We start from the raw sequence: 81,977 nt of genomic DNA on the forward strand, positions 1-81,977 counted from the left end.
TTACAGCAAGGCGCAATGCGGTATTGGCGCATTGCCGGGAGCAGAGGAAGACATTATGGATTACGAATTTCTGCGCGATATTACCGGAGTGGTAAAAGTGCGTATGTCCATGGGCCACGAGGTGGTGGGGCACTGGTTTAACGAAGAAGTGAAAGAGAACCTGGCCTTACTTGATGAAGTGGAACAGGCGGCGCATGCGGTGAAGGGCAGTGAGCGCTCCTGGCAGCGAGCAGGGCATGAATACACGCTCTGGCTGGATGGTGAAGAGGTGATGGTGCGCGCCAATCAGCTGGAATTCTCCGGAGATGAAATGGAAGAGGGGATGAGCTACTACGACGAAGAGAGCTTTTCACTGTGCGGCGTAGAGGACTTTCTTCAGGTCGTGGCGGCTTATCGTGAATTTTTAAAGCAAAAATGATCTTCTTAGGGTTGTGTAATTAACTGGGAGGTTTTAAATTTAGACATCTTGTGAATTAACAAGATGTCTAAATTTTATGGATGAAAGTAAATCAGAAACAGGGATTATCAATCATGAGTTATCTAAAGATAAGTGGGTTTAAAAATAGTAAATGGGCTGTTACTGCGGTTCTTGTTTTTGTTAATTTTGTTTTCTTTGTTTTTTCGGCTTATTTGGATTCGCGGGCGTTTAATTTATATCAAGCATCCTCATTCATCATTGCATGGGGAGGGAATGCGTCTCCGTTAACCCTATCAGGTGAATACTGGAGACTTTTAAGTAGCATGTTTATGCATTTAAGTATTTTTCATTTTTTCTCTAATATGATTGCACTGCTTGGGATTGGTTTTTTGTTTGAAAACATGTTTTCACGTAGAGTTTTTATTGCTGTCTATATGTTATCTGGTATCGCTGGAGGGATATTAAGTGCTGTAGTTCATCGATATGAGTTGTTAGTTAGTTGTGGAGCATCAGGAGCCATTCTTGGTATTACCGGCTATTTGCTAGCTTTTGGATTGTGTAACAAGATCGAGCTTCCATTTTCTAAAATTTTCACCAATGTTATTATTGTAATATGTTTAGGATTATTTCTGCCTGTAGATAACATGGCACATTTGGGTGGTTTTGTTACTGGGTTCGTCTTAGGTGCCCTAAGTGTAGATGGGAAGACCCATTTTTTTAAAAAACCAGGCAAGGTTTCAATAATTCTGATCATGACAGTGTGTATAATTGAAGGTGCTGTGCTTGCTAAATATTCAATTCCTGAGAATATTAAGTTCGTTCGACTTTCTAGATTAGAGTTTATTGTGAAAGACATGCGAGAGGGTGCCCCAGACCAACCGATAGATTTTAGATTTTTTAACCAATGTGTTGATGCTAGTGTTGAAAGCGGAAGTATTGTTCGATCTGAACTAATCGACTGTGAAAAAATGAGGGGGTTGTTTTATAAATATGGCTTAAGAATTAAAGAGCGTATTGAAGAGGATTTGAATAATTGTATAAATATTACTGAGGATCTGCGTTCTGAAAAGATAAGTGAAACTGAAAAACATAGTATAGAAATAATTAGTAATTATTGCGTGGCCCGACAAAAACTTGTTAATATTTCTTTTAAAAATTATCCAAATTCATCTGTAGATATCAAAAAATATTTTGAAGCTGAACATCAATTTAACGAATCAGTGATCGTGAATGATAACTCTAGTAAAATATTTGAGAATATCCCTGAATTAATATTTAATGCTGTTTCTTTAGAGCGGTGCAGAACTACAATTTGTCGTCGGTGGTAATAAACAATTTTTGTCACAAGACCTGTGTTGAAAATCGGTGTCTGAATGTGAAGTTAGATAAAATTACTTGTATATTATGGGGGGAGTAGATTTCGCGTATCTCTCTCCAGAGCAGACCGGTGATGACATTAGGTTCCTCTTCTCTAAACTCTTTCGGTTCAGTATGGGACGTGCAGTGCTGAAGGTAGATTTCTTTCAGTAAAATCTTAGTATGAAAGATATTTTCCTTGTTCACGTCGTAGGTGAAGTCGCGAACGTGGTACTTCACTCGGTATAGCGTCGTCCCCCCTCCTGATAATCAGCATATTCCTGGCATGGCTATGGGCCAATACAGGAACGTGGGCCATCATTTCATGATTCATAAACTCATCGCGCTCGGTGATTTGCATCACGTCATCCAGCAGCCAAAATCTTCGTTTTCAAAAATGATGTGATCTTGGTGATCCAAAGTAAACAATGACAGGGAATGCCCAGTCATTGTTTCAATAGACGTTTCAGTGGATAGAGGCTATTTAACGTAAGCCAACAGGCTCAGGGAGTCACGTGCCAGCGCTTTGCATTTCTTGGCCGTTGGGATGCCTATACCGCTGAGGTCGCGGTAGCTGTCTTCACCCAACGCTTTCATATTGAAGGTGTCGTAATTACTCAAGTCCCACTGGTTTTGCTGGGCAAAAAAGACCAGTGCGCGACGAATCTGCCCATTTGGCAAATTCTGGTATCCACAGTCATTTTTCAGAAAAACAAAAACTGCCGTTAAATCGGCCATATCTTCGGCTTCGGACTCACTAAGCGCGTAGCTGTTTGCGCATACGGCCATCAGGCTGCCGAACAAAACGGTTCTGAAAAACGTCTTCATTGCTTCTACCACTGCATCACGGAATTTAAACGTTAGCACACTGCGAGCGAAGCGACGACCTTTATTATTAGCCGTTTACTTGACCTTCCCGTAAGGGGAAGGCTTATGCTTAAAAGATAGCCTGCTTAAGCTGCTGAATATAAGGAAGTGATTATGCAACGTCGTGACTTTTTAAAGTACTCCGTGGCGCTGGGCGTCGCGTCAGCGTTACCTCTGTGGAGCCGGAGCGTATTTGCTGCAGACCGTCCCGCATTACCCATTCCAGACCTGTTAACCGCAGATGCCTCTAACCGTATGCAGCTGATCGTGCAAGCCGGACAGTCGAGTTTTGCCGGTAAAACAGCCACGACCTGGGGATATAACGGCAGTTTGCTCGGGCCGGCGGTCAAGCTGAGTAAAGGGCAATCGGTGACGGTGGATATCCATAACCAGCTTGCCGAAGAGACGACGTTGCACTGGCACGGGCTGGAAATCCCCGGTGAAGTCGACGGTGGCCCGCAAGGTATTATTCCGGCGGGTGGGAAACGTTCTGTGACCTTCACACCGGATCAGCGCGCGGCAACCTGCTGGTTCCACCCGCATCAGCATGGGAAGACTGGTCATCAGGTGGCGATGGGCCTGGCCGGACTGGTGCTGATTGAAGATGAAGAGATTCGCAAGCTGCTGCTGCCTAAGCAGTGGGGCATTGATGATGTGCCGGTGATTATTCAGGATAAACAGTTCTCTGCTGATGGTCAGGTTAACTATCAACTGGACATCATGACCGCTGCCGTCGGTTGGTTTGGCGATACGCTGCTGACCAATGGGGCGATTTATCCTCAGCATGCTGCACCGCGCGGTTGGCTACGCCTGCGTCTGCTAAATGGTTGTAACGCACGCTCACTGAATATCGCGGCCAGCGACAATCGTCCTTTGTACGTTATTGCCAGCGACGGCGGACTGTTGGCGGAGCCAGTAAAAGTAACCGAACTTCCTATGCTGATGGGCGAACGCTTTGAAGTGCTGGTGGATGTGAGCGACGGTAAAGCGTTTGATCTGGTCACTCTGCCTGTGGGTCAGATGGGCATGGCGATTGCGCCATTTGATAAGCCGCATCCGGTGATGCGCGTTCAGCCGCTGCTGATTACCGCTTCCGGCACGTTGCCGGATACGCTGACATCCATGCCGGCGCTGCCATCGCTTGAGGGGCTGACGGTGCGCAAACTGCAATTATCGATGGACCCAATGCTCGACATGATGGGCATGCAAATGTTGATGAAGAAGTACGGCGCTCAGGCTATGGCGGGTATGGATCATGGGAAGATGATGGGCCATATGAATAATGACAATATGGGCCACGGGAACATGAAGCATGGCAATATGAACCACGGTGAGATGGGGAATATGCAGCATGGTGACATGGGCAACATGAAGCATGGAACATTCGATTTCCATAATGCCAACCGGATTAATGGTCAGGCGTTTGATATGAATAAACCGATGTTTGCCGCGGCGAAAGGTCAACACGAACGCTGGGTAATTTCCGGTCAGGGCGACATGATGCTGCATCCGTTCCACATTCACGGCACGCAGTTCCGTATTCTGTCTGAAAATGGCAAAGCACCTGCTGCGCACCGCGCGGGATGGAAAGATACGGTGCGGGTAGAGGGCGGCGTGAGCGAGGTGCTGGTGAAATTTGACCACGACGCGCCAAAGGAACATGCCTATATGGCGCACTGCCATTTGTTAGAGCATGAAGACACCGGGATGATGCTCGGTTTTACCGTATAAACAGCGGCGGATAGCGGTGGCGCTATCCGCTAAATGTTTATTTCAAAAACGGATTATTACTTTATCGTCGAGTAAAAGCATTCATATACTGATGAGGTTAATCACTCATCACGAGGTATTCATGACCCTTTTGCGTAAAGTACTGACGGCATCTTTTATTATGCTTCTGGCGGTTTCGGCACAGGCTGCGATGAAGATGGAACGCCAACAGATTTCAAAACTGAATTTAAGTCTCGAAATTCCGCAGACGCTCACGCCGATGCCGGACGAAATGGCAAAAATCAAATACCCCTCTGAAAACCGTCCACAGGTGATTTACGGTGACGAACGCGGTAAAGCGTCTCTAGGTATTACCGCCGGGCGCAACGCGTTGCCTGCCGCTCAGTTGGATATGGCAAAGGATGCGACACTGAAGATGCTGACCAACTTCAAGCCGCAGGCGGAACCTGTCACGGTTGATGGACATAAAGCGTGGCTGATTACTTTCCGTTCTCAAGCGCCGGATACTGAAATTCTCAATATGCTGCTGATTACCTCGCAAAACGAGAAAGCGGTGCAGGTCTCCTTCAATATGACCAAAGATCTTGTGGCTCAGTATCAGGAAGCCGCAAAAGCGTCGTTACTGTCACTGAAGTTTGAATAAAAAAACGCCCGCTGATTAGCGGGCGTTGTCCATTTTACTTCGCGTCGTCCGGCAACGCATATGCCACAATATAATCGCCCATCTTGGTGCCAAATGAGCCGTGGCCCCCGGCGGATATCACCACATATTGCTTACCGTTAACTTCATACGTCATCGGCGTTGCCTGGCCGCCTGCCGGAAGCCGACCCTGCCACAGTTTTTCACCGTTGCTCATGTTGTATGCGCGCAGATAGTTATCGGCAGTCGCGGCTATAAACAGCACGTTACCCGCGGTGGAGATAGGTCCACCCAGCATCGGCATCCCCATATTGAACGGCACCGGAACCGGCATTGGGAATGGCATGCTGTCCTGTGGCGTGCCAATGCGTTTTTTCCACACCACTTGATTGGTTTTCAGATCTACGGCGGAAATGTAGCCCCATGCTGGCTGCTTACACGGCAGGCCAAATGGTGAAAGGAATGGATTGAGCGTTACGCCGAACGGTACGCCGTACTGCGGCTGAATCCCGGACTCTGTGCCAGTACCTTTGGCATCTTTCGGCGGCTCCATCGGGTTGCCGGGACCGCGTGGGATCAGCTTAGAAACGAACGGCAGCGCCATCGGGTTGGCAATGGCTACCTGACGGTTGGGATCAACGGAAATACCGCCCCATTCGAACATGCCGAGGTTACCCGGGAACACCAGAGTGCCTTGCTCTGAAGGCGGGGTAAAAATGCCTTCATAGCGCAGCTGGTGGAACATTACGCGGCACACCAACTGGTCAAACATGGTTGCGCCCCACATATCCGCACCACTGAGATCTTTTTGCGGACGGAAACTGAGATCGGAGAACGGCTGGGTTTTGCTGACATAATCACCTTTGGCTGCACCTTGCGGCACCGGTTTTTCCGGGGCAGGCACCACCAGTTCACCATTACGGCGGTCAAGCACAAAGATATTACCGGTTTTTGCCGGGGCATAAATGACCGGAATTTTCTCTCCATTGACGTTGATATCCGCCAGGGTTGGCTGCGCCGGTAAGTCCATATCCCACAGATCGTGGTGAACGGTCTGATAGCTCCAGGCCAATTTCCCGGTCGTGGCATTTAACGCCAGAATGGCGCTGGCGTAACGTTCCTGTTCCGGTGTGCGGTTACCGCCCCAGATATCCGGCGTGGTAACGCCCATGGGCAGATACACCAGATCCAGCTTCGCGTCGTAGGCCGCAGGCGCCCAGGAGTTGGGTGAGTTAAAGGTGAAGGTATGTTCATCTGACGGGATGAAATTAGGATCCTTGGCACCGGGATCAAACGCCCACAGAAGCTTGCCGTTATTGACGTCAAAACCACGTATCACCCCGGATGTTTCGCGGGTTGAGTAGTTATCGGTTACCGACCCGGCAATAACGATAGTTTTATCGGTGATTATCGGGGGAGACGTCGGTTCGTACAGGCCCGGTGAGGTATCCGGCATATTGGTCTGCAGATTCAAAATACCTTTATTGGCGAAGGTTTCGCACAGCTTGCCGGTCTCGGCATTCAAGGCAAACAGTCGACCATCATTGACCGGCAAAAGGATGCGGCGCGGACAGTCGGCCATCACCTCTGCAGAAGCCGTATCCGGTTTGGCTTCATGATAAGAAACGCCGCGACAGGTTACGTGCTGGAAGCTGGTATTGGTATTGAGTTGGGGATCGAAATGCCACTTCTCTTTACCGCTGGCCGCATCCAGGGCGAACAGCCGCTGGTGGGCGGTACACAGATAAAGAGTATCCCCCACTTTTATTGGCGTGACTTCATTGGTGATTTCACCGGGATCGTTGGGTTGTTTTAAATCCCCGGTACGAAATACCCAGGCTTCTTTCAACTGATGAACGTTGTCAGCGTTAATTTGTTTTAACGGTGAGTAGCGTTGACCTTCCTGATTGCGACCGTAAGCCGGCCAGTCCTCGTCGGCAACCGCTGAGATTGCATCGGCCTGAGAGGTATCTGCACTCAGCGTGCCGTGAACCTCTTGTGGATCGTTGAAGCCAGCCCAGGTCAGGATACCGCCGCTAATCAGCAGGGCCACCACCAGCGCCGCTACTGCGCCACTGGAAGGGATAATCAGGCGATGCCAGACGAAAGGCAGGATAAGCCAGATACCAAAGAAGACCAGGATGTCGCTACGCGGCGTCAGCGCCCAGAAATCAAAGCCGACTTCCCAGACGCCCCAAATCATGGTGGCGAGAAGCAGGGCGGCATACAGCCAAAGGGCGGATCGGTTACTGCGCCACAACAGGAGAGCCACACCGAGCATGGCAAGGCCCGCGATCGGGTAATACCAGGAGCCACCGATGGCGACCAACCAGCCTCCACCAATCAGGAGATATAGTCCACAAAGTGCCGCAAACAGGGCGCTCAGGGTCACGATAAGCCGTTGAGAACGTACGTTGTTATTTGCCATAAAAAATACCATCACAGGTGTTATTTCTTTAATAGCAGTTAATTATAGGAGCTAAAACGCGTGATAAACGTCACATTATGAACTTTATCAACAGATGCCGCGTATGAATGCTTTTGCTGGTATACTGCGTGCCTTGCGCTTAGATGCTGACTTATTAAAAGTTAGCATTGAGTGATTTGTTTTTAAATCATATGGTTAGAGATATGAAACATACTGTTGAAGTCATGATCCCGGAAGCGGAGATCAAAGCGCGTATTGCTGAACTGGGACGTCAGATTAACGAACGTTACAAGGACAGCGGCAGCGATATGGTGCTGGTTGGTCTGTTACGCGGCTCATTTATGTTTATGGCCGACCTGTGCCGTGAAGTGCATGTCTCCCACGAAGTCGATTTCATGACTGCTTCCAGCTATGGCAGCGGAATGTCCACCACGCGCGATGTTAAAATCCTGAAAGACCTGGATGAAGACATTCGTGGCAAGGACGTGCTGATTGTCGAAGACATCATCGACTCCGGTAACACGTTGTCCAAAGTGCGTGAGATTCTGAGCCTGCGCGAGCCGAAATCCCTGGCTATTTGTACGCTGCTGGACAAACCTACCCGTCGTGAAGTGGATGTTCCGGTTGAGTTTATCGGATTCTCTATCCCAGATGAGTTTGTTGTCGGCTATGGCATTGACTATGCCCAGCGTTATCGCCATCTGCCGTACGTTGGCAAAGTGGTGCTGCTGGACGAGTAATGTCGGGAGCGCCTGATGGCGCTTTGCTTATTCGGCCTGCACGATACTTCCCCGCAGGCCGAAAAGCGACTTAAGCGTCGCTGCCGCTTGTTGGTATCTGCTTGTGATTGGTATGTTTCTGGCTGAGGTTAGACAGCCCCTGGCGATAGCGCTGCTCCAGCGTCTCGCGACTGGTGGCGGTGACGTCCAGATCGCGCAGCAGGCCATCATGAATACCGTAAGCCCAGCCGTGAATGGTAACTTTCTGACCGCGCTTCCAGGCTGAACGCATGATGGTTGAGTGGCCCAAGTTGTAGACCTGCTCCATTACATTCAGTTCGCACAGGGTGTCAATGCGACGTTCCTGCGGCATTTCGCCCAGCAGTGAACTGTGTTTAAACCAGATATCGCGAATATGCAGTAACCAGTTATCAATCAGCCCCTGTTCTTTATTTTCAATAGCCGCCTGTACACCACCACATCCATAGTGGCCGCAAATAATAATATGTTCCACTTCCAGCACATCCACCGCATACTGAACCACTGAGAGACAGTTCAGGTCGGTGTGAATAACCAGATTGGCAACATTACGGTGAACAAATAATTCACCCGGCTCAAGACCGGTTAAACGTTCTGCGGGAACGCGACTGTCGGAACATCCAATCCATAAAAAGCGCGGATTTTGTGCGTGAGTCAGCGTTTCAAAAAATCCGGGATCCTCTTCTACCAGCATCTTTGACCATAGCGCGTTGTTGCTGATGAGTGTATCTATGTCTTTCATGGAGGCTGTAACCAATTGAATTGCGTTGCGCTAATATAGGTTAACTCCTGATTTATTAAAACCAAATATCAAGCATTAGAATGTAAGGTAAGTAAAAAACCATGACCATTGCTCTGGAACTTCAACAACTTAAAAAAACCTATCCCGGTGGCGTTCAGGCGTTACGCGGAATAGATTTGCAAGTCGAAGCGGGGGATTTTTATGCGCTTTTGGGACCGAATGGCGCAGGCAAGTCCACCACCATCGGGATAATCAGCTCGCTGGTGAATAAAACCTCTGGGCGGGTGAGCGTCTTCGGATACGATCTTGAAAAAGATACCGTTAATGCGAAACGCCAGCTTGGTCTGGTACCGCAGGAGTTTAACTTTAACCCGTTTGAAACCGTGCAGCAGATCGTAGTCAACCAGGCGGGTTATTACGGCGTTGAGTATAAAGAGGCGGTCAAACGCAGCGAACTATATTTAAAGCAGCTCGATTTATGGGAAAAACGTAACGAGCGCGCGCGCATGCTCTCCGGCGGGATGAAACGCCGTCTGATGATTGCCCGCGCACTAATGCACGAGCCTAAATTACTCATCCTTGATGAACCGACGGCGGGGGTCGACATTGAGCTGCGTCGTTCAATGTGGGGTTTTTTAAAGGATTTAAACGACAAAGGCACCACGATTATTCTGACCACTCACTATCTCGAAGAAGCGGAAATGCTGTGTCGCAATATCGGCATTATTCAGCACGGCGAGCTGGTGGAAAACACCTCGATGAAGAGCCTGCTCTCTAAGCTGAAATCCGAGACCTTTATTCTCGATCTGGCGCCGAAAAGCCCGCTGCCAAAACTGGAGGGCTATCAATACCGGCTGGTGGATACCTCCACGCTGGAAGTGGAAGTCCTGCGTGAACAGGGGGTCAACAGCGTGTTCTCACAGCTGAGCGCCCAGGGCATTCAGGTATTGAGTATGCGAAACAAAGCGAACCGACTGGAAGAACTGTTTGTTTCTCTGGTGCATGAAAAACAAGGAGATCGCGCATGATGCAGCTTTATTGGGTTGCGCTGAAAAGCATCTGGGCGAAAGAGATCCACCGCTTTATGCGAATCTGGGTTCAGACTCTGGTTCCTCCCGTCATTACTATGACGCTCTATTTTATTATCTTTGGTAACCTGATCGGCTCGCGTATCGGCGAAATGCATGGTTTTAGCTATATGCAGTTTATCGTGCCAGGGCTGATTATGATGGCGGTAATTACCAACTCGTACGCTAACGTGGCATCGTCATTCTTCAGCGCCAAGTTTCAACGCAACATTGAAGAGTTACTGGTCGCTCCGGTACCGACGCACGTGATCATCGCCGGTTTTGTTGGCGGCGGCGTGGCGCGTGGCCTGTGCGTAGGGATCCTGGTAACAGCGATTTCGCTGTTCTTCGTGCCGTTCCAGGTGCATTCCTGGGTCTTTGTGGCGCTTACGCTGGTGTTAACAGCGGTGCTGTTTTCGCTGGCCGGTCTGTTGAACGCGGTTTTCGCTAAAACCTTTGACGATATCAGCCTGATCCCAACCTTCGTGCTGACTCCGCTGACCTATCTGGGCGGCGTTTTCTATTCGTTAACGTTGCTGCCGCCGTTCTGGCAGGGACTGTCCCATCTGAACCCGATTGTCTACATGATTAGCGGTTTCCGTTACGGCTTCCTGGGGATCCACGATGTTCCGCTGGTCACGACCTTTGGCGTGCTGGTGGTGTTTATCGCGGCGTTTTATTTGCTGTGCTGGTACCTGATTCAGCGCGGACGCGGCCTGCGCAGCTAAGTCTTTCTTCCTCTCCTTGCCCGGGAGAGGAAGACTTTTGATGCTTATCACCATTACGGATTTATCACCCTGATAAACTACTTGCCTGCTAAGGAGGTAGGCAATGCTAGGTTGGGTAATTACCTGTCATGATGATAAGGCACAGGATATGCTGCATCGTCTGGAGAAAAAGTACGGCCCGTTGGTTCAATGCCAGGCGGTGAGTTTTTGGCGTGGGCTTAGCTCGAATATGCTAAGCCGCATGATGTGCCATGCCCTGCATGCTACAGACTCTGGCGAGGGTGTGATATTCCTGACGGATATGGCCGGGGCCGCGCCTTACCGCGTGGCTTCGTTAATGAGCCATAAACATCCCCAGTGTGAAGTGATTTCAGGTATCAGTTATCCATTGCTTGAGCGAATGCTTTCGTCGCGGGAATCGATGAGCAGTTCTGCGTTTCGTGATAGCATCGTTGCGCTTGGCGGGCCCGAAGTCTCTAGCCTCTGGCATCAACAACAGAAAAATCCCCCCTTCGTGTTGAAGCATGATTTGTATGAGTATTAATCATTGGTATTGATGGCGCTTTTGCTACAATAGCCGGGGTTTCTCGCCTCGGTTATCTCATATGGTGATGCGCGTTCTGCTTGTTTTATTGCTCCTGTTTTCTGGCAGCATAGCTGCGGCTTTGCCTGCTCGCTACATGCAAACCACCGAAGCGGCCGCCGTGTGGGCGCAGATTGGCAACAAGATGGTGACGGTAGGGAATATTCGCGCCGGGCAGATCCTCGCCGTTGAGCCAATTGCGGCAGATTATTACGAATTTACCTTTGGTTTTGGTACCGGGTTTATTGATAAAGGGCATCTGGAGCCTGTGCAGGGGCGGCAGAAAGTCGACGATGGTCTGGGCGATCTCAATAAACCCCTCAGCAACCAAAGCCTGATCACCTGGAAAGATACGCCGGTTTATAACGCTCCGGATGTTGGTAGCGCCCCGTTTGGCGTGCTGGCGGATAATCTGCGTTATCCGGTTATCAGCAAGCTTAAAGACCGTCTCAACCAAACCTGGTACCAGATCCGTATTGGCGGCAGACTGGCCTATATCAGCGCTCTGGATGCGCAGGAAGACAACGGTATCCCGGTGTTAACCTATCACCATATTCTGCGCGATGAAGAGAATACCCGTTTTCGCCACACCTCCACGACAACCTCCGTACGCGCCTTCAGCAACCAGATGGCCTGGCTACAGGACCGCGGCTACACCACGTTGACGATGTACCAACTGGAAGGCTATGTTCGCAACAATATGAATCTCCCGGCGCGGGCGGTGGTGCTGACTTTTGATGATGGTCTGAAGTCGGTGAGTCGTTATGCTTACCCGATTCTGAAGCAGCACGGCATGAAGGCAACGGCGTTTATTATCTCCTCACGTATCAAGCGCCACCCGCAGAAGTGGGATCCGAAATCACTGCAGTTTATGAGCATCGCGGAACTGAATGAGATCAGGGACGTGTTCGACTTCCAGTCGCATACCCATTTTTTACATCGGGTTGATGCGAATCACCGGCCAATCCTGCTGAGTCGCAGCTATCATAATATTCTGTTTGATTTCGCCCGTTCGCGTCGGGCGTTGTCTCAGTTTAACCCTCACGTTCTTTATCTTTCGTATCCGTTTGGCGGCTATAACTCCACGGCAGTAAAAGCGGCAGGCGACGCGGGATTCCACATGGCGGTCACCACGGTGAGAGGGAAGGTTAAACCGGGGGATAATCCGTTCTTATTGAAAAGACTTTATATTTTAAGAACGGATTCGCTGGAGACGATGTCGCGGCTGATAAGTAATCAGCCGCAGGGGTAAGGGCTGTCAGGCAACCTGTACCGGAATGGCTTTCGCGGTGCGCTTCATTTCGTTGTCGCCTTCAAAGTAGGCCACTTTCGGACGCCAGGTGCGGGCTTCTTCATCAGACATGGTGACGAAGCTGGCGATAATCACAATGTCGCCGACTTCAGCACAGTGTGCCGCTGCGCCGTTCACCGAGATGATTCTGGAGCCGCGTTCAGCCGCAATCGCGTAGGTTGAGAAACGTTTACCGTTGGTCACGTTCCAGATATCAATAGCTTCGTTTTCCAGAATACCAGAGGCATCGAGGAAATCCTGGTCGATGGCGCAGGAGCCTTCGTAGTGCAGGTCCGCCTGCGTGACTTTTACGCGGTGGAGCTTGCCTTGCAGCATGGTGCGAATCATAACTTCTATACCCTGTCGTTTACCTTGGCTAAGCAGGCACTACTGGCCTGCTTTGAGAAATTCTCAGGCAGTATTGCCTGATTTTTAACCCCTGTCTACTGGGCTAATGTAACGCTTTGATTATCGATCAGACGTGCCTGACCCAGCCAGGCGGCGGCCAGAATCACCGCGCGTTTACTGGTTTCCGTCAGCTCCAGCAGCGTGTCGGCATCACGAATCTGAATATCGTCGGCACGGAAGCCTTTTTCATTCAGTTCCTGCTCGGCAATGGCAATAATCTCTTCCTGGTCACGATGGCCAGCAAGCAGCTTTTCAGCGATGCCGTTCATCACTTTGTGCAGACCCGGCGCAATTTTTCGCTGCTCTGCGGTCAGATAGCCGTTACGTGAGCTAAGCGCCAGACCGTCTTTGGCGCGAATAATCGGCACGCCAACGATCTCAATGTCATAACCCAGATCCGCCACCATTTTGCGGATCAGCGCGAGCTGCTGGAAATCTTTCTCGCCAAAGCAGGCGATATCTGGCTGGATCAGGTTAAACAGCTTGCTGACGATAGTGGAAACGCCACGGAAGTGGCCTGGACGGCTGGCGCCTTCCAGCATGGTGGAGAGACCGGGAACTTCAACGAAAGTCTGGCCTTCCAGACCCTGCGGGTAGATTTCCTCAACGGCAGGCGCAAAAACATAATCGACTTTACGCTTGTTCAGCTTTTCACAATCTTCCTGCAGCGTGCGCGGATAGCGCACCAGATCGTCCGGTCGGTCAAACTGCATCGGGTTGACGAAAATGCTGACGATCACCACATCAGCCCGCGCTTTTGCCTCATCGACCAGCTTCATATGGCCGTCGTGCAGGTTGCCCATGGTGGGAACCAGAGCGACGCGTTTGCCTTCCTGACGCAGACGACGAATATGCTGGCGCAGCAGCGGCAGGGTTTCAATGATTAACACGACAAGACTCCTTGAGTTGCCTGAGGAACCGTAGGCCGGATAAGGCGTTTACGCCGCCATCCGGCAACATGCAGCGAACCGCCTGATGGCGCTACGCTTTTCAGGCCGATATATGGCCTGAAAAATTAGTGGAAACTGTGTTCTTCGCCCGGATAAACGCCGGACTCCACTTCAGCCATATACTGCCGCACTGCGGCGCGCATGTCGCCTGCTTCATTGAGGAAATTCTTCGCAAATTTCGGGATGTGGCCTCCGGTAATACCAAAGGCATCGTGCATGACGAGGATTTGTCCATCGGTGACGTTACCAGCGCCGATACCGATAACCGGAATCGACAGCGCTTCGGTGACGCGCTTCGCCAACTCAACCGGCACGCACTCCAGCACCAGCAACTGAGCGCCAGCGGCTTCTAAGGCCAGCGCGTCATCCAGCAATACCTGCCCGGCGTCGCCGCGGCCCTGAATTTTATAGCCGCCGAAAATATTCACCGACTGCGGTGTTAATCCCAGATGACCGCAAACCGGTACGGCGCGTTCGGTGAGCATTTTTACCGTATCCACCAGCCAGGCGCCGCCTTCAATTTTGACCATATTAGCGCCCGCCCGCATCACCACCGCGGCGTTTTCAAATGCTTGTTCCGGCGTGGCGTAAGCCATAAATGGCAGGTCGGAGAGCAGCAGACAGTTGGGAGCGCCACGACGTACGGCACGAGTGTGGTAAGCAATATCTTCAACGGTGACCGGTAGGGTGGAGTCATGCCCCTGAATCGTCATGCCCAGCGAGTCGCCAACCAGCATCACATTAATGCCTTCGTCGGCAAATAACTTAGCGAAGCTGTAGTCGTAGGCGGTAATGGTCGCGAAGCGTTTTTTCTCTTGCTTGCATTTCTGCAGCAGTGAAATGGTGGTGGGTTTCATAACATTTCCTGATGATGAAAGTCATATTTATCGGCATTCTAACAGTCACATTCAGGGGGGCAATTGTTTTAAGCAACCGTTTGGCACTAAAGTAGTAAACGCTGAAGGGGAGAGGATACTTTACCAGTGTGCAGGTTTTGCGGCACCAAGATGGGTGAGGTGCTGATGCAGGCTGATACCCTCCGGGAAGATAAGCTCAGGTGCGATTTCAGCGAGCGGCCACAGCATAAAACCACGGTTTTTCATGTCGTAGTGCGGCACGGTCAGACGTTCGGTGTTAATCACTTCATCGCCAAACAGCATAATATCGAGGTCCAGAGTGCGCGGCCCCCAGCGTTCGGCTTTACGTACGCGTCCCTGTTGCAGCTCAATGCGTTGGGTATGATTAAGCAATTCTTCGGGAGCGAGAGTGGTTTCCAGCGCCACGGCAGCGTTCAGGTAATCTGGCTGATCCTGTGGGCCTAATGGCGGTGTGCGGTAAAAGGAGGAAACAGCGACGATACGGCTGTCGGGAATGTCGCCAATCGCTTTTACGGCAGCATTAACCTGCTCCAGAGGAGAGGCCAGATTACTGCCGAGAGCGATATAGGCGATGGTCACGCGGAACCTTCACGGCGCGGGGCGCGTTTACGCGGGCGACGATGACGACGGCGTTCCGGTTCTTCGTCGAGTTCGTTGAGCATGCCTTTTTGTTCCGGCGGTGCTGAAACCTGGAATTCTCCCCACCACTGCGCCAGACGCTGCAGCTCAGCGTTGTTTTCCACTTCGGCACGCAGGGCCAGCAGATCGTAAGCGGCGCGGAACTTCGGATGCTCCATCAGCTTCCAGGCGCGTTTGCCCTGGCGACGAGACATGCGTAGCTGCAACTGCCAGATATCACGGGTCAGCGAGGTCAGACGTTTCGGGATCGCCAGCGAGCGGCAGGCTTCATCCAGTACGTCGTTCATCGCCAGTGCGAAGGCATCGTAGTAAGCCAGACCGCTTTCCTGGGCAATTTTCTGCGCAGCTTCCAGTAACGGATACCAGAACATGGCGGCGAACAAGAACGCCGGGTTAACGCGCATATCATTGTGGATGCGGTTATCGGTATTCTTCAGCACCTGAGCGATGATGCGTTCCATTGGGCTGTCACCGTCTTCGGTGAAATAGCGCGTAATGGTGGGGAACAGCGGCTGGAACAGGCTGTACTCACGCAGTTTTTTATAGGTTTCATACCCATAGCCCGCCTGTAAGAGTTTGAGCGCTTCTTCAAACAGGCGTGCGGGGGGAATATCGTTAAGCAGTGTTGCCAGACGCGGGATTGGCTCAGCGGTTTCCGGGCTGATACGCATGTCGAGCTTGGCGGCAAAGCGCACGGCCCGCAGCATACGTACAGGGTCTTCGCGGTAGCGCGTTTCCGGATTACCGATCAGGCGAACGATGCCCTCTTCGAGATCCTGCATGCCACCAACGTAATCACGCACGGTGAAATCGGCCACGCTGTAATACAGGCTGTTAATCGTGAAGTCGCGACGCTGGGCATCTTCTTCGATGGAGCCGAAGATGTTGTCGCGCAGCAGCATACCGTTTTGTCCGCGCTGTGAGGTTGTGCGATCGGACTCGCTGCCTTCATGATGACCACGGAAAGTTGCCACTTCGATAATTTCCGGGCCAAACATGACATGGGCCAGACGGAAACGGCGACCAACCAGACGACAGTTACGAAACAGTTTTCGCACCTGATCTGGCGTGGCGTTAGTCGTGACATCAAAATCTTTCGGCTTTTTGCCCAGCAAAAGATCGCGTACGCCTCCGCCAACCAGCCATGCCTCGTATCCGGCCTTATTGAGCCTGTACATTACCTTCAGGGCATTTTCACTGATATCTTTGCGGGAGATAGAGTGCTGCTCACGCGGGATTACCGTCATATGTGGACGGGCGACGGCGAGCTCGGCCTCGCGCTCCTCGCGGCTTAGCACCTTGCGGCAAAAATTAGCGACTCGGGTAAAAATAGTGCACCTCGGTAGTGTCAAACTTCAATCAGAACAAGTGTTGCTGTGTAAAAATAGCGGCTAATCATAGCTCAGCATGATGCATTTGAGAATGGCGGATTTACGATCGCCGATTCTGGCACCGCTGTCAGACTCCAGTTTTCAATGGCAAACGTGAGAATCTGATCCACGCGCATCTCCTGCCACGGGATATCGGAGTGCTGGCCGAGAAAGCGCAGCGCAGCAACAATCACCGGGCGTGGATCGCCTTGCGGCAGTGCAGGTGCATGATTTTGTTTTGAAAGTTTAGCGCCTTGTTCGTTGAGCGCCAGCGGCAGATGAATATAGTCCGGCGCTTGCCAGCCGAACTGTTGATACAACGAAATTTGCCGTACCGTCGGTTCGATAAGATCGGCACCGCGCACAATTTCCGTCACGCCCTGGAAGTGGTCGTCTACCACCACCGCGAGGTTATAGGCAAACAGCCCGTCGCGACGGTGAATAATAAAATCTTCCTTTGCAAGCCGCGGATCAGCCTGAATCACACCGCGCAGTTGGTCCGTAAACTGCATCACCGGATGGCGTTGCTTAATGCGGACCGCCGCCTGTTCAGGCCCGTGGCGTAGTTCACGGCAATGACCGTCGTAAATACCGCCGACGCTTTGAATACGCGCGCGCGTACAGGTGCAGTAATAACTCAGATCCTGCTGATGCAGCCAGGCCAGCGCCTCGCGGTAGGCGTCATGACGCTGGGATTGCCATAAAATATCGCCATCCCAGTGCAGCCCGTAATGTTCCAGCTGACGCAGAATCGTGTCTGCAGCACCGGGAACTTCACGAGGGGGGTCAATATCTTCAATGCGTACCCGCCAGATTCCGCGACGAGCACGGGCCTGCAGGTAACTCCCGAGGGCGGCAATCAGTGAACCAAAATGGAGTTCGCCAGAGGGGGAAGGGGCGAAGCGGCCAATATAATGTGAATCGCTCATTTTGCGGGCTAACAAATAATAAGGCGGGAGAAGCTCCCGCCTGTAGTAAACGTGGTAAAAATGACCGGAATTAACCTGCCATTTGTTTTTCGCGGATTTCTGCCAGCGTTTTACAGTCGATGCACAGATCGGCTGTCGGACGCGCTTCCAGACGGCGAATACCAATTTCTATGCCGCATGATTCGCAGTAGCCGAAATCTTCGTCTTCTACTTTCTTCAGCGTCTTCTCGATCTTTTTGATCAGTTTGCGCTCACGATCACGGTTACGCAGCTCAAGGCTGAATTCTTCTTCCTGTGCGGCGCGGTCCACCGGATCAGGGAAGTTAGCCGCTTCGTCTTGCATATGAGATACGGTGCGATCAACTTCATCCCTAAGTTGATTACGCCATGCCTCAAGAATACGCCTGAAGTGCGACAGCTGGGCTTCGTTCATATACTCTTCGCCCGGTTTCTCCTGGTACGGCTCCACCCCAGCGATGGCGAGAATACTCAGGGACGATGTTTTACGGTTTTGCCCTTCTTGCATGTTGCTTCTCCTTAACACGCACTATCGATCCCCATGTTCGGGGGAAAAATCAGGTCGCTATAAATAGCAGATGCTTTTCCGGATAGCAATTATCTAAACGTAACACTTGACAACCCTGTGAGGAAAAGCGTATTTGCCCACGCGCCCAGAATACTAATTAACCGAATATTTACACCATTACAAGGTAATGGGCAACGGCTCTTTAAGAGTCATACCATGGGCAGAAAGTTCCGCTTTATAAACCAGAATTTCTACCCCCTTAAGCTGTGCTTCAACTAATAATTGCGCATATTTTGCATCGATATGGCGCGCGGGTGAAAACCGTGTAATGGCTGAATGCAACACCGCGAAAAATATCACCGCGCGCTTGCCTTCGGCCGCTACGCTCATCAATTCCCGAAGATGTTTCTGACCTCGTTCAGTGATGGCATCGGGAAAATAACCCTGATCTTTTTCCGCCAACGTGACTGATTTCACTTCAATATAGCAGTCAGGTCGGGAATCCGCCTGTAACAAAAAGTCGATGCGGCTCCCTTCGGCGCCGTATTTTACTTCACTTTTCAAGGTGCTGTAGTCTGAAACTTCCGAAATTAACGAACGCTGAATAGCCTCTTTCGTTAATCTATTGGCCCACAGCGTGTTAACACAAATAAGTGCACCGGATTGGGTTTGCGTTAATTCCCAGGTATGTGGATATTTTCGTTTAGTATTTTCTGATGTCGAATACCAGACAGTATCTCCCGGCGTTGCGCAGCCGGTCATGGCTCCCGTATTGGGGCAGTGTAGCGTTAACGTTGTGCCATCCGGTGTGATCACATCCGCTAAAAAACGCTTATAGCGCTGAATGAGCGTTGCTGGTTGTAAAGGTGGAGAAAATTGCATGAACAGTTCCTTTGATTATTCAGTCAGCGTCCAGCGTTGCAACTGCGTGTAACGCGTGCGTCCTCGCATGAATGAGGAGGAATAAAGCCCAAACTCCGTTACCGGAAACGACCAGCCAAACCCTGGCGGAGGGATAGATACCGCGTGACCGGCGTCACGCAGCAACGTGATATGCGGGTGAAACGGCTGCGGGCTCTGGTGGCACCCACTGCGTGCGGCTTGTGCCCGCAACATGTTCGCCAACTGCAGCAGCCCGCGCGGCGGCTGACGCATTCCCAACCACACGACTCGCGAGCGCAGCCATTGCCCGGCATCGTCGAGTTTGAGCGTAAAACCAGGCTGGCGAATACGCCCCGCAAGCTGCGTTAACGCATGCTGCTTCTCAGCGCTGACGTCGCCCAAAAAGGCGAGCGTCAGATGCAGATTATCGGCGGCGACGGGACGACCCGCTTCAGGGGGGAACTGCGCGGCCCGCCAGTGGATTAACTGCTCCCGAACCTCGCCAGGCAATTCAATCGCAAAGAACAGCCTTTTTGGCTCAGACATGATGGATACTCGGTTATGAATTAACGCGATGCTACAATGCAGCGCGAAGAATGTTAACCCTCTGGAGTCATTTGTGACGTCGTTGCCCGTTGCCGCCGTAGTGCCTGAACTACTTACCGCCCTTGATGCCTCGTCGCAGGTTTTGCTGACGGCGCCGACCGGTGCCGGGAAATCAACCTGGCTGCCGTTGCGACTCCTTGAACATCGCGGTATCAAGGGACGGATTATTTTGCTGGAGCCGCGGCGTCTGGCAGCACGCAATGTGGCGCAGCGGTTGGCGGAATTGCTGAATGAAAAGCCTGGCGAGACCGTGGGGTATCGCATGCGTGCGCAAAGCTGCGTAGGGCCGCAGACCCGCCTTGAGGTGGTGACGGAGGGGGTTCTGACACGCATGATCCAGCGCGACCCCGAATTGACGGGCGTTGGGCTGGTCATCCTCGACGAATTTCACGAGCGGAGTTTGCAGGCCGACCTGGCGCTGGCGCTGTTGCTGGATGTGCAGCAAGGGCTGCGTGACGATCTGAAAATATTGATCATGTCTGCCACTTTGGACAACGGGCGTTTGCAGCAGATGTTGCCTGATGCGCCGACGATCGTTTCTGAAGGCCGCGCTTTTCCCGTTGATCGACGATATCAGCCGTTGGCGGCGCATCTGCGTTTTGCTGAAGCGGTAGCGATAGCGACGGCAGAACTCCTGCGCCATGAAAGCGGGTCGCTGCTGCTGTTTTTACCGGGTGTAGGGGAAATCCAGCGCGTGCAGGAGCAACTGGCAACGCGTGTGGGCAGCGATGTGTTGTTGTGCCCACTGTACGGCGCGCTGACGCTTGCCGAGCAGCGTCAGGCGATTTTGCCCGCGCCGCAAGGCAAGCGCAAAGTGGTGCTGGCGACCAATATTGCCGAAACCAGCTTAACGATCGAAGGCATCCGGCTGGTGGTGGACTGCGCCCAGGAGCGCGTGGCGCGCTATGATGCGCGTACCGGTTTAACGCGACTGATTACCCAACGCATAAGCCAGGCCTCGATGACCCAGCGAGCGGGACGCGCGGGCCGTCTGGAACCCGGTATCTGCCTCCATTTGCTTGCCAAAGAGCAGGCGGAAAGAGCGGCGGCACAGGGAGAACCGGAGATTTTACAGAGCGACCTGTCCGGACTGCTGATGGAGTTACTGCAATGGGGATGCACCGACCCTGAGCAACTGAACTGGCTGGATACACCGCCCGCCATCAACTTGCAGGCGGCAAAGCGGCTGCTGCAGATGCTGGGGGCGCTTGAGGGTGACAGGCTCAGCGCCAGGGGGCAGAAAATGGCGACGTTGGGTAACGACCCCCGTTTAGCGGCTATGCTGGTTAGCGCCAACAATGACAATGAAGCGGCAACGGCGGCAAAACTGGCTGCGATTCTGGAAGAGCCGCCGCGCGGTGGCAGTACCGATCTGGCTGTAGCGTTTTCACGAAATCAGCCCGCCTGGCAGCAGCGCAGCCAGCAATTACTGAAACGGCTTAACGTTCGCAGCGGACAGCCGGACAGCGCGCTGCTCCCCTCATTACTGGCGCAGGCGTTTGCCGATCGGATCGCGCGTCGGCGTGGGCAGGAAGGGCGCTATCAACTGGCGAATGGCATGGGGGCAATGCTGGATGCCGATGACGCCTCCGGACGCCATGAATGGCTAATTGCGCCGCTGCTACTGCAGGGCAGCGCTTCGCCGGATGCGCGTATTCTGCTGGCTCTGCCGCTGGATATCGAAGCGCTGATACAGGCATGCCCTGAACTGCTACAACAATCTGACACCATCGAATGGGATGAAACTCAGGGAACGTTAAAAGCATTGCGTCGGTCGCGCATTGGCCAGCTAACGGTAAAAGTACAGGCGCTGGCCAAACCCTCGGAAGAGGAGTTGCACCTGGCGATGTTGAACGGCATTCGCGATAAAGGGCTAAGTGTGCTCAACTGGACGCCGGAAGCCGAGCAGTTTCGCCTGCGTCTGCAATGTGCGGCAAACTGGTTGTCAGAGTATAACTGGCCTGCGGTAGATGAGGATTCTCTGCTGGCGACGCTGGAGAGCTGGCTGCTGCCGCACATGAGCGGTGTGCATTCGCTACGCGCGTTAAAAGCGCTAAATGTGGGTCAGGCGTTGCGCGGTTTGCTGGATTGGTCAATGCTGCAACGTCTGGATAGTGAACTGCCAGCGCATTACACTGTGCCGACGGGAAGCCGGATTGCCATTCGCTATCATGAGGATAACCCTCCGGTATTGGCGGTTCGGATGCAGGAAATGTTTGGTGAAGCGAAGACCCCAACCATCGCCGAGGGGCGCGTGCCGCTGGTGCTGGAACTGCTGTCTCCGGCGCAACGACCACTACAGGTAACGAGCGATTTAAGCGCGTTCTGGCAGGGATCGTACCGTGAGGTGCAAAAAGAGATGAAAGGGCGCTATCCCAAACATGTCTGGCCGGACGATCCGGCGAATACCGCGCCAACGCGGCGAACAAAGAAGTATACGTAATGAAACTGTAGGCCGGATAAAGCGAAGCCGTCATCCGGTATAAACACGGCAGTAAATTGAGAGATTTCTTCTTCTGTTAACTGACGGAAGAACAGAGAATCGGGCCCTTGCGCCTGAATGTTGCGGAGAAAAAGCATGGCGGGGAATGACCGCGAGCCAATTGGACGTAAAGGGAAACCCTCGCGTCCGGTGAAACAAAAGGTGAGCCGTCGTCAACTCAGAGATGAAGAGTATGACGACGATTATGATGATGATGACTATGAGGATGAAGAACCGATGCCGCGTAAGGGTAAAGGCAAAGGGCGTAAGCCTCGTGGTAAACGCGGCTGGTTCTGGCTGCTGGTAAAACTGTCGATTGTTTTTTTGGTGCTGATCGCCATTTACGGCGTTTATCTGGACCAAAAAATCCGCAGCCGTATAGATGGTAAAGTCTGGCAGCTTCCTGCGGCAGTATATGGCCGTATGGTTAACCTTGAGCCAGAAATGCCGATCGGCAAGAACGAGATGGTGAAACTGCTGGAGGCTACGCAGTATCGTCAGGTGACGAAGATGACGCGCCCTGGCGAATTCACCGTGCAGGCGAAAAGCATCGAGATGATCCGTCGTCCGTTTGATTTTCCGGACAGTAAAGAAGGACAGGTGCGCGCGCGTCTGACCTTTGATGGCGACCATCTGGATACCATCGAGAATATGGATAACAACCGCCAGTTCGGTTTCTTCCGTCTCGATCCGCGGCTGATTACCATGCTTTCTTCGCCTAACGGTGAGCAGCGCCTGTTTGTCCCGCGCAGTGGATTCCCGGATCTGCTGGTGGACACGCTGCTGGCGACCGAAGATCGTCACTTCTATGAGCATGACGGTATCAGCCTCTATTCCATTGGCCGCGCGGTGCTGGCGAACCTGACGGCGGGGCGCACGGTACAAGGGGCCAGTACGCTGACCCAGCAACTGGTGAAAAACCTGTTCCTGTCCAGCGAACGTTCCTACTGGCGTAAGGCCAACGAAGCCTATATGGCGCTGATCATGGATGCGCGTTACAGCAAAGACCGCATTCTTGAGCTGTACATGAACGAAGTCTATCTCGGTCAAAGCGGTGACAATGAGATCCGCGGCTTCCCGCTGGCGAGCCTCTACTACTTTGGCCGTCCGGTGGAAGAGCTGAGCCTCGACCAGCAGGCGCTGCTGGTAGGGATGGTTAAAGGAGCGTCAATCTATAACCCGTGGCGTAACCCGAAGCTGGCACTGGAGCGTCGTAACCTGGTGCTGCGTTTACTACAACAGCAGCAGATTATCGACCAGGATCTGTATGACATGCTGAGCGCGCGTCCGTTAGGCGTACAGCCGCGTGGTGGGGTGATCTCACCGCAGCCCGCCTTTATGCAGATGGTGCGCCAGGAGCTACAGGCAAAGCTGGGCGATAAAGTTAAAGACCTCTCCGGCGTGAAGATTTTCACCACCTTTGATTCCGTGGCGCAGGATGCTGCAGAAAAAGCGGCGGTGGAAGGTATTCCGGTGCTGAAGAAACAACGTAAGCTGAGCGATCTGGAAACCGCGATTGTGGTGGTCGACCGCTTTAGCGGCGAAGTGCGTGCCATGGTTGGTGGGGCAGAACCGCAGTTCGCTGGTTATAACCGTGCGATGCAGGCACGTCGTTCGATTGGTTCTTTGGCTAAACCAGCGACCTATCTGACCGCGCTCAGCCAGCCGAAGCTGTATCGTCTAAATACTTGGATTGCCGATGCCCCGATTGCGCTGCGCCAGCCTAACGGCCAGGTGTGGTCGCCGCAGAACGATGACCGTCGCTATAGCGAAAGCGGAAAAGTGATGCTGGTGGATGCGTTAACGCGCTCAATGAACGTGCCAACGGTAAATCTGGGGATGGCGCTGGGCCTGCCTGCCGTCACCGATACCTGGCTGAAGCTGGGCGCGCCGAAAGATCAGCTTAACCCGGTTCCAGCCATGCTGCTGGGGGCGTTGAACCTGACGCCGATCGAAGTGGCGCAGGCGTTCCAGACTATCGCCAGCGGCGGGAACCGCGCGCCGCTGTCGGCGCTGCGTTCGGTGATTGCCGAAGATGGGACGGTGCTGTATCAGAGCTTCCCGCAGGCCGAGCGTGCCGTTCCGGCGCAGGCGGCGTATATGACGCTGTGGACCATGCAACAGGTGGTTCAGCGTGGTACGGGCCGCCAGCTTGGCGCGAAATATCCTGGGCTTCATCTGGCAGGGAAAACCGGGACCACTAACAACAACGTGGATACCTGGTTTGCCGGGATCGACGGCAGCCAGGTAACCATCACCTGGGTGGGCCGTGATAACAACCAGCCAACCAAGCTGTACGGTGCCAGCGGTGCGATGTCGATTTATCAGCGTTATCTTGCCAACCAGACGCCAACACCGCTGGTGCTGACGCCGCCGGAAGATGTGGTGGATATGGGCGTGGACTACGACGGTAACTTTGTTTGTAGCGGGGGGATGCGTACGCTTCCGGTATGGACTACCGATCCTGATTCGCTGTGTCAGCAGGGTGAAATGATGCAACAGCCGACCGGGAATCCGTTCGATCAGTCAACGCCGCAGCAGCAGCCTCAACAGCAGCAGCAACAACCGGCGCAGCAGGAAAAGAAAGATAGCGACGGTGTCGCTGGCTGGATAAAGGATATGTTCGGCAGTAACTGATATTGCTCAAAACCCGCTTCGGCGGGTTTTTCTTCTTTGGTCCATTCTCAGGGCCGAATAACATTCCAGCCTAATTTATTAACCCTTTCTTTTCATCTGGTTATTTCTTAACCCCTCAGTTTTAGTAGGGACGCGTATTGCTTGCTATCTCGCCAGAGTTTCGAATATTATGCTGCCGTTATAATAATAATTCTCGTTTACGTTATCATTCACTTTCATCAGAGAAATACCAATGGCGCGTCTTAAAACTGCTCAGCCAAGTTCATCGCTGCGTAAAATCGCAGTAGTGGTAGCCACAGCGGTTAGCGGCATGTCTGTCTATGCACAGGCGGCGGTTGACCCGAAAGAAGAAACCATCACCGTAACTGCTGCTCCTGCCGCACAAGAAAGCGCATGGGGGCCTTCGCCGACAATTGCCGCGAAGCGTTCCGCCACCGCTACCAAAACCGACACGCCGATCGAAAAGACGCCACAGTCTGTTTCGGTAGTGACAAACGAAGAGATGCAGATCCATCAGTCTCGTTCCGTCAAGGAAGCGCTGGGTTATACCCCAGGGGTTGTGGTCAGTAACCGTGGTGCTTCAAATACATACGATTTTGTCAGCATCCGTGGTTTTACCTCTGTCGGTTTAAGCCAGAACAACTATCTGGATGGTCTGAAGCTACAAGGGAACTTCTATAACGACGCGGTTATCGATCCTTACATGCTGGAGCGTGTAGAGTTGATGCGTGGGCCAACTTCCGTGTTGTACGGTAAGAGTAACCCTGGCGGTATTATTTCGATGGTCAGCAAACGTCCAACCACCGAGCCGCTAAAAGAAGTTCAGTTTAAAATGGGAACAAATAATCTGTTCCAGACAGGGTTTGATTTTAGTGATGCATTGGATGATAACGGTGAATTCTCTTACCGTTTAACCGGTCTGGCTCGTTCCACAAATGAGCAGCAGCAAGGTTCTGAATCACAGCGTTATACCGTTGCTCCGTCCTTCTCATGGCGTCCTGACGACAAGACTAACTTTACATTCCTTTCTTATTTCCAGAATGAACCCGAAACGGGTTACTACGGTTGGTTGCCGAAGGAAGGTACGGTTGAACCGCTACCTAACGGCAAGCGTTTGCCGACTGATTTTAATGAAGGTGCTTCAAATAACACTTATTCCCGCAATCAGAAAATGGTGGGGTACAGCTTTGAACACGACTTTAATGACACCTTCACTGTCCGGCAGAATTTACGTTTTGCTGAAATGAAAACGTCGCAGCAGAGCGTGTACGGTACGGGTATCTGTACAACAAATGCGTTTAACGCGCCTTGCCAGGCAATTCCGGCCGATCAGCGCGACCATTATCTTGGTCGTGGCACGGTTGTCGATGATGAACGCTTGCAGAACTTCAGTGTTGATACCCAGTTGCAGAGCAATTTCGCGACAGGAACGGTGGACCATACGTTGCTGACAGGTGTTGACTTCATGCGTATGCGTAATGATATCAATGCTAAATTTGGCACAGCTCCTGTTCTGGATCTTTATAACCCACAGCCTCTGGAAGATTTTGATTTCGACTCTACCGAGCCTTATCAGATGAACGAAACCAAACAAACCGGTATCTACATCCAGGATCAGGCGGAATGGGATAAGTGGGTCTTTACGCTGGGTGGTCGTTATGACTGGTCACAGCAAGCGACGACGATTCGTCAGAATTCAACCACTCCGCAAGCGGGTTATATTGAGCGTAACGATCATCAGTTCACATGGCGTGGCGGTGTAAACTACCTGTTTGATAATGGTATTTCTCCGTACGTTAGCTATAGCCAGTCATTTGAACCAAACGCATTCGATCTCTACAGCACTCCACGCATGGCTTTTGCGCCATCCAAGGGTGAACAGTATGAAGCGGGTGTAAAATATGTGCCGAAAGATCTGCCTGTGGTTATTACGGCTGCGGCATATCATCTGACGAAGACGAATACGCTGACAACCGATCCGACCAACTCGAATCTGCAAGTTCCGTCAGGCGAAGTACGTTCTCAGGGCTTTGAATTTGAAGCTAAAGCGGCCTTGAATGCCAATATCAATGTGACTGCTTCATATACTTACACTGATGCGGAGTACACTAAGGACACCAATCTCAAAGGGAACAACGTAGAACAAGTTCCTGAAAATATGGCATCACTCTGGGGCGACTATACCTTTAACGAAGGCGTTCTGTCGGGACTGACCCTGGGAACCGGTGGACGTTTTATCGGTTCAAGCTATGGCGATCCTGCAAACACCTTTAAAGTGGGAAGTGCTGCTGTAATGGATGCTGTCGTGAAATACGATTTAGCGCGTTTTGGTATGGCTGGCTCTAGTGTTGCTGTCAACGTTACCAACCTGCTGGATCGTGAATACGTTTCTAGTTGCTTCCAAACCTATGGCTGCTTCTGGGGCGCAGAACGTCAGGTCGTTGCAACCGCAACCTTCCGTTTCTAATTTCTTTTTGGGCACGCTTTGCGTGCCCGTTTTACAAGTTGGTTGCTATGCAGGAAAACAGATCCCATCCCGACACCACTTTCGCGTTGCGTAATGTCTCCTTTCGTGTGCCTGGCCGCACGCTTTTGCATCCTCTCTCATTAACTTTTCCGGTGGGGAAAGTAACCGGCCTTATCGGCCACAACGGGTCCGGAAAATCGACGTTATTGAAAATGCTGGGACGTCATCAGCCGCCGTCGGAAGGTGAAATCCTGCTCGACGAACAGCCGCTGGAGAACTGGAGCAGTAAAGCGTTTGCCCGCAAGGTCGCCTATCTGCCGCAGCAGTTGCCGCAGGCCGAAGGGATGACGGTGCGTGAACTGGTGGCGATTGGCCGCTATCCGTGGCACGGGGCGCTGGGACGTTTTGGCGTTGCCGACAGAGAGAAAGTAGAAGAAGCTATTTCGTTGGTCGGCTTAAAACCGCTGGCGCACCGCCTGGTGGATAGCCTGTCCGGCGGAGAACGCCAGCGTGCGTGGATTGCCATGCTGGTGGCGCAGGACAGCCGCTGTCTGCTGCTTGATGAGCCGACTTCCGCGCTGGATATCGCTCATCAGGTTGACGTGCTGGCGCTGGTGCATCGCTTAAGCCAGCAGCGTGGGCTAACGGTGATTGCGGTGCTGCATGATATCAACATGGCGGCCCGCTACTGCGATTACTTAGTTGCGCTGCGCGGTGGTGAAATGATTGCGCAAGGAACGCCTGCTGAACTGATGCGCAGTGAAACTCTGGAACAGATTTACGGTATCCCGATGGGCATTTTGCCGCATCCGGCCGGTGCCGCACCCGTGAGTTTTGTCTATTAATGATTGAATTACATCATATTACCCGTCGGCGTCTGCTTACGGCGATGGCGCTCTCGCCGCTGCTGTGGCGGATGAATACGGCGTCCGCCGCGGCGATTGATCCGCAGCGTATTGTGGCGCTGGAATGGCTGCCGGTAGAGCTGTTGCTGGCGCTGGGTATTACGCCGTATGGCATTGCGGATATCCCTAACTACAAGCTGTGGGTCAGTGAGCCACCTCTACCGGACTCGGTGATTGATGTCGGGCTACGCACGGAACCCAATCTCGAACTGCTGACCGAAATGAAACCCTCGTTTCTGCTCTGGTCGGCAGGCTATGGTCCTTCCCCGGAAAAGCTGGCGCGTATTGCACCTGGTCGGGGATTTAACTTCAGCGACGGTAAAAAACCTCTGGTCGTTGCGCGACAATCGCTGCAGGAAATGGCGCAATTGTTCAATCTGCAGGACTCTGCTGAACGCCATCTGACTGAGTATGATCGTTTTATTGCCAGCCTGAAGCCGCGCTTCATTCAACGCGGTGCGCGCCCTGTGCTTCTCACCTCTCTGCTTGATTCGCGGCATATGCTGGTGTTTGGCCCAAACAGCCTGTTTCAGGACGTGCTGGATGAATATGGGATCCCCAACGCCTGGCAGGGAGAGACAAACTTTTGGGGCAGCACTGCCGTGAGTATTGACCGTCTGGCTGCTTTTCAGGATGTCGATGTATTGTGCTTTGATCACGGCAACGATAAAGAGATGGCTGGACTGATGTCTACGCCGTTGTGGCAGGCGATGCCCTTTGTTCGCAGCGGACGTTTTCAGCGCGTGCCGGCCGTCTGGTTCTATGGCGCAACGCTATCAGCCATGCATTTTGCCCGCATTCTGGATAATGCGCTGGGAGGCAAAGCGTGAGTAAACGTATCGCGCTGTTCCCCATTTTCCTGCTGGCGGTTCTGTTTGTTGCTGCCTGCTGGCTCACATGGGTTAACTTCTCCGTTGCGCTACCGCGCAACCAGTGGCAACAGGCTATCTGGTCACCGGATATCGATGCCATTAAACAGATGGTTTTCCACTACAGCCTGCTGCCGAGGCTGGCGATTTCGCTGTTGGTCGGTGCCGGGCTGGCACTGGTCGGCGTATTGTTTCAGCAGGTGCTGCGTAACCCACTGGCGGAGCCAACCACGCTAGGCGTTGCGACCGGTGCGCAGTTGGGCATTACCGTCACGACGCTGTGGGCTATTCCCGGTGCGCTCACCACGCAATTTGCTGCGCTGGCAGGTGCTTGTGTCGTTGGAGCGCTGGTGTTTGGCGTCGCCTGGGGCAAACGTCTTTCTCCGGTGACGTTAATCCTCGCCGGACTGGTGGTCAGCCTGTACTGCGGGGCGATTAACCAGTTGATGGTTATCTTCCATCACGATCAACTGCAAAGCATGTTTTTGTGGAGCAGCGGCACGCTAACCCAAACCGACTGGAGCGGCGTACAGCGACTGTGGCCGCAACTGCTGGGCGGCGTGATGCTGACTCTGCTGCTGTTGCGTCCAATGACGCTGATGGGACTGGATGACGGCGTGGCGCGTAACCTCGGTCTGGCGTTGTCGCTGGCGCGCCTGGCGGCCTTATCGCTGGCGATTGTCATCAGCGCCTTGCTGGTTAACGCGGTTGGGATTATCGGCTTTATTGGCCTCTTTGCACCGCTGCTGGCGAAAATGCTCGGCGCGCGGCGTCTGTTGGCGCGTCTGATGCTGGCCCCGCTGATTGGTGCGTTGATCCTCTGGCTCTCTGACCAAATCATTCTGTGGCTGACCCGCGTATGGATGGAGGTCTCCACCGGTTCGGTGACGGCGCTGATTGGCGCGCCATTGCTGCTGTGGTTGTTGCCGCGCCTTAGAAGTATGAGCGCACCGGATATGAATGCCAGCAACCGTATCGCCGCGGAGCGTCAGAATGTACTGATGTTTGCGCTGGCGGGCGGGGTGGTTTTGCTGCTGACTCTGGTGGTGGCGCTGTCGTTTGGCCGCGATGCGCACGGCTGGACATGGGCCAGCGGCGCGATGCTGGATGAACTGATGCCCTGGCGCTGGCCACGTATTCTGGCGGCGTTGATTGCCGGGGTGATGCTGGCGGTAGCGGGCTGTATTATTCAGCGTCTGACCGGAAACCCAATGGCGAGCCCGGAAGTTCTGGGCATTAGCTCCGGCGCGGCATTTGGCGTGGTGTTAATGCTGTTTCTGGTCCCCGGAAATGCCTTTGGCTGGCTGCTGCCCGCAGGGAGTCTCGGGGCTGCGGTCACCTTGCTTATCATTATGATTGCCGCCGGGCGCGGTGGTTTTTCGCCGCACCGTATGCTGCTGGCAGGGATGGCGCTCAGTACGGCGTTTACTATGTTGTTGATGATGCTGCAGGCCAGCGGCGATCCGCGTATGGCGGGCGTGCTGACCTGGATCTCCGGCTCAACCTATAACGCGACGGGCGAACAGGTACTGCGCACCGGAATTGTGATGGTTATCCTGCTGGCGCTGACACCGCTGTGTCGTCGTTGGCTGACGATTTTACCGCTCGGCGGCGATACGGCGCGTGCGGTGGGTATGGCGATCACGCCGTCACGCGTGGGGTTACTGCTGTTGGCTGCGGGACTGACGGCGACAGCAACCATGACCATTGGACCGTTGAGTTTTGTCGGGCTGATGGCTCCGCATATTGCCCGAATGATGGGGTTTCGTCGGGCGATGCCGCATATGCTGATTTCGGCGCTGGCGGGAGGTGTGCTGCTGGTTTTTGCTGACTGGTGCGGCAGGATGGTGCTGTTTCCGTATCAGATCCCGGCAGGATTACTGTCGACGTTTATTGGCGCGCCGTACTTTATCTATCTGCTACGTAAGCAGAGTCGCTGAGGTTAATCTCTTCCATTTAGGCTGCGTCGCCATCCGGCAATAAAAAAGCCGGGTGGCGGCTTCGCCTTACCCGGCCTACGTTATTTCTGGGCGTTATCTTTTACAATTTCGCAAACACCCGGCGCGCGGCGTCGATGGTGTTATTGATATCGTCTTCACTGTGCGCGACGGACATAAAGCCCGCTTCGAAGGCGGACGGCGCCAGGTAAATCCCTTCATCCAGCATCATGTGGAAGAAACGCTTGAAGCGTTCAACGTCGCATGCCATCACATCCTGATAGCAGGTCACGGTTTCTGCATCGGTGAAGAAAATCCCGAACATCCCGCCCACATGGTTAACCACCAGCGGAATATTCGTCTCTTCGGCGGCTTCCAGCAGACCTTCCGCCAGACGCGTCGTCAGTTCATTCAGCGTTTCATGAATACCCGGCTGGGCCACTTCGTTCAGACAAGCAAAACCTGCTGCCATCGCAATCGGGTTACCTGAAAGCGTACCCGCCTGATAAACCGGACCGGTCGGCGCCAGCGCGTCCATCACATCACGGCGACCGCCGAATGCGCCAACGGGCATCCCGCCACCGATGATTTTGCCAAGGCAGGTCAGATCCGGAACGACGCCGTAATAATCCTGCGCACCGGCTAGCGCCACGCGGAAACCGGTCATGACTTCATCGATGATCAACAGCGCGCCAAACTCATCACACAGGGCACGCAGGCCCGGCAGGAATTCTGGCAGCGGCGGGATGCAGTTCATGTTGCCTGCGACCGGCTCAACGATAATGCAGGCGATCTCCTGCGGATACTGTTCGAATGCCGCACGAACTGAAGAGAGATCGTTGTAGGTGCAGGTCAGGGTGTGTTTCGCAAAATCGGCTGGAACGCCCGGGGAGTTTGGCTGACCCAGCGTTAACGCGCCGGAACCAGCTTTAACCAGCAGGCAGTCGGCATGACCGTGATAGCAGCCTTCAAATTTGATGATCTTATCGCGACCGGTGAAACCGCGCGCCAGACGGATGGCGCTCATCGTCGCTTCCGTACCGGAGTTCACCATACGCACCATATCCATGGTCGGCACAAGTTCAGTGACCAGCTCCGCCATTTTCACTTCCATCTCGGTCGGCGCGCCGAAGCTTAAACCGCGCTCTGCGGCTTCAATCACCGCATTGCGAATTGCCGGGTGGTTATGGCCCAGTACCATCGGTCCCCAGGAACCGACGTAATCGACATAGGCTTTACCATCGACATCGTACAGATACGCGCCGTCCGCTTTTTCGATAAACAGCGGAGTACCACCCACGCCAGTAAAGGCGCGAACGGGGGAGTTAACGCCGCCAGGGATAAGTTCGCGTGCTGCGCTGTAGAGATTTTCAGACTTACTCATGGATGGGGTCCTGGTTCGTAGAAAAAGTAAATGCCCGCTATTCTAGTTATTCAGAGAAGGTTATGAAAGTTTTACGCATTTGAAACAATGCGATTTGCAGGGGATTTTCGTGAAATGTGCGAGTAGAATGCCGATTCCGTATTTGTATTACCAATTAATGATCATCTGATGAAGACTGACTCTCCCTCTTTTGAAGCACAACAAATTGTGCGTTTACGCCGCAGGGATCAAATCCGTCGACTCCTGGAACGCGATAAAACGCCGCTGGCGATCCTGTTGATGGCCGCCGTTGTCGGTACCGTGACGGGGCTTGTTGGCGTGGCATTTGAGAAAGCGGTGACCTGGGTGCAAAATCAGCGCATTGGCGCCCTGGCCCAGGTTGCGGACCATGCCATTCTGCTGTGGCCGCTGGCGTTTATTCTCTCTGCATTGCTGGCGATGGTCGGCTATTTTCTGGTTCGTAAATTTGCGCCGGAAGCGGGAGGCTCGGGGATCCCTGAGATTGAAGGCGCGCTGGAAGAGCTACGACCTGTGCGCTGGTGGCGCGTTCTGCCGGTGAAATTTATTGGCGGCATGGGCACGCTGGGAGCCGGTATGGTGCTCGGGCGAGAAGGGCCGACCGTACAGATAGGCGGGAACATTGGGCGCATGGTGCTGGATATTTTCCGCATGCGCAGCGCCGAAGCGCGACATACCCTGCTGGCCACCGGTGCGGCTGCGGGTTTGTCGGCGGCGTTTAATGCGCCTCTGGCTGGGATCCTGTTCATTATTGAAGAGATGCGCCCGCAGTTTCGCTATAACCTCGTCTCGATCAAAGCCGTGTTTACCGGCGTTATTATGTCGAGCATCGTGTTTCGTGTGTTCAACGGTGAAGCACCGATTATTGAAGTCGGAAAGCTGTCTAATGCGCCGGTAAATACGCTGTGGCTGTATCTTGTGCTGGGGCTTATTTTTGGCTGTGTCGGGCCGTTGTTCAACACCATGGTGTTGCGTACCCAGGATATGTTCCAGCGCTTCCACGGCGGTGAAATTAAAAAATGGGTGCTGATGGGCGGCGCGATTGGTGGCCTGTGCGGGATCCTGGGATTAATTAAACCGGAAGCGGCAGGCGGCGGGTTTAACCTGATTCCTATCGCCGCGGCGGGTAATTTTAGCGTCGGTTTACTGCTGTTTATATTTATTACCCGGGTGATCACCACGCTGCTGTGCTTCTCGTCCGGCGCGCCCGGAGGGATTTTTGCCCCGATGCTGGCGCTGGGTACGTTACTTGGCACCGCGTTCGGTATGGCCGCGGCGGCCTCTTTTCCACAGTATCATCTGGAGGCCGGAACCTTTGCCATTGCCGGAATGGGGGCTTTGCTGGCGGCTTCGGTACGTGCACCGCTAACCGGTATTGTACTGGTGCTGGAGATGACCGATAACTATCAGCTCATTTTGCCAATGATTATTACCTGTCTTGGCGCAACACTATTAGCCCAATTTATGGGTGGAAAGCCGCTATACTCGACTATCCTTGCCCGCACGCTGGCAAAACAGGAAGCGGAGCAAGCGGCAAAAAGCCAGAGTACCGCCGCTGGCGAGAATACTTGAACGAAATACCAGGGTATTAGATAATGGCCTTAACCATTGGGTTATAATTTGCCCAATTGCCAATGTCGTTTGGAGCAAAATATGAGTGATGACGTAGCGCTGCCACTGCAATTTACTGAAGCAGCAGCCAATAAAGTAAAAAGCCTGATCGCTGACGAAGATAACCCGAATCTGAAATTACGCGTGTATATCACCGGCGGTGGTTGCAGCGGTTTCCAGTACGGTTTCACCTTTGATGATCAGGTGAACGATGGTGATATGACCATTGAGAAACAAGGTGTGGGTCTGGTGGTTGATCCGATGAGCCTGCAATATCTGGTGGGCGGCGCGGTTGACTATACCGAAGGTCTGGAAGGTTCCCGCTTCGTTGTGACTAACCCCAATGCGAAAAGCACCTGCGGGTGTGGTTCTTCTTTCAGCATCTGATTGCTGCCTGTAATACCGATGGTCTGATGGTGTAGGCCCGGTAAGCGTAGCTCCATCGGGCAATGTGCCGGTTGGCGGCGTAAACGCCTTATCCGGCCTACATGTTCTGCATCATCACATCAGCGCCCGTTATCATCCAGAGCAAACGTCGGCAATTTCAAATGCCAGCGAATGGCGGCAAGCCGAATCAGCAGGGTGACGATCATCCCCATCATACTGGCGTTTTCCAGCGATACATTAAAGGTATAAAACGCTGTCGCATGCACGATCCCGCCGATAATACATGCCGTGGCGTAGATTTCGGTGCGCAGAATCATCGGGACTTCACGAGCTAACACGTCGCGAATGATCCCGCCGCCGACGCCGGTAATCACCCCCATACAGATCGCCACCAGGGGGCCCGTCCCTGCGAGAAATGCTTTATTGACGCCAATCCCCACGAACACAGCCAGGCCAACGGCATCCAGCACCGGAAGGATCCACTTCGGTAAACGTCGTGGCTGACGTACCAGCAGGATTGTCAGCATGCTGGTGATCATTGCCACCACCAGATCGGTGGGATCCTTAACCCAAAATACCGGTCCATGATCCAGCGCCATATCGCGGATCGTTCCGCCGCCAACGGCGGTAACCACCCCGAGGACCAGGACGCCAAACGGGTCCATACGCAATTTTCCGGCCAGTAAGACGCCAGAGATAGCAAATACCGCGGTGCCGACAATATCCAGCCAATAGACGAGCATTTTTAAATCCTCACAACAGACCTGGTGGGGGCAGGCGCTAATTTATCTGTGAAAGCGCATTACAGAGTTGTTTTGCGGCGAGGATAATACGCGGGCTCGCGCGTTCGAACCAGTCACTATTAAGTGTAATAATGGGTATTTTTAGCTGGTTTCCCCAGTATTGTTCAATTTTCAGAGTTTCGCCTGGCCCTCCGGTTGCAACAATAGCCTGGGGCGCTCGTGCCAGGACCTGCTCACGGCTAACCTGTGGCCAGGGAACCCGACTGCCGGCAAAGATGTTTTCTCCACCGCATACCTCAAGAACTTCGTGCTGAATGGAGCCTTTTCCACTGGTAAACAGAGGATTTGCGCCAAACTGGAGAAACACGCGTTTTTTCGGTTTGTTGGCATACCGAGATTTTAGTAAAGCATAGTCATCAAGCATGGTTTGCGCCGCCTGTTTAGCCTGCTCAGGCTTTGGGCTCCACGCTGCCAGCTGGCGGAGCGCATCGGCGACCTGCTCGATGGTAACGGCGTCCACCCAGATGACCTTAATTCCCAGGGCGGTCAGTTGATTCACCTGCCGCTCAGCATTTCCCCCGCGCCAGGCGACGACTAAATCCGGTTTAAGCGCCACAATGCGTTCAAGGTTCATACCTTGCCAGGTGGAAACCTCCTCGATATTTTTGGCCGCTGGCGGGTAGTTTGAGTAGCTACTGACGCCTACGGGTGTAATGCCGGCGGCAAAGGCGAGTTCGGTATTGGCAGGAGAAAGCGTCACTACACGCGGTGCGGCGTACAGGAACGCCGGAAGAGTGAATAGCAGGGCGACCAGCGCCCTGGAGAGTAATTTAGCCATGCGCCAGTTTCTGTACCAGCGTTTCAACCATCAGACTTGACTGTTTCGCGGCAACAACCAGGAACTCGTCAAAGCTGAGATGGGACTGCTGATCGGCGACGTCAGAGATGGCGCGAACCACGACAAACGGCACATTGAAGTTATGGCAAACGTGCGCAATCGCGGTCGCTTCCATCTCAACGGCAATGGCCTGCGGGAAGTTATGCTTAATTTTAGCCAGACCCACGGAGCCATTAATGAAGGCATCGCCGCTGACGATTAGTCCGCGAACGGCGTTCAGATTGAGTTGCGCAATACAGGATTCTGCTGCAGCAATCAGCGCAGGATCGGCTTTAAAACCAGCCGGGCAGCCCGGTAACTGACCAAATTCATAGCCAAAGGCGGTAACGTCGGCATCGTGATAGCGCGCTTCGTCAGAAACCACAATATCGCCGACTTTCAGCGTAGAGGCCAGGCCGCCCGCGGAACCGGTGTTAATGATGGCATCCGGCTTGCAGCGTTCAAGCAGCAGCGTAGCGCCCAGCGCCGCCGCCACTTTACCGATACCTGATTTCAGTAGCGCAACCTCTGTACCGTTCAGTTGGCCGGTGTAAATTTCACAACCGCCGAGAGAGAGGGTCTGACGGTTTTCGATTTTGTCACGCAGCAGCGTAACTTCTTCTTCCATTGCACCAATGATGCCGATTTTCATAGATTTACTCGCGATAAGCCAGATTTGAGGGCATAGTCTATCATGCGCTTAAGGGGTAGCGCATTTCTCAGGCGGGAGAGGATATGGTACAGATCGATTTCCGAAAAAAAATAAACTGGCATCGTCGTTACCGTTCGCCGCAGGGCGTGAAGACGGAGCATGAGATCCTGCGTATTTTCGAAAGCGATCGTGGACGTATTATCAATTCTCCGGCTATTCGCCGACTGCAACAAAAAACCCAGGTTTTTCCGCTGGAGCGTAACGCGGCGGTGCGCACGCGCCTGACGCACTCGATGGAAGTTCAGCAAGTTGGGCGCTATATCGCTAAAGAGATCCTCAGCCGACTGAAGGAACTAAAACTGCTGGAGCAGTATGGTCTGGATGAACTGACGGGACCGTTTGAGAGTATTGTCGAAATGTCGTGCCTGATGCATGACATCGGCAATCCGCCGTTTGGTCATTTTGGTGAAGCGGCGATTAATGACTGGTTCCGCCAGCGGCTGTATCCCGCCGACGCGGAAAGTCAGCCCCTCAGCGATGACCGCTGCCTGGTGGCGGCGTTACGTTTGCGCGAAGGCGAAGAGTCGCTGAATGATATTCGCCGTAAGGTGCGCCAGGACCTGTGCCATTTTGAAGGTAATGCCCAGGGGATTCGTCTGGTGCATACTTTGATGCGTATGAATCTTACCTGGGCCCAGGTTGGTGGTATTTTAAAATATACCCGTCCGGCGTGGTGGCGCGGAAGTACGCCTACGACGCATGACTATTTAATGAAGAAACCGGGCTATTACCTTTCTGAAGAACCGTATATTGAACGGTTACGTAAAGAATTATCATTAGCGCCCTACAGTCGCTTTCCATTAACCTGGATAATGGAAGCTGCCGATGATATCTCTTATTGCGTGGCCGACCTGGAAGATGCCGTTGAGAAAAGAATCTTTAGCGTCGAGCAACTTTATCACCATCTGCATGAGGCGTGGGGGCATCACGAAAAAGGTTCCCTGTTTAGTCAGGTTGTTGAGAATGCCTGGGAGAAATCACGTTCAAATACATTAAGCCGGAGCACGGAAGATCAGTTCTTTATGTATTTACGCGTCAATACGCTGAATAAACTGGTGCCGTATGCAGCCCAGCGGTTTATTGATAATTTACCGCAGGTTTTTGACGGCAGCTTTAATCACGCGCTATTAGAAGATGCCAGTAGCTTTAGTCAGTTGCTGGGGGTCTATAAAAATGTGGCGGTAAAACACGTATTTAGTCATCCGGACGTTGAGCAGTTGGAATTGCAGGGGTATCGGGTGATCAGCGGGTTGCTGGAGATCTATCAGCCTTTATTAAAAATGTCCCAGTCAGATTTTACTGAGCTGGTCGACAATGAAAGAGTTAAACGTTTTCCTATCGAATCACGATTATTTCAGAAGTTGTCTACTCGCCATCGTCTTGCTTATGTCGAGGCGGTTAGTAAAATATCAACGGGTTGCGCTGAGTTTTCGGTAATGGAATATTATTATCGCTGCCGGCTGATTCAGGATTATATCAGCGGGATGACCGATCTGTATGCCTGGGATGAATATCGTCGCTTGATGGCCGTAGAACAATAAATACTCATTTGTAAAGACGGCCAATAAAATTTTACTTTTTCCTTAAACTCAATTCTGGAACTTAGCGCTATAAAACGACTCTGACGTATACAGCAATTTTGCGTTACCTGTTAATCGAGAACGAAACACATGAAAAAAACCACATTAGCAATGAGTGCACTGGCTCTGAGTTTAGGTTTGGCGTTGTCCCCCCTGTCTGCCACAGCGGCTGAGACGTCGTCTTCAGCAATGACCGCCCAACAGATGCCAAGCCTGGCCCCGATGCTCGAAAAAGTGATGCCATCGGTGGTAAGTATTAACGTCGAGGGGAGCACGACGGTGAATACGCCGCGTATGCCGCGTAATTTCCAGCAGTTCTTCGGTGATAATTCACCATTCTGCCAGGACGGTTCACCGTTCCAGAGTTCACCGTTCTGCCAGGGCGGCGCGCCGGGCGCTGACAACGGCGGCGGCCAGCAGCAGAAATTTATGGCCCTGGGTTCCGGTGTAATTATTGATGCCGCGAAAGGGTATGTCGTGACCAACAACCACGTGGTGGATAACGCCACGGTGATTAAGGTTCAGTTGAGCGATGGCCGTAAATTTGATGCGAAGATTGTGGGTAAAGATCCGCGCTCCGATATCGCGCTGATCCAAATTCAGGATCCGAAAAACCTGACGGCGATTAAGCTGGCAGATTCCGACGCGCTGCGTGTGGGTGATTACACCGTAGCAATTGGTAACCCGTTTGGCCTCGGTGAGACCGTGACCTCCGGTATTGTTTCTGCGCTGGGCCGTAGCGGCCTGAACGCGGAAAACTACGAAAACTTTATTCAGACGGATGCCGCGATCAACCGGGGTAACTCCGGTGGCGCACTGGTTAACCTGAACGGTGAGCTGATCGGCATTAACACCGCGATCCTTGCGCCGGACGGCGGTAACATCGGTATCGGCTTTGCAATCCCGAGCAACATGGTGAAAAACCTGACGTCGCAGATGGTTGAGTTTGGTCAGGTTAAACGCGGTGAGCTGGGTATTATGGGTACCGAGCTGAGCTCTGAGCTGGCGAAAGCGATGAAAGTTGATGCTCAGCGTGGCGCATTTGTCAGCCAGGTGATGCCGAACTCTTCCGCAGCGAAAGCAGGTATTAAAGCCGGGGATGTGATTACCTCCCTGAACGGTAAACCGATCAGCAGCTTCGCCGCCCTGCGTGCGCAGGTGGGTACGATGCCGGTAGGCAGCAAAATTAACCTTGGCCTGTTGCGTGACGGTAAGCCGGTCACTGTGAATCTGGAACTGCAGCAGAGCAGCCAGACTCAGGTTGATTCCAGCTCTATCTTCAAAGGCATTGAAGGGGCTGATATGAGCAACAAAGGCCAGGACAAAGGGGTCGTGGTCAGCGAGGTGAAAGCGAATTCTCCGGCTGCACGGATTGGCCTGAAGAAAGGGGATGTGATTATCGGCGCGAACCAGCAGCCGGTGAAAAATATCGCCGAACTGCGCAAAATCCTCGACAGCAAACCGGCTGTACTGGCGCTGAACATTCAGCGTGGTGACAGCTCCATCTATCTGTTGATGCAGTAATCTCACTAAACCCCTTCCTGCACAGGAAGGGGTTTCTTTTTGTGATACTTCCCACAACTCCATACTTCTCCCTCTCGCTTTGTGCAGTTGCACAATGCCGCCGCTTATTATCTTCCCTATGCTTGAGCTCTGCTCACAGGAGGGGTTTATGGCTGGCTGGCATCTTGATACCAAAATGGCGCAGGATATCGTAGCGCGAACCATGCGCATCATTGATACCAATATCAACGTAATGGATGCCCGTGGGCGGATCATTGGCAGCGGCGATCGCGAACGAATTGGTGAATTGCACGAAGGCGCGCTGCTGGTGCTTTCGCAAGGTCGGGTGGTCGATATTGACGATGCGGTAGCCCGGCATTTACACGGCGTGCGTCAGGGGATAAACCTGCCGCTGCGTCTGGAAGGCGAAATCGTTGGCGTTATCGGTCTTACTGGCGAGCCGGAACATCTGCGCAAGTATGGCGAACTGGTGTGCATGACCGCCGAAATGATGCTGGAACAGTCGCGTCTGATGCATCTGTTAGCGCAGGATAGCCGTCTGCGTGAAGAGCTGGTGATGAACCTGATTCAGGCTGAAGAGAATACCCCGGCGCTGATGGAATGGGCACAGCGATTGGGCATTGATTTGAACCAGCCGCGCGTGGTGGCGGTAGTGGAGGTCGACAGCGGTCAGCTTGGCGTTGATAGTGCGATGGCGGAGCTACAGCAATTGCAGAACGCGTTGACTACACCCGAACGTAATAATCTGATTGCGATTGTTTCTCTGACCGAGATGGTGGTGCTGAAACCAGCGCTCAATCAGTTTGGCCGCTGGGACGCTGAAGATTATCGCAAGCGCGTTGAGCAACTGATTGCCCGCATGAAAGAGAATGGACAACTGCGTTTTCGCGTGTCGCTGGGCAACTATTTTACCGGGCCCGGCAGCATTGCCCGTTCGTATCGAACGGCGCGCACCACCATGATGGTCGGCAAGCAGCGGATGCCGGAAAGCCGGAGCTATTTCTATCAGGACTTGATGTTGCCGGTGCTGCTGGACAGCCTGCGCGGCGGCTGGCAGGCCAATGAGCTGGCGCGCCCGCTGGTAAGGCTGAAAGCGATGGATAACAACGGTTTGCTGCGTCGAACATTATCGGCATGGTTTCGACATAACGTTCAGCCGCTGGCGACCTCAAAAGCATTGTTTATTCACCGCAATACGCTGGAGTATCGCCTGAACCGTATTTCAGAGCTGACCGGGCTGGATCTGGGGAATTTTGACGATCGACTGCTGCTGTATGTGGCGTTGCAGCTGGATGAGCAGCATTGATTAATTGCCTGATAAGCGTAGCGCTATCAGGCAACAATCTACTTATTTGCGCGTTAGCTTTTCCAGATCGGCTTCAATCTCGCTGATCTTGTTGGTCACGACGCTTTCCAGATGACGTAAATCATCGAGGATCTTGCGTTTAAGATCGACTTCGCTGCGATCTCGCTGGCAGATCTGATCCAGTTCGTCGATCACGTAGCGCAGGTTGGGACTGATCTCCTGCACTTCTTTGTAACCCTGACCGACGCCATCGGCGACAACCGTTTTACGCTGACGGGGATATTTGAACTTCACGCTCTTGGCAAAAAACTCGCCTTTATCCTTCTGGAAATAGATTTTCAGGATATCGTTGTTGGCTTCTTGCCGCAGGCTGTAACGATCGATCTCTTCAGGATTAGTAATGCCCAGACTTTTCAGATTGTCATACATAGCGGTACCCTTAAGCTCACTATAACCATTGAATAATTAACGAAAAGCCTTGTTTATGCCACTCGCAGATGTAAAAAAAGCGGGCTAAGCCCGCTTTTTCAAATCGCTGTTAGTCGATGGTGCGTAACAGTTCGTTGATTCCCACTTTGCCACGCGTTTTGGCATCGACTTTCTTCACAATCACCGCGCAGTACAGGCTGTATTTGCCATCTTTCGACGGCAGGTTGCCGGAGACGACCACGGAGCCCGCCGGAACGCGGCCGTAATGCACTTCGCCGGTTTCGCGATCGTAAATACGGGTGCTCTGGCCGATATACACACCCATAGAGATGACGGAGCCTTCTTCGACGATCACGCCTTCAACCACTTCAGAGCGCGCGCCGATGAAGCAGTTGTCTTCGATGATGGTCGGGTTAGCCTGCAACGGTTCCAGTACGCCGCCGATACCAACGCCACCGGACAGGTGTACGTTCTTACCGATTTGCGCACAGGAACCCACGGTCGCCCAGGTATCAACCATCGTACCTTCATCAACATAAGCGCCGATGTTCACGTAAGACGGCATCAGCACGGTGTTACGGGCGATAAACGCGCCCTGACGCACTGCCGCAGGCGGAACCACGCGGAAACCTTCTTTCTGGAAGCGCGCTTCGTCGTAGTTGGCGAATTTCATCGGCACTTTATCGAAGTAACGGCTTTCCGCACCTTCGATAACCTGATTATCGTTAATACGGAAAGAGAGCAGGACCGCCTTTTTCAGCCACTGATGCGTGACCCACTGACCCTCAATCTTTTCTGCGACGCGCAGTGCACCGGAATCCAGTAAAGAAATAACCTGATTCACCGCTTCGCGGGTTACGGTATCTACATTTGCCGGAGTAATGTCGGCACGGCGCTCGAAAGCGGACTCAATAACGTTCTGTAACTGCTGCATTGTTAAACTCTTTCCATAATAAATAAAAACATTACCCTTTATCGTTTGGATTGAGGGCCTCTGTCAACCGTTGATGCACTTCCTGCTGCAGCTCATTATTAAGGGCGCGCCGGTCGGCGGTGGCGATTATGAATAAATCTTCTACTCGCTCGCCAATAGTTGTAATTCGGGCGCCATGCAGCGAAATTCCCAGATCGGCAAAAATCTGCCCGACCCGCGCCAGCAGTCCTGGCTGGTCGAGAGCGATAAGCTCAAGAAATGATTTTCGGTCGGTATGGGTCGGCAGAAAAGTGACCTCGGTATCGACGGTAAAGTGACGTAATTTTGCCGGCTGGCGACGCGGTTGCGGCGGCTGCCAGCTACGCTGGGTGATCGCCTGTTCAAGCCCAAAACGGATCGCTTCGTGTCGGTCTGACGACAGCGGGCTACCGTCTGGTTCCAGCACAATGAACGTATCCATCGCCATCCCATCGCGGGTGGTGAAAATCTGCGCATCGTGGACGCTAAGGTTGCGCCTGTCCAGTTCGGCGCAGACGGCAGCAAACAGGTAAGGGCGGTCAGGGCTCCAGATGAAAATTTCCGTCCCGCCTCGCGTGGCCTGCGGGCTGAGCAGGATCAGCGGCTTGCTGAGATCGTGTTGCAGCAGATGACGTGCATGCCAGGCCAGCTGATTTGGGCTGTGACGTACGAAATAGTTGGCGCGACAGCGCGACCAGATATGGTGTAGCGCTTCTTCATCAATGTTGTCCATGCGCAGTAGCGCCAGCGCCTGAAGCTGATGATGGCGTACGCGCTCACGCATATCCGGCGTGTTTTGCATCCCACGGCGTAACTGTTTTTCCGTCGCGAAGTACAGCTCGCGCAGCAAGCTTTGCTTCCAGCTATTCCACAGCGTTTCGTTGGTGGCGCAAATATCTGCGACGGTCAGGCACACCAAAAAGCGCAGACGATGTTCCGTTTGCACCTCTTCGGCGAATTGCTTAATGACTTCGGGATCCTGAATATCGCGGCGCTGAGCGGTAACCGACATCAGCAAATGCTGGCGCACCAGCCACACGATCAGTTGCGTTTCGCGGGAGTTCAGACCGTGCAGTTCGGCGAATTTGAGCACATCCTGGGCGCCGAGAACCGAGTGATCGCCGCCGCGACCTTTGGCGATATCGTGGAACAGCGCGGCAATCAGAATCAGCTCCGGCTGTCGCAGACGCGGCCACAGATCCACACACAGCGGATGGCGCTGACGGGTCTCTTCGTTAGCAAAACTTTCCAGCTTAAGCATTACGCGAATAGTGTGTTCATCCACCGTATATGCATGAAACAGGTCAAACTGCATTTGGCCGACAATATGCGACCATTGCGGCATATAGGCCCACAACACGCTGTGGCGATGCATAGGCAGCAGGCCGCGACTCACCGCGCCCGGATGGCGCAACATACTGAGAAACAGCGAACGCGCTTCCGGGATGTAGCACAGCGGCTGCGTTAAATGACGGCGGGCATGACGCAAATGGCGCAGCGTAGTGGAGTAAATTCCGCTGATCGCGCTATTACGCACCATGATGTAAAACATCCGCAATATCGCTTCGGGTTTGCGAATAAACAGGTCGTCGTCGCGCAGATCAATCAACGTGCCGCGCAGTTGAAAGTCGTCATCAATCGGACGTGGTTTTTCATCGGCGGGCAGGGCGAGGATCGCCTCGTCGAACAGTTGCAACAGCATGTGGTTCAGTTCGCTGACCCGTCGTGTGACGCGGAAATAGTCTTTCATCATCCGCTCGATAGGCTCATTGCCTTCACCGCCGTAGTTCAGGCGTTGCGCCACGCTGAGCTGACGATCAAACAGCAGACGGTTGTCGTAACGACTAACGACCAGATGCAGGGCAAAGCGAATGCGCCACAGGATATGCAAACATTCATTCAGCTCGGCACGTTCTGCCTGCGTCAAAAAGCCGAAACCGACCATTTCATCCAGTGAGGTGGCGCCAAAATGGCGGCGGGCCACCCATTGCAGGGTATGAATATCGCGCAGGCCGCCGGGGCTACTTTTGATATCCGGCTCCAGGTTGTAGCTGGTGCCGTGATAGCGCTGGTGGCGCTGATTCTGTTCTTCAACTTTGGCTGCGTAAAACTTATCGGACGGCCAGAAACCTTCGCTAAAAATATGCTTTTGTAGCTCAAGAAACAGCGCCACATCACCAATCAGCAGGCGTGTTTCAATCAGGTTGGTGGCGACGGTTAAATCTGACAATCCTTCCAGCAGACACTCTTCCAGCGTGCGCACGCTGTGCCCAACCTCGAGCCTCACGTCCCATAGCAGCGTTAACAGTTCGCCAACTTTTTCGGCCTGCGCGTCTGGTAGCTTTTTACGACTCAGGATCAGCAGGTCAATATCGGAAAGCGGATGCAGTTCGCCGCGCCCGTAACCGCCAACGGCAACCAGCGCCAGGTCGGCAATTTGACCGAAACCGGCTTCAATCCACAGACGTTGCAGTAACTGGTCAATAAACTCGGTGCGGGCCTCAATCAGCTGCTCTGCGGAAATCCCGCTGTCAAACGCGTCACCTAACCAGTGCTGGAAAGTGTCGATATGCGCTTTAATGCCGGGGCAGTTGAGATCTTGCTGCGGCCAGGTTCCGGGGTTCTGCGGTTGGCCTGGCAGGGTGGGGAGGGCAGTATTTGCGTGTTGTTCAGGAAGAGTATTCATTATGCGCCACCCATTAAAAAAGCCGGATGACGGCGTGAACGCCTTACCCGGCCTACGAAGTAGTACAATTTGTAGGCCTGATAAGATGCGGGCGCATCGCCATCAGGCAAAACATTATTCGTCGTGTGTGATGATCGCCGGGATGGTGTCATCCTTGCGTAATGTCAGAATTTCACAGCCTTTTTCCGTCACCACAATAGTATGCTCGTACTGAGCAGACAAGCTCCGATCTTTAGTTTTCACCGTCCACCCGTCTTTCATGGTGCGGATGCGGTAATCACCGGCATTCAGCATGGGTTCTACGGTGAAGGTCATGCCCGGCTGCAGTACCACACCGCCGTCGTCTGCATCGTAGTGCAGAACCTGCGGCTCTTCATGGAAGCCGCGACCGATGCCGTGACCGCAATATTCACGAACCACAGAGAAGCCTTCGCCTTCCGCGTATTTCTGAATCGCAGCGCCCAGCGTGCGCAGGCGAATACCTGGTTTTACCATCCGCAGCGCCAGATACAGGCTTTCCTGCGTGACGCGGCACAAACGCTCGCCCAGAATGGTTGGTTTGCCGACGATGAACATTTTCGAGGTATCACCGTGGAACTCGTCTTTAATCACGGTTACGTCGATGTTGACGATATCGCCGTCTTTCAGGAGCTTGGCGTCGTCCGGGATCCCATGGCACACCACTTCATTAATAGAGATGCACACGGACTTCGGATAACCGTGATAGCCCAGGCAGGCGGAAATGGCCTGCTGCTCATTCACGATGTAGTCATTACAGATGCGATCCAGTTCGCCGGTGCTGACGCCTGGCTTAACAAACGGTTCGATCATTTCCAGTACATCGGCGGCCAGACGGCCAGCGATGCGCATTTTTTCGATTTCTTCAGGGGTCTTGATTGAGATAGCCATGAATTCTGTCCATCAGTGCCGATGATATCGGCAATAATTGTTTAAGTGGTGCCAATGGTATCAGTCCGGCATACATGCTGCCAAATTGAGAATCATTCTGAACTTCGCCTTTCGTGCCACAGGTGTGTTGGCTGAAATTTTTCACTCCAGTCGCTCACTGCATGTAAGCGCCCGGAGATGCAAAAAATTGGCTGCCTCCCTGTAACACGAAATTCATCGTTCATTCAGCACGCACCGCCAACAATTATTGGTGTCGGTAGCGTATTTGTGGTATAAAGCGCGCCGGACTTCCGATCCATTTGAAGACTACACACGATGGACGGGAGCGACAAATCTCACTTTGTGTAACAACACACACGTATCGGCACATATTCCGGGGTGCCCTTTGGGGTCGGTAATATGGGATGCGTGGAGGCTTAACCCCAACTTTTATATATAGAGGTTTTAATCATGGCAACTGTTTCCATGCGCGACATGCTCAAGGCTGGTGTTCACTTCGGTCACCAGACCCGTTACTGGAACCCGAAAATGAAGCCGTTCATCTTCGGTGCGCGTAACAAAGTTCACATCATCAACCTTGAGAAAACTGTACCGATGTTCAACGAAGCTCTGGCTGAACTGAACAAGATCTCTGCTCGTAAAGGTAAAATCCTTTTCGTTGGTACTAAACGCGCTGCAAGCGAAGCGGTGAAAGAAGCTGCTAACAACTGCGACCAGTTCTTCGTGAACCATCGCTGGTTGGGCGGCATGCTGACTAACTGGAAAACCGTTCGTCAGTCCATCAAACGTCTGAAAGATCTGGAAACTCAGTCTCAGGACGGTACTTTCGAAAAGCTGACCAAGAAAGAAGCGCTGATGCGTACTCGTGAGCTTGAGAAACTGGAAAACAGCCTGGGCGGTATCAAAGACATGGGCGGTCTGCCGGACGCTCTGTTCGTAATTGATGCTGACCACGAGCACATTGCTATCAAAGAAGCAAACAACCTGGGTATCCCAGTATTTGCTATCGTTGATACCAACTCTGATCCGGACGGTGTTGACTTCGTTATCCCGGGTAACGACGACGCAATCCGTGCTGTGACCCTGTACCTGGGCGCTGTAGCTACTACCGTTCGTGAAGGCCGTTCTCAGGATCTGGCTTCCCAGGCGGAAGAAAGCTTCGTAGAAGCTGAATAATAAGGCACGCTCGTTCGAGCCCCCTTATAAACCAGGTAGTATCACGTTTGGTTAGGGGCCCTTTAGGCCCCTTTTTCACTTTTAAATCTGTGCGGTTTCATGCCGGGCAGATCAAATCTTCCGAGGATTTTAGAATGGCTGAAATTACCGCATCCCTGGTAAAAGAGCTGCGTGAGCGTACTGGCGCAGGCATGATGGATTGCAAAAAAGCACTGACTGAAGCTAATGGCGACATCGAGCTGGCAATCGAAAACATGCGTAAGTCCGGCGCAATCAAAGCGGCGAAAAAAGCAGGCAACGTTGCTGCTGACGGCGTAATCAAAACCAAAATCGACGGCAACATCGCTTTCATTCTGGAAGTTAACTGCCAGACTGACTTCGTTGCTAAAGATGCTGGTTTCCAGGCATTTGCTGACAAAGTACTGGACGCTGCCGTTGCTGGCAAAATCACTGACGTTGAAGTTCTGAAAGCGCAGTTCGAAGAAGAACGCGTTGCTCTGGTTGCTAAAATCGGTGAGAACATCAACATCCGTCGCGTTGCTTCCCTGGAAGGCGAAGTTCTGGGTAACTACCAGCACGGTGCTCGTATCGGTGTTCTGGTTGCTGCAACTGGCGCTGACGAAGAGCTGGTTAAACAGCTGGCAATGCACGTTGCTGCAAGCAAACCAGAATTCGTTAAGCCGGAAGACGTTTCTGCTGAAGTGGTTGAGAAAGAATACCAGGTTCAGTTGGACATCGCGATGCAGTCTGGTAAGCCGAAAGAAATCGCAGAGAAAATGGTTGAAGGCCGCATGAAGAAATTCACCGGCGAAGTTTCTCTGACTGGTCAGCCTTTCGTTATGGATCCAAGCAAATCTGTTGGTCAGCTGCTGAAAGAGCACAACGCTGATGTAACAGGCTTCATCCGCTTTGAAGTGGGTGAAGGTATCGAGAAAGTTGAGACTGACTTTGCAGCAGAAGTTGCTGCGATGTCCAAGCAGTCTTAATTTTTAAAGGAGCCGCCTGAGGGCGGCTTCTTTTTGTGTCTGGCTTGTAAATTCAGCGAACCGCTATAGTGGTCATGCTGAAAAGCGACATACAATGTCGCCGGAATTAATTCATCTCATTCGTTGACAGTCTCAGGAAAGAAACATGGCTACCAATGCAAAACCCGTCTACAAACGTATTCTGCTTAAGTTAAGTGGCGAAGCTCTGCAAGGTTCAGAAGGCTTCGGTATTGATGCAAGCATCCTTGACCGTATGGCTCAGGAAATCAAAGAGCTGGTTGAGCTGGGTATCCAGGTTGGCGTAGTGATTGGTGGTGGTAACCTGTTCCGTGGCGCTGGTCTGGCGAAAGCAGGGATGAACCGCGTTGTGGGCGACCACATGGGCATGTTAGCCACCGTCATGAACGGTCTGGCGATGCGCGATGCGCTTCACCGCGCCTATGTGAACGCTCGCTTGATGTCCGCAATTCCTCTGAATGGCGTGTGTGATAACTACAGCTGGGCGGAAGCAATCAGCCTGCTGCGTAACAACCGCGTTGTTATTTTGTCTGCGGGTACTGGCAATCCGTTCTTCACTACCGACTCTGCGGCTTGCCTGCGTGGTATTGAAATTGAAGCGGATGTGGTACTGAAAGCCACCAAAGTCGATGGCGTATTTACTGCTGACCCGGCTAAAGATCCAACGGCGACTATGTACGAACAGTTGACCTATGCTGAAGTACTGGATAAAGAGCTGAAAGTGATGGATCTTGCGGCGTTTACACTGGCTCGTGACCACAAATTACCGATTCGTGTCTTTAACATGAACAAACCGGGTGCGCTGCGCCGTGTTGTTATGGGTGAAAAAGAAGGCACGTTAATCACGGAATAATTCCCGTTGCGGCTAAATGCAGGTAATATTCCGCTTTAATGTCGCGGGATACGTCCCTCAAAATTAATCAAGACTATACTTGTCACATCTTGCGTGGTGGGTATGGTCTGACTGAAACAAGCTTTCAAGGATTCGTAACGTGATCAACGATATCAGAAAAGATGCTGAAGTACGCATGGACAAATGCGTCGAAGCGTTCAAAAACCAAATCAGCAAAATTCGCACGGGTCGTGCTTCTCCTAGCCTGCTGGATGGTATTGTCGTGGAATATTACGGCACACCGACCCCGCTGCGCCAGCTGGCAAGCGTAACGGTTGAAGATTCCCGTACCCTGAAAATCAACGTGTTTGACCGTTCTATGGGGCCAGCCGTTGAGAAAGCAATTATGGCTTCCGACCTCGGTCTGAATCCAAGTTCTGCGGGTTCCGACATCCGCGTTCCGCTGCCGCCGCTGACTGAAGAACGTCGTAAAGATCTGACCAAGATCGTGCGTGGCGAAGCTGAAGGCGCGCGCGTTGCCGTACGTAACGTACGCCGCGATGCCAACGACAAAGTGAAAGCGTTGTTGAAAGAAAAAGAGATCAGCGAAGATGACGATCGCCGTTCTCAGGACGACGTACAGAAACTGACTGACGCAGCTATCAAGAAAGTTGATGCGGCGCTGGCAGAGAAAGAAACGGAACTGATGCAGTTCTGATTCGCCTGTACGCTAAAAACGCCGCTTAGAAGGCCTGAGAAGGCTGGATGGCGGCGTTTTGCTTTTTTCTGTCTATATACTCTAAATAATTCGAGTTGCAGGAAGGCGGCGACGCAGGGCATCCCCGGGAACGTACATCCGTGCGTGACAGGGGTGTACGAGGAGAGCCAACGTACATGCAACTTGAAGTATGACGAGTAAAATTCTTCTGGATGTCTGATGAAGCAATTAACCATCCTGGGATCAACCGGTTCCATTGGTTGCAGTACGCTGGATGTAGTACGCCATAACCCGGAAAAATTTCGTGTTGCTGCGTTGGTGGCGGGTAAAAATGTCGTCCGTATGGTTGAGCAATGTCTGGAATTTTCTCCTCGCTATGCGGTAATGGACGATGAAAAAAGCGCTGCGTTGGTAAAAGCAGCTCTGCTGGAGCAGGGCAGTTGTACTGAGGTTATGAGCGGGCAGCAGGCTGCCTGTGATATGGCTGCGCTGGATGATGTTGATCAGGTTATGGCGGCGATTGTCGGCGCGGCGGGCTTGCTACCGACGCTGGCGGCAATCCGCGCGGGCAAAAGCATTTTGCTGGCGAATAAAGAGTCACTGGTGACCTGCGGGCGTCTGTTTATGGACGACGTGCAACGCCACAAAGCACAGCTTTTGCCGGTAGATAGCGAACATAACGCGATTTTTCAGAGTTTACCGCAACCTATCCAACACAATCTGGGATACGCTGACCTTGAGCAAAATGGCGTCATATCAGTTTTGCTTACCGGGTCTGGTGGCCCTTTCCGTGAAACGCCATTGCGCGATCTGGTTTCTATGACCCCCGATCAAGCATGTCGTCATCCGAATTGGTCGATGGGACGAAAAATCTCTGTCGATTCAGCCACCATGATGAATAAAGGTCTGGAATACATTGAAGCGCGTTGGTTATTTAATGCCAATGCAAGCCAGATGGAAGTGCTGATTCACCCGCAGTCGGTTATTCATTCGATGGTGCGTTATCAGGATGGTAGCGTTCTGGCGCAGTTGGGGGAACCTGATATGCGTACACCTATTGCTCATACGATGGCATGGCCAGAACGAGTGACGTCCGGCGTTAAGCCTGTCGACTTTTGCAAGCTCAGCGCGTTGACGTTTTCCGCACCTGATTACCAGCGTTATCCATGCCTGAAACTGGCGATGGACGCGTTTGAGCAAGGGCAGGCGGCGACGACCGCTTTGAACGCAGCGAATGAAATTACCGTTGCCGCATTTCTGGCGCAGCAGATCCGATTTACCGATATTGCTGACCTGAATTTATCCGTGCTGGATAAGATGGATTTGCAGGAGCCACAGAGCGTTGATGACGTGCTGAAGGTTGATGCTATCGCGCGGGAAGTCGCCAGAAAAGAAGTGATGCGACGCTCAAGCTGATGATAATCCCTCCTCGGAGAATCGCGCTATTTGTTAGTGTTGGGCTTCAGTGATATAGTCTGCGCCACTCGATCGCGGGTATTTGTTTTTTTTCGGTCGGGTAAGCCGTGGTTTGACACGGCTTTTTTGTGGATGCACAAAATCATTCAGGTTGCATCAAGGTGGCAAGTGGATGAGTCCCCTGGAGCATACAAAGAGTATGTGACTGGGGCGAAAATCACAGCCGACGAAGGAGCAGCTTGAAGGATGAAGCGCAAAAGGCTTCAGTATTCCTGAGTACCGTATAATCCTTTCAGGGACTAAAAACGCGTTATGTTGTCTGCAACTAAACCATTAAGCGAAAATTTGCCAGCACATGGTTGTCGCCATGTAGCAATTATCATGGATGGCAATGGCCGCTGGGCGAAAAAGCAAGGGAAGATTCGCGCCTTTGGACATAAGGCCGGAGCAAAGTCCGTCCGCCGGGCTGTCTCTTTTGCTGCCAATAACGGTATTGATGCGTTAACGCTGTATGCCTTTAGCAGTGAGAACTGGAACCGACCTGCGCAGGAAGTGAGCGCGTTAATGGAGCTGTTTGTGTGGGCGCTTGATAGCGAAGTGAAAAACCTGCACCGCCATAACGTACGTCTGCGTATTATCGGGGATATCAGTCGATTTAACTCACGTTTGCAAGAACGGATTCGCAAATCAGAAGCGATTACCGCCCAGAATACCGGGTTGACGCTAAATATTGCAGCGAATTACGGTGGACGGTGGGATATAGTCCAGGGAGTCAGACAACTGGCACAACAGGTGCAGGATGGTCTGCTGCGTCCAGAGCAAATCGATGAAGAGATGCTGGGGCAGCAAATTTGTATGCATGAACTGGCTCCTGTGGATTTAGTGATAAGGACTGGGGGAGAGCATCGAATTAGTAATTTTCTGTTGTGGCAAATTGCCTATGCCGAACTTTACTTTACGGATGTTCTCTGGCCCGATTTCGATGAACAAGACTTTGAAGGTGCGCTGCATGCCTTTGCTAATCGTGAGCGTCGTTTCGGCGGCACCGAGCCCGGTGATGAAAAAGCCTGATGGGGGTCGCTTTTGCTGAAGTATCGCCTGATTTCTGCTTTTGTTTTAATACCCGTTGTCATCGCGGCGCTGTTTTTGCTGCCGCCGGTGGGGTTCGCCATTGTTACGCTGGCCGTCTGTATGCTGGCCGCCTGGGAATGGGGACAGTTAAGCGGTTTTACCACGCGTACGCAGCGAGTCTGGCTGGCTGTTTTGTGCGGGCTATTGCTGGCACTGATGCTATTTTTGTTGCCGGAATACCATCGCAATATTCATCAGCCGCTGGTTGAAGTATCGCTGTGGGCGTCGCTGGGCTGGTGGGTCGTGGCGCTGTTACTGGTGCTGTTTTATCCCGGCTCTGCGTCGGTCTGGCGTAATTCCAAAACATTACGCATAATTTTCGGCGTGTTAACCATAGTCCCTTTCTTTTGGGGAATGCTGGCGCTACGTGCATGGCACTATGATGAGAATCATTATAGTGGCGCGCTATGGCTGCTGTATGTCATGATCCTCGTCTGGGGAGCGGACTCGGGTGCCTATATGTTTGGTAAGCTGTTTGGCAAACATAAGCTGGCGCCGAAGGTTTCTCCTGGTAAAACCTGGCAGGGTTTTATTGGCGGACTCGCCACTGCGGCCGTGATCTCATGGGGTTATGGCATGTGGGCGAATCTTGAGGTTGCGCCTGTCACCTTGCTTATTTGCTCCATCGTTGCAGCCCTGGCCTCCGTGCTGGGTGATCTGACCGAGAGTATGTTTAAGCGTGAAGCAGGTATTAAGGACAGTGGTCACTTAATACCAGGACATGGCGGTATTTTGGATCGTATTGATAGCCTGACGGCTGCGGTACCGGTCTTTGCCTGCCTGTTGTTACTGGTATTCAGGACGCTCTAACGGATGGTCTTATGCTGAGTATTCTCTGGAATCTGGCTGCATTCATCGTTGCACTTGGTGTGCTTATCACCGTGCATGAATTTGGTCATTTCTGGGTTGCACGGCGCTGCGGAGTCCGCGTCGAACGCTTTTCCATTGGCTTTGGAAAAGCGCTTTGGCGGCGTACCGATAAATCAGGTACGGAATACGTCATCGCCCTGATTCCCCTCGGCGGTTACGTCAAAATGCTGGATGAGCGCGCTGAACCGGTCGCACCGGAGCTGCGCCATTACGCTTTCAACAATAAAACGGTTGGACAACGCGCAGCCATCATCGCCGCAGGTCCGATTGCCAACTTCCTTTTTGCTATTTTCGCGTATTGGCTGGTGTTTATCATCGGTGTCCCTGGAGTTCGTCCGGTTGTTGGTGAAATAACACCCAACTCGATTGCCGCACAGGCGCAAATTCAGCCGGGTACGGAACTAAAAGCGGTTGATGGTATCGAAACCCCTGATTGGGATGCCGTGCGATTACAACTGGTATCCAAAATTGGCGATGAACATACGACTCTCAGCGTGGCGCAGTTTGGCAGCAACCAGCGGCAGGACAAAACGCTGGATTTACGCCATTGGGCATTTGAGCCAGACAAAGAGGATCCTGTTTCCAGTTTAGGGATTCGCCCACGCGGTCCGCAGATTGAATCGGTGCTGTCAGAAGTGCAGGTAAACTCCGCTGCAAGTAAGGCGGGTTTGCAAGCTGGCGACAGGATCGTTAAAGTCAATGGTCAGCCGCTGACGCAATGGATGACGTTCGTGACGCTGGTGCGCGATAATCCGGATAAGCCGTTAGCGCTAGATATTGAAAGACAAGGAAGTTCCTTGTCTTTAACGTTAACCCCAGATTCAAAACAGGTTAACGGGAAGGCTGAGGGTTTTGCGGGCGTGGTGCCTAAAGTTATTCCTCTGCCTGATGAGTATAAGACTGTACGCCAGTATGGGCCATTCAGCGCCATCCTCGAAGCCTCGGATAAAACGTGGCAGTTGATGAAGCTGACGGTCAGTATGCTGGGAAAATTGATTACCGGTGATGTAAAACTGAACAACCTCAGTGGGCCGATTTCTATCGCCCAGGGGGCTGGGATGTCAGCGGAATTCGGGGTTATTTATTACCTGATGTTCCTTGCGCTTATCAGCGTGAACTTAGGGATAATCAACCTGTTTCCGTTGCCCGTTCTTGACGGGGGGCATCTGCTGTTCCTGGCGATTGAAAAGCTGAAGGGCGGTCCGGTATCCGAGCGGGTTCAAGACTTTAGTTATCGCATTGGCTCTATCTTGCTGGTGTTGTTAATGGGGCTTGCACTTTTCAATGATTTCTCTCGGTTGTAAGAGAGTGTTAGGAAGAACGCATAATAACGATGGCGATGAAAAAGTTGCTCATAGCGTCGCTGCTGTTTAGCAGCGCCACCGTATACGGTGCTGAAGGGTTCGTAGTGAAGGACATTCATTTCGAAGGCCTACAGCGAGTCGCCGTTGGTGCGGCTCTCCTCAGTATGCCGGTGCGCACAGGCGACACGGTTAATGATGAAGACATCAGTAATACCATTCGTGCTCTGTTCGCCACCGGTAACTTTGAGGATGTCCGCGTCCTGCGCGATGGTGATACCCTTCTGGTTCAGGTAAAAGAACGTCCGACGATTGCCAGCATTACTTTCTCCGGTAACAAATCGGTGAAAGATGACATGCTCAAGCAAAACCTCGAGGCTTCTGGTGTGCGTGTTGGCGAGTCTCTGGATCGCACCACGCTAGCCGATATCGAAAAAGGGCTGGAAGATTTCTACTATAGCGTCGGTAAGTACAGCGCCAGTGTGAAAGCGGTGGTAACGCCGTTGCCGCGTAACCGCGTTGACCTCAAGCTGGTCTTCCAGGAAGGCGTTTCGGCGAAGATCCAACAGATCAATATCGTCGGCAACCATGCTTTCTCGACCGACGAACTGATCTCTCACTTCCAACTGCGTGATGAAGTGCCGTGGTGGAACGTGGTGGGCGATCGTAAATACCAGAAACAGAAACTGGCAGGCGATCTTGAAACCTTGCGCAGTTACTATCTGGATCGCGGTTATGCTCGCTTCAATATCGATTCCACCCAGGTTAGCCTGACGCCGGATAAAAAAGGTATCTACATTACCGTTAACATCACTGAAGGCGATCAATACAAGCTTTCAGGGGTACAGGTGAGCGGTAACCTGGCTGGGCACTCCGCCGAAATTGAGACCCTGACCAAAATCGAGCCAGGCGAACTCTATAACGGCACCAAAGTGACCAAAATGGAAGATGATATCAAGAAGCTTCTGGGTCGCTATGGCTATGCCTATCCGCGCGTACAGTCGCAACCTGAAATCAACGACGCCGACAAAACTGTTAAATTACGCGTAAACGTAGATGCAGGTAACCGTTTCTACGTGCGTAAGATTCGTTTTGAAGGTAACGACACCTCTAAAGATTCCGTTCTGCGTCGCGAAATGCGCCAGATGGAAGGTGCCTGGTTGGGTAGCGATCTGGTCGATCAGGGTAAAGAGCGTCTGAACCGTCTGGGTTACTTTGAAACTGTCGATACCGATACTCAGCGTGTACCGGGTAGCCCGGATCAGGTTGATGTGGTCTATAAGGTTAAAGAGCGTAACACCGGTAGCTTTAACTTCGGCGTTGGTTACGGTACTGAAAGCGGCGTGAGCTTCCAGGCTGGCGTTCAGCAAGATAACTGGTTAGGTACCGGTTATTCAGTCGGCATCAACGGCACCAAAAACGACTATCAGACCTATACTGAGTTGTCTGTCACCAACCCATATTTCACCGTTGATGGGGTGAGCCTTGGTGGTCGCGTTTTCTACAATGACTTTAAAGCGGATGATGCAGACCTGTCCGACTATACCAACAAAAGTTATGGTACTGACGCAACGCTCGGCTTCCCGATCAACGAATACAACACCTTGCGTGCGGGTGTGGGTTATGTGCATAACTCCTTGTCTAACATGGATCCACAGGTTGCAATGCAACGTTATCTGGTTTCAATGGGTAAGGATCCTGACGCTGATAGCTTTAAATCAGACGATTTCACCTTCAACTATGGGTGGACATATAACAAGCTGGACCGTGGGTACCTCCCAACGGAAGGTACGCGTGTCAACCTGAACGGTAAAGTAACCATTCCGGGTTCTGACAACGAATACTACAAAGCGACGTTGGATACCGCGACCTATGTGCCGATCGATGACGATCACAAATGGGTTGTTCTGGGTCGCACGAAGTGGGGCTATGGTGACGGCATCGGCAGCAAAGAGATGCCGTTCTACGAGAACTTCTATGCGGGTGGTTCCAGCACCGTGCGTGGTTTCCAGTCCAACACCATCGGTCCAAAGGCTGTCTATTTACCGGCTAATCGTTATAACAACGATAGCGATTACGATAACGAATGTGACGCCACCAATACTTCACCGTGTAAATCGGATGATGCGGTGGGCGGTAACGCCATGGCTGTCGCCAGCCTGGAATTTATTACCCCGACGCCGTTTATCAGCGACAAGTATGCCAACTCGGTCCGTACCTCGTTCTTCTGGGATATGGGTACCGTTTGGGATACGAACTGGGATTCAGCTAAGTACTCTGGTTATCCGGACTACAGCGATCCGAACAATATCCGTATGTCAGCGGGTATCGCTTTACAATGGATGTCCCCATTGGGGCCGTTGGTTTTCTCCTACGCCCAGCCGTTCAAGAAGTACGATGGAGACAAAGCGGAACAGTTCCAGTTTAACATTGGTAAAACCTGGTAATTGTTCTTCGCAAAGGAATGTAGTGGTAGTGTAGCGATGACTTTAGGCGATCTTGCATGGGATCGCCTGGCCACGCAAAGAACTGTACCTTCGGGTGCAAATGGGATGGTAAGGAGTTAATTGTGAAAAAGTGGTTATTAGCTGCAGGTCTCGGTTTAGCGATGGCAACGTCCGCACAGGCTGCTGACAAAATTGCAATCGTCAACATGGGTAGCTTGTTCCAACAGGTTGCACAGAAGACGGGCGTTTCTGCTACGCTGGAAAACGAGTTCAAAGGCCGTGCCAGCGAACTGCAGCGTATGGAATCTGATCTGCAATCTAAAATGCAGCGTCTGCAATCCATGAAAGCGGGTAGCGATCGTACCAAGCTGGAAAAAGACGTCATGGCTCAGCGTCAGACTTTCTCTCAGAAAGCTCAGGCTTTTGAGCAGGATCGTGCGCGTCGTTCCAACGAAGAACGTGGCAAACTGGTTACTCGTATCCAGACAGCTGTGAAATCTGTTGCTAACAGTCAGAGCATCGATCTGGTTGTTGACGCAAACACCGTTGCATACAACAGCAGCGATGTAAAAGACATCACCGCTGACGTACTGAAACAGGTTAAATAAGTAATGCCTTCAATTCGACTGGCTGATTTAGCAGAGCAGTTGGATGCAGAATTACACGGTGATGGCGATATCGTCATCACCGGCGTAGCGTCCATGCAATCTGCGCAAACTGGCAATATCACGTTCATGGTGAATCCTAAGTACCGTGAACACTTAGGCGTATGCCAGGCCTCTGCCGTTGTGATGACGCAGGACGATCTTCCTTTTGCTAAGAGTGCTGCGCTGGTAGTGAAGAATCCCTACCTGACCTATGCACGTATGGCGCAAATCTTAGATACCACGCCGCAGCCCGCACAAAACATTGCACCGAGTGCAGTGATCGATGCGACGGCGAAGCTGGGTAATAATGTTTCTGTGGGCGCAAATGCGGTCATTGAGTCTGGCGTAGAACTGGGCGATAACGTCGTTATCGGCGCAGGCTGCTTCGTCGGAAAAAATACTAAAATCGGCGCAGGTTCACGCTTGTGGGCGAATGTGACGATTTACCACGACATTCAGATCGGTGAGAATTGCCTGATCCAGTCCAGCACTGTCGTCGGATCTGATGGATTTGGTTACGCGAACGATCGCGGTAACTGGGTGAAGATCCCGCAGCTTGGTCGCGTGATTATCGGCGATCGCGTCGAGATCGGCGCTTGTACCACCATTGACCGTGGTGCGCTGGACGATACTGTGATCGGTAATGGTGTTATCATTGATAACCAGTGCCAGATTGCGCATAACGTTGTGATTGGCGACAATACGGCGGTAGCCGGTGGCGTCATTATGGCGGGTAGCCTGAAGATTGGCCGTTACTGCATGATTGGCGGCGCCAGCGTGATCAATGGGCATATGGAAATATGCGATAAAGTCACGGTTACTGGCATGGGTATGGTGATGCGTCCTATCACCGAACCTGGCGTCTATTCCTCAGGCATTCCGCTACAGCCCAATAAGGTATGGCGTAAAACAGCTGCACTGGTGATGAATATTGATGATATGAGCAAGCGTCTCAAAGCGATTGAGCGCAAGGTTAATCAACAAGACTAAAGCACCGTTTTTGCATGTCTGACTTTTCGGCCTGTCCCATTCATACGATTGCGACAGGCCGTGTTATTATTGCCTTTTAGTATATTTTGACAGGAAGAGTATTTTGACTACTAACACTCATACTCTGCATATTGAAGAGATTTTAGAACTTCTGCCGCACCGTTTTCCGTTTCTGCTGGTTGACCGCGTGCTGGATTTTGAAGAAGGTCGCTTTCTGCGCGCAGTGAAAAATGTATCTGTTAACGAGCCTTTCTTCCAGGGCCACTTCCCGGGTAAACCTATTTTCCCTGGCGTACTGATTCTGGAAGCAATGGCGCAGGCCACTGGTATCCTCGCGTTTAAAAGCGTAGGGAAACTGGAACCAGGTGAACTGTACTATTTTGCGGGTATTGACGAAGCGCGCTTTAAGCGTCCTGTCGTGCCAGGCGATCAGATGATCATGGAAGTGACTTTCGAGAAAACGCGCCGCGGCCTGACCCGTTTTAAAGGGGTTGCGCTGGTCGACGGTAAAGTTGTGTGCGAAGCAACGATGATGTGTGCCCGTAGCCGGGAGGCCTGATACGTGATTGATAAATCCGCCTTTATTCACCCAACTGCCATTGTGGAAGAAGGCGCCAGCATTGGCGCTAACGCTCACATTGGCCCATTTTGTATTGTTGGACCCCATGTTGAAATTGGTGAGGGTACCGTACTGAAGTCTCACGTTGTCGTGAATGGCCATACAAAAATTGGTCGCGATAACGAAATCTATCAGTTTGCCTCCATCGGTGAAGTTAACCAGGATCTGAAATATGCTGGCGAACCGACCCGCGTGGAAATTGGCGATCGCAACCGCATCCGCGAAAGCGTCACCATTCATCGTGGCACAGTGCAGGGCGGTGGAGTGACGAAGGTGGGCAGCGATAACTTACTGATGATTAATGCGCACGTCGCGCATGATTGTACGGTAGGCAACCGCTGTATTCTGGCGAATAACGCCACGCTTGCCGGGCATGTATCGCTGGATGATTTTGTTATCATCGGCGGCATGACTGCGGTGCATCAGTTCTGCATCATCGGCGCGCATGTGATGGTTGGCGGCTGTTCTGGCGTTGCTCAGGACGTGCCTCCATACGTTATCGCCCAGGGCAACCACGCAACGCCATTTGGCGTCAATATCGAAGGTCTGAAGCGTCGTGGGTTCACCCGCGAAGCGATTACCGCGATTCGTAATGCCTACAAAGCGTTGTACCGTAGTGGTAAAACGCTGGAAGAAGTGAAACCGGAAATCGCGGAACTGGCGAAACAATACCCTGAAGTTCAGGCTTTCAGCGACTTCTTTGAGCGCTCAACGCGTGGTCTGATTCGTTAATGACTGAGCAGCGTCCTTTAACGATTGCCCTCGTCGCCGGAGAAACCTCCGGCGATATTCTTGGTGCAGGGTTAATCCGTGCACTCAAGGCTCGCGTTCCCAATGCGCGTTTTGTTGGCGTGGCGGGTCCGCTGATGCAGGCCGAAGGCTGTGAAGCCTGGTACGAAATGGAAGAGCTGGCGGTAATGGGCATTGTTGAAGTGCTCGGACGCCTGCGCCGTTTACTGCAAATACGCGCCGATCTCACTCGCCGATTTACCGACTTAAAGCCGGATGTTTTCGTCGGTATTGATGCGCCTGATTTCAATATTACCCTCGAAGGGAATTTGAAAAAGCAGGGCATTAAAACCATTCATTACGTCAGCCCCTCTGTGTGGGCCTGGCGACAGAAACGCGTTTTCAAAATAGGCAGATCCACCAATATGGTGCTGGCCTTTCTGCCTTTCGAAAAAGCGTTTTATGACAAATTTAACGTCCCGTGCCGCTTTATCGGTCATACCATGGCAGATGCCATGCCGTTGGACCCGGATAAAAACGCGGCTCGCGATGTTCTGGGTATTCCCCATGACGCTCACTGCCTGGCGCTATTGCCAGGAAGCCGTGGCGCAGAAGTGGAGATGCTCAGCGCCGATTTTCTGAAAACGGCGCAGTTGTTACGCCAGCATTATCCAGATCTCGAAGTGGTAGTGCCGTTGGTGAATGCCAAACGTCGCGAGCAGTTTGAGCGCATTAAAGCTGAAGTTGCGCCGGAGCTTTCCGTACATCTGCTTAATGGGATGGGACGTGAAGCGATGGTTGCCAGCGATGCTGCACTGCTGGCTTCCGGCACCGCTGCGCTGGAATGTATGCTGGCAAAATGCCCGATGGTGGTTGGCTATCGTATGAAACCTTTCACCTTTTGGCTGGCGAAGCGTCTGGTGAAGACCGATTACGTTTCGCTACCTAACCTGCTGGCGGGAAGAGAACTGGTTAAAGAGCTGTTGCAGGAAGAGTGCGAACCGCAGGCGCTGTCGCAAGCGCTGTTGCCGTTGCTGGCGAATGGCAAAACCAGCCATGCAATGCACGACACATTCCGTGAACTGCATCAGCAGATCCGTTGCAACGCTGATGAGCAGGCGGCGGATGCGGTCCTGGAGTTAGCGCAATGATTGAATTTGTATATCCGCATACGCATTTAGTGGCGGGTGTAGATGAAGTTGGACGTGGTCCTTTAGTCGGCGCGGTCGTCACTGCCGCCGTCATTCTGGATCCGGCTCGCCCTATTATCGGTCTTAACGACTCAAAAAAACTGTCGGAAAAACGTCGCCTGGCGCTATTCGATGAGATTAAAGAAAAAGCGTTAAGCTGGAGCCTGGGGCGTGCGGAACCACATGAAATCGACGAGTTGAATATTTTACATGCCACTATGCTGGCCATGCAGCGTGCGGTTGCGGGTCTGCATATAGCGCCGGAATACGTACTGATCGACGGCAATCGTTGCCCGGCATTACCGGTGCCATCGCTGGCGGTGGTAAAAGGTGATAGCCGTGTGGCGGAGATTAGCGCGGCGTCGATACTGGCAAAAGTCACTCGTGATGCTGAAATGGCGGCCCTGGATACGGTGTTCCCGCAGTATGGCTTTGCACAGCACAAAGGCTATCCAACCGCTTTTCATCTGGAAAAGTTGGCAATGCATGGCGCAACAGAGCACCATCGCCGTAGTTTTGGCCCCGTCAAACGCGCACTGGGACTCACGTCCTGATTCTTGTGTCGAAGGAATCTGAAGATGTCTGAACCTCGTTTCGTCCACCTGCGGGTGCACAGCGACTACTCCATGATCGATGGGCTGGCGAAAACCGGGCCGCTAGTGAAAAAGGCGGCCGCGTTAGGCATGCCTGCGCTGGCGATCACCGATTTTACCAACCTGTGTGGTCTGGTGAAGTTTTACGGAGCGGGTCACGGTGCGGGTATCAAGCCGATAGTTGGCGCAGATTTTCATGTCCGTAGCGAACTGCTGGGCGATGAACTCACGCAGCTCACCGTGCTGGCCGCAAACAATACCGGCTATCAGAACCTGACGTTGTTGATATCGAAAGCCTATCAGCGTGGTTATGGCGCAGAAGGGCCGGTCATCGACCGGGATTGGTTGGCCGAGTTAAAAGAAGGTTTGATTTTGCTCTCCGGCGGCCGCATGGGCGACGTCGGGCGCAGCCTGCTGCGCGGTAATAGCGCACTGGTTGATGAGTGCGTAGCGTTTTACGAAGAACATTTTCCAAATTGTTATTTCCTCGAGCTTATCCGCACCGGCAGGCAAGATGAAGAAAATTATCTGCATGCAGCGGTAGAACTGGCGGAAAGGCGTGGTCTTCCGGTGGTGGCGACCAACGATGTTCGTTTCCTTGAAACCGGTGATTTTGACGCGCATGAAATCCGCGTGGCAATCCATGACGGGTTCACCCTTGACGACCCGAAACGCCCGCGAAATTATTCGCCGCAGCAGTACATGCGTAGCGAAGATGAGATGTGCGAGCTGTTTTCCGATATTCCGGAAGCGCTGCAAAACACCGTTGAGATAGCTAAGCGCTGTAACGTGACGGTACGTCTGGGTGAGTATTTCCTGCCACAGTTCCCGACCGGTGATATGACCACCGAGGATTTCCTCGTGGCGAAATCGCGCGAAGGTCTGGAAGAGCGTCTGGCGTTTTTGTTCCCGGACCCTGAAGTTCGCGCCCAGAAGCGCCCGCCTTATGACGAACGTCTGGAAGTTGAACTGAAAGTTATCAACCAGATGGGATTTCCTGGCTACTTCCTGATCGTTATGGAATTTATCCAGTGGTCGAAAGATAACGGCGTACCGGTAGGTCCAGGACGCGGTTCCGGTGCGGGCTCGCTTGTCGCCTATGCGCTGAAAATTACCGACCTGGATCCGCTGGAATTTGACCTGCTGTTCGAACGTTTCCTGAACCCGGAACGTGTCTCAATGCCCGACTTCGACGTTGACTTCTGTATGGAGAAACGCGACCGGGTAATTGAACACGTGGCGGAAATGTACGGTCGTGATGCGGTTTCGCAGATTATTACCTTCGGCACGATGGCGGCCAAAGCGGTTATCCGCGACGTGGGGCGCGTGCTGGGACACCCGTACGGCTTCGTGGACCGTATTTCGAAACTGGTGCCGCCCGATCCGGGCATGACGCTGGCAAAAGCCTTTGAAGCCGAACCCCAACTGCCGGAAATCTATGAGGCAGATGAAGAGGTTAAAGCGCTGATCGATATGGCGCGTAAGCTGGAAGGTGTCACGCGTAACGCCGGTAAACACGCCGGTGGTGTAGTTATCGCGCCGACCAAAATTACCGATTTTGCGCCGCTGTACTGCGATGAACAGGGGCTGCACCCGGTTACTCAGTTTGATAAGAACGACGTGGAATATGCCGGCCTTGTGAAGTTCGACTTCCTCGGCCTGCGTACGCTCACCATCATCAACTGGGCGCTGGAAATGATTAACGCGCGCCGTGAAAAGAACGGCGAGCCGCCGCTGGATATCGCCGCTATCCCGCTGGATGACAAGAAAAGCTTCGACATGCTGCAACGCTCGGAGACCACGGCGGTCTTCCAGCTTGAATCCCGCGGCATGAAAGATCTTATCAAACGTCTGCAGCCTGACTGCTTCGAAGATATGATCGCCCTGGTGGCCCTGTTCCGTCCAGGTCCGCTACAGTCGGGGATGGTAGATAACTTTATCGACCGTAAGCATGGTCGCGAAGAGATTTCCTACCCGGACGTACAATGGCAGCATGAGTGTCTGAAACCGGTACTGGAGCCGACCTACGGCATTATCCTGTATCAGGAACAGGTTATGCAGATTGCCCAGGAGCTGTCCGGATATACCCTTGGCGGTGCGGACATGTTGCGTCGTGCGATGGGTAAGAAAAAGCCGGAAGAGATGGCTAAGCAGCGCGGCACCTTTGAAGAAGGGGCGAAAAAGCGCGGCGTCGACGGCGAACTGGCGATGAAAATCTTTGACCTGGTGGAGAAATTCGCCGGTTACGGATTTAACAAATCGCACTCCGCTGCCTATGCGCTGGTCTCTTACCAGACGCTATGGCTGAAGGCACATTACCCCGCCGAGTTTATGGCGGCGGTAATGACCGCCGATATGGATAACACCGAGAAAGTGGTCGGGCTGGTGGATGAATGCTGGCGTATGGGGCTCAAAATCCTGCCGCCGGATATCAACTCCGGGCTTTATCATTTTCACGTGAATGATGATGGCGAAATTGTCTATGGCATCGGCGCGATAAAAGGCGTGGGTGAAGGGCCAATTGAAGCTATTATTGAGGCGCGCAACGAAGGCGGTTACTTCCGCGAGCTGTTTGATCTCTGTGCGCGCACGGACATCAAAAAACTCAACCGCCGGGTGCTGGAAAAGTTAATCATGTCCGGGGCGTTTGACCGCCTTGGCCCGCATCGTGCGGCGCTGATGAATTCGCTCAACGATGCGCTAAAAGCCGCCGATCAGCATGCGAAAGCCGAGGCAACGGGTCAGGCGGACATGTTTGGCGTGCTGGCTGAAGAGCCGGAACAAATTGAACAGTCTTATGCTAACTGTACACCGTGGCCGGAGCAGGTGGTATTAGAAGGGGAACGTGAAACGTTAGGGCTTTACCTGACGGGACACCCCATCAACCAGTATTTAAAAGAAATTGAGCGCTATGTTGGAGGCCACAGGCTGAAAGACATGCATCCGACAGAACGTGGTAAAGTCACCACGGCTGCGGGGCTCGTCATTGCTGCGCGGGTAATGGTCACCAAGCGCGGCAATCGTATCGGCATCTGTACCCTGGATGACCGTTCCGGGCGTCTGGAAGTTATGTTGTTTACCGATGCTCTGGATAAATACCAGCAATTGCTGGAAAAAGACCGCATACTTATCGTCAGCGGACAGGTCAGCTTTGATGACTTCAGCGGCGGGCTTAAAATGATGGCCCGTGAAGTCATGGATATTGACGAAGCCCGGGAAAAATATGCTCGCGGGCTTGCTATCTCGCTGACGGACAGGCAAATTGATGACCAGCTTTTAAACCGACTCCGTCAGTCTCTGGAACCCCACCGCTCGGGGACAATTCCAGTACATCTCTACTATCAGAGGGCGGATGCACGTGCGCGATTGCGTTTTGGCGCAACGTGGCGTGTCTCTCCGAGCGATCGTTTGCTAAACGATCTCCGTGGCCTTATTGGTTCGGAGCAGGTGGAACTGGAGTTTGACTAATACAGGAATACTATGAGTCTGAATTTCCTTGATTTTGAACAGCCGATTGCAGAGCTGGAAGCAAAAATCGATTCTCTGACTGCGGTTAGCCGTCAGGATGAGAAACTGGATATTAACATCGATGAAGAAGTGCATCGTCTGCGTGAAAAAAGCGTAGAGCTGACGCGTAAAATCTTCGCCGATCTTGGCGCATGGCAGGTAGCCCAGTTGGCGCGCCATCCACAGCGTCCGTACACCCTGGATTATGTCCGCCTGGCATTTGATGAATTTGATGAGCTGGCGGGCGATCGTGCCTATGCGGATGATAAAGCTATTGTCGGCGGCATCGCGCGTCTGGATGGTCGTCCGGTGATGATCATTGGTCATCAGAAAGGCCGTGAGACCAAAGAAAAAATTCGTCGTAATTTCGGCATGCCGGCACCGGAAGGCTATCGCAAAGCGCTGCGTCTGATGGAAATGGCCGAGCGTTTCAATATGCCGATCATTACCTTCATCGACACCCCAGGGGCTTATCCGGGCGTGGGCGCGGAAGAACGTGGTCAGTCTGAAGCGATTGCGCGCAACCTGCGTGAAATGTCGCGTCTGAGCGTACCGGTAATCTGCACCGTTATTGGTGAAGGTGGTTCCGGCGGCGCGCTGGCGATCGGCGTAGGCGATAAAGTGAATATGCTGCAATACAGCACCTATTCCGTTATCTCCCCGGAAGGTTGTGCCTCCATTCTGTGGAAAAGCGCCGACAAAGCGCCGCTGGCCGCAGAAGCGATGGGGATTATCGCGCCGCGTCTGAAAGAGCTGAAGCTTATCGACTCTATCATCCCGGAACCGCTGGGCGGCGCGCACCGCAACCCGGAAGTGATGGCTGCGTCCCTGAAAGCACAGTTGCTGGCCGATCTCGCCGACCTCGACGTGTTAAGCAAAGATGATTTGAAAAACCGTCGTTACCAGCGTCTGATGAGCTACGGTTACGCGTAAACTGCATTAATTCTGAAAAGGGCCACAACGCTGTGGCCCTTTTTTTTACCTGTGGTTTCACCAGGCTATGATTAACTAAGGTTTTTCCAGGAGGAACGCATGAATATCATTGCCATCATGGGACCGCATGGCGTCTTTTATAAAGATGAGCCCATCAAGGAACTTGAGCGTGCGCTGCAACAGCAGGGGTTTCAGATTATATGGCCGCAGAATAGCGTCGACCTGCTTAAGTTTATCGAACATAACCCACGAATTTGCGGTGTCATTTTTGACTGGGATGAATACAGTCTGGATCTGTGCAGTGACATCAACCAGCTCAACGAGTATCTCCCGCTCTACGCCTTTATTAATACCCATTCGACGATGGATGTCAGCGCGCACGACCTGCGCATGGCGCTGTGGTTTTTTGAGTATGCGCTGGGCCAGTCTGAAGATATTGCAACCCGCATCCGTCAGTACACCAGCGAATACCTCGATAACATCACGCCTCCTTTCACCAAGGCGCTGTTTACCTATGTGAAGGAAGGAAAGTACACCTTCTGCACACCCGGACATATGGCGGGAACGGCGTATCAGAAAAGCCCGGTAGGCTGCCTGTTCTATGATTTCTTTGGCGGCAATACGCTGAAGGCCGACGTGTCTATTTCCGTGACTGAACTCGGATCGCTGCTGGATCATACCGGCCCGCATCTGGAAGCGGAGGAGTATATCGCGCGCACCTTTGGCGCCGAGCAGAGCTATATGGTGACCAACGGCACCTCGACGTCGAACAAGATTGTCGGCATGTATGCCGCGCCTTCAGGCAGTACGCTACTGATTGATCGCAACTGTCATAAGTCGCTGGCGCATTTGCTCATGATGAGCGATGTGGTGCCAATCTGGCTGAAGCCTACGCGCAATGCGCTGGGGATCCTCGGCGGTATACCTCGTCGGGAATTCACCCGCGCAAGCATTGAACGCAAGGTAGAAGAGACCCCTCAGGCACTATGGCCGGTACACGCGGTGATCACCAATTCCACCTATGACGGCCTGTTGTATAACACCAACTGGATCAAGCAAACCCTGGATGTGCCCTCCATTCATTTTGATTCTGCCTGGGTGCCGTATACCCATTTTCACCCGATCTATCAGGGGAAAAGTGGGATGAGCGGCGAACGGGTGCCAGGGAAAGTGATTTTTGAAACCCAGTCAACCCACAAGATGCTGGCGGCACTATCACAGGCTTCTCTGATCCACATTAAGGGCGACTACGACGAAGAGACGTTCAACGAAGCCTTTATGATGCACACTTCCACTTCCCCGAGCTACCCGATTGTTGCGTCGATAGAAACGGCGGCGGCAATGCTGCGTGGCAATTCAGGCAAGCGGTTGATCAATCGTTCGGTGGAGCGGGCGCTGCATTTCCGTAAAGAAGTGCAGCGGCTACGCGAAGAGTCGGATGGCTGGTTCTTTGATATCTGGCAGCCGGAAAGGGTAGATGAAGCGGAGTGCTGGCCGGTAGCGCCTGATGAAGACTGGCATGGATTTGTTGATGCCGACGCCGACCATATGTTCCTCGACCCGGTGAAGGTCACCATTCTTACGCCGGGAATGGATGAACAGGGAAATATGAGTGAAGAGGGGATCCCTGCGGCGCTGGTGGCGAAATTCCTTGATGAGCGCGGCGTCGTTGTCGAGAAAACGGGACCGTATAATCTGTTGTTCCTTTTCAGTATTGGCATTGATAAAACCCGGGCGATGGGGCTACTGCGCGGCCTGACGGAATTTAAACGCTCGTACGATCTGAATTTACGCGTGAAAAATATGCTGCCGGATCTGTATGCCGAGGATCCCGATTTCTATCGTAATATGCGTATTCAGGATCTGGCGCAGGGGATCCATAAGCTGATCCGCCAGCACGATCTCTCCGGGCTGATGCTGCGGGCATTTGATACCTTACCGGAAATGAAAATGACCCCGCACCAGGCCTGGCAGCGGCAGATCAAAGGTGAGGTCGAAACGGTGGCGCTCGATCAACTGGTGGGGCGCATTTCTGCCAATATGATTCTGCCTTATCCTCCCGGTGTGCCGCTCTTGATGCCCGGGGAAATGATCACGGCCAAAAGTCGGGCTGTACTCGATTTTCTGCTGATGTTGTGTTCAGTGGGCCATCACTATCCTGGATTTGAAACCGATATCCATGGCGCTAAACTGGGTGAAGATGGCGTGTATCGCGTGCGAGTCCTAAAAATGGCATGACGACTTGCGTGAACCCATTACGCACGAGTAACGTGCTGGCAGAAAAACGAAAGAGGCGATGACGCTATGCTGGGATTAAAACAGGTTCACCATATTGCCATTATTGCGACGGACTACGCGGCGAGTAAGGCATTTTACTGTGATGTGCTGGGCTTTACGCTAATCAGCGAAGCCTACCGGGAAGAACGTGACTCGTGGAAGGGGGATCTGGCATTGAACGGTCAGTATGTGATTGAGCTTTTTTCTTTTCCATTTCCGCCTTGCCGTCCGAGCCGACCGGAAGCCTGCGGTTTACGCCATCTGGCGTTCAGTGTAGATGACGTGGAAAAAGCGATCGCGTATCTGGAAGCTCACCACGTGAAGTGCGAATCCGTGCGTATCGATCCGTTTACCGGCAAACGCTTTACGTTTTTTAACGATCCGGACGGATTACCGCTCGAACTGTACGAGCTGTAAGTCTTATCATTGTGGCATTAGTCCGGCAATGTGCCGGGCAATGCCATTGTAAGTAACCATCATGACGACACTCACGCTGAACACTTCACTGCTAAATTCTCAATCGATTCTGGTCGCCTTTAGCGGCGGGCTGGACTCCACCGTGCTGCTGCATCAGCTGGTACTGTGGCGAGCGCAAAATCCTGAGGTTGCCTTGCGCGCAATCCATATTCATCACGGATTAAGCCCGCAGGCAGACAGTTGGGTACAACACTGTGAGTCGGTATGCGCACAGTGGCAGGTGCCGCTGGTGGTTGAACGGGTCCATCTTGAGGATGATGGTCTGGGCATCGAAGCTCAGGCGCGACGCGCGCGCTATCAGGCATTTGCGCAGACCTTACTACCGGGTGAAGTGCTGATGACCGCCCAGCATCTCGACGACCAGTGTGAAACCTTTCTACTGGCGCTTAAGCGCGGCAGTGGTCCTGCCGGGCTTTCCGCCATGGGCGAAAGCTCACCATTTGCCGGAACCCAACTGATTCGACCGCTGCTGGCGCAAACGCGAGAGGCGCTTGAAGCATGGGCGCGACAGCATGAATTATGCTGGATCGAAGATGAAAGTAATCAGGATGATGCCTACGATCGCAATTTTCTCAGATTGCGCGTTACCCCGTTGCTCCAACAACGATGGCCGCACTTCGCGCAAGCCGCAGCCCGTAGCGCCGCGCTGTGCGCCGAGCAGGAGAGTTTACTGGATGAACTGCTGGCCAATGATTTAGCCGACTGCGTGACTGCCCAAGGCACACTGTTACTGGCACCGTTAATGATGATGAGTGGCGTGCGGCGTGCCGCTCTGCTTCGTCGCTGGTTGGCGGGGGTAAATGCACCGATGCCTTCCCGGGACGGGCTGGAACGTATCTGGCAGGAAGTGGCGTTGGCGCGAGAAGATGCTTCCCCCTGTTTTCGTCTGGGAGAATATGAGGTCCGTCGCTATCAGTCACAGCTATGGTGGGTTAAATCGGTCGACGGGCAAAGCGAAACCGTCATCCCGTGGTCATGTCGGGAAACGCCGTTGACGCTGCCAGCCGGGTTAGGCTCGGTGCAGCTAATCTCGGCTGGCGAATTGCGCATGCCGCAAGCAGGTGAAGCCGTCAGTATTCGTTTTAAAGCGCCAGGCGTATTGCATATTGTCGGGCGTAACGGTGGACGTAAATTAAAGAAAATCTGGCAGGAGCAGGGGATCCCGCCCTGGCGACGAGATACCACGCCGTTGTTGTTTTACGGTGAAACGTTGATTGCGGCTGCGGGTGTTTTTGTGACGCGTGAGGGTGCGGCGGTAGATGAAGAAGGTATGAGTCTGATTTGGCATACCTGATGGCGGTGCGATTATCAGGCCTGGTCATTTAGGCCTGATAAGGTGCAAGAAAAGTTAAGATTCGCTGACGACCACGGTACCGATTTGCGGGTGGCTGAAGCTGGCAATTTTATCGAGACGAAGCTCCCGGATTTCACCTGCGACATCTGCGACCAGATACTCCACGTTTTTGCGTGAAACCAGGTCATTCGCTTTCGCCTGCAAAACTTCGCCATCTTTTAGCGCCAGCGTCAGTAACAAATGGTTCTGGCAGGCGAGTTCAAGATTGTCGTAATCATCACAATTGATGGGTTGATACGTTTCATTCATTGACATAATCGCTCACCAGTAAGTTGGCGGCAGCATAGGCCGCTTTTTCCCTGACCGACTCTGGAAGGGCGCTGTCTGCCGCCACTTCATTAAGCACCTTCAATACGCAACCCAGCGCATCCGGGATATACCCTAAGTCTCCGCTGGCGATTTCCGCGTACCGCTTGCGTATTAACTCACAATATTTTTCCACATGCCCTCCTGTCAGCACTCTGACTTAACCGTGGATGCAAGTCTAAGCCTACGAAGATAAACTCTGTTTAGCAAGGTGACTATACCATACTCATTCAAGCAATATCAGCGCCTTGATTGAGGAGCTGTTAGCAGCCTTTTGCCGCGGTTTTCGCTACAATGAGCGCCTGATTCGAAAGGAGTTCTCTCATGGCGCTTAAAGCGACAATTTATAAAGCCGTCGTCAACGTAGCGGATCTCGACCGCAACCAGTTCCTTGACGCGGCCTTGACGCTGGCGCGTCATCCCTCTGAAACCCAGGAGCGCATGATGCTGCGCCTGCTGGCCTGGATTAAATATGCCGATGAACGGCTGCAGTTCACGCGTGGCCTGAGTGCTGAAGACGAGCCTGAAGCATGGCTGCGTAACGATCATCTGGGCATCGATCTCTGGATTGAACTGGGACTGCCGGATGAGCGTCGTATTAAAAAAGCCTGTACCCAGTCTGGTGAGGTTGCTCTGTTTACTTACAACAGCCGTGCGGCCCAGATCTGGTGGCAGCAAAATCAGAACAAGTGTGCGCAGTTTAAAAACCTCACCGTGTGGTATCTGGATGATGAACAACTGGCGCAACTGAGTGATTTTGCTGGTCGTACAATGGCGCTGCAGGCAACTATCCAGGATGGCGCCATCTGGCTGTCTGATTCTCAGAACAATCTGGAAATTCATCTGACCGCGTGGCAGCCGCGTTCATGATTGTTATCTCCCGGAACGTCTCTATCCCTGACAGTGAGCTGGAAATCACGGCGATTCGGGCACAGGGCGCGGGCGGTCAGCACGTTAACAAGACCTCCACGGCTATCCATTTGCGCTTTGACATTCGGGCCTCAGGCCTGCCAGAGTATTACAAGGAACGTCTGCTGGCCGCCAGCCATCATCTGATTAGCAGCGATGGCGTTATTATCATTAAGGCGCAGGAATACCGTAGCCAGGAGCTAAATCGGGAAGCGGCAATCTCCCGACTGGTGGCGGTGATAAAAGAATTAACCGCGGTGCAAAAAAGCCGACAGGCAACACGTCCTACGCGCGCCTCGAAAGAGCGCAGGTTGTCATCGAAGGCGCAAAAATCCACAGTGAAAGCACTGCGTGGGAGAGTTCGTCGAACGCAAGACTGACGAGCGGGAATAAAAAATTATAAGGAATTCATAGTGAAAACAGCAATATTGTCCGTGGTCGCTGCATGCACGCTTTTTTCCTTGATCGGCTGTAACAACCGTACTGAAGTCGATGTACTACAGCCGACGCGGGCGGCAGAATTAAAACCGATGCAGCAAAGCTGGCGTGGCATTTTGCCTTGCGCGGACTGCGAAGGAATTGAAACCTCTCTGTTCCTGGAAAAAGACGGCACATGGGTGATGAACGAACGCTATCAGGGCGTGCGGGATGAACCGTCCTCCTTTGCCTCTTATGGTACATGGGCGCGCACTGCCGATAAGCTGGTGCTGACTGACAGCAAAGGTGAAAAGTCGTACTACCGGGCAAAAGGTGAAGCGCTGGAGATGCTGGATCGTGAAGGTAACCCGATTGAGTCACAGTTCAACTACACGCTTGAGCCAGTTTCCGCGAGCTTACCGGTGACGCCAATGCCGATGCGGGGGATGTACTTCTATATGGCTGACGCGGCAACCTTCACTGATTGTGCGACGGGTAAAAGAGTCTCTGTCGCGAACAATGCACAACTGGAGCGAGATTATCTGACTGCGCGTGGTGCAACGGATAAGGCAGTTCTGCTTACTGTGGAAGGGCACTTCACGATGGAAGAAAATCCTGATACGGGCACGCCAGTGAAAACCTTAAGAGCGGATAAAGAAATTAAGTTTATCCCTGGCCAGAGTTGCAATGATTAATCTGCAGCTTATAAAAACTGTCCGGCGATCGCCGGACAGTTTTTCCTTATCGGATTAATCCAACAAAACGGCTGGTTTTGATATAAATCCCTAACTTCAGGTGGCCGATATACTGTAGCTGCGTTTCAGACTTAAAAGCGGAAATGTCACCTTCGCGCATATGCATCAGGTCGGAAGGGCTAATCCAACCCGGCTGCGCCATTGTTAGCGGATGCCCGGCTGTGGCAAACGCATCGGTTACAAATTCGGAGCAAAACCACGCCTTCTTTTCTCCTTCACTGGTATTGTTCAACTGTGCTTTTGCCAGCCCGCTGACGCATTGCTGGCGAAAATCCTCTGAGAAAGGATTCAATGAACATATTTGCCGGGTCACCATAAACGGAATAAATTCGACGATGCCGCGGTAGTTATAGCCGCTATCTTTGATTTTATAAGCGAATGTTTTGATTTCTTCGGCCTGCTGCGGTGTGAGGTTGGGGACCCGCAGAGCAAAAAGCTTATCGCTGTGATTTTCAGCCTTTTTAAGCGAAATGATTTGTACTCCCGCCCCGGTCGCTTCGGCAACTTCATTATCGCCAAGGTAAACGGCGACATGGCTGACAGAAGAGGTGCTGAACGCGCGAATACCAAATGAGGTCACCCCAAGACTGGAGGAGAACAGCAGGTCGCCCGGCCTGAGGTCGGTATCCGTAATTTCATGCAGCGCTTGATCGGTAAATGAACTTTGATGCTGGAGTTTTACCTCCCATTTCTTTGCCTGGGCATCAACAGCGGTTGCTGATGAATTTTGCTGACTGACGTCAATCGTGCAGGCTGAAAGCAGAAGAACGAAGGGGAGGAGCAGGCGGTAATACGCCGTTGGTTTAGCCATTTTATACAATCCATGTAAAAAAGGCCCTGATCCTCAGGGCCTTGTGCTGGTATTAGCCTTTAATAGCTTTGACCAGGTAGTCGACGATGTCGCCGGTTTTAATCAGCTCTTTCTCGCCGTTACGACGGTATTTGTATTCGATATCGTCGTTGTCGAGGTTACGGTCGCCCAGCACGATGGTATGCGGAATACCGATGAGCTCCATATCAGCAAACATCACGCCTGGACGCTCTTTACGATCGTCCATCAGCACTTCAATACCCTGCGCGCGCAGCTCCGCGTACAGCTTTTCAGCCAGCTCCTGCACACGGTAGGATTTGTGCATGTTCATCGGCAGAATAGCAACCTGGAACGGGGCAATGGCGTCTGGCCATACAATGCCGCGATCGTCGTAGTTCTGTTCAATCGCAGCAGCCACAACGCGAGTGACCCCGATACCGTAGCAGCCCATGGTCAGCGTCTGGTTACGACCATCTTCTCCCTGAACGGCGGCTTTCATCGCTTCAGAGTACTTGGTACCCAACTGGAAGATGTGGCCCACTTCGATACCGCGTTTGATCATCAGCGTACCTTTGCCATCCGGGCTTGGATCGCCGGCGACCACGTTACGAATGTCAGCCACTTCCGGGGTGGCCACGTCACGATCCCAGTTGATACCGAAATAGTGTTTACCATCGATGTTGGCACCGGCAGCAAAATCGCTCATTACCGCAACGGTACGGTCGATAACCACCGGAATCGGCATGTTCACCGGACCCAGAGATCCAGGACCTGCTTTAACCAGCGCACGAATCTCTTCTTCGGTGGCGAAGGTCAGCGGGCTGGCAACCTGCGGCAGTTTTTCCGCCTTGACTTCGTTCAGCTCGTGATCGCCACGAACCAGCAGCGCAACCAGCGGGTAGCTGCTGCCTTCAACCGCTTTCACCAGCAGGGTTTTCACGGTTTTCTCGATAGGCAGGTTGAATTGTTCAACCAGCTCGGCGATGGTTTTAGCGTTCGGCGTATCAACCAGCGTCATTTCCTGCGTTGCAGCGGCGCGCGGTTCTTTCGGTGCAACAGCTTCGGCAAACTCGATGTTTGCCGCATAGTCGGAAGAGTCAGAGAAGATCACATCGTCTTCACCGCTCTGCGCCAGCACCTGGAATTCGTGAGAGGCGCTGCCGCCGATAGAACCGGTATCCGCTTGTACCGCACGGAAATCCAGCCCCATACGGCTGAAGATTTTGCTGTACGCAGCGTACATCGCGTCGTAGGTTTCCTGCAGAGATTCCTGAGAGGTGTGGAAAGAGTAGGCATCTTTCATCAGGAATTCGCGGGAACGCATCACGCCGAAGCGCGGACGTACTTCGTCACGGAATTTGGTCTGGATCTGATAGAAGTTCAGCGGCAGCTGTTTGTAAGAGCTTAGCTCATTACGGATCAGGTCGGTGATCACTTCTTCATGCGTTGGGCCGAGTACGAACGAACGATCGCCACGGTCAGCAATACGCAGCAGTTCCGGGCCGTATTGTTCCCAACGGCCGCTCTCTTCCCACAGTTCAGAAGGCTGAACGACCGGCATCAACACCTCGATCGCACCGGCGTTGTTCATCTCTTCACGCACGATGTTTTCGACTTTTTTCAGGACGCGCACGCCGGTCGGCAGCCAGGTATATAACCCGGAGGCCAGCTTGCGGATCATCCCGGCGCGCAGCATCAGCTGGTGGCTGATGACCTCGGCGTCGGCAGGTGTCTCCTTCAGAGTGGAGAGCAGATATTGGCTAGTACGCATGTTGTTACGGTTCCAGTTGAACGATCGAACAGGCTCAAAATGAGCCTGGCACAAAACAAAAGTGGTTTAGTTTACCAGCGAGAAGGGGATGTCAAAAGAGTACGCGATGCAAATTAGCGGGCTTCCAGAGCAAAGACCTCAAATCCTGACGGCGTCACGCGCCAGCGGACGTTAAAGTCCAGCAACCAGACGGCATAGGTTTTGCCTTCTTCCTCGTTTTTACGGTAGGCAGGACGCGGATCCTGCGCCAGCACTTCGGCAATAAACTGACGAAGATGCGGGTAATGCTGTTCGAGCTTTGGGAGTTGCTCAGCGAGCTCTTCACTGAACGTCACGTCTACACTGGCCTGCGGCGCGTCCTGAGCATAGCTGGCGCGAGCATCAGGCAGCGATTCGGCAAACGGCAGATACGGTTTTATATCCACTACCGGCGTGCCATCAACAAGATCCAGCCCGCCGAGCTCAAGGATTACGTGCTCTTTATGGCAACGGATGCCCCGCAGCTCAACCAACGACATGCCAACAGGGTTCGGACGAAACGTTGAACGCGTGGCAAAGACGCCCATTCTGGCATTGCCGCCAAGACGGGGAGGGCGCACGGTTGGACGCCATCCACCTTCCATTGTCTGGTGAAAAACAAAAATCACCCACAAATGGCTGAAGGCTTCCAGGCCGCGAACGGCATCGGCCTGGTTATAAGGTGCGAGCAAATGCAGTTCACCGTTGGCACTTTTCACCAGACCCGGCTGGCGTGGAACGGCGAACTTTTCTTTATAAGGTGAGCGGATAACGCCTATTTGCTCGAACTGAAAATGGCTCATTTCGCCGAAATGTTCAGTGCAGAACCGATGCAAACCGCCTGGCGATAGCAACCCGGCGTTCCGCTGGTTACTTCGCAACTGTGCAGCAATACCGCATTTGCTTTCATTTTAGATGCGTTAATCTGCATGCGTTTGCGTGCGGTTGGAATGCTCGGCGGAGAATCCTGGTTGGATGCCTGGCAGGATTCGCCGCTGACTTCGCCGAGATCGCGGAACGGTTTGCCAACTAAATCTTCAGCGTTAGTAATGATTCTTACTGGCGCCGCGCGCGGTGCTTTGGGTTTTTCCGGCTCCGCTTTAGGCGGGGTAGCGGTGCTTTGAACGGGTTCAACAGGGGATCTGCTTAACATAGAACAGCCGCTCAGCATGAGTGCTACTAAACAGATCGGTAAAGCACGCATAATATTTCCTCAATGAATGATCTAAACGTCAGATATTGAATCAGGTGCTTGCATAAATGACAAGACGGGCAAGCGCCCGTCCTGATGATATTACAGATTCTGGAAACAGCCTAAAATTACCAGCCCTTAACAGCACCGCCGTTGAAGACTTTGTTTGCTGCTTCGTACACTTCGTCAGACTGGTATGCCTGAACGAATTTCTTCACATTCTCAGCATCTTTATTGTCTTCACGAGTCACGATCAGGTTTACGTACGGAGAATCTTTATCTTCAACAAAGATACCGTCTTTAGCTGGGGTCAGGCCGATCTGGCTGGCGTAGGTCGTGTTGATGACCGCCAGTGCGATTTGCGCATCGTCCAGGGAACGCGGCAGCTGCGGCGCTTCCAGTTCAACCAGCTTCAGGTTTTTCGGGTTTTCAATCACGTCCAGCGCGGTCGGCAGCAGACCAACACCGTCTTTCAGTTTGATTAAGCCCACTTTTTGCAGCAGCAGCAGGGAGCGGCCAAGGTTAGTCGGATCGTTTGGAATCGCGACCTGAGAACCTTCCTGCAACTCATCCAGTGATTTGATTTTTTTAGAGTAGCCCGCAATCGGGTAAACAAAAGTATTACCTGCGGCAACCAGTTTGTAGCCGCGATCTTTGATCTGTTGATCCAGGTACGGTTTGTGCTGGAAGGCGTTAGCATCGATATCGCCTTTGCTCAGTGCTTCGTTAGGCAGGACGTAATCGTTAAACGTGACCAGCTCAACGTCCAGACCGTATTTTTCTTTAGCCACTTTCTGCGCGACTTCTGCGACCTGCTGCTCTGCGCCAACAATAACGCCCACTTTGATGTGGTTAGGATCTTTTTCATCCTGACCGCAACCCACAAGTGCCAGAGAACCGATCAGGGCTCCAACTGCCGCAAAGGTTTTGAATTTGAACGCCATGCTTATTTCCTTTTCTTAATGAGTTTTTAGTGTTGTGTGCAACGTTATTTGTGCGTGACAGCCCGGACGATGCGATCACCGGATAACTGAATTAAATAAACCAGAATGACGAGCAATACCAGCACTGTATTCATGACGGTAGCGTTGTAGCCAATATAACCGTACTGATAACCAATCTGGCCAAGACCACCGGCACCGACGGCACCGCCCATCGCGGAATAACCCACCAGCGTGATAAGGGTGATGGTGGCCGCATTGACCAGTCCAGGCAGTGCTTCTGGTAGTAATACCTTGCGTACAATTTGCAGCGGCGTGGCGCCCATTGCACGGGAGGCTTCAATCAGCCCGGTCGGGATTTCGAGCAGCGCGTTTTCCACCATACGGGCGATAAACGGCGCGGCGCCAACGGTCAGCGGGGCGATAGCGGCCTGCAGCCCAATAGAGGTGCCAACGATCATGCGGGTGAACGGAATCATCCACACCAGCAAGATAATGAATGGGATGGAACGGAAAATATTCACCAGTGCAGAGAGCGTGCGGTAGAGCTTCGCGTTCTCAATGATTTGCCCCGGCCGCGTTACGTACAGCAACACGCCAACCGGCAGGCCAATCACAAAACCAAAAAAACCGGACACAAAGGTCATTGCCAGCGTTTCCCATACGCCGCGAACCAGCAGCCACATCATCGGCTCAGACATAACCCAGTACCTCTACTTTTACATGGTGTTCCTGCAACCAGTTAATGGCTGCTTGTGTATCTTCCTGTGTGCCGTGCATTTCAGTCAGCATGATGCCGAACTTCACGCCGCCGGCGTAATCCATCTGCGCGCTAATAATGTTGTTATTCACGTTAAAGCGACGGGCCGTCTCAGAAAGTAATGGCGCATCAACCGAATGACCGGTGAATTCCATGCGCAGCATTGGCACGCTGTCGGCTTCTGGCTTTGCTTTTAAACGTTCCAGATAATCTTCCGGGATATCCAGGTGTAGCGTGGACTGGATAAATTTCTGTGCCAGCGGCGTTTTCGGGTGGGAGAACACTTCGCTGACGGTGTCCTGCTCAATCAGCTCACCATTACTGATGACCGCCACGCAGTCACAAATACGTTTTACAACGTCCATCTCATGGGTAATCAGCAGAATGGTGAGTCCCAAACGACGGTTAATGTCTTTCAATAATTCCAGAATCGAGCGGGTTGTTGCCGGATCAAGTGCGCTGGTGGCTTCATCACACAGCAACACTTTTGGATTACTGGCCAGCGCACGCGCAATCGCCACTCGCTGTTTTTGTCCGCCGGAAAGGTTGGCCGGGTAGCTGTCGTGCTTGTCGCCAAGGCCGACTAAATCCAGCAGTTCTGTTACACGGCGTTTGATCTCTTCCTTTGGCGTGTTATCCAGTTCCAGCGGCAGCGCGACGTTGCCAAACACGGTACGGGAAGAAAGCAGGTTAAAGTGCTGGAAAATCATGCCGATTTGACGGCGAGCTTTAGTCAGCTCGGATTCAGAAAGCGTCGTCAGCTCCTGACCGCCAACCTGAACACTGCCCTCAGTTGGGCGTTCAAGTAAGTTAACGCAGCGAATGAGCGTACTTTTACCGGCACCGGAGGCGCCAATGACGCCATAAATCTGCCCGGCAGGAACGTGCAGGCTGACTTTATTTAGCGCCTGAATGGTGCGAGTCCCCTGCTGGAACACTTTGGTGATATTCGAAAGTTTAATCATTGGTTATTTATTATCGTAATTAAGTTAGCCGTGGCATTTTCGTCTGTCTGGGACGGTCGAAGCCGTCAACAAGATGGATGTTAAGGCATCCAGACGTCTAAATCAATCTAGCTTTGCACGATGAGCACTTTCTTGCCCGCCGAAACATGCGATACTAGAGCCACATGCCTTATTCAGGAGCTATAAAAGGTGGCAAAATCTGTACCCGCAATTTTTCTCGACCGCGACGGCACAATTAATGTGGACCACGGTTACGTACATGAGATTGACGAGTTCGAGTTTATCGACGGCGTTATTGATGCCATGCGTGAACTTAAAAATATGGGTTACGCGCTCATTATCGTGACAAACCAGTCTGGTATCGCTCGTGGCAAATTTACTGAGGCACAGTTTGAAACGTTGACCGAATGGATGGACTGGTCGCTGGCCGATCGCGACGTTGATTTGGATGGTATCTACTATTGCCCGCATCATCCGCAGGGCACAGTAGAAGAGTATCGTCAGGTCTGCGACTGTCGTAAACCGCATCCTGGAATGTTGATCTCCGCCCGAGACTTCCTGCATATCGATATGGCCGCTTCCTATATGGTAGGCGACAAGATAGAAGATATGCAGGCAGCAGCAGCGGCGAATGTTGGAACGAAGGTTCTGGTGCGCACGGGTAAACCTGTTACGCCGGAAGCAGAAAATGCGGCAGATTTGGTCATAAACAGTCTGGCAGACCTGCCAATGGCGATAAAAAAGCAGCAAAAGTAAGCGCAATGGATAAAAGGTGAGCGGTTGAAACAAAAATGCATTTTTCCGCTTGTCTTCCTGAGTCGACTCCCTATAATGCGCCTCCATCGACACGGCGGATGTGAATCACTTCACACAAACAGCCGGTTCGGTTGAAGAGAAAAACCTGAAAATGAGGGTTGACTCTGAAAGAGGAAAGCGTAATATACGCCACCTCGCGACAGAGCGCTAAAGCGCGTCGCACCTGCTCTTTAACAATTTATCAGACAATCTGTGTGGGCACTCGAAGATACGGATTCTTAACGTCGCAAGACGAAAAATGAATACCAAGTCTCTGAGTGAACACGTAATTCATTACGAAGTTTAATTCACGAGCATCAAACTTAAATTGAAGAGTTTGATCATGGCTCAGATTGAACGCTGGCGGCAGGCCTAACACATGCAAGTCGAACGGTAGCACAGAGGAGCTTGCTCCTTGGGTGACGAGTGGCGGACGGGTGAGTAATGTCTGGGAAACTGCCCGATGGAGGGGGATAACTACTGGAAACGGTAGCTAATACCGCATAACGTCGCAAGACCAAAGAGGGGGACCTTCGGGCCTCTTGCCATCGGATGTGCCCAGATGGGATTAGCTAGTAGGTGGGGTAACGGCTCACCTAGGCGACGATCCCTAGCTGGTCTGAGAGGATGACCAGCCACACTGGAACTGAGACACGGTCCAGACTCCTACGGGAGGCAGCAGTGGGGAATATTGCACAATGGGCGCAAGCCTGATGCAGCCATGCCGCGTGTATGAAGAAGGCCTTCGGGTTGTAAAGTACTTTCAGCGAGGAGGAAGGTGTTGTGGTTAATAACCGCAGCAATTGACGTTACTCGCAGAAGAAGCACCGGCTAACTCCGTGCCAGCAGCCGCGGTAATACGGAGGGTGCAAGCGTTAATCGGAATTACTGGGCGTAAAGCGCACGCAGGCGGTCTGTCAAGTCGGATGTGAAATCCCCGGGCTCAACCTGGGAACTGCATCCGAAACTGGCAGGCTAGAGTCTTGTAGAGGGGGGTAGAATTCCAGGTGTAGCGGTGAAATGCGTAGAGATCTGGAGGAATACCGGTGGCGAAGGCGGCCCCCTGGACAAAGACTGACGCTCAGGTGCGAAAGCGTGGGGAGCAAACAGGATTAGATACCCTGGTAGTCCACGCCGTAAACGATGTCGACTTGGAGGTTGTGCCCTTGAGGCGTGGCTTCCGGAGCTAACGCGTTAAGTCGACCGCCTGGGGAGTACGGCCGCAAGGTTAAAACTCAAATGAATTGACGGGGGCCCGCACAAGCGGTGGAGCATGTGGTTTAATTCGATGCAACGCGAAGAACCTTACCTACTCTTGACATCCAGAGAAGTTTGCAGAGATGCGAACGTGCCTTCGGGAACTCTGAGACAGGTGCTGCATGGCTGTCGTCAGCTCGTGTTGTGAAATGTTGGGTTAAGTCCCGCAACGAGCGCAACCCTTATCCTTTGTTGCCAGCGATTCGGTCGGGAACTCAAAGGAGACTGCCAGTGATAAACTGGAGGAAGGTGGGGATGACGTCAAGTCATCATGGCCCTTACGAGTAGGGCTACACACGTGCTACAATGGCATATACAAAGAGAAGCGACCTCGCGAGAGCAAGCGGACCTCATAAAGTATGTCGTAGTCCGGATTGGAGTCTGCAACTCGACTCCATGAAGTCGGAATCGCTAGTAATCGTGGATCAGAATGCCACGGTGAATACGTTCCCGGGCCTTGTACACACCGCCCGTCACACCATGGGAGTGGGTTGCAAAAGAAGTAGGTAGCTTAACCTTCGGGAGGGCGCTTACCACTTTGTGATTCATGACTGGGGTGAAGTCGTAACAAGGTAACCGTAGGGGAACCTGCGGTTGGATCACCTCCTTACCTTAAAGAAACGTTCTTTGTAGTGCTCACACAGATTGTCTGATGAA

73 protein-coding genes, 1 rRNA gene and 1 pseudogene are annotated in these 81,977 nt (G+C 52.7%); 46 read left to right on the forward strand and 29 right to left on the reverse strand.

Annotated elements, in window-relative coordinates:
• Positions 1-55: 55 nt before the first annotated feature.
• Complete coding sequence (gene yacL, locus OGV38_RS22800; RefSeq protein ID WP_016155706.1) at positions 56-418, forward strand: protein YacL; 363 nt, start codon at positions 56-58, stop codon at positions 416-418.
• 113 nt (positions 419-531) lie between these two features.
• On the forward strand, positions 532-1,746 hold the full coding sequence (locus OGV38_RS22805) for a rhomboid family intramembrane serine protease (protein ID WP_047417156.1): 1,215 nt from the start codon (positions 532-534) through the stop codon (positions 1,744-1,746).
• Between the two features lie 508 nt (positions 1,747-2,254).
• Here the strand turns inward: OGV38_RS22805 and OGV38_RS22820 are convergent.
• Positions 2,255-2,602, reverse strand: coding sequence for a YacC family pilotin-like protein (locus tag OGV38_RS22820; protein WP_003018667.1), 348 nt, complete (start codon positions 2,600-2,602; stop codon positions 2,255-2,257).
• Positions 2,603-2,755: 153 nt separating this feature from the next.
• On the opposite strand from OGV38_RS22820, the gene cueO reads away from it, so the two are divergent.
• Both cueO and OGV38_RS22830 read left to right on the forward strand, forming a co-directional pair.
• Complete coding sequence (gene cueO / locus OGV38_RS22825) at positions 2,756-4,372, forward strand: multicopper oxidase CueO (protein ID WP_046275358.1); 1,617 nt, start codon at positions 2,756-2,758, stop codon at positions 4,370-4,372.
• Positions 4,373-4,493: 121 nt separating this feature from the next.
• Entirely contained in the window at positions 4,494-5,015 is a 522-nt protein-coding gene (locus tag OGV38_RS22830) for a hypothetical protein (RefSeq protein WP_016155709.1), read from the forward strand.
• A gap of 34 nt (positions 5,016-5,049) precedes the next feature.
• On the opposite strand, the gene OGV38_RS22835 is transcribed toward OGV38_RS22830, so the two are convergent.
• Complete coding sequence (locus OGV38_RS22835; RefSeq protein ID WP_047499131.1) at positions 5,050-7,440, reverse strand: glucose/quinate/shikimate family membrane-bound PQQ-dependent dehydrogenase; 2,391 nt, start codon at positions 7,438-7,440, stop codon at positions 5,050-5,052.
• Positions 7,441-7,643: 203 nt separating this feature from the next.
• Between OGV38_RS22835 and hpt the strand changes: the two genes are divergently transcribed.
• Positions 7,644-8,180: a hypoxanthine phosphoribosyltransferase gene (hpt, locus tag OGV38_RS22840; protein ID WP_016151732.1), complete on the forward strand. Its 537-nt coding sequence runs from the start codon at positions 7,644-7,646 to the stop codon at positions 8,178-8,180.
• A gap of 70 nt (positions 8,181-8,250) precedes the next feature.
• Here hpt and can read toward each other — a convergent pair whose 3' ends face one another.
• The gene (can, locus tag OGV38_RS22845; RefSeq protein WP_016151733.1) at positions 8,251-8,940 is read right to left on the reverse strand and encodes a carbonate dehydratase; all 690 of its coding nucleotides are present in this window, start codon (positions 8,938-8,940) and stop codon (positions 8,251-8,253) included.
• Between the two features lie 101 nt (positions 8,941-9,041).
• Between can and OGV38_RS22850 the strand changes: the two genes are divergently transcribed.
• The 4 genes from OGV38_RS22850 (at position 9,042) to OGV38_RS22865 (ending at position 12,570) form a co-directional block, all read left to right on the forward strand.
• On the forward strand, positions 9,042-9,968 hold the full coding sequence (locus OGV38_RS22850; protein WP_046275357.1) for an ABC transporter ATP-binding protein: 927 nt from the start codon (positions 9,042-9,044) through the stop codon (positions 9,966-9,968).
• Positions 9,965-10,735 carry an ABC transporter permease gene (locus OGV38_RS22855; protein WP_003829467.1) on the forward strand — a complete coding sequence of 257 codons (771 nt, stop codon included), beginning with the start codon at positions 9,965-9,967 and terminating at the stop codon, positions 10,733-10,735. Before OGV38_RS22850 ends, OGV38_RS22855 begins: the two co-directional genes overlap by 4 nt.
• A 103-nt stretch (positions 10,736-10,838) precedes the next feature.
• Positions 10,839-11,279, forward strand: coding sequence for a PTS sugar transporter subunit IIA (locus tag OGV38_RS22860; RefSeq protein WP_016151735.1), 441 nt, complete (start codon positions 10,839-10,841; stop codon positions 11,277-11,279).
• A 61-nt stretch (positions 11,280-11,340) separates the two neighbouring features.
• The gene (locus tag OGV38_RS22865) at positions 11,341-12,570 is read left to right on the forward strand and encodes a polysaccharide deacetylase family protein (RefSeq protein WP_047358493.1); all 1,230 of its coding nucleotides are present in this window, start codon (positions 11,341-11,343) and stop codon (positions 12,568-12,570) included.
• A 6-nt stretch (positions 12,571-12,576) separates the two neighbouring features.
• Here the strand turns inward: OGV38_RS22865 and panD are convergent, their stop codons facing one another.
• From panD to thpR, 9 genes are all read right to left on the reverse strand, one after another.
• The gene (panD, locus tag OGV38_RS22870; protein ID WP_000621526.1) at positions 12,577-12,957 is read right to left on the reverse strand and encodes an aspartate 1-decarboxylase; all 381 of its coding nucleotides are present in this window, start codon (positions 12,955-12,957) and stop codon (positions 12,577-12,579) included.
• A 95-nt stretch (positions 12,958-13,052) separates the two neighbouring features.
• Positions 13,053-13,907 carry a pantoate--beta-alanine ligase gene (panC, locus tag OGV38_RS22875; RefSeq protein WP_016151737.1) on the reverse strand — a complete coding sequence of 285 codons (855 nt, stop codon included), beginning with the start codon at positions 13,905-13,907 and terminating at the stop codon, positions 13,053-13,055.
• A gap of 125 nt (positions 13,908-14,032) precedes the next feature.
• Positions 14,033-14,824: a 3-methyl-2-oxobutanoate hydroxymethyltransferase gene (panB, locus tag OGV38_RS22880; protein WP_003829230.1), complete on the reverse strand. Its 792-nt coding sequence runs from the start codon at positions 14,822-14,824 to the stop codon at positions 14,033-14,035.
• 120 nt (positions 14,825-14,944) lie between these two features.
• Positions 14,945-15,424, reverse strand: coding sequence for a 2-amino-4-hydroxy-6-hydroxymethyldihydropteridine diphosphokinase (gene folK, locus OGV38_RS22885; RefSeq protein WP_016151739.1), 480 nt, complete (start codon positions 15,422-15,424; stop codon positions 14,945-14,947).
• Positions 15,421-16,815 (reverse strand): polynucleotide adenylyltransferase PcnB, encoded by a 1,395-nt coding sequence (gene pcnB, locus OGV38_RS22890; RefSeq protein ID WP_203457720.1) that lies wholly within the window; start codon positions 16,813-16,815, stop codon positions 15,421-15,423. Before pcnB ends, folK begins: the two co-directional genes overlap by 4 nt.
• Before the next feature lie 71 nt (positions 16,816-16,886).
• The gene (gene gluQRS / locus OGV38_RS22895; protein ID WP_016155714.1) at positions 16,887-17,783 is read right to left on the reverse strand and encodes a tRNA glutamyl-Q(34) synthetase GluQRS; all 897 of its coding nucleotides are present in this window, start codon (positions 17,781-17,783) and stop codon (positions 16,887-16,889) included.
• 70 nt (positions 17,784-17,853) lie between these two features.
• Positions 17,854-18,309 (reverse strand): RNA polymerase-binding protein DksA, encoded by a 456-nt coding sequence (gene dksA, locus OGV38_RS22900; protein WP_286475132.1) that lies wholly within the window; start codon positions 18,307-18,309, stop codon positions 17,854-17,856.
• A gap of 177 nt (positions 18,310-18,486) precedes the next feature.
• Positions 18,487-19,191 (reverse strand): DNA/RNA nuclease SfsA, encoded by a 705-nt coding sequence (sfsA, locus tag OGV38_RS22905; RefSeq protein ID WP_016151742.1) that lies wholly within the window; start codon positions 19,189-19,191, stop codon positions 18,487-18,489.
• Positions 19,192-19,206: 15 nt separating this feature from the next.
• Positions 19,207-19,737: an RNA 2',3'-cyclic phosphodiesterase gene (gene thpR, locus OGV38_RS22910; RefSeq protein WP_016155716.1), complete on the reverse strand. Its 531-nt coding sequence runs from the start codon at positions 19,735-19,737 to the stop codon at positions 19,207-19,209.
• Between the two features lie 73 nt (positions 19,738-19,810).
• On the opposite strand from thpR, the gene hrpB reads away from it, so the two are divergent.
• From hrpB to fhuB, 6 genes are all read left to right on the forward strand, one after another.
• On the forward strand, positions 19,811-22,240 hold the full coding sequence (gene hrpB, locus OGV38_RS22915) for an ATP-dependent helicase HrpB (protein WP_269519393.1): 2,430 nt from the start codon (positions 19,811-19,813) through the stop codon (positions 22,238-22,240).
• Positions 22,241-22,375: 135 nt separating this feature from the next.
• Complete coding sequence (mrcB, locus tag OGV38_RS22920) at positions 22,376-24,916, forward strand: bifunctional glycosyl transferase/transpeptidase (protein WP_016151745.1); 2,541 nt, start codon at positions 22,376-22,378, stop codon at positions 24,914-24,916.
• 232 nt (positions 24,917-25,148) lie between these two features.
• Entirely contained in the window at positions 25,149-27,383 is a 2,235-nt protein-coding gene (gene fhuA, locus OGV38_RS22925; RefSeq protein WP_016155718.1) for a ferrichrome porin FhuA, read from the forward strand.
• Positions 27,384-27,430: 47 nt separating this feature from the next.
• Positions 27,431-28,228, forward strand: a complete 798-nt coding sequence (gene fhuC, locus OGV38_RS22930; RefSeq protein WP_003845793.1) for a Fe3+-hydroxamate ABC transporter ATP-binding protein FhuC — start codon at positions 27,431-27,433, stop codon at positions 28,226-28,228.
• Positions 28,228-29,118 (forward strand): Fe(3+)-hydroxamate ABC transporter substrate-binding protein FhuD, encoded by an 891-nt coding sequence (gene fhuD / locus OGV38_RS22935; protein WP_149381292.1) that lies wholly within the window; start codon positions 28,228-28,230, stop codon positions 29,116-29,118. Before fhuC ends, fhuD begins: the two co-directional genes overlap by 1 nt.
• Positions 29,115-31,097, forward strand: coding sequence for a Fe(3+)-hydroxamate ABC transporter permease FhuB (gene fhuB, locus OGV38_RS22940; protein WP_016155720.1), 1,983 nt, complete (start codon positions 29,115-29,117; stop codon positions 31,095-31,097). Before fhuD ends, fhuB begins: the two co-directional genes overlap by 4 nt.
• A 100-nt stretch (positions 31,098-31,197) precedes the next feature.
• Here fhuB and hemL read toward each other — a convergent pair whose 3' ends face one another.
• Entirely contained in the window at positions 31,198-32,478 is a 1,281-nt protein-coding gene (hemL, locus tag OGV38_RS22945; RefSeq protein WP_016155721.1) for a glutamate-1-semialdehyde 2,1-aminomutase, read from the reverse strand.
• 168 nt (positions 32,479-32,646) lie between these two features.
• Between hemL and clcA the strand changes: the two genes are divergently transcribed.
• The 3 genes and pseudogenes from clcA to erpA all read left to right on the forward strand — a co-directional run bounded on the left by clcA (position 32,647) and on the right by erpA (position 34,494).
• Positions 32,647-34,068: a H(+)/Cl(-) exchange transporter ClcA gene (gene clcA, locus OGV38_RS22950; RefSeq protein ID WP_019078400.1), complete on the forward strand. Its 1,422-nt coding sequence runs from the start codon at positions 32,647-32,649 to the stop codon at positions 34,066-34,068.
• Between the two features lie 23 nt (positions 34,069-34,091).
• Positions 34,092-34,157, forward strand: a pseudogene (yadW, locus tag OGV38_RS22955) (small protein YadW).
• Positions 34,150-34,494: an iron-sulfur cluster insertion protein ErpA gene (erpA, locus tag OGV38_RS22960; protein ID WP_003018581.1), complete on the forward strand. Its 345-nt coding sequence runs from the start codon at positions 34,150-34,152 to the stop codon at positions 34,492-34,494. Before yadW ends, erpA begins: the two are co-directional and overlap by 8 nt.
• Positions 34,495-34,613: 119 nt before the next feature.
• Here erpA and OGV38_RS22965 read toward each other — a convergent pair whose 3' ends face one another.
• Genes OGV38_RS22965 through mtnN form a run of 3 tightly spaced genes read right to left on the reverse strand, consistent with a single transcriptional unit; the run spans position 34,614 to position 36,766 of the window.
• Complete coding sequence (locus OGV38_RS22965) at positions 34,614-35,237, reverse strand: TRIC cation channel family protein (RefSeq protein ID WP_006686772.1); 624 nt, start codon at positions 35,235-35,237, stop codon at positions 34,614-34,616.
• 37 nt (positions 35,238-35,274) lie between these two features.
• Positions 35,275-36,075 (reverse strand): vitamin B12 ABC transporter substrate-binding protein BtuF, encoded by an 801-nt coding sequence (gene btuF, locus OGV38_RS22970; protein ID WP_016155723.1) that lies wholly within the window; start codon positions 36,073-36,075, stop codon positions 35,275-35,277.
• Positions 36,068-36,766: a 5'-methylthioadenosine/S-adenosylhomocysteine nucleosidase gene (mtnN, locus tag OGV38_RS22975; RefSeq protein ID WP_016151752.1), complete on the reverse strand. Its 699-nt coding sequence runs from the start codon at positions 36,764-36,766 to the stop codon at positions 36,068-36,070. Before mtnN ends, btuF begins: the two co-directional genes overlap by 8 nt.
• Before the next feature lie 83 nt (positions 36,767-36,849).
• Here mtnN and dgt point away from each other — a divergent pair, with 83 nt between their 5' ends.
• From dgt to cdaR, 3 genes are all read left to right on the forward strand, one after another.
• Positions 36,850-38,367, forward strand: a complete 1,518-nt coding sequence (gene dgt / locus OGV38_RS22980; protein WP_016155724.1) for a dGTPase — start codon at positions 36,850-36,852, stop codon at positions 38,365-38,367.
• A gap of 129 nt (positions 38,368-38,496) precedes the next feature.
• Positions 38,497-39,930, forward strand: coding sequence for a serine endoprotease DegP (gene degP, locus OGV38_RS22985; RefSeq protein ID WP_016151754.1), 1,434 nt, complete (start codon positions 38,497-38,499; stop codon positions 39,928-39,930).
• Positions 39,931-40,078: 148 nt separating this feature from the next.
• On the forward strand, positions 40,079-41,236 hold the full coding sequence (gene cdaR / locus OGV38_RS22990) for a DNA-binding transcriptional regulator CdaR (protein ID WP_286475138.1): 1,158 nt from the start codon (positions 40,079-40,081) through the stop codon (positions 41,234-41,236).
• A gap of 42 nt (positions 41,237-41,278) precedes the next feature.
• Here cdaR and OGV38_RS22995 read toward each other — a convergent pair whose 3' ends face one another.
• The 4 genes from OGV38_RS22995 to map all read right to left on the reverse strand — a co-directional run bounded on the left by OGV38_RS22995 (position 41,279) and on the right by map (position 46,212).
• The gene (locus OGV38_RS22995; protein WP_003018562.1) at positions 41,279-41,665 is read right to left on the reverse strand and encodes a DUF3461 family protein; all 387 of its coding nucleotides are present in this window, start codon (positions 41,663-41,665) and stop codon (positions 41,279-41,281) included.
• A gap of 109 nt (positions 41,666-41,774) precedes the next feature.
• Entirely contained in the window at positions 41,775-42,599 is an 825-nt protein-coding gene (gene dapD, locus OGV38_RS23000; RefSeq protein WP_003829186.1) for a 2,3,4,5-tetrahydropyridine-2,6-dicarboxylate N-succinyltransferase, read from the reverse strand.
• A 31-nt stretch (positions 42,600-42,630) separates the two neighbouring features.
• Complete coding sequence (gene glnD, locus OGV38_RS23005; RefSeq protein ID WP_046275347.1) at positions 42,631-45,303, reverse strand: bifunctional uridylyltransferase/uridylyl-removing protein GlnD; 2,673 nt, start codon at positions 45,301-45,303, stop codon at positions 42,631-42,633.
• Between the two features lie 114 nt (positions 45,304-45,417).
• Entirely contained in the window at positions 45,418-46,212 is a 795-nt protein-coding gene (map, locus tag OGV38_RS23010; protein ID WP_016155726.1) for a type I methionyl aminopeptidase, read from the reverse strand.
• A 450-nt stretch (positions 46,213-46,662) separates the two neighbouring features.
• On the opposite strand from map, the gene rpsB reads away from it, so the two are divergent.
• The 20 genes from rpsB to tilS all read left to right on the forward strand — a co-directional run bounded on the left by rpsB (position 46,663) and on the right by tilS (position 70,363).
• Positions 46,663-47,388 carry a 30S ribosomal protein S2 gene (rpsB, locus tag OGV38_RS23015; RefSeq protein ID WP_016151758.1) on the forward strand — a complete coding sequence of 242 codons (726 nt, stop codon included), beginning with the start codon at positions 46,663-46,665 and terminating at the stop codon, positions 47,386-47,388.
• A gap of 134 nt (positions 47,389-47,522) precedes the next feature.
• Positions 47,523-48,374, forward strand: coding sequence for a translation elongation factor Ts (gene tsf, locus OGV38_RS23020; RefSeq protein WP_016151759.1), 852 nt, complete (start codon positions 47,523-47,525; stop codon positions 48,372-48,374).
• Positions 48,375-48,519: 145 nt separating this feature from the next.
• Complete coding sequence (pyrH, locus tag OGV38_RS23025; RefSeq protein WP_005132114.1) at positions 48,520-49,245, forward strand: UMP kinase; 726 nt, start codon at positions 48,520-48,522, stop codon at positions 49,243-49,245.
• A 139-nt stretch (positions 49,246-49,384) separates the two neighbouring features.
• Positions 49,385-49,942, forward strand: coding sequence for a ribosome recycling factor (frr, locus tag OGV38_RS23030; RefSeq protein ID WP_016151760.1), 558 nt, complete (start codon positions 49,385-49,387; stop codon positions 49,940-49,942).
• A gap of 219 nt (positions 49,943-50,161) precedes the next feature.
• A complete protein-coding gene (gene ispC, locus OGV38_RS23035; RefSeq protein WP_286475142.1) occupies positions 50,162-51,358 on the forward strand; it encodes a 1-deoxy-D-xylulose-5-phosphate reductoisomerase in 1,197 nt (398 codons plus the stop codon).
• Between the two features lie 312 nt (positions 51,359-51,670).
• Complete coding sequence (gene ispU, locus OGV38_RS23040) at positions 51,671-52,429, forward strand: (2E,6E)-farnesyl-diphosphate-specific ditrans,polycis-undecaprenyl-diphosphate synthase (RefSeq protein ID WP_003018543.1); 759 nt, start codon at positions 51,671-51,673, stop codon at positions 52,427-52,429.
• A gap of 12 nt (positions 52,430-52,441) precedes the next feature.
• A complete protein-coding gene (gene cdsA, locus OGV38_RS23045) occupies positions 52,442-53,299 on the forward strand; it encodes a phosphatidate cytidylyltransferase (RefSeq protein WP_016151762.1) in 858 nt (285 codons plus the stop codon).
• Positions 53,300-53,310: 11 nt separating this feature from the next.
• The gene (gene rseP / locus OGV38_RS23050) at positions 53,311-54,663 is read left to right on the forward strand and encodes a sigma E protease regulator RseP (protein WP_016151763.1); all 1,353 of its coding nucleotides are present in this window, start codon (positions 53,311-53,313) and stop codon (positions 54,661-54,663) included.
• A 29-nt stretch (positions 54,664-54,692) separates the two neighbouring features.
• Positions 54,693-57,107, forward strand: coding sequence for an outer membrane protein assembly factor BamA (gene bamA / locus OGV38_RS23055; RefSeq protein ID WP_286475145.1), 2,415 nt, complete (start codon positions 54,693-54,695; stop codon positions 57,105-57,107).
• A 122-nt stretch (positions 57,108-57,229) separates the two neighbouring features.
• Positions 57,230-57,715 (forward strand): molecular chaperone Skp, encoded by a 486-nt coding sequence (skp, locus tag OGV38_RS23060; protein WP_016151765.1) that lies wholly within the window; start codon positions 57,230-57,232, stop codon positions 57,713-57,715.
• Positions 57,716-57,718: 3 nt separating this feature from the next.
• Entirely contained in the window at positions 57,719-58,744 is a 1,026-nt protein-coding gene (gene lpxD / locus OGV38_RS23065) for a UDP-3-O-(3-hydroxymyristoyl)glucosamine N-acyltransferase (RefSeq protein ID WP_003018531.1), read from the forward strand.
• 103 nt (positions 58,745-58,847) lie between these two features.
• On the forward strand, positions 58,848-59,303 hold the full coding sequence (gene fabZ / locus OGV38_RS23070) for a 3-hydroxyacyl-ACP dehydratase FabZ (RefSeq protein WP_003018528.1): 456 nt from the start codon (positions 58,848-58,850) through the stop codon (positions 59,301-59,303).
• Positions 59,304-59,306: 3 nt separating this feature from the next.
• Positions 59,307-60,095, forward strand: coding sequence for an acyl-ACP--UDP-N-acetylglucosamine O-acyltransferase (lpxA, locus tag OGV38_RS23075; protein WP_003018525.1), 789 nt, complete (start codon positions 59,307-59,309; stop codon positions 60,093-60,095).
• The gene (gene lpxB / locus OGV38_RS23080; RefSeq protein ID WP_080859352.1) at positions 60,095-61,243 is read left to right on the forward strand and encodes a lipid-A-disaccharide synthase; all 1,149 of its coding nucleotides are present in this window, start codon (positions 60,095-60,097) and stop codon (positions 61,241-61,243) included. Before lpxA ends, lpxB begins: the two co-directional genes overlap by 1 nt.
• Positions 61,240-61,836, forward strand: coding sequence for a ribonuclease HII (gene rnhB, locus OGV38_RS23085; protein WP_019078405.1), 597 nt, complete (start codon positions 61,240-61,242; stop codon positions 61,834-61,836). Before lpxB ends, rnhB begins: the two co-directional genes overlap by 4 nt.
• A gap of 24 nt (positions 61,837-61,860) precedes the next feature.
• The gene (dnaE, locus tag OGV38_RS23090; RefSeq protein WP_016151769.1) at positions 61,861-65,343 is read left to right on the forward strand and encodes a DNA polymerase III subunit alpha; all 3,483 of its coding nucleotides are present in this window, start codon (positions 61,861-61,863) and stop codon (positions 65,341-65,343) included.
• A gap of 12 nt (positions 65,344-65,355) precedes the next feature.
• Positions 65,356-66,315: an acetyl-CoA carboxylase carboxyl transferase subunit alpha gene (gene accA, locus OGV38_RS23095; protein ID WP_003018513.1), complete on the forward strand. Its 960-nt coding sequence runs from the start codon at positions 65,356-65,358 to the stop codon at positions 66,313-66,315.
• Between the two features lie 99 nt (positions 66,316-66,414).
• The gene (ldcC, locus tag OGV38_RS23100) at positions 66,415-68,553 is read left to right on the forward strand and encodes a lysine decarboxylase LdcC (protein WP_016155732.1); all 2,139 of its coding nucleotides are present in this window, start codon (positions 66,415-66,417) and stop codon (positions 68,551-68,553) included.
• A gap of 66 nt (positions 68,554-68,619) precedes the next feature.
• Positions 68,620-69,009 (forward strand): VOC family protein, encoded by a 390-nt coding sequence (locus OGV38_RS23105; RefSeq protein ID WP_016155733.1) that lies wholly within the window; start codon positions 68,620-68,622, stop codon positions 69,007-69,009.
• Positions 69,010-69,070: 61 nt separating this feature from the next.
• Positions 69,071-70,363 (forward strand): tRNA lysidine(34) synthetase TilS, encoded by a 1,293-nt coding sequence (gene tilS / locus OGV38_RS23110; RefSeq protein WP_115190977.1) that lies wholly within the window; start codon positions 69,071-69,073, stop codon positions 70,361-70,363.
• Positions 70,364-70,417: 54 nt separating this feature from the next.
• Here the strand turns inward: tilS and rof are convergent, their stop codons facing one another.
• Positions 70,418-70,678, reverse strand: a complete 261-nt coding sequence (gene rof / locus OGV38_RS23115; protein WP_016151773.1) for a Rho-binding antiterminator — start codon at positions 70,676-70,678, stop codon at positions 70,418-70,420.
• On the reverse strand, positions 70,665-70,865 hold the full coding sequence (locus OGV38_RS23120; RefSeq protein ID WP_003018499.1) for a YaeP family protein: 201 nt from the start codon (positions 70,863-70,865) through the stop codon (positions 70,665-70,667). Before OGV38_RS23120 ends, rof begins: the two co-directional genes overlap by 14 nt.
• Before the next feature lie 188 nt (positions 70,866-71,053).
• Between OGV38_RS23120 and OGV38_RS23125 the strand changes: the two genes are divergently transcribed.
• The 3 genes from OGV38_RS23125 to nlpE are packed head-to-tail and all read left to right on the forward strand — an operon-like array spanning position 71,054 to position 72,750.
• Positions 71,054-71,599, forward strand: a complete 546-nt coding sequence (locus OGV38_RS23125) for a YaeQ family protein (RefSeq protein ID WP_046275338.1) — start codon at positions 71,054-71,056, stop codon at positions 71,597-71,599.
• On the forward strand, positions 71,596-72,018 hold the full coding sequence (gene arfB, locus OGV38_RS23130) for an alternative ribosome rescue aminoacyl-tRNA hydrolase ArfB (RefSeq protein ID WP_016151775.1): 423 nt from the start codon (positions 71,596-71,598) through the stop codon (positions 72,016-72,018). Before OGV38_RS23125 ends, arfB begins: the two co-directional genes overlap by 4 nt.
• A 30-nt stretch (positions 72,019-72,048) precedes the next feature.
• On the forward strand, positions 72,049-72,750 hold the full coding sequence (nlpE, locus tag OGV38_RS23135; RefSeq protein WP_269519421.1) for an envelope stress response activation lipoprotein NlpE: 702 nt from the start codon (positions 72,049-72,051) through the stop codon (positions 72,748-72,750).
• 46 nt (positions 72,751-72,796) lie between these two features.
• Here the strand turns inward: nlpE and OGV38_RS23140 are convergent, their stop codons facing one another.
• The 7 genes from OGV38_RS23140 to metN all read right to left on the reverse strand — a co-directional run bounded on the left by OGV38_RS23140 (position 72,797) and on the right by metN (position 79,268).
• A complete protein-coding gene (locus tag OGV38_RS23140; protein WP_103928923.1) occupies positions 72,797-73,621 on the reverse strand; it encodes a YaeF family permuted papain-like enzyme in 825 nt (274 codons plus the stop codon).
• A gap of 52 nt (positions 73,622-73,673) precedes the next feature.
• The gene (gene proS, locus OGV38_RS23145; RefSeq protein ID WP_016151778.1) at positions 73,674-75,392 is read right to left on the reverse strand and encodes a proline--tRNA ligase; all 1,719 of its coding nucleotides are present in this window, start codon (positions 75,390-75,392) and stop codon (positions 73,674-73,676) included.
• Between the two features lie 113 nt (positions 75,393-75,505).
• Positions 75,506-76,213, reverse strand: coding sequence for a tRNA (N6-threonylcarbamoyladenosine(37)-N6)-methyltransferase TrmO (gene tsaA / locus OGV38_RS23150; protein ID WP_269519416.1), 708 nt, complete (start codon positions 76,211-76,213; stop codon positions 75,506-75,508).
• Positions 76,210-76,614: an envelope stress sensor lipoprotein RcsF gene (gene rcsF / locus OGV38_RS23155; protein WP_016151780.1), complete on the reverse strand. Its 405-nt coding sequence runs from the start codon at positions 76,612-76,614 to the stop codon at positions 76,210-76,212. The genes tsaA and rcsF overlap by 4 nt, the downstream gene beginning before the upstream one ends.
• Before the next feature lie 116 nt (positions 76,615-76,730).
• Positions 76,731-77,546, reverse strand: coding sequence for a methionine ABC transporter substrate-binding lipoprotein MetQ (gene metQ / locus OGV38_RS23160; RefSeq protein ID WP_006686809.1), 816 nt, complete (start codon positions 77,544-77,546; stop codon positions 76,731-76,733).
• A 44-nt stretch (positions 77,547-77,590) separates the two neighbouring features.
• A complete protein-coding gene (locus OGV38_RS23165) occupies positions 77,591-78,244 on the reverse strand; it encodes a methionine ABC transporter permease MetI (RefSeq protein WP_286475154.1) in 654 nt (217 codons plus the stop codon).
• Complete coding sequence (metN, locus tag OGV38_RS23170; protein ID WP_016151782.1) at positions 78,237-79,268, reverse strand: methionine ABC transporter ATP-binding protein MetN; 1,032 nt, start codon at positions 79,266-79,268, stop codon at positions 78,237-78,239. The genes OGV38_RS23165 and metN overlap by 8 nt, the downstream gene beginning before the upstream one ends.
• A 189-nt stretch (positions 79,269-79,457) precedes the next feature.
• Here metN and gmhB point away from each other — a divergent pair, with 189 nt between their 5' ends.
• Both gmhB and OGV38_RS23180 read left to right on the forward strand, forming a co-directional pair.
• Complete coding sequence (gmhB, locus tag OGV38_RS23175) at positions 79,458-80,024, forward strand: D-glycero-beta-D-manno-heptose 1,7-bisphosphate 7-phosphatase (RefSeq protein WP_016151783.1); 567 nt, start codon at positions 79,458-79,460, stop codon at positions 80,022-80,024.
• A 364-nt stretch (positions 80,025-80,388) separates the two neighbouring features.
• Positions 80,389-81,930 (forward strand): 16S ribosomal RNA (locus OGV38_RS23180).
• Positions 81,931-81,977 lie beyond the last annotated feature (47 nt).

This window comes from Citrobacter sp. Cb080, from assembly GCF_030334745.1.
Classification (GTDB): domain Bacteria; phylum Pseudomonadota; class Gammaproteobacteria; order Enterobacterales; family Enterobacteriaceae; genus Citrobacter; species Citrobacter braakii.

Coding starts and splice junctions, on each gene's coding strand:
- OGV38_RS22830 (WP_016155709.1), top strand. CDS start 4,494: ATGACCCTTTTGCGTAAAGTACTGACGGCATCTTTTATTATGCTTCTG.
- ispU (WP_003018543.1), top strand. CDS start 51,671: ATGTTGTCTGCAACTAAACCATTAAGCGAAAATTTGCCAGCACATGGT.
- hemL (WP_016155721.1), bottom strand. CDS start 32,478: ATGAGTAAGTCTGAAAATCTCTACAGCGCAGCACGCGAACTTATCCCT.
- glnD (WP_046275347.1), bottom strand. CDS start 45,303: ATGAATACTCTTCCTGAACAACACGCAAATACTGCCCTCCCCACCCTG.
- pyrH (WP_005132114.1), top strand. CDS start 48,520: ATGGCTACCAATGCAAAACCCGTCTACAAACGTATTCTGCTTAAGTTA.
- panD (WP_000621526.1), bottom strand. CDS start 12,957: ATGATTCGCACCATGCTGCAAGGCAAGCTCCACCGCGTAAAAGTCACG.
- hpt (WP_016151732.1), top strand. CDS start 7,644: ATGAAACATACTGTTGAAGTCATGATCCCGGAAGCGGAGATCAAAGCG.
- OGV38_RS22855 (WP_003829467.1), top strand. CDS start 9,965: ATGATGCAGCTTTATTGGGTTGCGCTGAAAAGCATCTGGGCGAAAGAG.
- OGV38_RS23140 (WP_103928923.1), bottom strand. CDS start 73,621: ATGGCTAAACCAACGGCGTATTACCGCCTGCTCCTCCCCTTCGTTCTT.
- ldcC (WP_016155732.1), top strand. CDS start 66,415: ATGAATATCATTGCCATCATGGGACCGCATGGCGTCTTTTATAAAGAT.
- btuF (WP_016155723.1), bottom strand. CDS start 36,075: ATGGCTAAATTACTCTCCAGGGCGCTGGTCGCCCTGCTATTCACTCTT.
- panB (WP_003829230.1), bottom strand. CDS start 14,824: ATGAAACCCACCACCATTTCACTGCTGCAGAAATGCAAGCAAGAGAAA.
- tsf (WP_016151759.1), top strand. CDS start 47,523: ATGGCTGAAATTACCGCATCCCTGGTAAAAGAGCTGCGTGAGCGTACT.
- arfB (WP_016151775.1), top strand. CDS start 71,596: ATGATTGTTATCTCCCGGAACGTCTCTATCCCTGACAGTGAGCTGGAA.
- OGV38_RS22835 (WP_047499131.1), bottom strand. CDS start 7,440: ATGGCAAATAACAACGTACGTTCTCAACGGCTTATCGTGACCCTGAGC.
- clcA (WP_019078400.1), top strand. CDS start 32,647: ATGAAGACTGACTCTCCCTCTTTTGAAGCACAACAAATTGTGCGTTTA.
- fhuA (WP_016155718.1), top strand. CDS start 25,149: ATGGCGCGTCTTAAAACTGCTCAGCCAAGTTCATCGCTGCGTAAAATC.
- rnhB (WP_019078405.1), top strand. CDS start 61,240: ATGATTGAATTTGTATATCCGCATACGCATTTAGTGGCGGGTGTAGAT.
- OGV38_RS22995 (WP_003018562.1), bottom strand. CDS start 41,665: ATGTATGACAATCTGAAAAGTCTGGGCATTACTAATCCTGAAGAGATC.
- OGV38_RS22805 (WP_047417156.1), top strand. CDS start 532: ATGAGTTATCTAAAGATAAGTGGGTTTAAAAATAGTAAATGGGCTGTT.
- lpxD (WP_003018531.1), top strand. CDS start 57,719: ATGCCTTCAATTCGACTGGCTGATTTAGCAGAGCAGTTGGATGCAGAA.
- mrcB (WP_016151745.1), top strand. CDS start 22,376: ATGGCGGGGAATGACCGCGAGCCAATTGGACGTAAAGGGAAACCCTCG.
- dnaE (WP_016151769.1), top strand. CDS start 61,861: ATGTCTGAACCTCGTTTCGTCCACCTGCGGGTGCACAGCGACTACTCC.
- OGV38_RS22850 (WP_046275357.1), top strand. CDS start 9,042: ATGACCATTGCTCTGGAACTTCAACAACTTAAAAAAACCTATCCCGGT.
- rcsF (WP_016151780.1), bottom strand. CDS start 76,614: ATGCGTGCTTTACCGATCTGTTTAGTAGCACTCATGCTGAGCGGCTGT.
- OGV38_RS22865 (WP_047358493.1), top strand. CDS start 11,341: ATGGTGATGCGCGTTCTGCTTGTTTTATTGCTCCTGTTTTCTGGCAGC.
- map (WP_016155726.1), bottom strand. CDS start 46,212: ATGGCTATCTCAATCAAGACCCCTGAAGAAATCGAAAAAATGCGCATC.
- bamA (WP_286475145.1), top strand. CDS start 54,693: ATGGCGATGAAAAAGTTGCTCATAGCGTCGCTGCTGTTTAGCAGCGCC.
- mtnN (WP_016151752.1), bottom strand. CDS start 36,766: ATGAAAATCGGCATCATTGGTGCAATGGAAGAAGAAGTTACGCTGCTG.
- can (WP_016151733.1), bottom strand. CDS start 8,940: ATGAAAGACATAGATACACTCATCAGCAACAACGCGCTATGGTCAAAG.
- OGV38_RS22965 (WP_006686772.1), bottom strand. CDS start 35,237: ATGCTCGTCTATTGGCTGGATATTGTCGGCACCGCGGTATTTGCTATC.
- erpA (WP_003018581.1), top strand. CDS start 34,150: ATGAGTGATGACGTAGCGCTGCCACTGCAATTTACTGAAGCAGCAGCC.
- OGV38_RS23105 (WP_016155733.1), top strand. CDS start 68,620: ATGCTGGGATTAAAACAGGTTCACCATATTGCCATTATTGCGACGGAC.
- rseP (WP_016151763.1), top strand. CDS start 53,311: ATGCTGAGTATTCTCTGGAATCTGGCTGCATTCATCGTTGCACTTGGT.
- sfsA (WP_016151742.1), bottom strand. CDS start 19,191: ATGCAATTTTCTCCACCTTTACAACCAGCAACGCTCATTCAGCGCTAT.
- cdaR (WP_286475138.1), top strand. CDS start 40,079: ATGGCTGGCTGGCATCTTGATACCAAAATGGCGCAGGATATCGTAGCG.
- OGV38_RS23125 (WP_046275338.1), top strand. CDS start 71,054: ATGGCGCTTAAAGCGACAATTTATAAAGCCGTCGTCAACGTAGCGGAT.
- rof (WP_016151773.1), bottom strand. CDS start 70,678: ATGTCAATGAATGAAACGTATCAACCCATCAATTGTGATGATTACGAC.
- metN (WP_016151782.1), bottom strand. CDS start 79,268: ATGATTAAACTTTCGAATATCACCAAAGTGTTCCAGCAGGGGACTCGC.
- degP (WP_016151754.1), top strand. CDS start 38,497: ATGAAAAAAACCACATTAGCAATGAGTGCACTGGCTCTGAGTTTAGGT.
- proS (WP_016151778.1), bottom strand. CDS start 75,392: ATGCGTACTAGCCAATATCTGCTCTCCACTCTGAAGGAGACACCTGCC.
- OGV38_RS22820 (WP_003018667.1), bottom strand. CDS start 2,602: ATGAAGACGTTTTTCAGAACCGTTTTGTTCGGCAGCCTGATGGCCGTA.
- tilS (WP_115190977.1), top strand. CDS start 69,071: ATGACGACACTCACGCTGAACACTTCACTGCTAAATTCTCAATCGATT.
- OGV38_RS22860 (WP_016151735.1), top strand. CDS start 10,839: ATGCTAGGTTGGGTAATTACCTGTCATGATGATAAGGCACAGGATATG.
- tsaA (WP_269519416.1), bottom strand. CDS start 76,213: ATGAGCCATTTTCAGTTCGAGCAAATAGGCGTTATCCGCTCACCTTAT.
- gluQRS (WP_016155714.1), bottom strand. CDS start 17,783: ATGAGCGATTCACATTATATTGGCCGCTTCGCCCCTTCCCCCTCTGGC.
- dksA (WP_286475132.1), bottom strand. CDS start 18,309: ATGCAAGAAGGGCAAAACCGTAAAACATCGTCCCTGAGTATTCTCGCC.
- rpsB (WP_016151758.1), top strand. CDS start 46,663: ATGGCAACTGTTTCCATGCGCGACATGCTCAAGGCTGGTGTTCACTTC.
- metQ (WP_006686809.1), bottom strand. CDS start 77,546: ATGGCGTTCAAATTCAAAACCTTTGCGGCAGTTGGAGCCCTGATCGGT.
- dapD (WP_003829186.1), bottom strand. CDS start 42,599: ATGCAGCAGTTACAGAACGTTATTGAGTCCGCTTTCGAGCGCCGTGCC.
- cueO (WP_046275358.1), top strand. CDS start 2,756: ATGCAACGTCGTGACTTTTTAAAGTACTCCGTGGCGCTGGGCGTCGCG.
- dgt (WP_016155724.1), top strand. CDS start 36,850: ATGGTACAGATCGATTTCCGAAAAAAAATAAACTGGCATCGTCGTTAC.
- thpR (WP_016155716.1), bottom strand. CDS start 19,737: ATGTCTGAGCCAAAAAGGCTGTTCTTTGCGATTGAATTGCCTGGCGAG.
- yacL (WP_016155706.1), top strand. CDS start 56: ATGGATTACGAATTTCTGCGCGATATTACCGGAGTGGTAAAAGTGCGT.
- fhuC (WP_003845793.1), top strand. CDS start 27,431: ATGCAGGAAAACAGATCCCATCCCGACACCACTTTCGCGTTGCGTAAT.
- OGV38_RS23165 (WP_286475154.1), bottom strand. CDS start 78,244: ATGTCTGAGCCGATGATGTGGCTGCTGGTTCGCGGCGTATGGGAAACG.
- fhuD (WP_149381292.1), top strand. CDS start 28,228: ATGATTGAATTACATCATATTACCCGTCGGCGTCTGCTTACGGCGATG.
- accA (WP_003018513.1), top strand. CDS start 65,356: ATGAGTCTGAATTTCCTTGATTTTGAACAGCCGATTGCAGAGCTGGAA.
- ispC (WP_286475142.1), top strand. CDS start 50,162: ATGAAGCAATTAACCATCCTGGGATCAACCGGTTCCATTGGTTGCAGT.
- lpxB (WP_080859352.1), top strand. CDS start 60,095: ATGACTGAGCAGCGTCCTTTAACGATTGCCCTCGTCGCCGGAGAAACC.